This window comes from Maricaulis salignorans (genome assembly GCF_900103475.1).
Lineage (GTDB): Bacteria > Pseudomonadota > Alphaproteobacteria > Caulobacterales > Maricaulaceae > Maricaulis > Maricaulis salignorans.
Window position 1 is genome coordinate 111,233 of record NZ_FNHG01000004.1, and the last position, 95,872, is coordinate 207,104.

A 95,872-nucleotide genomic window follows, 5' to 3' on the forward strand; every position below is an offset into this window, starting at 1 on the left:
GCGTTCGGCCGATGGCCAACGCTGCGGATTGGCGCCGTAGGCGCTCAGGATCTGGCGAAATCGCTCGTCTGTCATGGCTCTGTACCTGTCTGCGATGGCTGCGGGGCCCGATAGCCCGACATCAAGTCTTCGGCTTCCCCGATCAGAATGGATCGAAGATTGCGCCGCCCCCGCGCGAGCAGGGATTCAAGGGCATCAACACTGACCGACAGGATGTCAGCCGCATCGATATTGCTCAACTCCTGGAAATGCACGAGTTCCATCGCCTGCCTTTGCCGCTCGGGCAATTGCACCATGGCCTCGGCAATCCGGTTCTCAGTCTCGGCGCGCACCACCCGCCCCTCCTGGTCCAGGCCCGGATCGCGGCGATCCGGCAAGGTTTCCGGCAGGGCTTCGCGATGCTTGCGGCGGCGATCATGGCAGAGATTGATCGCGATCCGGCTCATCCAGGTGGAGACCTGGGCACGGCCGGGCTGCCAGTTTGCGGCCGCTTTCCAGACGCGAATAAACGTCTCCTGGGCCACATCTTCCGCGGCGGCGGCGTCATTGAGCATGCGGGTCGCGAGACCGATGATGCGCGGCAATCGCCGATTCATCAATTCGCCGGCGGCAGCGCGGTCGCCATCGGCAATCCGCGCCATCAGCGCTTCATCGGTCTCGCCAGCCGTCATGTCCGTCGCCATGTTGCGGGCACGGAAGACCGCCGGATCATTGGCGATCCGGGGTTCATTTGCCATTCCGTACCCGTCAAACATGGCAAAGGCACTAGTTACGCCACCAGCGACGGCGATCATGGCGCGCGTCTGCGGCAGCGTCCAGCTCGGCAGGCGTGATCACGCCATCGCTGTCCTGGTCAAGGCGGTCAAACCCGGGCCGTTCCATGGCCAGGAATTCGGCACGGGAAATCCGCTGATCATCATCGGTATCGGCCCGGTGCAAGCCCGCATCGCCCCGGCCACCACGACCGCCACGTCCGCCCCGTTCAGCGCGGTCACCGCGATCTCCGCGTTCGGCATGATCGCCGCGTTCGCCGCGATGCCCCCGGCGCATGGAGCGGCGCTCCTCGCCTTCGGGCTGGTCGGCGGCCTCCGCGGCACGCGCTTCATGCATGGCCCGCATCCGCTGGCGCACCGGCGACTGATCGGCCGCATCGAGATAGCCATCGCCATTGCGATCCTTCCACTCGAACATCTCGGCCTGAAGGGCATCGACTTCAGCGCGGGTGACCGAGCCGTCGCCATTGGCATCGGCCAGGTGCAGCATCATCATGCCGCCACCGTGTCCGCCGCCATGCCGGCCCGGACCGTCATGACCGCCACGACCGGGCTGGGCCTGCGCAACGGCACCGGCGACAAGCATGGCCGATCCGGCCAGCATCATTGTGAGAAATGGTTTTTTCATCGGGGTAATCCTGTTTGTCAGCGTCCTCGCATGCCCCTTCAACGCAGACCGGCGGCAATTCCGTCGCGGCTTTCTCAGTGCAGTTCCAGATAACGCTCAAACAGGGCCCGCACCTGCAGACACCGGGCGTCGAGCGCTGCCCGCAGACCATCCATATCCTCGACCCTGGCCATCGCCACGAGGCTGCGGGTAAAGCCTGCGCTGGCACCCGCCGGATCAAATCCCGTCCCGTGCGTCGCGCGCAGTAATTGCGCCATGCCGAGATAGAGATGAACGGTCTCGGCGAGAAAAGCGGCATCATCCGCCGCAATCACCCCGGAGCGGGCCAGTGCGGCCAGTGCCGCTGCCGTGGAATGATGGATCACCTGCCCATCAGGCGCCGTAACCAGTTGCAGGGTCTGGACGATAAACTCGATGTCCTGCAACCCGCCGACGCGGCTCTTGATATCCCATTCGGTTTGGGCCGGCCGGGCGCCCTCGAGCCGCTGGCGCATTTCGCGCGCATCGGCGAGTACTTGCTCGCGCGGCCGCACCCGCGTCAGCGCCGCCTCGATCGCGGCAATCAGATCATCATTGACCCCGCCATCACCAGCGATCACGCGCGCCCGGGTCAGCGCCATCAATTCCCAGGTCCAGGCCTCGTCAAAATAATACTGGCCGAAGCGCGCCAGCCGGACGGCCACGGGCCCCGCCTTGCCCGAGGGCCGCAATTGCATGTCGACCTCATAGAGATCGCCCTCCTCGGTCGGCGCGGACAGGGCACTGATCAGGCGCTGGGCGAAGCGCGAGAACCAGGTCTGTGCGGTTTCGTCACCGTCATAGACGATCATCAGGTCGAGATCGGAATCGGCCGACAGTTCGCGCCCGCCCAGCTTGCCGAGGCCAAGCACGGCATAGCGGCCGGGCATGTCGCCCGAGCGGCGCGCCGTTTCGCGCTCGGCGGCCTGCGCCATGAACTCAACCGCCGCATCGGCGATCGAGGAATAGGCGGCACCGGCCGTCTGCGCGTCGGCCGTGCCGCGCACGATCTGGGTACCGACCCGGAAGCGCTCTTCGCGCACCAGACGACGCGCCGCATTGAGCGCCGCCTCATAGGTGTCGCAGGCCGACAGCATCGCGCCCAGCCGGGTCCGGAAATCATCGGGCGGGTCCTGTACCAGCGGCACGGAGAAGCGGCTGTCCAGCATCACATCGAGCATGTCGGGCCGGCGCGCGAGATCGGCGGCCATACGCGGGGCAATAGTCAGGATCGAGATCAGATCCGCGGCCAGACCCGGCTCATTCATCAACAGGGAGAGCGGCTGCACGCCCATCGGCAAATTCTCGAAGAAGGCGGCAAAGCGGACAAAGGCCGCGTCCGGCTCGCCGGTGGCGGCCATGATGTCGACCAGCCGCGGCGCAATCTGCGCCAGCAGGGTCCGCGCTCGCGGGCTGCGTGCCGCCCTCACCTTGCCACCCGCCCAGCCATTGAGCCGTTTCCAGACCTGGTCAGACTGCTGGAAACCGAGCGTGTCCAACGTGGCCAGCGTGTCCGGCGTTGGCTCGACCCCGGTCAGGATCAGGGTCCCGGCCTGCGAGGAGAGCGAGGCGTCATCCTCAAATTGGTCGGAGAAATGGCCATGGACCCGGCGCAGAAGCGCTTCAACCGCCGCGTCGAACGCGGCGAGATCGCCATAGCCGGCCATCGCCGCGACATGGCGTCGATCGGCATCGCGCAGCGGCAGGGTCTGGCTCGGCTCGTCCTGGCGCATCTGGATCCGGTGTTCCCAGGCACGCAGGCTGCGATAGTCCTCGCTGAGCGATTGCAACGTCGCCGCATCCACCACACCGCGGGCCTCCAGCGCCGCCAGGGCCTTCAACGTCGCCGAAACGCGGACACTGGCGTCCCGGCCGCCAAACACGAGTTGCGGCACCTGGGCGAAGAATTCGATCTCGCGAATGCCGCCCCGTCCCAGCTTGAGGTCATGCCCGGCGGGCAGGATCTCGCCGCGCCGACCGACGGTCTGGATCTGGCGGGCCAGACCGCGAATATCCTCGATCGCGGCAAAATCCAGCGCCCGGCGCCAGATGAAGGGCTGCATCTGGTCGAGATAGGCCTGAGCCACATCCGCATCACCGGCGCAGTAGCGCGCCTTGATCCAGGCCGCCCGTTCCCAGGTCTGGCCGAAGGACTCGTAATAATTCAGCGCCGCATCCGTCGACAAGACGACCGGGGTCGAACCCGGGTCGGGACGCAGCCGCAGATCGGTCCGGAAGACATAACCTTCGGCGGTGACATCCTGAAGCGTGCGCACAATCGCCTGCAGCAATCGCGGCAGACGCTGGCGCGGCTCCTGGTCCGCCGGCATGCGCAGCGCGTCGGCATCGAACAGCGCGACCAGATCGATATCGGACGAGTAATTGAGCTCGCCCGTGCCCATCTTGCCGAGCGCGAAGACGAAGAGGCCCGGCAGCGGATTGGCCGCGTCCTCCACCGGCAGGGCCCGCCCCGCAGCTGCGGCGAACCGGACATGGCCCAGCAGGGCGGCCTGCACCGCCGCATCGGCGAACCGGCTCACGGCGGCGGTGACGTCGGCGACATCCCAGCGCCCGGCCAGATCGGCGAGCGCGACAAGCAGATGCATATCCGCCTTGGCTCGGCGCAGGGCCGTATCGAGGCTGGCGATATCAGGGCTTTCCGCCCCCGCAGCGATAACGTCGGCAATGGCCTTGTCCAGCCGGATCGCCGCGTCCTGCTGTGTACAGGCCGCCAGCCCCTCCGGGCGGCGCTGGGCCAGACGCCCCAGATAGGGGGCAGCAGCAAAGACACTGTCTAGAAATGGTCGCACGGTTGCGGTCGCGGCCTGCACATCGGCCGGCAGGCTCGCAAATACATGATCGCACTGGCCGGGACTGGAGCCGGGCAAGGGCGCAAGATCGCAATGAAGAAGTGGGAGCGCGTCAGACATCGGCTCAAACTGGCGTGATTGCCCGGCCGGGGGAAGCCCTAGGTCTTGCTCTCTTTTGCCGCGACAGGGAAGCTCAGCGAGGCCCGCAAGCCGGGGCCATGTTCACCATCGACAAGCCCGGGCCCCTCCTCGATCCGGAACAGGCCATTATGGATATCGCTGATCGCCTGGACCAGCGACAGGCCGAGCCCCGATCCCGGCAGCGTCCGTGAATTATCGAGCCGCACGAAGCGTTGGACCACGCGCTCGCGATCAGCCTCAGGCACGCCGGGGCCGGTATCGGTGACGGAGAATTCGATCAGGCCATCGGCCGTCTGGCGCAGGCGCAGCGCCACCGCACCGCCGGAAGGCGTATATTTGACGGCATTGTCGAGCAGGTTGGCGAGCGCCTGGGAGAGCAATCCGCGATCCCCCATCATCCGCAGCCCCTGCTGGACTTCGCTGTCAAAGGACAGGCCCTCATCCTCGCAGACCGGCTGGTAGAGTTCGGCGAGGTCGATGGCGATTTCCGCCGGGTCGAGCCGCGACATGGCGCTGCGGCTCTCGCCCGCTTCCAGCCTCGACAAGCTGAGAATGGCGTTGAAAATTCCCAGCAATTCGTCGGTGTCGGCGACCGCGCGTTCCAATGCCTGCTCACGCGCCTCGATATCACCATCCTCGCGCAGGGCCTCGTCGAGCCGGTTGCGCATGCGCGTCAGCGGCGTGCGCAAATCATGGGCGATACTGTCGCCGGTATGGCGCATGCGATGCATCAGCGCTTCGACCCGGTCGAGCATGGCATTGAAGTTTTCCGACAATTCATCGAGCTCGTCGCCAGTGAAATTGCGCGGGGCGCGGCGTTTCAGGTCGCCCGCCTTGACGCTGCGCGCGACCGCATTGATGCCGTCCAGCCGGCGCACGAAACGGCGGCTGACGAAAATACCCGCCGCCACGCCCAGCGCCAGGGCCAGCGCCGAGGCGGCCAGAATGGTATTGAGCATGCGGCCGACGAGGCGGTTCTCCTCATCGACATCGAGGCCGACAAACAGGCGATAACCACTGGGCAATTCGATAACGCGGCCACGGCCGGCCCGGTCATCCTTGTCGGTCTCGGTCGTGCCGCCGGCCGGAGGGCGCCGATAGGTGAATTGCAGTCGCCCTTCATCATCGGGCTGGATGTCCGGCAAGCCGGACAGATTGCCCGACAGGGCGCGTCCCGATGGATGGACGAGAAGATAGAGATAATCGGCACCGCCACCGACCGTACGCTGCAGGATATAGCGGTTGATGTCGCGAATGCCGCCGACCTGGAAACGCGCTTCCAGCGCCTCCATCTCTTCAAGGATCGCATCATCGGCGCGCCGCATCATCATCCCGGCCGACGCCACATAGACGAAGGCCAGGATGACGAAACTCGACAGCGCAAACAGCCCGGCCGACAGGAGGGTTTGCCGGAAAGCGGTTGTTCTGAGGAAGGCGGCGCCGCGATGACTCACGGGCGATCAGGCCTGCAAGCGATAGCCGGCCCCGCGCACCGTGTGCAGCAATGCACGCGGGAAGGGCTTGTCGATCTTTGAACGCAGGCGGGAAATATGGACATCGATCACATTGGTCTGGGGGTCGAAATGATAATCCCACACCTTCTCCAGCAACATCGTCCGTGTCACCACCTGGCCGGAATGTTTCATCAGGAATTCCAGCAGGCGGAATTCGCGCGGCTGCAGCAGGATTTCCTCCTCGCCGCGCATCACCTTGCGGGCGAGAAGGTCCATTTCCAGATCGCCAACCACCAGCCGGGTCTTCACCGCATCGGGATCGCGCCGGCGGGCCAGCGCCTCGACCCGGGCGAGCAATTCAGCGAAGGCATAGGGCTTGACCAGATAATCATCGCCGCCGGCCTTCAGCCCCTCGACGCGGTCATCGACCTCGCCGAGGGCTGACAGGATCAGAACCGGGGTCCGGATATTGTCACCGCGCAGCGCGGCGACCATCGTCAAACCATCCATGCGCGGCATCATCCGGTCGACGACGAGCACGTCGTATTCGGCGGCGCGGGCCATCTCCAGCCCCTCTTCGCCGTCGGGGGCGTGATCGGCCACATGACCGGATTCACGCAATCCCTTGCGAATATAATTCGCCGCTTCGCGGTCGTCTTCGACAATCAGGATACGCATGGACATGTCCTCCCGGTTATTCGGCTTCGCCAAGCTGGAGCGCGATATAGCGCTGACCAGCCTGGGTTTCGACGAGCAGGAGAATCGCATTGCGATTGCCAGCCCGGGCCGCGTTGATCGCGTCTCTCAACGCTTCGGTCGTGCCGACAGCGCGGCCGCCAGCTTCAAGAATGATATCGCCGCGCGACAGACCCTTGCGGGATGCTTCACCGCCCGGCTCCAGGCTTTCGATCACAAGACCGACCGTGCCGGCAGCCAGACCGCGGCCATCGCGCACTTCATCGCTCAATTCCGACAGGGTCATGCCGAAAATGTCGACACTCGCCTCGGCCTGCTCCCGGCTGGGCAGCTGGTTCAGCGTGGAGTCATCCGGGCGTTCACCCAGCTCGACGCGCAATGTACGTTCGCGGCCATCACGCAGGACGCGGAACCGTACATCGGTGCCCGACGAGAACTCGCCAATACGACGGGTCAGGTCGCGTGAATTCTCGACGCTCTCATCATTGACCGCCAGCACGACATCCTCGCGCTCGAAGCCGGCCTGGTCGGCCGGGCCGCCCGCAACAACCGAGCTGATGATCGCACCGGTGCTCTCTTCCAGCCCCATCGCGCTGGCGATATCCTCGGTGACATTCTGGATGCCGACGCCGAGCCAGCCGCGCGACACATGGCCATTCTCACGCAAGGCAGCGACGACGCGTGCTGCGACATCGGACGGAATGGCAAAGCCGATCCCGACACTGCCGCCGGTGGGCGAGAAGATCTGCGAGTTTACGCCGACAACCTTGCCGTCAAGGCTGAAGGTCGGGCCGCCGGAATTACCGCGATTGATCGGGGCATCGATCTGCAGGAAATCATTATAGTTCGAATTGCCGATCTCGCGCCCGGTGGCTGAGATGATGCCGGCTGTCGCCGTGCCGCCGAGGCCGAAGGGATTACCGACCGCGACGACCCAGTCACCGACGCGATAATGCGGCTGATCCTCGAGCGTGACGAAGGGGAATTCGATCTCTTCATCGACCTTCAGCAGGGCCAGATCGGTCTGTGGATCGAGGCCGATCACGCGGGCGGGATAGGTTTCACCGCCAGCGGTGCCGATCGTGATCTCGGTGGCACCATCGACGACGTGATTATTGGTGACCAGATAGCCGTCAGCCGAAATGAAGAAGCCTGAACCGAGCGATTGGCGCGGCTGGGCGGCCTGTGGCCCGGCGCGGCCGCCAAACTGACGCTCCAGCCATTCGCGCATTTGCGGCGGCATATTGTCGAGATCAACACCGGCCGGTGCCTCGTCCGGTGTCGAGCTGGCCTGGATCGTCACGACAGCCGGGCTGACATGCTCGATCAGGTCGGCGAAGGACATCGGCGCGCCGGCCGGGATGGCGGCTGCGAAATTGGGTTCCGAAATCGCCTGCATGGCATGCGCCGGGGCGATGGATTGATTGAGCAGGGAGCCGGCAGCGAGCGCGGCAAGGACCAGAACGGAAACCCCGCCAAGGCGACGGATTTTGGAAACTGACAACATGGGTAAGACAGACCTTTCTTGTTCGAGCCGTCGCCAGATTAGGCAGGAAGAAGCTGACGGCGGCGTGTCTCAAACATTACAATAACATTACAAACGGTAACCAACCCGTCATGTTTCAGCGGCACCGTTTTCCTCGCGCGTCTGCACCAGGGCCGGCCCGTGCAGCGTCCGGTGCACCGGGCATTTATCGGCGATTTCCAGCAGGCGCTGGCGCTGGTCAGCGTCGAGATCGCCGTCCAGCCGGATGGCGCGGTCAAAGATGTCGACCTTGCCTTCATGGCCCTCAGCCTCGCCCTTGCGGTGGCGCACAGTGACCGTGACGCGGTCGAGCGGCAGGGATTTACGGGTCGCATACATGCGCAGCGTGATCGAGGTACAGCTGCCCAGCGCGGCATTGAGGAAACCATAGGGCCCCGGGCCGCGGTCGCCGCCACCGAGATCAGCCGGTTCGTCGGCGATCATGACATGCTTGCCGCTGACCACGTGATTGGCATAGGGCCCCTGCCCGGTTTCACGCACCACGACACCGCCCGCATCGGCCGCGGCCGGCGGTGAATCACGCCGTCCGTCTTGCACCTTGCCTGCACCGATATAGCGCTGCGCCCAGGCAGCAATCACATCAGCCGCATGGCGCGCATCCTCCGGATCGCTGAGCAGGTGATCGGCACCGTCGAGGTCGAGATAGCTGCGCGAATGCCGCGCGGCCCGGAAGAGTCGCGTCGCATTCTCGACGCCGACGATATTATCGGTCGGCGAGTGCGCGATCAGCAGGGCAGGCTTGAGCGCGGCGACGGCATCTTCCAGTGAATGGCCCTCGATATCCTCGAGAAACTGCTTGCGGATGCAGAAGGGGCGCCCGCCCAGCATCACCTCGGCCTGCCCCTTGGCTTCGATCTCGGCAATGTCCGGGTGGAAGGCCTGGCGCACGTGCGACGCATCGGCCGGCGCGCCCAGCGTGGCAATCGCCCGCACCGACGGCAGCCGGGCTGCCGCCGCGATCACCGCCGCGCCGCCAAGGCTGTGGCCGACCATCAGGGCCGGCGCTTCATAGCGCTCGGCGAGAAAATCGCCGGCTTTCACCAGGTCCTGGATATTGGAGGAGAAGTTGGTATTGGCGAAATCACCCTCGGACTGCCCCAGCCCGGTGAAGTCAAATCTCAGGACCGCAAAGCCGGCCTGCGCCAGATGGCGGGAGACCCGGCTGGCGGCATGGATGTCCTTGGAGCAGGAGAAGCAATGCGCGAACAGCGCATAGGCGCGCGGCGTGCCGTCGGGGGTTTCGAGGCGTGCGGCGAGCGTCTCGCCAAGCGCCCCTGGAAATTCAACGCGTTCGGATCTGGCCATTATTCTCTCCCTGTCGTGTGAACAGAGATAGGGGCCACGGCCGGCAACGCCAAACCTATTGCTGTGACGGCGCAGTCACGTCTGCTTGATCGGCCGGCCCGGCGGCCTCGTCGCCTTGCCAGACTCCTGCCTCGCGCAGGGCTTCAGCGACCTCCGGCGGCATATAGGTCTCATCATGCTTGGCCAGCACGGTTTCGGCCTGGAAAACGCCATCGCCGCGGAACCGGCCCTCGGCAATCACGCCCTGACCTTCCCGGAACAGGTCCGGCAATATGCCCGCATAAACGACGCGCACGGTCTCGACGCGGTCGGTGATGGCAAAGGCGGCGCCGTCGGTTGTGCCGGTGGTATCGATAGATTCCTCAAGCACCAGCCCGCCGACCCGCACCCGTTCGCCAGCCTCCGGCGGCGCGGCCGCGATCTCGCTCGGGCTGTAGAAGAAGACCACCGAATCGCGCAGCGCAAACAGGCCCAGCGCCACGGCAGCGGCGAGGACAAGCGCGGACAGGGCGATCGTGGCGAGACGGCGATTACGGTGACGCATCACAAAGGGCTCCGGCGGCGAAAGACGAGGGACAGATTATTGGCAGGCATTTCATGTCGGTCCGGCGCGGCCCAGCCGGCGGCGGCGAACAGTGCCTCCACATCGCTTCGCGCCCGCACACCCCATTGGGCATTGCGCGATTTGAGCGAGCGGTCGAAATCAAGATTGGACGGCGCCGTCGCTGCACCCTCCAGATAGGGCCCATAGAGATAGACCAGGCTATCATCCCCGGCGATCAGCGTCCGGCTGGCTGCCGCAATCGCCTCGGCCACAGCCCAGGGCGCAATATGGATCACATTCAGGCAGACCAGGGCGTCAAAGCCGCCCAGGCCCGCATCCCAGCCAGGACGGGTCAGGTCGAGGTCGAGCGACGGGCGCATATTCGGCGCCATCTCGGCCGCCCAGGCGTTCTGGCTGGCGCGGGAGACGGCATCGGGGTCGCTGGGTTGCCAGCCGATGTCCGGCCGACGTTGACAGACCGACACGGCATGCTCGCCCGTTCCCGAACCGATCTCCAGCACGCGGGCGGACGGCGGCAGCAGGCCGGCCAGCAGATCGCCAATCGCGTCGCGATTGCGCGCAGCACTCGGCGAGAACAGCCGAGCTGCCTTGGCCTGGCGCGATTCGAGCGCGATCTCGGATGGGGATTGATCCGTCATGGGGGCGAATTAGGCGTGCCGGGCGAGGATGGCAAGCCTGGCTGTCGCGCCTGGACGCTATGCCGCGGCGGCGACACCCCGGCGGCGCAGCAATTCCGCGGCCTCGCTACTACCGGCAGCGTCGAGCAGATCGGCAACAATGGCGAGACATTCCTCGGCGCTGACGCGGCTCTGACCCGAGCTGTCGGCCACCAGGTCGACCAGCATCTTGCCGGCGTCCTGCATGCGTCGCTCTGCCTGGTCATAGATGCGCTTCTGGGCACTGGCGATCGCCGCCGCATTGGCGTGTTCGCGGGCACGGTGGAGAAAATAGAGCAATCCGGTGGCGCGCTCGATAGCGGCGGTCGGCGGCAATTGCGCCGGGATGATACGGCCGCTCTTGCCACGGCGCGGTTCGGGCAGGCCGGCATCGAGCGCGAGCGGAATCTTCTCCATCACCTTCTCGACATTGGTCGAGGCCTCGGCCCGCAAGCCAAACAGGGAACGCCCCCAGCGGCCATCCTTGCGAATGCCGAATTCCTTCACCATGCCGGTCGAATAGCCGACATAGCGCGAGAACACCTGGAAATAGAGCTCGGCCTCCGCCCGGTCGGCCGGCGGATGTTTCAGCTTGGCCGAGAAATAGCCGGTATCGGCCAGGACCGTATCACCGATCGCCGCCAGCTCGGTTTTGGAGACCACCAGATCATCGCCGCGTCGTCCGATCTTCTCGACGACGCGGAATATCTGCCAGGGGGAGGTCAGCCGCCCCATCACCAGCAACAGGTACCAGACGGCGGATTCGGGCGCGTCTGCCATCAATTGCTCATGCTGGGCGCGGACCTGTTCGCACAGCTCCGGATCGAAGTCCTCGACGACGGCCGGGATATCCAGCATCACCGCCTCAATGCGCTCGCTGAATCTGAGCAGATCAATGGCGTCATGGAGCATGGAGCGGCAATCGGGACCGAAGCGCTTGTCCAGCGCCGTCATGTCCTTGGGCACCCGGTCGGCGCGGGCGACAGCCTCAGCCAGAGCGGCGGCTGCCCGGGCCCGGAAATCATGCCAGACTGGATCGCTGGCGGGCTTGCGGCACTTGCGGGCCTCCTCGACCAGATCCTTGGCAATCTGGCGTCCAAGCCAGCCCCACATCTTGCTGAGGTCATCGGGACTGAAACGGTATTTCGATGGCGGCACCGACGCCGGCTCGGCGGTCAGGGCGCGCAGGGGTTCAAACAGATAGGCCTTGGCGAGATCGCCCGCCGGTTCGGTCATCAGCGCTTCTAGTTCTTCAAAGACCTCAAGCAGCTCCCGGGATTGCGGATCTTCCGCCCCGGCCGCCTGCGCGGCCCCGTAGAGACCAGCGCGCATCCGCGACGGCATGCTGCGCCAGAGCGCCTCAAGCTTGGTCCGTTGGTTCGGCGAAAGGTTTGCCATTCGTAAATACTGACCATGTTTAAGTAAGTCGAGTATTCAGCAGTTTGGGTTAACGGCGCTTTAGCGTGCTGTGGCTGGCAAAATCAGACGGACGCAGAGACCGCCAAGACTGGACCGAGACAGAATAACCTCGCCATCATAAGCCTTTGCGAGATCGGATACTATGGCGAGACCAAGTCCTGAGCCAGGTGCCTTTTCATCAAGACGAACCCCACGTTGCAGCGCGGCTTCACAACCGGCCTGATCGAGGCCCGGGCCATCGTCTTCGATCAGGAGTTCGAATCCCCGATCCGCGCCCGGGCGCGCCGTGGTCCGGACCCGGGAGCTCGCCCATTTACAGGCATTGTCCATCAGATTTCCGACCATTTCCTCGAGATCCTGACGCTCGCCGCGAAAATACAGGTCCTCGGCGAGATCGGTATCGATGCTGACACCGCGTCGCGCATAGATCTTGGTCAGGGTTCGGGCGAGATCGCTGACAGTGGGGGCAACTTCGGTTCGCGCGCCGATCGCCTTGGCGTGAGCCGCCGCGCGGGCCCGGCGCAGATGATGGTCGACCTGTTCGGTCATGATCGCAGTCTGACGTCCGACCAGATCACCGAAACCACCGCCGGCCTCGCGCGCTTCATTGGTGAGAACGGCGATGGGAGTTTTCAGGGCATGCGCCAGATTGCCGACATGGGTGCGCGAGCGCTCGACCAGTTCCCGCGAGTGATCGAGCATGGCGTTGAGTTCATCGGCCAGCGGCTGCAGCTCGGTCGGAAACTGGCCATCGACCCGTTCGCTCCGCCCCTCGCGGACATCGGCAACGCTATTGCGCATGCGCAAGACCGGCGCCAACCCGATCCGGACCTGGAAGAAAACACCCGCCGCGATCGCCGCGGCGAAGCCAAGCAGCAAGACACCCGAGGTAATGGCGAAATTGCGCACATCGCGATCGGCGGGCCGGCGATCCTCACCGGCCATCATGATGACGACATCGTCGCGGTCCGGCAGCAGCACAGCCTGGGCAACCACGCGCAGGGGCTCACCGGCGGGCCCCTTGGCGCGTCCGGTGACAATTTGTCCTGGCGAGGCCTGGGCCCGGTTGCGCAGGCCCTGTGAGGCCGCGAGCGTTTCGTCCCACAGGGAGCGCGAGACGATGAGGATACTGTCCTCACCACTCTGCGCGGTATCGACGATTTGCCAGTAACGACCTGAGAAAACACGGCCATAGGCGGGATCGGATGGACGCCGTGCCAGCGCGACCGCGCCCTCGGCGTCGGTCTCGGCCGCTGCGACCAGCGCGCCGACGATACTGGTCAGCCGGTCATCCAGCGTGCGGATGACCGAGCGTTGATAGAGCGTACTCAATGCGATCGCGCCAACCAGCAGCAATGCCAGCGCCCAGGCCGCCGCGCCGGCGAACAGCCGGAAGGCAAGGGAGACGCGCGAGGTCACGAGACGGGTGGGGTCACCGGTTCGACCAGGCGATAACCGAGACCGCGAACCGTTTCGATCCGGTCCTGGCCGATTTTCTTGCGCAGACGACCGACAAAGACCTCGATCGTATTGCTGTCGCGGTCGAAATCCTGGTCATAGATATGCTCGACCAGTTCAGTGCGCGAAATGACACGGTCCTGGTGGTGGGCGAGATAGCTCAGCATGCGGAATTCATGCGAGGTCACCTTCACCGGGCTGCCTTCAATGAAGACACGCGCGCCGCGCGTATCGATCGACAGGCCACCACATTCAATCGTCGAGGTCGAATGACCGGCCGCGCGCCGGGTCAAGGCCCGCAGCCGCGCCAGCAATTCCTCGGTATGGAAAGGCTTGGTCAGGTAATCATCGGCACCGGCGTCGAAGCCGGCGACTTTTTCGCTCCAGCGATCGCGCGCCGTCAGGATCAGGACCGGGAAATCGCGGCCATCACTGCGCCAGCGTTCCAGAACGCTCACACCATCCAGCTTGGGCAGGCCAAGATCGAGGACGACCACATCATAGGGCTCGGTATCGCCAAGGAAATGACCGTCCTCGCCATCCAGGGCGGTATCGACGGCATAACCGGTATCCTCGAGCGCCCGGCAGAGCTGGCGATTGAGATCAGGATCATCTTCAATAATCAGAGCGCGCATGATTTTTCCTATCGTTCCGACAGTATAGCGCCCGTGCGGGCGTCTGCCACTACATCGATCCGGCGGCCGTCGGCGGTCAGGATCTTGACGATATAGCGCGGCTGGTTGCCGCGCACGAGTTCAGCGTCAAGCACTTCCGCATTGGGGTAAAGCCGCCGCACATCGCCGATCACACGGATCGCCGGCACCAGATTGCCCTGCTCGCGCTGCACCCGGGCTTCGCCCGGCGTATAGCGATCACGCACATCGCGGCCCTGGGTCCACTCCAGACTTTCGGCCTCGGCCTGCGTTACAGCCGGCACGCCGAGGGCGGTGAAGGCTGCAGCAATTATGATCAGTGTTCTCAACATGGCACTCTATGTGACGCAGCCGCCCTGAACCCGGGCTGAACGACTGCCTTATCCTGCACTCATCTTCGAACTACAGGCCCTTGCGCGGATCATAGCCCGAAGCGGGCGTCCAGGTCTGCAAAAACGCACGCAGCGCCTCATCCTGTGCCGGCAGGGCGACGACGAGGCGGACGATCTGATCGCCGCGCTTGCCCTTGCCACTCGCAAAACCCTTGCCACGCAGCCGCAGCAGGCTGCCACTGCTCGAGCCCGGCGGCACTTGCAGAAAGACGGGCCCGTCTATGGTCGGCACCCGCACCTTGGCGCCGAGCACGGCTTCGCTCAGCGTCACCGGAAGTTCCAGCCGGACATCATCGCCATCGCGGGAAAAATGCCGGTGGTCGGCAATCCTGATTTCGATCAGCGCATCGCCAGCCTGGCCGCCACCCGGCGGTGTTTCGCCCTGGCCGCGCAGGCGCAGGACCTGGCCGTCGGCAGCGCCGGAGGGCACGGCCACTTCAACCGCCCGGCCGCCGGGCAGTTTCACCCGGTGCTTGCCGCCACTGGCGGCGGCGAGAAAATCAATCGTCAGGATCTGGCGCACATCGGCTCCCTTGCGCGGTGCCTCGCGGGCCTGGGCACCGAAATCGGTGAACAGATCCGAGAAGATATCGTCGAAACCGCGATTATTCTGCCGCGTCTGGCGGAAATTGAACGGACCGCGCGCGCCGCCGCCCATGCCGGCCCCCATGCCCTGCCCCGCCCCCATGCCGGGTCCGAAACCGGCGCGCTGGCCGGCATCATATTCGGCACGTTTTTTCGGGTCCGACAGGAGTTTGAAGGCCTGGGAGACATTCTTGAAACGCTCCTCGGCCGCCTTGTTGTCGGGATTGGCGTCAGGATGCAGCGCCTTGGCCAGCTTGCGATAGGCCTTGCGGATCTCGTCCGCCGTCGCTGTCTTCGCGACACCAAGGATTTGATAAGGATCGTCCATGCCCACGCCATCAGCTCATATCAGGCTTCATGTAAGGGGCTTTGCCGCAGATCGCAAAGCCCGGCTCACAGGAGCAGGTTGCAACGCGTCCAGCGGCCCGGTCCGGTCTGAGCGGAGATTTGCGCGACGCGTAATTCCAGCGCTTCCGGCAGGCTGCCGAGCAGCGTCGTCAGACCGGCCTCGGTGAGCGACCATTCAGGCTCCGCTGTCTCCACGCCGAGCACGGCGACATCGCCGAGCAGGATCTCCAGACGGTAGGCCTGCGCCGTCTCGCCGAGCGGCACCTCGGCGGCACGCCAGTCATCGCCGCTGACCCGCGCCCGGCGTATCCAGCTCACCGTCACACTCCCGTCCACACGTTGCGCCCGCACATGCACCGGCGCCAACGGCCATAGATCGCGCTGCTCGCCGGTCACGTCCAGAGCGCCAGCCTGACCATCATCGGCCGCCAGCCCCGCCGCCACGGCGCGGACCTCGACAGCATTTCCGAACTCATGCTCGAGCAGGGGCAACACGGTGAGCGCTTCATCCAGCACGACGCAGACGGCGCCAGCCAGCGCGCCGTCCGGTCGGGTGCCGCCCTGTCCGCGCAGCAGGCCCGAGAGGCGATAGCGCCGCTCGCCCGTCAGCTCGGCATCAGCGAATTGAATCACTTCCCATTCATCACCGCCCTGCGAGACCGCCAGCCGGTTGGCGCCATTGAGCACCGCCTCGCGCGTCAGGCTGGCCAGTTCGCCGCCAGAGAGTTCGATCTCGACGCTCGCCGCTTCATCCCAATAGCCCACCGGGCCCGATGCCAGATCACCGAGCAGAACGCCGATCCGTGCCGGACGGCGCAATTGGCAACGCAGATCCCGGCCGCCATCACCGGTTTCAACAAAGACATCGAGCGCGCCGGGCCAGGGGTCGGCAAAACCGGCCAGCAGGACACCGCCGCGCGGGCCGGCTTCGTGGCCATCGAGCGGCAGGTCGAGGGCGATTACCTGCGGCCGGGCCGGCGGCGGCATGGACGCACCGGCCCCGGCGGTCGAGCCCTGCCAGACCCCGGCCCGAAGCCGCGGCGGTCGCAATCCGGCCTGACGCGCTGCCCCGCCCTCAAGCGATTCGGCTCGCCACAGCGCGCCGTCCAGCGTGACCGCATCACCGGCCTCCAGCGCCAGCAATGATGGCGGCACATGCAGGGCCAGCCGTGCCGGACGCGCCTCGATCTCGGCCAGCGCCTGCCCGCACCAATTGCGGGCCAGATGCGGATCCGCCAGCACCGGTGCCGAAAGTCCCACCGCCTGCACCGTCTCGTAGAGGCCGCGTGCCACGGCGTGGCCGGGCCGGTAATCGGCGGCATCATCAATGAAATCGAGGCTGAGCTCGCGCGGCCTGTCGAACACGGGCGGGTCAAGCCGCTCGGTCGCCGGGCCGCGCTCCGGCTGCACGGGCTCGGCCAGGATGAGCGGCGCCAGGGGCGCGTCGGCGGAGGCAAAATGCAGCGCCGAGGCTCGCGGCAGGACATCAATCCCGAGCACGTCGAGCAGTGGCTCCAGCGCCGCGCGCGCCGTCACGGGTTGCGCCACGACATAGCCGGAGACCAGGTCATCCACCGCCGAGACATCAAACGCCTCCAGCCCGGCGTCCGCGCAAATCTCCGCGATGATCGATGCCACCGGCACCTGCCCGGCCCGCCCGTTGAGCCAATGCCCCAGCGTCCAGTTCGCGCCGTCGGACCAGACATCGCGGCGGGCCGGGAAATCCGGCCAGGGCCGCGCATCCCAGGCCCAGACATGGATGCGATCGGGCGCCAGCATCGGTGCGTGATAGACGGGCGAGACCGGATTGGCCGCCGCATCGCCGCTCCAGTGCGCCAGTACGGCTTCCAGATAGCGCCGCTGCACCAGATCATCGCGCGTGCCGCCGGAGAACCAGGGCAAATGACTTTCCGAGCTTTTCGGGTCGACGAAGACATTGGGCTGATTGGAGCCCTTGTCGACAGCCGGACAGCCCACTTCAGTCAACCAGACCGGCTTGGACATCGCCACCCAGCCGGTCGCGCTTTCCGCACGCACACCGCCGGGCCGGTCGTGATGCGGCTGGCTCCACCAGCTGACCAGATCCTTGTAGCGCCAGATCCAGTCCTCGCCATGAACGCCATCGACAATCGGTGTCCGGATCTGGGCCACGCGATCCGCTTCGCTGGCGTAATACCAGTCGAAACCCTCCCCGGCCGTCATGTTGGATGCGAGATAATCGCGGTCATGCGGACCTGAGGCGAACGCCGCATCAAGATTCTCCGCGCCGTCGCGCCAGTCGGAGAGCGGCACATACCAGTCGATCGCCACCGCATCGATATTGGCATCGCTCCAAAGCGGATCGAGATGGAAGAGCTTTGCCCCGCCGCCGGGCTGATGGCCGGAATACTCCGTCCAGTCGGCCGCATAGGAGATTTGCGTCGAGGGTCCCAGCAAGGCCCGCGCCTCACCGGCCAGTGCCTTCAGCGCCGTCACGGCGGGATAGCTGCCGCCCGCTCCGCGCACCGTCGTCAGTGCCGCCAGTTCCGACCCGATCAGGAAACCATCCACCCCGCCGGCGGCCTGCGCCAGCGCCGCACAGTGCAGGATGAAGCGGTTGAGCCCCCATTCAGCCGGACCGGAATAGCTCACTGACCCGCCCGACACCGTGTAATCGCTGGTGCCCGCCATGCCGAAGAAATCCGCCACCTGCGCCTCGGCGGCCGCGCTCTCATCGACCGTCCCGTCCAGGCCCGGCGCCGGATGGCAGGTGATGCGTCCGCGCCAGGGAAAGACGGCCTGCTCGGCTGCGCCCCAGGGGTCGGGCCGGCCATTGCCGGCGGGGATGTCCATCAGGATGAAAGGATAGAGCGTGACGGCAAAGCCGCGCGCCCTGAGCTCGGTGATGGCGGCGATGATGCTGGCATCGTCCGGTGTGCCGCCATAGACGGGCCGCCCCGCCTCGCCGCTGATCAGATAAGCGGAAGCGCGATCCTCGCCCGCCACCGACCAGACCAGCGGCCGCGTGAGCTTGTCGCGCGTCTCGACACCGGGGCGGATCTGGCAGTGGCCGCAGCGCAGATCATCGCCAAACCAGGACACAACCAGCTGCACCGAACGGCAATTGGGCAGATCGCGCTCCAGATCATCAATCGAGGCGATAAAATCGGAAACACCACGGCCATTATTGCGATTCTCCGCCGTCTCGCGCCCCGGCCCGAGCACGCGCATCACGGCCTCCGGCGCATAGGCAAATTCGCCCGAACCGGGGATGAGATTGACGCCGGCGACACGGTCCTCCAGCTGCACGCCATCGCGCAGCGGGCGGAAGATTTCGAAGGAAAGATTGGGGATGCGGTGGCCGAATTCATCCAGCGGCAAATCCTCGAACACGACATAGGCCGTGCCGCGAAAGGCGGGCACATCGCCGCCCTCGACCGCCTCGATCAAGGCATCGGGCATCTGGTCCTCACTGCCCGGATAAACCCGCATGGCCAGCGCCGATGTGTCGAGCAGGGCGCCATTGGCCCAGACGCGCCCGATCCCGGCAATCTCCCCCTCGCACAGCCCGACCGCAAGGCTGATCGAATACGCATAATCCACCTGGCTCGGCCCGCCCTTGCCGCCGGCGGAGGTTTTGGTGGCATGTTCCAGATAGCGCGAGGCCCAGATCACCTGACCGGCGATGCGCGCCCGCCCCCAGATGCGCGCCATCGGTGCGCCATCAGTCGAGGTCTGGACCGGGATTTCCGGCAGGCGCGGCCCTTCGCGGCGGCGGCCACCGATCAGCGCGTTGACCGCCAGATTGGCCGCCGCATTGGCCAGTGCCGGCCCGGCGGCCTGCAGGGCTGAGAGGCCGGCGCGGCCGGCCGTCATCACAAGCTGCGCCATCAATGCCCCCTTTGCGGAAAGGCGAAGGCCGCCACCAGCCGCCTCTGCCACCAGTGCGACAGCGAGGTCTCGGCCACGGCGCGGCCCCAATAGGCGTGGATGATTCCGGTCGGTCCCGACACGATGGCGCAATGCTTGGCCGGGCCATTCAGATCCGGCCGGAAGAGCAGGACATCGCCCGGTTTGACGGCGCGGATATCGATCTCGACGAGATGCCGCTGCGCCGCTTCGAGCAGCGTTTCACCGCCGCAGCGCTCGGCCCAGTCGGGCGTATAGGCGGGCGGCGCCTCCGGCTCATCGCCATAGAGCGAGCGCCAGATACCGCGCACCAGGCCGAGGCAGTCACAGCCCGCGCCCCGGCAACTGCCCTGATGACGATAAGGCGTGCCGATCCAGCGCCGCGCCTCGACGAGGACGCGGCTACGCAAATTCATTGTCCGTTTCATGAGTTCAGTCCTCTCGACCCGCCATCGCGGATCGTTTCGCTGGCGGCCGAGGCCTGCAGCAAATCATTGCCGACCATGTGCGGGAAACCGCGGAATTTGACGGTATTGGCGAAGCGGTCACGGCAGGTGGCAAAACGCTGGTCGCAGCCGGTTGCGAAATCCGGATGCTCCGGCGACACCCCGCATCGCCCATCGCCGAGCCGCGCATCACAGCGCCGGGTGAAGACCCGCCCCGTTTGCCGCTCCAGCCGATGTGCCAGGCCGAGCAATTCGGCCTCGAACCGGCCATCCAGCCGGCGGACCTCGCCCAGCTCACCGGTCGAAACCAGCACCCGCAATTCGGGATCCGACCAGTCGACCCGCCAGCACTCCACCCGCGCGCCGCCCCACAGCCCCGCTGCCAGATCGGCCTCACTCAGCACCGCATCATCGAGCGCTCCGGCGAGATCCGTCTGCGACGGCGCCAGCCCCAGCGCACTCTCGGCCTCAGCCCCGCCAAACCCGCTGCCGGCGCGGTAGATGAGACCGGCGAATTCGAGATCACGGTCGTGGTCGGTAAAGCCGAACAGGGCGTCATCGGTTCGCGTGACGCGCCAGCACCAGGCATGGGTGGTCACGCCGGCATCGAGCGATGCCTGCATGGCAGGAGGGAGATTGAGCATGGGGTTAGACTTTCAATGTCCATTCCTTGTCATCCCGGACGGATGCCCGGACGCGTCAGCGATCCGGGTGTAGATCCGGGACCCAGACCCGGCATCGCCGATCCAGCTTGGGAAAGGACAAATTTCCACCGCTACGCTGCTGACGTATCAAGCGTCGGGCGTCTGGGTCCCTGATCTGCGGCCCGATCAAGTCGGGCCATCCGTCAGGGATGACAAAGATTTGGTTTGGTAAGAAAAATTTCCAGCGAGAAAACGCGGGCCGTCAGAGCTTCAATTCAATCAGCGGTACGCTCGGTGCGACGCCGGCACCAACGGCGTCGAGGGCGATATCAAGCTGGTCGGTGTCGAAGCGCACCGGGCAATCGAAGGCGAAACCGGCGGTGATTTCTGCCCCTGTCGCGGGCGGCTCCGCGAAGCTGGCCAGGCCGGTGGCATGATCAACGGAAACCTCCGCCTCAACACCATCGACGGCGACAATCACCGTGCCCTCGACGGGCTTGGCAATACGGCGCGTCCAGCGCTCACCGCCGCTGGCATAGGACTTCACCAGCTGGAAATCCGTCGCCACCCCATCGCCGGTCCCGATCCGCTGATCGAGCATGGCGGGCACCTGGGATGGCGCACAGGAGCGGTTATCGATCGGATCGCGGAAGCGGAAACCGTGCAGGCGAGCGCGGCGCGCCTCGAAGAAGGCGATCAGCGTATTGAGATCGTCGAGGGATTTGACGCCTGGGCCGGCATCCCAGCGGCGCACGCTGTCGGCCCAGGGTGCGTTGCGCTCCTCGCGGCCCGACACCAGGGTGACAATCTCGGTGCGACGCTGAGGTCCACCGACGGCACCGATTGCGACGGCGAAGGGGAAGCGGATGTCGTGGAAAGCTGTCATAGATAGCGGCTCCCTTTGGCAACGGCGCGGGCCAGGGCGCGGCTGATCCGCGCCTGCGATTGCTCGACCGTACGGGCATCGCTGCCCGCCCCCAGCGCCAGATTGACGGTGATATTCGGTGCGCCCGCGCCGCCAATGCTTCCGGCGCCCGGCGGCGTGAAGAGTTCCGGCCCGCGCTCGCCGACCAGATAGGCACCGCCCGGCGTGACCGGTCCGCCCTCGGCGCGGGCGCCGAAGAAGGGCATGTTCGAGAGCGCCGACTGGATCGCGCCGCTCAGCGGTTTCTCGATCAATTGCTCGGCCGCCAGCCGCGCCATATCGCGCAATATGCTCTCGGTCAGGCGCGAAAAACTCGTCTCGCCGGAGCGGGCGGCGCGCTCGAAGGCACGCTCGATCGTCTCGCCGGTGCGCTCGAAGGCGGCCTCGATGGCCTGGCTGGCGCGCGCGGCGGGACCATCGGCGAGCGCATCGAGGGCTTCGCCGGCTTGTTCGGTCTGGTCGGTCAAATCAGTCATGAGGTCTTGTCCGGATAATCAGCCATCAGGATTTGCAAGGCACGCCGGCTCAGCGGCCGGGCGTCATGGCCGCCCACCAGGGCGCGCCATTCGATCAGGCTCAGACGCCAGAATTCCGCCGGCGCAATACCCATCCGTGCCGCCAGGCGCAGGGCGGCGAGCCAGTCGGGCCGGCTCATAGCGCTGTCTCGAAACAGGTGGAGATCGCCGAAGCCGCCGCCAGCGGATCGAGCGGTGCGGCGCGCAAGTCCGCCTCGGTGATGGTTGAGCCACCACCGCGCAACAACACCGCCAGCACGGTGACCAGATTGCGGGCATCAAGCCGGACGCCGTCCTCGAACAGCGCCTCGATCTCGGCCAGGGCGCCGAGCGTCAGGCATAGCGTGTGCCTCACCCCTCCGATCTCCAGAATGGTTTCGCCGCGAGCAGGATTGGCCATCAGATCGCTCCAAAGCTCAATTGTCCGGCCGAAGCGAGCGTCATCGACCAGGCCGCCTCGCCATCATGGCGTCCGGAATAATCCAGCGCCGCGACGAGGAAAGCGCCCTCGATCACGCCGAAATCCGGGATGATCAGCTGCCAGTCCCGCGCCGTCTGGTCGAAGAAGGCCTGGCGCACGGCGCCATCGCTGGCCGCATCGACAAACACGCCGGCCCCGGAGACAGAACAGGTCTTCACACCCGCCCCCGCCAGCAATTCGCGCCAGCCCTCCGGACTGTCCGCCGTCGTGACATCGACGCTGCGGGCATTGAGCGAGATGGTTTTCATGCGCAGACCGGCAGCAGCCGCAAAGCTCTGCGGATCGCCGCCATCGCCGATCTTGAGGAGTATGTCCTTGCCGGACTGAATGGTCATGGGGTGGGTCCTTTCCTGAAATCCAGGCACAAAAAAACCGCCCCGGGAGGCGGTGAGAAATGTGAGATCGGTTCAGGCGCAAGTGGTCAGAGCAAGCCCTGCTCCTCCTCCGTCGCCCAGCGCCGCACCAGGGATTCATACTCGATGAAAAGCCGCGGCAGCCGGTCACGCTTGCGCTTGGCGCGGATATATTCGGCGAAATCCATCCAGTCGAGAATATAGCTTTTGCGCCACCAGCTCTTGATCATCTGCTCGTCGAGTGCGTGCCGCTTCACGCCGATCGCGGTTGCCTCGTAGTAATTGAACACCTTCTTGATCACGTCCGCCGGCCGGACCTTGCGGTCGCCGATCTTGAGGGGCTTGGCCGCCTCGACCGTATCGGCATCAAGCGACCTGTTGTCACTCGAGGCTTTCAGCGCACGCCTGACCCGGCGGAATTCCTCGAACATCTGGATCAGATCCCCGTCACGCGTCTGCACGGCGATGTGCTGGAAGGAATTGGCCAGTCGCGCAGCCCGGTAGGAGAGACGATAGCCGTAGAGGGCCGCAAAAAATGAAACGATCAGGACTTCGAGCACCATGACATCATAGCGCGCATTGCCCAGCTGCCCCCAGTATTTGACGGTCAGGATCGTGCCGGCGAGGCTGAGCATGAGCAGCCAGCCCATCCAGACGAGATGGAAACGGCGATCATAGATCCGGGTCCAGATATTCCCAGCCAAATGCAACTCCCCACGGCAACATCACAACCTTAGACTGGGAAAAGGGCGGACGGCAACAAAAAAGGGCCCCGAAACGGGGCCCCGATAAACGCGGTGGCAAAGGCAGACAGATGAGGCAGCCTAACGGCTCGTGCCTTCAATCCGGCTCGTGCCCTCGATATTCGTTTGGCAAAATTTCATCTCATCCCCCTCCGATTCAACGGAGCTAACAAAATCACTGGTTGGGCATTATGGCAAGAACACTCGCCATACCGACGAAAGCTCCTAGCCCAGTTTCACCCAGACGTCCATACGCCAGATTGGTTGAGAAGCCGTTATCAGACAGGTCTCAGCCCGCAGCGCTGTTACAAGGTAACATAGGCAGGATTCACGTCAATTGTAAGGTCGCCGCGCCTGTTCCTTGCGTTAAATTCACGTCATCTTGGAACGCCCCGGAGCCCCCAGCCTCAACGCCCTCCCCGCTCCAACGCACGACGCTTGGCCCCTACCCCACCCGCCCCATCACCGCCCGGAGCCGAATAAGCCCGCGCTTCACCCGCCGGTCCCGCGTCGCGAAGACATCGCTATAGGCCGGCGCCAGCAGAACCAGCGTCCACGGTTCGGGCAATACCGGGTCGAGCCCGCGCAGGGCTTCGCGCAGCTGGCCGGTGATGGCGTGGGGATCGCCGTCGCGGCACCAGATTTCCAGCGTCAGCCGGTGTTCGATCAGCGTCACATCATCGGCATCGCGCGCCAGGGTTTCACTGCGGCCCCAGCTGGCATGCGGGTAAGCGGCGCTGCGCGAACGTTCAGAAAATAGCCGCACCGGATCGCCGAGCACGGCCTGCACGGCGGCGTCGGCGAGCATCGCTGCGGTCAGCGCCGCGATCAGATCGGCCTCGGGCGCGCTCATAGCGAGATCCTCCACCATGGGCTGAGCAGCGCCTTGACCGAGGCCGGCATGCCGGCATCGAGCCCGCCCTCATACATCGCCTCGACCAGCTGGCCGATGGCTTCGACCACGGGTGCGGGCACGTCGTCGGGATCGTCGCCATAGCCACAGGTGAAACGGATCTCGATGCCGGCAATGTTGCGGCCCGGCTCGGGAAAATGACCGTTGGGACGCAGCGCCAGACGGCCCGGCTCGGAAGCCGTGTCGATGAAGAAATCCGCCGGATCATGGCTCATCGGCGTGTCATCGGCGTCATAGGTGGTGATGGCGTCGATGGAAATCAGTGGCGGTTTGGGCAGTTTGAACTGGGTGCCGAAGGCGCACAGACGCCCATCGCCATCCCAGGCATCGCGCCGCTCCAGCCAGGTCTGGGAGAGACAGGCACGGCCCGTATCCCCCTCGACACGCTGGCGCGCGCTTCGTATCAGATGCGTCAGACGCGCATCCTGGCTGGTGTCGGCGATACGCAGACGCGCCCTGGCCTGCTCAAGCGAGAGCGGCTCGGCCGCCGGCGGCGTGACGAGGGAGAGAGACATGACGGACTCCGGTTCAAGCGAAAATGATCGTGGACGCTTCACGCGCCAGGTGCGGCTCTATGGCGGCGCCGCGGCGGCCTGTGCGGCGCTGGGAAGCGTGCAGATGACCTTCGGCTTTCCCGGCTGGAGCTTTTCATTTGTGCTGGCGCTGATCTTCACGGTCAGCACCTTCATCGCCTGGGTGAGAAGCCGCGCATGACAACGCCCGGCCCCGGCCGCCTCAATGCGTTACAGGCCTGGGTCGTGGCCTTTGCCCTGTGCGGACTGCCGGCCATCGCGCTGGCCTGGGGTCTGGTATTCTCCGGTTTCACGGCCGCCGGCCTGATCGATCCGCCGATGATGGAAGCGAAATCCGTCGTGCTGGTCTGGCTGATCCCGGGCCTGGTCGGCACGGCCATCTGGATGCGGCCGGTGGAGAATTATATCCGCCGGGTTTTCTTCGACCTGCCCAGCGTCGAGACGACCTACGGCACCGCCCACGGCGATGCCGTGAGCGATGCCGCGGAGGCAGCGCTGATCGAGGCTGTGCAGCGGGAGATGGGGCGCCCCTAGCTCACCCCGAACTTCAACAGCTTGATCGCCGCGAAATCCTGCACCCCGCCGCCGACACGCTTGGTGGTGTAGAAGAGCACATAGGGCTTGGCCGAATAGGGGTCGCGCAGGACTTCGACGCCCTGGCGGTCGAGCACGAGATAGCCCTTGGCGAAATCACCGAAGGCAATCGAGAAGCTGTCGGAACCAATGTCCGGCATGTCCTCGGCCTCGGTGACCGGATAGCCGAGCAGGGTCGAGCTGCCGCCCTCGGACAGCGAGGGCTGCCAGAGATAATTGCCGTCGGCATCCTTGAAGCGGCGCACGGCGGAGACGGTGCGCCGGTTCATCACGAAACGGCCCGCGGCGCGATAGCCGGTCTTGGGAGCATAGATCAGATCGATCAACGCATCGGCCGGATCGCCGGCATCAAAAGCGCCATCCGTCCCGGTCGGCACATAGCCGATCTCGCCCCAGCTTTCCGTGCCATCAAGCGCCTTGGTATAGCTCAAAAAGCCCTTGGGCTTGTCACTGCCGTCACCGGAGACGAAGGCCGCGCTCTCCTGCACCGCGAAGACATCGCGCACTTCCTCGGCCAGCCATTGATCGACATCGACCATGGCATCATCGAGCAATTGCTGCGTCGCCGCCGGCATGGCGTAGAGCTCGGTGCAGGGGAAATCGAGCAGGTCCAGGCTCGGCGCCCCGGTTTCGGGCCGCGCCGCCGTCTCCGTCACCCAGCCCGAAGCGGCCCCGCCGCGCGAGACCGGTTTGCGAAAGACAGGAGCAGACGTCTGGCGCACCGAGGCGATAGCGCGGATGGGCGAGGCCTCGATCAGCAGCCGGTCAATGCGCGCCTCGGTCTCGGCCGGCACGACATACCCGCCGTCGCTATTGGAACCGGCGCTGAGCGACTTGGCCTCCGCCAGCCCGGCCAGATCGCCGCGCCGCATATAGCGCGACCAGGCCGCGCTCTCCGCCGAACCATTTGTCCCCGACAGGCCGGGACGCGCCTCGCCGAGCAGGAGCCGGTCGAGGGCGGATTTCTGGTCGGTCAGCGCGGCATCAATGCGCGCGACTTTCTCGTCGAGCAGGATATCGGCCGACGCCTTGGCCTCGATCTCGCCGAGGCGCTGGTCATTGGCCTGTTTGAAGGCCTCGAAAGCGGCCAGCACTTCGCCGAGCGCGGCCCGGGTTTCGCCGGTAACCGGGCTCATCTTGGTTTCCTTGGTCATGATGATCCTTGTGTCTCAGGCCGCGATGGCCGGTTGGGGAAGGAGCCGCAGACGGGCCTGCGGCAGCATCGGGAAGGTCACGATCGAGACCTCCCACAGATCCAGTTCAATCAGCTCGCGCCCGCGCGGGGCACGGCCGGAAAAACGTTTGGTCCGAAAGCCGATCGAGAGCCCGTCAATCGCCCCGGACCGGACCAGCGACAGGGCGGTACGCCCGCGCGGCCCTTCGGCCAGGATCTCGCCGCGGACATAGAGCCCGCGCCGGTCCTCGCGCAGCTCACGCCAGACCCCGATGGGTTCGGACGCTTCGTGCTGGAACAGCATCGGTACATTTCGTCTGTCACGCAGGCTCGCCGCGAACGCGCCGTGGCGCACGACATCGCCGGCCAGGTCAGCGAGATCAAACACGCTGGCATGACCCTCGATCAGCAGGGTTTGGGGCATGGTGGGCCTCGTTGAATTTGAAAACTTCAAAACAAGCCCGCCTTCTCCCACGGGGAGAAGGCGGGGCTGTGCTCTATGAACTTCACCATCTCCGCCCCCTTCGGGGGCACCTCGTCCATCAAGGAAGAGGAGGGTGTGTGAATGGGCACAGGGTGAAAATTGCAAACGCCCTCCCTCCCCTTGATGGGGAGGGTCCGGCGAAGCCGGGGGTGAGGTGGCAGCGCCAACGCCCGTTGGTATTGCCTGACGCCCCCTACTCCTCCATCCGCCGTTCGATCCGCACCAGGCTCTCGCGGGCGAGGCGAACCTCGGCCTCCAGCCCGGCCATACGTTCGGCCAGCGCGCTCTGGCGGGCATTATCGCGTTCGAGCTGGTCGAGCCGCTCACCAACCCGGCCGAACCAGACCAGGGCGCCGGAAGTTTGCAGCACCAGGGCGAGCACGACGCCGAGCGTCACCTGGCGCTGGAGATGCCAGTCGCGGCTATCCGTCATTGGTCCAGCTCCTTGAGGCCAGGCACGCCGCTCTCATCGGCTTCGATCACCAGATCGGGCCCGAACCAGGGCCGCAGCCAGACGGCGAGCGCGCGGGCCATTTTGCGCGTCAGCGGCGAGACGGTCTGACGCCAGAAGGCGAGGTTCGCCTCGCGGTAATTGGCATAGGTATTGTCGCCGGGCAGGCCGAGCAGAAGCGGCGGCACGCCAAAGGCGAGCGCGATCTCGCGCGCCGCCTCGCGCCGCGCCTGGGTGAAATCCATATCCGCGGGCGATAATGCCATTGGTTTCCAGTCGAGCCCGCCCTCGAGCAACATCGGCCGGCCGGCATTGGCGGGACCGCCATGATCCTCGGCGAGCTGGTGTTTGATGCGGTTGAACTGATCCTCGCTCATGCGGCCATCGCCGCCATTGAAGACCAGCGCCCCGGACGGCCGCGCCGCATTGTCGAGCAAAGCCTTGGCCCATTCGCCGCCGGCATTGTGCAAATCGAGGGCGCGAGCCGCCGCCTGGATCGGCGAGAGGCCGTAATAATCATCGCCGGGATGGAACAGCTTGATGTGGAAAACCGGCGCCCGGCCGCTCACCGGGTCTCGCTCGAAACGGCGTTTGCGGCCATCGACCGAATATTCCCATCCCTGCGGCCAGCCTCGCGGTCCGGGCAATACACGCAGGCGATCCGGGCGCAGCACAAAGAGTTCGCGCGGCTCCCCCTCCAGGCTGGCGAGCTCGAGATAGGCATTTCCGGCCAATTGTAGAAAACCGTAGAAACTTTCCCACAGCTCGGGGCCGGACTGGTCGGGATTGGGCTGGTCGATCAATCTCTGCGCCGCCGCATTGGAGGCTTTGAGCGGCACCGCAGCCGCGGCCTCGGCGATCAGACGCACACAGCGATGGGTGATGGCATTGCGCTCATAGCCCTCGCGCATCAGGGCCGGAATATCGCGCGGCGACCAGGCGGCGCGCGCCGCAAACTGCAGGGCAATCAACCCCGGCGGCACGGACGCCTTCTCCTCCCGGCCAATCAGCCGGCTGAACCAGTTGGGCATGGTGGGATCCTTTTCGGATGGATTGAATTTCATTCAATGGAACGCCCACTGCCCGCGGCCTTGATCCGGGGGCAGTGGGCGTTGGTGTTTGTCTGGGAGCCCCTAAAGCCGCCGCAACCTCGGCCCGGCCCGCGTCTCCAGCAGCAAATCCGTCACCGCCCAGACCAGCGCATCGACGCGGTCCGGACTGGTGCGTGGCCCTTCGGGCGCGCCAAAGGCACACATCTGATCCTCCAGCGCCGCAAAGCGCCCGGCATGAAACACCCGCCCCGCCGCATAGAGCGCGGCGACGGGTTCGGCGCGGACATGCTTGCCGCGGCTGGCATGCACCAGCCGCACCGGCAATCCACTCGACGCCGCCTGCAACACCGAACGCACCATTTCGCCGCCCTGATTGGCCTCGGCAACCAGGCCGTCGGCCTCAAATGCCTCAAAGCTTTCCGCCACAACGCGGGCCCAGTCGGCCGGCATGGCGGGGCCGAAAGAGCGGTCCGCGAGCACCCAGGCGCGGCGCGATGCGCCCTCGCCCGCTGCGCCGGCAATCACGATGCCGCACTCATCCGAGCGCGCCCCGCCGGTGGCCGGCGGATCAACGGCAACGATGATGCGGTCCAGATCAGGCGCCTTGGCACAAATCGCCGCCTCGATATCAGCGCGCCGCCACAGGGCACCGGCCGGGTCATCGATCAGCACACCCTCAATCTCCTGCCGCCCCAGCGCCGAGCCGCCATAGGCCGCCTGCATGGCGGCGAGAAAGCCCGGTGCCAGATTGGCGGCATTGTGCGAAGTCGGCTGATGCGTCGCCAAGACACCGGGCGCCTTCATCAAGGCTTTCAGCGCCGGGATGGGGCGCGGCGTGGTCGAGAGCATCAGGCGCGGCTGGTCGCCCAGCCGCAGCCCCATGCGCAAGGTATCGAGCGTCTTTTGCGGCTCGGCCCAGGCGGCAAATTCATCGCCCCAGCCGAGCTCGAATTGCGGCCCGCGCAGCCCGTCGGGATCTTCGGCCGAAAAGGCATGGGCTTCCGCCCCGTTCGGCCAGACCAGCCGCTTGCGCGAGACTTCATAGCGCGGCCGTTCACCCGGCCGGCCGATATTGGCCAGGCCCGAAGGCCCGTCAATCATCACCTCGCGCACATCATTGAAGGTCGGCCCCACCAGCGCGATGCGTCGCGCGCCGCGTTTGACCTGGTCGCGCACCCATTCAGCACCCGCACGCGTCTTGCCCGCCCCGCGCCCGCCGAGGAAAAGCCAGATCAGCCAATCGCCGGCGGGCGGGAGCTGGGCGTTTGTGCCCGTACCGCGAAAATCATGGTCGAGTTCGACCAGCTGGTTTTCCGTCGCCGCTTCCAGCATCACAACCCTCTGCTCGGGCGGGCAGTTCAGGAATGTATCGACGTCGAAGATCGGCGCGCAGGAGTTCGACTTCGGCATCGCTCAACTTCGCCTCCTTGTTCTCGCCCGGCCGGGCGGTGTTTCGGGTTTCCATCATCGCGGTCCTTTCCTCATGTTCGGCCCGGCGCAGCGCGACATAGGCATTGGCGATTTTCGTCGCGACCGCAGGGTCGCCGACCAGGTATTCAGCCTCCGCCTCCAGCCGCCGGCGCCGCAGGGCCTCCTCGCGCACCTCAGCCATTTTCGCGTCCGGGAGCGCGCGCAAACGGGCCTCGGCCCGGTACACGGTGTGGCGCTTGCCCCCCACACGCTCGGCAATCACCCCCGCCGGCGTGCCGGCGCGGTATTGCAGGATATGTGGATACCAGGCCGCAGCATCGCGCCGCGGCGTCTTCGCCGTCTGGGGCCTCTCGGCCGGTTCGGCGTGTCCTGTTTTGTCGGGATTTTTGGTCATGCCGGATATTAGGCGGATGACTGTTCCGGTCGGATTGCCTGCCGGATTTTTCGCGCAAGGGTGCTCAGGCGTTGGGGAAATTTCTTGCGGCGGCGTGGATAGCAGCGCGGTTATCCCCGTAAATGGGGTGGTTTGGGGGAGTGGAAATTGCTGGCACCACCCCTCATCCAGCCTTCGGCCACCTTCTCCCCATGGGAGAAGGACGGGCGTTGCGCGCCTTTCTCTATTCAAACCATATATTTTGTCATCCCGGACGGATGCCCGGATCGCTACGCGTCCGGGCATCCGTCCGGGATGACAAGCGTTTTGAATTTTATACAAAAATTTTTCAATGAAGATAGAAGCCCCACTCCCCCCATCCCTCAACCCAGGCGCCGCACCCCGCCCTAAAAACCATGCCAGAATCCGGCCAGGGTGGGATCGGAAATTCAGGCGATCTTATAGATGCTTGGCTTGTGGGAATGGGTGCCTGTCACCATTTATTCCAGCAGGTATACAACTTGACGTCGCCACGCTTCCAATATTCAAACGCGGCAGGAGGGAATTTCATGAAGCTGAATCTCGCTATTGTCGCCGGCGTCGCTTGCTGGGCTCTGTCGAGTACTGCGCAAGCCTGCTCACTGGTGCGCCAACAGCCGCAACACCGGCCATTCTACGCTCATTTGGTGTCGACCGCTGCATCCATTGAGCTCATGCGAGTGGAATATGTAGCGGTCGGCACGGTCGAAGACCTAAGCGGTTTGGAGTCCCTACACCCTCGTACCTCCAGGGCTCGAGTAACCACCCGATTTACCAGTGTGGAAGCCGTCAAGGGCAGTGCGGGCACATTCGAGTTCACTTTCACCGATGGCGCTTCGGCGCAAGAATGGGACGAGTTGCTAGCATCCCCACCAGAGGTGGCGCGCCACGACAACCATCAAGATCCACGCTTCTGGACTGTTTTCGACGTGTACGACACGGAGGTCACCCCCGCGTGCGAAATCGTCTATCCCGGTTTTGTGGCAGGCGATCTCTATGTGGTATTTCGCGATGAAGCTGGAACTCCACTGAACATGTTTGAAATGTATGGGCGTAACTTCGCGCACATCGAAGATCCAGAGAATGATGTCTGGCTGCAGGCACTTCGTTCGCTTGCCTCCGCTGATGCGCCGGAGCGGGGTCGCAGCGTTACCGTTGAGGAATATCTGCGAGGCTACGAAGACGCGGCTCTTCATGAAATCGAAGCGTGCAGTCGCTGGCGTATTGGCCGGAACACGCCTTTGTCTGTGGAACCTGACCTCCATCTCGACGAGCCAATTGACCGGGCGGATCGTGACGCCGAGCTACCGCCGGGACGCTATTGGGCAACGGGCCTAGTTTACGGTGATGACCCTCGTACGTGCATGGAACTTGACGAAAACGATGAGCCCGTAAGCAACCGCTGCCCGGCCACGATCCCGGAGCAATGCACACCCGACCAATCCTATCTTCTGCTGCCTGCTGCAAAGTACACGCTGACAGAGGACACCACACAGTATTACTGGGCAGTAGGCCTCCCCGTATCAAACGAAGGCATCGTCGATTTGACGGATCACCAGACAGAAGTCGAACTCACCGGCAACCTCACACCTCACATAGACGAGGTTCGCTCGTGGCTCTACGGCGACTAACCACAAGACGCCGCTTTTCACCTTCCTGACCAGCGCCCGCAGATAGATGGTGACAGGCACCACTTCTTCCCAGGAATTAGTTGGGACAGATCTAAAAGTCTCACCCTTGTCATCCCGGACGGATGCCCGGACGCGTCAGCGATCCGGGCGTAGATCCGGGACCCAGACGCCCGACGCTTGGCAAGTTTCGTGTCAGGCCGGCGAATTTTTTATCGTCCAGCCTAGATGAATTCGCGATGGTGGGTCTGGGTCCCGGATCTGCGCCCCGCCTGCGCGGGGCATCCGTCCGGGATGACACGCGTTTTGATTTATTGAAGAAAATACGGCGCGGGAAAAGCGCAAATCTACTCCTCCTCATCCCCCTCGCCCGGCCACTCGACAATCCGGTCCTCCCAGTCCTCTGGATCCACCTCATCCTCGGAAATCACCTGGTTGCGGATCGACATCCCCGCTTCATGCACGCTCATCGGATCGCCCGACACCAGCGGGTGCCAGTCATAGAGGTCCTTGCCTTCGCCAATCAGGCGGTAGGCGCAGGTCTGGGGCATCCATTCCAGTTCGGTGACGTTTCTCGGGGTCAGGATGACGCAGTCGGGGACGCGTTGCTTGCGGTTGGTGTAGTCGCCGCAGCGGCAGGTATCGGCGTTGAACAGGCGGCAGGTGACGTCGGTGTGCAGGCGCAGGCCTGAATCCTCGTCTTCCAGCTGGATCAGGCAGCATTTGCCGCAGCCATCGCACAGGGATTCCCATTCGGGCTTGCTCAATTGCGACAATGTTTTCGTTTTCCAGAAGGGCTGTGTCATGTCTATCGCCTGAATTTGGCCCAGTTTCCCGGGCCTAGGATTGCAGCAGACCGGCGTGTTAGGGCAGGTCTGGATTTTGGGTGGCTATAGCATGTTCAACGAGCCGTATCGCGCCGATCACATGATGGAACGCGAACAGAGACAGCGGCGCACGCTGATCATTGGTGCCAGTGTCACCGGTGCCAGCCTGCTCGGCATGCTGATTGCGGCATTGCTGGTGTGGGACTGGGCCTTTCATGATTTGCCCCCCGCGCCGGCTTCGGCGGCGGAATTATGGTCGGTGCGGCTGGAGCCTTCGGTGACGGTGCTCGACACGCATGGCGATGTGCTCGCCGTGCGCGGACCGCTCTATGCGCGCGCCATTTCGCTCGATGCCCTGCCGCCCTATCTGCCGCAGGCCTTTCTGGCGATCGAGGACCAGCGCTTTTACGAGCATGGCGGGGTGGATTATCGCGGCGTGGCGCGGGCGCTGTGGACCAATCTGCGCGCCGGGCGCTCGGTGCAGGGCGGCTCGACCATCACCATGCAGCTGGTCAAGAATCTGATCCTGACGCCGGACCGGCTCTTGCGGCGCAAGCTGCAGGAGGTTCGTCTCGCCTGGGCGCTGGAGGAGAATCTCACCAAGACCGAAATCCTCGAGCTCTATCTCAACCGCATCTATCTCGGTGCCCGCGCCTTTGGCGTCGAGGCGGCCGCGCATCGCTATTTCTCCAAACCCGCCAGTGAGCTGACCCTGGCCGAGGCGGCGATGCTGGCAGCCTTGCCCAAGGCGCCCTCGCGGCTGGATCCGACGGTCAATCTGGCCGCCGCCCAGGCGCGCGCCGAACAAGTGCTGGCCGCGATGCTCGAGGCCGGTTTCATCAGTGCTGAAGAGCATGGCGAGGCGATCGCCAATCCCGGCGTGCCGGTGGCCGCCAGCCTCGATCCGCAGGCCGGTCTGACTTGGGGTTATGTGTTTGACTATGCGGTGCTGGAAGCCGCCCGGCTGGTGCCCGACGACATACCCGACCTGGTGATCCGCACGACGATTGATCCGGACCTCACCCTGGCGGCACGGGAAAGCATTGCCGGCGTGCTCGATAGCGACGGCGCCGCGGTCAATGCCAGCGAGGCGGCGATTGTCCTGCTGGCGCCGGACGGGGCGATCCGCGCCTTTGCCGGCGGCCGCGATTACGGCATCAGCCAGTTCAACCGCGCCATCCAGGCCCAGCGCCAGCCCGGCTCGGCCTTCAAGCCGATCGTGTTTACCGCGGCGCTGGAAGCCGGTTACGACCCCTCCTCGGCGGTGTGGGATGAGCCGGTCGATCTGGAAGGCTGGGAGCCGCAGAATTTCGCCGGCGGATTTCGCGGTCTGGTGACCCTGCAGGAAGCCCTGCGGCGCTCGATCAATACGGTCGCGGCCCAGGTCGCCAGTGATGTCGGGCTGGGGCGGATTGTCGAGACCGGTCACCGGATGGGCATCCGCTCGACACTGCCGGAATTGCCAGCCATTGCGCTCGGGGCCGCCGAAGTCAATCTGCTCGAGCTGACGGCGGCCTATTCGGTCTTCCCGCGCGATGGCCAGCGCTTTGATCCCTGGTTCATCGAACGCATCACCAATTCGCGTGGCGACGTGTTGTACGAACATGCCGAGACGACGCCGGTCCGCGCGCTCGCGCCCGAGATTGCCCGGCCGATGTCCACCATGTTGCAGGATGTGGTCATATCGGGCACCGGCCGGCGTGCCATCCTGGCCGGCGGCCGCGGCGTTGGCGGCAAGACCGGCACCAGCCAGTCCTTCCGCGATGCCTGGTTCATCGGCTTCACCGCCGATTACACGGCCGGCGTCTGGGTCGGCAATGATGATGACAGTCCGATGAGCAATGTCACCGGCGGCGGTCTGCCGGCGACGATCTGGCAGCGCTATATGACACGCGTCCACCAGGGCATTGCGGTCCACGCCCTCAGCGCCCCGGCGCCGCGCTCACGCTCGGAACGCGAGGAAAGGCTGGCCGCCTTTTATTCCGACCTGTCCGATGCTTTCGACGCATTGCTCGCCGATCCATCCTCCGGCGCCGGCGATCCCAGGGAGCGCTGAACCAGAGCCGCCAGCTGCGCGATCTCACCGCGCAATCCGGCGATCTCGCTCTGCAGCTCGATCACATCCTCGCCGACCTCGGCATCGCGCTCCTCTTCCGCGTCGAAATGCTTTGACTGCAGGCTGTCGACGATGATGGCGATGAAGAGGTTGAGGATGGCGAAACTGGTCAGGACGATGAAAACCAGGAAAAACGCCCAGGCCCAGGGATGGAATTCCATCACCGGCAGCGCCAGATCCGTCGCCCAACCCTCCAGTGTCATCACCTGGAAGAGCGAGAAGGCGCTGTCCCCCAGCGTCCCGAAGCGATCCGGATTGGTCAGCGAGAAGAGTTTGGTCGCCATCACGGCGGAGACGTAAAACATCAGGGCGAGCACGGCGATCACCGCGCCCATGCCGGGAATCGCATTGAGCAGGGCTTCGATCACCTTGCGCATTTGCGGCATCACCGAGAAGAGGCGGAAGGCGCGCAGGATCCGCAAGGAGCGCAGGACCGAAAAACTGCCCGCCATCGGCACGACGGAGACCAGGATCACGACCAGGTCGAACCAGTTCCAGCCGGAGGTGAAAAAGCGCAGCCGATAGGCGATCAGTTTGAGAAAAAGCTCGACCAGGAAGACCGCGACGACAATCCGGTCAATCAAGGGCAGGATCGCGGTAAACCAGGGCGGGTCGAACGGCAGGGTGACCAGACCCAGGGTGGCGGCGTTCAGCAGGATCACCGCCATGATCGAATTTCGGAAGCCGGCGCTTTCTACAAAAGCGGTCAGCCGCGCGCGAACGCCGTGAGAAGTCGATGTCATAGCGCCACCCGATTGCTGCCTTCTGGTAACGCCCCCGGGGGCGCTGTCAACTGTGATTTGAGCCTGTTACCACAGCCGGGATTGATCAGCTACGGGCACAGAACCGGGCCAATTCCGTCGCTGCATAAAAAATACACCACCCCTTCGGCGAACCGCCCTCGCGCATCACAAGCGCAAAAATTACGGCCAACTCCGCGCGAAAAATGATCTTAACCCGCTAATTTCGCGCAATCTTTTCTCGTCACGCCCCGCGACGAGCTTGAACCATTAACGGGTCTGTCCGCGCCGGCACCGGGGCTGGCGACCCGGCCAGCAATCGCCATTAGGTGGCCCTTAACAACAAACTGTCCCTATTGAAGACCTCGAAGGGCAGGGGCTCATCCTTTATGGCAGGCAGGCAAACAATTCGCGGTGACCAGGTCTCCGGCGCCCCCCGGCCCGCCTCGGGCAGGATGGACCGGGAGATGGCCATCGCCTTCCGCCCGGTCGTACGCGGCTTCCTGATCGCGCTCTGTCTGTATTACAGCCTGCTCACACTATCCTATCTCATCTTCCCGCCGACCGATTACCCCATGTGGGAATATGCCGGGATGCTGGTGCTGATCGGTGGCTCGGCCGCGGCGTCCGGCGTGATGCACCACACCAGCCGCAGGGCTTGCCGGCGCATCATGATCGAGCTGTACAGCCTCGCGGCCAGCGCGATTGTGCTGGTCAATGTCATGGTCGTAATGGCGTTGCATTTCCAGGCCGAGAACCTGATCTACTTCATCCTGGCGATGCCGGTTTTCGCGACAGCCTGCGTCAGCATGCGCAGCATGATCCCCAGCGTCGTTGTCACGGTTGCCACGATGATGATTTTCATCAGTATCAAGGTTCCCGACATGCTGGTGCAGTATCTCTTCCTCGCCATGGCCGCGGGATTCGCCGCCATTGGCATGGCCACCCTGATGCGTGGCACAGTGCGCCGGGCGGTCCATGCGCGGCTCGAGGCCGATGAGAACCGGGCCCTGGCCGAAGCGCAGACATCGAAGGCCGAGACCCTCGCCCACCAGGCTCGTGAGCTGGCCGAACACGACTCGCTGACCGGTCTGGCGAACCGTTTCAGCTTCTTCAACGCCTTCGGCACCGCGCTCGCGAGCAATCGATCAGGCAGTTCGGTGACCGTGCTGGCCTTGGTCGATCTGGACGGCTTCAAACCCATTAATGACACTTATGGTCATTCCGCCGGCGACATGCTGCTCGGTTCTGTGGCGAAGCGCATCAAGGCCGCCGTCCCGCGGCGCAGCACGGTCGCGCGCCTTGGTGGCGACGAGTTTGCCATTCTGGTGCGCCGCGACCTGCTCCGGACCAGTGTCGAGCAGTTCGGCCGCGCGCTATGCGAGGCCATCGGGCAACCATACACACTCGACTCCGTCACCGCCAATCTCACCGCTTCGATTGGCCTGGTCGAGTGTGAGCACGGCACGCTGTCGATCCGGCAATTGATGGAGCGTGGCGATTACGCTCTGGACCAGGCGAAGAAGACCGCGCGCGGCGAAGCCATCCTGTTCACGCCGCGCCATGAACGCGAAATGCAGAGCATGGGCCAGGTTGACCAGGCCTTGCGTGCCGCCGATCTGGAGACAGAACTTCAGGTCTTCCTGCAACCGCAATTCGACCTCGAGCTCAACCGGACCTACGGGTTCGAAGCCCTGGCCCGCTGGAATAGCGCCACCCTGGGACCGGTGAGTCCCGAACAGTTCATCCGCGTTGCCGAAACCTCGGGCCTGATCCGGAAAATCACCCAGATCCTGTTGCGCAAGACACTGCATCTGGTGACGAGTTGGCCGGAGCACCTCCACGTCTCCTTCAATCTGTCCGGTCATGACCTGATGTCACCCGTCTCGGTCAGCGACATCCTCGACCTGGTCAAACAGAGCGGAATCGACCCGGCCCGTATCGAGTTCGAGATCACTGAAACGGCAATGATGTCGGATATCGACCAGGCCCGCCGTTCGATTGAGCGCATCGCGGCCCTCGGCTGCCGACTCGCGCTCGATGATTTCGGTTCCGGCTATTCCAGCTTCAGCTATCTGCACCAATTGCCCGTCAGCAAGATCAAGATTGACCGCTCCTTCGTCGTCCCACTGTTGAAGGACGCATCGGCGAGCAAGATCATCCAGACCATCATCAATCTGGGCCGGTCCCTCGATCTGGATTGCGTTGTCGAGGGGGTCGAATCCATCGCCGAGCTGGACATACTCAAGGGCATGCACGCGCGTTTTATCCAGGGCTATATCTTTGGCAAGCCAATGGAGGCCAAGGGCGTTCTTCCCTATCTCGCGGCCGAGGCCCGCGCCACCGACCGTCCCGCGCAAGCGGCGCCGGCCAAACTCTCCATCGTCAAACGCCCAATCCGCAAGGCCTGAGCCAGAAGCGCCAGCTGGCACCGGCAAGCATTTGTTAGGGCCGCAGCAGCACACTGCCCCCATGCACCTCAGTCACACCCTCATCCTGACCATACTGGCTTGCGGCCTGACCGCGGCACCCGCCCGCGCCGGTGACAGATTGACCGGCTGGACCCGGGTCGGCTCGGTTTATGAGCGTGTCAGCCTGACAGAAGGCAATCAGGCCATGTGCGCTTCCCTGTGCGATGAGCAATCACAATGCCGTTCATGGGTCTGGACCCCGCCGGGACTGGAGGGCGTCGACGGCCAGTGCACCCTGCTGGCATCGACACCGGCACCCCGGCGCGCACCACAGCGAGTTACAGGCCTTGCCAGCGATATCGCGGCACAGATCGAGGCCGCCAGCGAACGTCGCCCGAGCGCGCGCGAAATCGCCGCCTTGCAGGCGACCCTGCCCGGTCCACACTGACATGCAGCCTCCGACCTGCACAATTTGATCGGTCGCGAACAGGATTCTTTTACCTACCGCTGGCATCATCACCCTGGACCATCCGGCAACGACACCGAAAGAGTATGTTCATGGCCGTCATCAGCAAGTTGAACAGCCTGCTCGAATTGGCGAAAGAGCGCTCCAGTGATCGCCGTCGCACCCTGCTGCGCGAGGTCACCGACATGTTTTTTGACGAGCCGCCGGAACGCGATACGCCGGTCTCGCAGGAGTTTGATGACGTGCTCAGCGCGCTGGCGGAACAAACCGCACAGGGCGCGCGCGCCGAACTCGCCGAGCGTTTTGCCGATACCCCGCTGGCGCCTCGCGGCATGCTGCTCAAGCTTGCGCGTGACGCGATCGAAGTCGCTGCACCGATACTGGCGCGCTCGACCGCATTGAGCGAAGCGGAACTCCTGTCGATCGCCGAGCAGGGCGCACAGCCGCAGCTCAAAGCAATCTCCCAGCGCGAACTGGTTTCCGAACGCCTGTCCGATACGATCGTCCGCCGCGGCGATGACGAAACCGTCGCCGTCCTGATCCGCAATGATGGTGCCCAATTATCGCGCGCCAGCTTCGAGACGGTTGCCGAACGGGCCGAGCACTCAAGAATTCTCCAGGCTCCAGTGGTCAACCGCAAGGACACCCCGGCCGATCTGCTCGGCGATTTGATGCTGACGGTGGAAAATCATCTGCGCGATCACATCCTCGAGCGCTTTGACGGCATGGAGCCGGCGCTGGTCGAACAGGCGCTTGCCGCCTCCCACGCCCGGCTCAGCGAACGCATGAGCCAGGACCAGGATGTCGAGGAAGCCGAGAAATTCGTTCGCGGGATGGCGGTGCGCAAAATGCTCAATGGCGGCCTGCTGGCCCGCTTGCTGCGCGAACGAGAAATGACGCGCTTCCACGTCGCGTTTGCGGAAATGACCGGGGTCGACCGCGTCGCGGCCCGCCGCGCCATCGACCAGGAATGCATCGACCCGCTGGCCCTGATCTGCCGCTCGGCCGGATTCGACAAGGCCCTGTTCGTGACCCTCGCGGTCTTGCGCAGTAATGCCACTGAGGACGCCTTCCGGGACGCCAAGGAACTCGGTCTGCTCTATGACCGGATCACGGTCGAAGACGCAGCGCGCGCCATGCGCTTCTGGCGCATGCGCCGGGATGTCGCCGCCTAGAGGCGGGACAGGACGGTCCCAAATCCCTGCCATACCGGGTGCCGGCGCGTGTTAGGCTGAGCCTCATCCGCAATCAGGGAAACATGCATGGACACCCCGCTCGACCGCTTCACTCAACTTGCTGCCAGCCTGCGCGATACCAAGCCCCGGCCCGACCAGCAGGCCGCCGCCTTCGCGGCGGTCGCGCTTGTCCATGCCGAACACCCCGCCACAAAGCTTGTTGCAGCCACCCGGACACATCATGAAAGCTTGAAGGCGGCGCTGGGCAGCTTCCAGGCTCCCAACGGCTCGATGCGCTGGGTCTATGCGGCGATGCTGGCAGCACACGGCGTCGACACCGGACATTTCCTCGGCGCCCGCGAAGCCTTGCGGCAGGCGTGCGCGGCCTCGAAGACAGGCCGCTTGCATGCCGGCGGCGCCCGCGCGGCGCTCATCCTCAGCCTCGGTGAAGCCGGCCCCGATGTGGTGGACGCCTTTTACGCCATGAAGCGGGCCCTCCGCCCGCCCTGGTGGCGTTCGGATGATTCCGTCACCGATACATTCGCCGCCGCACACGTGCTCGCTGGGAGCCGACCAGAGACGGTCGTCGACGCCCGGGCCCATGCCGAGGCCGTATTCGGCGCAGACCGCGGCACCCGGGGATACCGGCGCGATGGCGCCCGTCAATGCGTTCTGCTCGGCCAGGCACCGGAGATCGTGCTGTCGCGCTTTATCGCGCTTGAGGATGCGCGGCGCGCCGACCGTTTCCTGCGCGGACGCAGTGATCGCTCAATGACAATGGAATGGGCGGTCGCCGGCCGCACACCGGCAGATCTGACCCGGATTTCCGACATGACGCGGACGATGCCGAAACCGCTGACATCGATCGGCTTTTGCCGCACCCGGTTGGCCAGCCTGATCGCGTTTGACGACCAGGCCCGCAATCCGGCCGGCAGCGCCAGCGCGCTCGCCGCCGTGATCGCGGCCCAGGCGGCGATGATTGCCGCAATCACCGCGAGCAGTGTTGCCGCGACGTCAGCGGCCAGCAATTAGACCAGCGGACAGGATTGGCGAGGCCGCACGCCCGGCCCGGGAAAGCAGCGGGCTTCGATCAGGTTGAGCTGGCGTCGACGGCGGTTGGCGGCGAAAACAGCTCGGCGCCCTGTTCGAGATAGATCGAACTGGACGGGAAGGCGAAATCCGTTCCGGCCTCTTCGACAATGGTCTTGATCGTGAAGGCGAGTTCTTCCTTCAGTGCCAGCCACTCGCCCCAATTAGTCGTCCGGGTGAAGCAGTAGAGCATGAAATCGATCGAGGACGGGCCGAAGCTGTCCACACGCATGAAGGTCGACACCTCCGGTGCCTGGGCATAGCCGGGATGTGTGGTGACATAGTCGAGCACGCGGTCACGTATGGTCTTGAGTTGTTCAACCGTCGTGTCATAGCGCACGCTGATGATCCAATAGGTCCGGCGGTGCGACATGCGTGAGAAATTCGTCACCGCCTGATCCGACAATTTCGAGTTGGGCACATAAACCGGCCCCTTGTCGAACCGGCGGACAACGGTAGAGCGGAAATTGATCTCCTCGACTGTGCCTTCGACAACGCCATCAACCTTGATCCAGTCGCCCGGCAGGAAGCGCTTCTCCGCCAGGATGAGCAGGCCGGCGATCAGGTTCTTGAACAAGTCCTGCGCACCCAGGCCAACGGCCACACCGAACAGGCCCAGCCCGGCAATGATGCCGCCAACGGGAATATCCCAGATCTGCAGGACTGCCGCAGCGCCGACGATGATGAAAAGGATCCGCATCGCCTTGGTCAACCAGTCGAGCATCACCGGCGTGAGCGCATTCTCCAGCGCCCGCATCAGATGAATAAACGGATCGACCGCATTGTGCAGCGCCCAGAAAATGCCGATCGCCACCAGGGAGGGGATGATCCGGTCGGCCTCGGAAAGGTCCGCGCCTCCGGTTCCCGCCTCGAGAATCTTGACCGCGAAGAAGAGCGAGATGATGATCGGCAGAAGCTTCAACGGCCCGGCAAGCGCGTCAACGACAGCATCATCAACGCCATTCTCGGTCTTCTGTGCCATGCGTTTGAGCACGGTAAGCAAGGTTCTCGCGAGCACGGATCGCAAGGTAATCCCGAGCACGACAATAATGATCGCGCTCACCCCATGTCCGACACTGACCCCCAGAAACGAGGTCTGCCAGACCCCGGCCGCCTGAGCCCATAATTCGCCGGTATGGGCAAGGAAGCCGGTATCGTCCTGGACGCGCATCAGTTCGCCCTTTCCCTGACATGGTGGAAGATCAACTCGGGAAATTTCTCCTGCGAGTAGGAAACTTCCCAATTGCTCTTGGCCAGAAAGACCGGGTTGCCGTCGATATCGACGGCCATGGCCGATTTGTGCCGGTCGGCAAACAGATCGATCTGCTCTTCTGTCCCGCCAAGCCAGCGCGCCGTTTCATAGGGGGCTGCCTCGAACGTCACTTCAAGGCCGTATTCGGCCGCGACGCGTTCGCGCATCACATCGATCTGCAGGGCGCCGACTGCGCCCACAATGAAGTCGCCGCCGAGCACGGGGCGGAAGAGCTGGGTGACCCCCTCCTCGGCCAGGCTTTCGAGCGCCTTCTTGAGATGTTTCGCCTTGAGCGGATCGGCCAGCCGCGCACGGCGCAGGATTTCAGGTGCGAAATTCGGGATGCCCGAGAAGCGCAGCTTGCCGCTTTCCGACAGGCTGTCGCCAACGCGCAAGGTACCGTGATTGGGCACGCCCATCACATCGCCGGCAAAGGCCTCATCAGCAATTTCGCGATCCTGGGCGAAGAAGAGGATGGGCGAGGAGACGGTCAATTGCTTGCCGCCTTCGGTTTTCAGCTTCATGCCGCGGCGGAACTTGCCCGAACACAGGCGCACGAAGGCGACGCGGTCGCGGTGATTGGCGTCCATATTCGCCTGCACCTTGAAGACAAAGCCCGAGACTTCCTTGTCACCGGGCTCGACCTGGGTGGATTGACCATTGATCTGCACCGGCATGGGCGCGGGTCCTGGAATCTTGTCCGCCAGCCCGTCGAGCAATTCGCGCACGCCGAAGCCGCGCAGCGCCGAGCCGAAGAAGACCGGCGTCATATGGCCCTCCAGGAAGCTTTGTGGATTGAAGGTCGGGCAGAGCTCCCGCGCCACCTCGGCGCCGTCGCGAGCCTCCTCGATTTCCGCATCCGACAGCAACTCACGGATTTCCGGCCCCTCGAGCGAAAGGCGTTCCGATGCCGCTTCGCGATCATGCTCGACACCCGGGCGCTGATAGAGCACCAGTTCATCGCTCACCAGGTCAACCACGCCCTTGAAGCGCTGGCCGGACCCGACCGGCCACTGCATCGGCACGGCATCAAGCGCGAGCTTGTCCTGGATATCCTGCAGCAAATCGACCGGATCGAGCGCCTCGCGGTCCATCTTGTTGATCAGGGTGACAATCGGGATGTCACGCAGGCGGCAGACCTCGACCAGTTTCAGCGTCCGTGGCTCAACGCCCTTGGCGGCATCGAGCACCATGATGGCGCTGTCGGCAGCGGTCAGCGTTCGATACGTATCCTCGGAAAAGTCTTCGTGACCGGGCGTGTCGAGCAGGTTGAAGAGCAAGCCGCGATGTTCGAAGGTCATTACCGAGGCGGAGACGGAAATCCCGCGCTCCTGCTCGATCTTCATCCAGTCGGAACGGGTGCGGCGGTTTTCGCCGCGTGCGCGGACCTGCCCCGCCATGCGGATGGCACCGGCCGCCAAGAGCATGGTCTCGGTCAGCGTGGTCTTGCCGGCGTCAGGATGTGAGATGATGGCGAAGCTGCGGCGACGCGCCCATTCCGGCGCATCAATCGTCGGAGAAGTCATGAACTGGCCCGCTGAGAGTGCAAGCCCCGAACTAGCCCGATCAGTATGCGCTGTGCAAGTTTTCCGTCACCCGATGCCAGACTTCCTCATTGATAACCTCCGGGTCCAGCGCGCCATCCTTCTGACGCTTCCAGAGATAGGTCAGGATGATCATGGGCACGTTGGCAAAGCGCAGACCGACATCATCGGGACCGGTCGCACCGGCCGGGCGGACGCCAAGCACCGCATTGGCACCCGGTGCGCGGTAGGCGATCAGGGCTGCAAGGTGTTTGGTCCGGTCCGGCTTGTTGGTCGCCATCAGGGGGTCAACAAACAGCGCCTCGCGCAGTAGCAGCGTGAGGTGCCCGGTGGTCAGCGTCTCGAACTGGGCCGCCGGCAAGGGAATGGTGCCGTCCTGGAGGACAGAGACCAGGTCCCCCAGGTCAAAAACGGTTTCGTTGAACAAGAACAGCATCGAAGATCCCCGCGAGCTCCCACAATTCCTCAGTCCCACTCTAGGGCCGGGTCGTTAAGAATCCTCCACCGGCTCGGTCAGAAAATGGCGGCCCCGCCGATCCTCGATCTCGATCACCCAGATATCCGGATCGCCATCGGCCCGGCGTTGGCAATAGGCGTCGATCTCGGCCTCCGCGAGTGGCGCCCGGGCATGGCGGGTCCAGATCCGCTCCCCGTTTTCGTCCCGCGCCGGGACAAAAAGCTCTGCCTGCCCGGTCAGGTTTGCCACTTTGACGAGTACAGCCCCCGCATCTTCGTCTCCATGGCGAATCACATAAGCGGCGGCCAACGCCGATTCAGCCCTTCGCAACAAGGCATCCACCCAGAATTTTGTCTTCAGTTGAATCATTTTCATTGCTGGCCGCTGAATTGCTTAATAACGTATTAACGGGGTAAGGGAGCGTTTTATGTTGGTACGAGTTGCGTTGGTTGCGATGGCACTTTGTGCGTCGGCGGCAGGTCAGGTGCTGGGTCAGAGGATTCAGGACGACCCGTCTTCCGCCACAGTGAACCAGAATACCGGGGACCAGAACACCGCAGAGGGCGTCCGGATCGAAGAGCGCACGCTCGCCGATCTCGAAACCGGGATGGATGCCTTTGTTCTCTCCTCCAGCCAGGCGCGGACTCGCATCCGTTTTTACCTGCCACCCAATACCTATAGCTCGGAAGCCTGGCTTCGCCTCGCCGCCCGCCCTGCGAGCGATAGCTCGAATGGCCGAATCCAGGTCGCTATCAATGGTGGCGAGCCCATCATCATCCGGCCACAGCCGCGCTCGATTGAAGCACGCTTTGCGCTCTTCTCGGCTGACATCCAGCCTGGCGAGAATGTCCTTGAAGTCTCCTATGCCACCGATACCGCCACAACGGGCTGGATTGTCGACGCCCGCCGGTCGCAATTGCGGCTCACCCTGGAACAGGACAGCCCGATCGCCTCGCTGCACGAGCTGGAACTGGCGCTGGCCGCCGACTTCGCCGCCCCACGCCGCATCGCCCTCGTCACCGATATCAGCCGCGAGCGGGCCACGCTCGAAAGTCTCGTCGCCCAGGGCGTCGCCCTGCGCGCTGGCAGCGTACCGCTGTTCGGCGGCGATGAAACCAATGCTGACCTGATCATCCGGATTGCCGAGAACGACCGTCTGAACGAGACAGACCGCACCATCCTGCGCACGGGCAATCGCAGCCAGGGGCCTGAAATCGCATTCAGCGCCGGCTCCGCACCACGCCTGATCATTACCGGTCGAAATATCGACGAAGCCGTCGCCGCCGCACGCCTGTTTGCCGCGCGTTCCTTCGAGGGTTATGGCCGCAGCTTCGTTGCCGCCGATGCCATTACGGCGCAACGCCTTGGCCGCCCCCAGGTTCGCGATGCCCGCCACCTGAGCGCCAATGCAGACTTGCGCACCCTGGCCGCTTCCGGCCTGCCCTTCAGTGCTGACCAGGGATCGCGCACGGCTGTCCAGTTCACCACGCGCACACGCGCCGACCGGTTTGGTGCGCTCTCTGTGCTGGCTCGCGGCGCGCTCGTGAGCGGTGAAGCCTGGCTGTATGCCTGGTATGGCGAGGCGCATGACCATGCTCCGGCCAATCACAATCTGCTCATTATCGGCCCGGGCAGCAGCAGTATCGCGGCCCTCGGGCGCAGCGCTCCCGCCGAGTTTGGCGCCGCAATGCGCGCCGCCGAACGCAGCCGTGGCCAACGCGGGCTGATGCGCCTGGCCGCCGCTGCCTATGCCGACGAAACACACACGCCTGCGACGCCGGAAGACGGGCGCAGTATCGGCGTTGCATCACTGTTCCGCGATGCCGAACAGACCGGCCGCTGGATCGGCACGCTGACATCGCCGGAACTGTCCTCCTTTGAATCGGCCAGCCGCAGCCTGGCGCGGTCGAATCTGTGGCACGCGCTGGAAGGCCGTGCCGCCGTGTGGAGCGTTCGCGGTGTCACCCCGCTCGATTACAGCGTCTCGGCACCAGGCCTGCGCGAGCGGGTACAGGAGTTCGCACTCGACCACACACGCGATGCGGCCTTCATGCTTTTCGGGATTGCCTTCATCATGCTGATCCGGGGCATCTGGCGCCGCCGCCGCGTTCACGCGTCGTAAAACTTGCCGTGTTAGCGTCATTTCTTCGAAGTTTCGGGGAAATGAGATGCGCTGTGCCTTCCATGCCTTGGCCTTGGGCCTGTTCGGCCTGACCGCCGCAGCCGGCGCCCAGGATGCCGATCTGATTTTCGGCGAGCGCACCGCAGCCCTGGCCATGGACGCCCATTGCGACCTGTTCACCGACCGCCAACGCGCCGCCCTCGACGCCGCACGGCTCCAGGCGCGAGGCGCCCTCCTGCGTAGCGGCATCGCCCCCGTTCAGATCCAGGCCTATGGCGATGAGATCGCTGCCGAGGCGCGGAGCCGGACTTGCGGATCCTCCGAGGTCCGGGCGATGCGTGACCGCGTGCTGACCGCCTTCGACGGCTATCTGCGCGTCGGCAATATGACCTTTCCGGGCATCGCATTTTCCTGGTTCGCCAATCGCCAGATTCTGACCGACGAGCCGGTCTGGGCCCTGCTCCAGGATACCGGCCGCATTCGTGTCGGGATAAGCCGGGTTGAAGGCGATATCAGCTTCACAATCGCCCTGCCCAATGGCGGCAACTACATTTCGGCCGTCCTGGTGATGCGCAACACCCAAAGCGCGCCCGACCTTTACGACCCGACAATGGGCGGCATGTTTGCCGGACCTGCCAATGCCAGCTGGGCTCAATGGACCCCACCGGAATATGCGCGGCAGCTCGTCTGGGCCAGCGATCAGATGAATGGGCAAGCGGCGGATGCCCTGGCGGGCGCACCGCAGGGCCATGTTTTCCGCTTCCCCCCTTCGGTGGTGCAGCAACTCGGCCGGCTCGACCCGCGCGAAACAGCCCGGATCGACCTGATGGACCGCAATGGTGAGCGGGTCGCATCCGATTATTTCGAGATTGGTGATTTCGCCGCTGCGGTCGCTTTCCTGCGCGCCGCGATCAGCGACACATCACAGATTGAGCTTCCAGAAAGCTAGGAGGCGGCGTTCAGCCAGCGGTCGCTACCAGGGACTGGGACGCTTCCTGGGCGCGCTCGATCTGCTGGTGCACGTCCAGCCGGCGCAGCGTATCCACCTGCCCCATCGCCTGGACCAGAACCGGCAGTGTCACCGTGATCGTCGTCCCGACGCCCTTGGCGCTGGCGATCGACATCGTGCCACCGTGCAGGCCTGCCAGCGCGCGAACCAGGGACAGACCAAGGCCGGTGCCACGGGTATCGACTTCGCGGGCACTGGACGCCTGACGATAAGGCTGGCCCAGCCGGGCTGCCTCATGCGGGTCGATCCCGACGCCGCTATCGCCCACTGCCAGCACCAGATCGGCGCCTGAAGCCCGTGCCATCACAACAACCGCGCCGCCTTCCGGCGTGAACTTCACCGCATTGGACAGCAGGTTCAGCATGATCTGGCGCAAGGCCTTGCGATCTGCATTCACCAGAATGGGTTGATCACCCGTTTCGACCGAAAGCGACAATCCCGCCTCTTCGGCCTGCAGGCGCATCATCTTGACGCTCAGCCCGACCACTTCGGATATGTCGAAATTTTCGCGCGAAAGATCATAGCTGTCGGCCTCGATCTTCGACATGTCGAGCACATCGCCAATCAATTCCATCAAGTGCTGGCCGCTCTCATGGATCAGGTCTGCATATTCGGCATAGCGCGCCGGCATTGGCCCGAAGAGGCGCGCCTTCATGACATCGGAAAAGCCGATGATCGCATTGAGCGGCGTGCGCAATTCATGACTGACGGAGGCGAGGAATTGCGACTTGGCGCGCGCCTCTTCAAGCGCGATGGCACGCGCTTCCTCGGCTTCGCGCAAGGCGTTCTCGGTCTCGACGCTGTGATCACGGGCGATCACAGACACTGAGCCGCCCTCGATCGGGCGTGCGTCAAACTTGACGCGTTCAGGATTGCCCTGCCCGCCGCGAATACTCAAAAGATCGGACAGTGGCCGTGCGGCGGCGCGGCGGGCCGCGCGGGCCAGTTCGGAGCGATCCTCATCGTCAAAGCCGAGATCGGCGATCGGGAGATTGGTCAGTTCGCGCGGCAGACCCGGTGAAAGCTCGCGCAGCCCCCTGGAGACGGCGAGGATATTGCCGTCATTATCACAGGCAAGAATAGCCGCCGGTGCCGCATCAAAGGCCCGCCCCCGGACGCGGCCATGTTCGGCTTCGCGGTTTGCCACATCATTGGCGCGGATCGACCGGATCGCGGCGCAGGCAAAGCCATAGGCAATCACCAGCACGACGCCGAGTATAAAGGGAAGATGATATTCGACCGCATTCGGCTGCGGGCGGATGAATTCGGTAAGTTGCAGACCGGTGATGATCACAGCGGCCAGGCCGGACATTGCGCCCGCCTTGACGATCGCATCCCGATCACCGCCCGCAGCGGCCATCGCCGGCGCCAGCAGGAAGGCGAGCACGCCAGTCCCCGTCACGCCGCCACCCGACAGCGCCACGATGGCCGCCAGCGATGTCCACAGCATGGCGAGCAGGAAGCGTTCAAAAGAACGGTCAAGACGGGGTGCGAGCACAAGCCCGGCAATGGCGGGAAATGCCACGCCCAGGAAGCCGGCAATTTTCAGCCATAACGGCCCATCGAGGATCGGCCAGATTTGCGGCAGGGCTGCAGCGACCGTTCCAATCCAGACAAGATTGGTAACGGGACCACCGCGGCGCGCGATCCAAGCAGCTATGTCTCGTTCAGGTTTCTGCATTTTTTCCCGTTGCGACTCAGCGCAAACCTCACGCCGTAATCTTTGCCTCCGACGTTAACAAATACTGAATCTTAAACTTATCCCGTTTACCGTTTCAGGCTGGAAAGCCTGTCTCAAATCTATGCATTTCAAGGCTTGGAGAGCGGGCGCGTCCGGGGCACACTGTCGGTTCACAGGGTTACGGAGGCTACCCGATGTTGATATCCATCCTTGCAGCGCTTGCTCTGACGACCGCGCTTGATGGTGACGGACAGGATGCCGTCACGGCTCAGCCCCCGGTGTTGCAGCTGGACGCGGTCGAGCCTGCACCGGCTGATCCGCTCCGCACCGCGGCCGGAGATTATGCAGCTTTCCACGGCGTCGTGGCGGATCTGCGCTCGGCACCGATCGGATCCGGCGCGGATCTCGATTCCGCGATGGATCGCCTGACGGCCTATTATGTTCATGACCGGCTGGTGCGGGCCTGGATTGCCTATACGGCGATGATTGCCGCCCAGCATCCCGAATATCTCGACGATGTCCGGGAGCTGGCCGATTATTACGGTGCCCAGGCCGCGATGTCGGGCCTGCTCTATGATCCGACCTATGCGATCAGCTTCACCCATGCCGATACCGCCGAGGCCTCGGTGGTTGACGCGCTCGAGCGCGACAGCGCCGGCATTCGTGAAGTCAGTGACCGTTACCGCGCGGCCGCCTACGACCTGCAGGCGACGCGCTGGGCCCAGGCGCGGGCCGGAGATCGCCGGGTGCGCCTCTCCGCGCTCGAAAATGCCGGCTCCGCACCAAGTGTACCCCTGAGCAATGAATTCCTCCTCTCGCTCGATACCGGGCTGGACGGCGTGGTCCCAGCGTCAGCCCTTTATGACCATCCGGAAATCGCGCGCATGGGTGCCTACGCCACGCCGCAGTTAACGCTGACCGTCGGCGATGCCGCGATTGATCCCGACCGCGACCGTATCGGGCGCATCCTCTCGGTTGCCGCCCTGCAGGCGATCTCCAATGATCCGAGCCAGTCTAGCGAGCTGGTCAACGCCCTGCTCTCCGACCCGGTCGTCGAGCGCTGCCTCACATGGGCCCGGCTGGATTTGCAACAATGCGTCGCGGCCGGCCATTTCAAGTATGAAGACAGCTTCTGCATTGCCGAGCACGCCCTGCTTGATGTCAGCCGCTGCCTCGGCGTTTCCGCCGCGACCGGCACCGACTGAGGCACCGCCCTCAGACCGTTAATGATTAACAAAAAGTGTACCGAACAGAGACACGATCAAATTTTAGATAAAAACCTTGCTCCAGTTTCGCACGCTGTTTCCGCTAAACCCCGGAATCGCGTGCAATAGCTGAAAACCTGCCCTAGCCTCGATCCTGCAATGAATGCCGGTACACCCCGGCAAGAAATATGGTGTGAGGTAGGTCGATGATGTTTTTTATACGTGCTGCGTTCTGGCTGGCGATTGTGTCAGTCTTCGTCCCGCGAGACTTTGCGGGCGATCCCATGGACCTGTCCTTCGATACCGCCTCGACACGCATTGATGCGGGTCAGGCCGTGGATAGCTGGTGCGTCGAGCGCGAGGCGCTCTGCGAAGCCGGGTCCGAAGCGGTCGAGCTCGGAGGCTTTCTTGCGGGCTTCGCCGCGACCCGACTCGAGACTGCGATCGAAGACCGCCAGCAGACCTCCAAGTCCTGATATCCCTGCCATGTCCGATCGCGGTGCGGCGCTGACCGCATCTACGGCTTGATCCTGTCCGCCGCGCGCCTTAACTCGTCGCTGTGATGACACAAACACCCATCCAGATTGAAATCGAGGAGCTGGTCGAGGAATTCGATCTGCTGGACGATTGGGAACAGCGCTATCGCTATCTCATCGATATGGGCAAGGCACTGCCGCCCCTGCCCGATGACCAGCGCACCGAAGCGAGCCGGGTTCAGGGCTGCGTCAGCCAGGTCTGGCTGATTGTCGAGCCCGCTGACGATGGCAGCCTGATCTTTCACGCTGACAGTGACGCCCATATCGTGCGCGGCCTTGCCGCACTCCTGCTGCGCCTCTACTCCGGACGCAGCCGGCAGGACATTCTCTCGGTCGATGCGCGAGAAGTCCTGGCGCGGATCGGCCTGTCCGAACACCTCTCCCCACAACGCTCCAATGGTCTGGCCTCGATGATCGGCCGGATCCGGGCCGCGGCAGAAGCCTAGACATTCAGGCCATAGTGCCGGGCCAATTGCTGGAGCGCCAGCTTCAGCACGGTCTTGCCGGAGCGCTGCGCCCAGCCGAAACGGCGTTCGACGGCCGCGAGGCTTTCCTCACGTATACACACCGCCACGACCAGCTGGTCCATGCCACTGCCCAGGGCATCGAGAGCATCCATCACGCGGTCCTTCGCGGCGATGGCCGCCAGCGAGGCCGACTCCGGCCCGCCGTGCCAGCCGGTCTGGCGGATTTCTGCCGCCAACGACCAGTTGCGCGTGGTGTGCTGGCGCAGGCTTGAGCGCGCATAGTCGGTGCAGAAACGCTCTGCGGCGGCGCGCTCTTGCGGTTCCAGTTGCACGGCCCAGCGCCCCGGCACATCCTCGCGAATATTGGTCCGGACCCGCTCCAGCCGGCCGCTCACCCCGAGGATTTCGCGATCATCCATGATGCGGTGCTGGGCCGCAAAACTGCCAGCCACGCCCCGTTTGATGGCCGCCCGTCCCGACTGGCCCAGTTCGATCCCATCGCGTGTCTGCTCGAGCATGCCGCTGGCCAGGGCCTGGCGCAGCTGGCCGGCATCGAGCCGCGCCAGGGGCCGGCGGCGTCGATCCCCGCCTGCGAACACGCCATAGCCACCGCCAGTGATACAGGGCCCCAGGGCCGCCCCCTGGCGTGACAGGCAGAGCAACCAGCGCGGAAGCGACCGGTCCTGCGCGGCGGGCATCAGTCCGGCTCCCCGGGACATGGCGCGGCCCGCAGGCAGGCTTCCAGCGCGTCCATATACTGATCGAAGCCACGGTCATCGCGCTGATCCTCGATACGGTGACAGGCATGCGCCGCGGTCGAGCGATCACGGCCGAAGGCCTGGGCGACCCGGGTCAGGGATAATTCAAAGGCGACATGGGCGAGATACATCGCGGCCTGACGGGCAAAGGCGGCCTCGCGCGAACGCCGGGTCGGCGCCTCGAGGTCGTCCTGCGTCACGCCAAAGGCATAGGCGACAGCACTCTGGGCCAGGCGGGCCCGGGCGGCATCGCTGCCGGTTCTGGTCATTGCTTGCGTCATCTTGCGCTCCCGGTGTTCACGAACCGGGACGCCATCCATCACGTCCCGGCCCGCCCATGCTAGGAGGGCTACACCCAGGCGGGGATAATATTCCTATTTGTGGCGCAATGGAAGAGCGCGCAACCCTTGCGTGTCGCGCGCTCTCTTCGACTAGTACTCGATTGAAATATCAGGTCGAAAAATACGCAATGATCAAGACGACTGCGAGCAATGCACTGGTCCAGATCGCGAGGACGCCACTGGGGATATCTCGGCTCAGGGCCCCAATAGGACTGAATACCTGATACAGCCGACCGCCAATTCCGCTCATCAAACGGCCCCAGGCATTACCCGCAGAGGCCGAAAGCCGATCGAGCATCAACCAGGTCCAGCGGGCCAGCCCGTCGCCCAGGCGGCGATAGACCCAGTCGGTATCGAGATTGACCGAACGCTTCTCTTCGGGATAGGCGCCGATCCGCAGCAAGACCGCGAAGGCGAAAATCGCCCCCATCAAGAGCTGCATCTGGCCGACAACATGGTCGAATGTATAGGGCTCATAGATCGAGTTCTGATACGGCAGAAGATCGTAGAGCTTGCCGTAATTGATACCGAGATAGACGCAGAGCAGCGCCCCCAGCCCCATCGCCATCAACATGTTGACCGGCGCTTCACGGACGCGATGGCCCCGGTCATGGCTGAAGAAGGCGAAGAACGGGATCTTGATCCCCGAATGTTCGAGCACCCCGGCAGAGGCAAAGACAAGGACAAGCCAGATCAGCCAGTTTCCGTCCTGGGCGACGGCCGCCAGGATCATGGATTTGGCGACAAAGCCCGAGAAGAGCGGGAAGGCCGAGATCGAGGCCGAGCCCACCAGGCAGAACACGGTCGTTGCCGGCATGGACTTGAACAGACCGCCCAGTTCCGACGCCTTGGCCGTACCGACCCGGTGCAGGACCGCGCCCATGCTCATGAACAGGAGGCCCTTGTAGAGGATGTGCACGAAGGCGTGCGCCGCAGCCCCGTTGATCGCCAGTTCCGTACCGATCCCGATACCGACCACCATGAAACCGAGCTGGTTGTTGAGCGAATAGGCCAACACCTTGCGCAGATCATTCTCCACTACGGCGAAGAAGACCGGGAAGATCGTCATGATGGCGCCGATATAGATCAGGCTGTCTTCGCCCGCGAAACCACGCGCCAGGGCGTAAACCGCCATCTTGGTGGTAAAGGCAGAAAGAATGACCGTGCCCACCACCGTCGCCTTGGGATAGGCGTCCTGCAGCCAGTTGTGCAGGAAGGGGAAGGCGCACTTGATGCCAAAGGCGATGAAGATCAGGAAACCGCCCGGCGTGTCCAGGCCAATATTATCGAAGGCCCAGCTTCCGGTCTCGCCGGCATGGATCACTGCACCGGTCAGCAGCAGGACGCCGGACAGGACATGGATCGCCAGATAGCGCAGCCCCGCCTTGGTGGCAGCCCGGTTGCGGGCGCTCCAGATCAGGAAGACCGAGGAGATTGCCGTCACTTCCCAGAACAGGAAGAGCGTCATCAGATCGCCGGCAAACACCGCGCCGAGTGCGCCACCGGCATAGATCAGCCCGGCGGCATCGGTCACACGGTCCTTCTCATGCAGGCCGTAGAGCCCGTTGAGAAAGGCGGCGATGATGAAGATCAGGCTCCAGATGCGGCTGATCTCGTCATAGCGCAGGGTTTCAAGGGTGAAACCACCGAACTCGATGACACCATAGGTTCCGATTTCCAGATTGAACCAGCACAGCCCGGCCAAGACCGGCGCGAACAGGGCCAGGCCCTTGCGCACAGTATTATTCGGGACAACCGCTGCAATCAGCCCGGCGATAATGATCGGCAGGGCTGGCGAGATATTGGCGAACAACTCACTCATCGCCAGCCTCCCCGTCCCAGTAGTTTTCGGCGCGGCCCAGGAATTGGCGGATCACGAACCAGCCTCCCATGACCGCGGCCACAAAGCTGATAAAGCCAGCCAGCACGTAGAAGCCGGGGGTCTGGGCGAAGTCGAGATATTCATGGCGCGGGTGGAAGAAATCCACCGCGCCCAGCGCGACCACCACAAGACCCAGCACCCAGACAACGCTGGACGCGAGCCATTTGGACTCAAGCCAGAGGAAAGGCCGTGCGATCGGATGGACCAGATCATCTTTTTTGGCGGGCTTCTGGCTCATAGCACTGTCTCGACAATCGCGACCGGCTCAAACACGGGCAGGAGGTAATCCCGCAGCGGGCCGATCAGGAAGAACAGGATGATGACGCCGGCAGCCGTGATCACTGGCGGCAGGATCACCAGCATGGGTGCCGGTTTCTTCAGCTTGGCCTCTTCAGGCGGCTCGAAATAAGCCCGCGCCGAAAGCGGCAGGAGATAGGCGATATTGAGCAGGGAGGAGGCGATCAGCGCCGTTGCGAGAACGACCTGGCCCGCCTCGAAAGTGCCCTGCATCAGGAAGAGTTTGGGCCACATCCCGGCCAGTGGCGGCAGGCCGATAATCGACAGGGCCCCCACGGTATAGGCACCGAACAACCACGGCATATGCCGGCCAAGGCCGCGCATTTGCGAGATATTGGTCTTCTTGGTCGCCGTATAGATCGCACCGGCGCTCATGAAGAGCGTGATCTTGGCCCAGGCATGCATGACGATCTGCAAGGCACCGCCCAGCATGGCCAGGGGAGAGCCCAGCATCACCGCCAGGGTGACATAGGAGAGCTGGCTGATGGTCGAATAGGCCAGCCGTGCCTTGAGATTATCCTTGGTCAGGGCAATCAGCGAGGCAAGAACGATCGAGCCGGCCGCGATCCAGGCCAGCGGCTGGGAGGTCGGGGTGGCCGCGATCAGTGCAGGGCCGAAGATATAGGTGCCCACCTTGAGCATCGCGAAGACGCCGGCCTTCACGACGGCAACCGCGTGCAGGAAAGCGGAAACCGGCGTCGGCGCCACCATGGCATTGGGCAACCAGGCATGGACCGGCATCAGCGCCGCCTTGCCGATCCCGAAGGCAAACATGACCAGCAGGATGCCGGCAATCATCGGCGTGACATCGTTCAGCGCGAGCAGGCCACCGGCAACGAAATTGGTCGAACCGGCCAGGAATTGCGTCGCGATGATGGCAGGCAGGAGCAGGCCGATCGAGGTGCCGAGCAGAATGGTCAGATAGATGCGGCCGCCGCGCCGCGCTGCGGCATCGCCCTTATGGGTCACCAGCGGATAGGTCGACAGGGTGAGCACTTCGTAGAAGACGAACATCGTCAACAGATTGCCCGACAATGCGACGCCCATCGCGCCAGCGATGGCGATACAGAAACAGACATAGAAACGCGTCTGGTTCTTCTCGTTATTGCCGCGCATATAGCCGATTGAATACAGCGAATTGACCAGCCACAGCCCGCTCGCCACCGCGGCGAACAGGGCACCGAGCGGCTCGAGCTTGAAGGCCAGCTCCAGCCCGGGCGCTATCGATGCCAGGATCAGAGTCGGCTGGCTGGGCGCAATCTCGACGAGATAGGCGATATTGAGGGCCAGCAGGACGCCGGAGACCAGGGTCGCACCCTCGCGCCAATTGGGGCGATTGCCCAGCAGCGCCACCATGACGCCGCCAAGGGCGGGAATGGCCAGGGCCAGGGCCAGGGCGAGTTCGGGAGTCCACATGATCTAGCGCCCTCCCATTACGGCTTCGGCTGCGGCATTCGCCAGATGGACCAGCGGATCCGCATTGAAGAAGAAATACACATTGGCCAGGGCCAGGATCGACATTGGAACCACAACCGCCCAGGGCGCGGTGCTGGCCGCAATAGCCTTGCCCTGGTGGCTTGGCGGCTCTTCCATCCAGATCGCCATCAACATCCGGCCGACATAGACCAGTGCCAGCAGCGATGAGGCGATCAACGCCGCAACCGCCCACCACCAGTCGCGGTCGAGCGCGGCGAGGATGAGATACCATTTCGAGGTGAAGCCGACCGTCAACGGCACGCCGACCAGCGACAGACCGGAAATCGTGAAGGCACTGGCGGAAACCGGCATCGTGCGCCCAAGCCCGTTGAGGCTGGCGATGCTGCGAACGCCGAATTTGAGGGCGAAGGCGCCAAGCGCCATGAAGAGCGCGCCCTTCATCATTGCATGGTTCATCAGATGCAGCATACCGGCCGACAGGCCCGCCTTCGTGCCCATGCCGAGGCCGAGCATCATATAGCCGACCTGGGCGACCGAGGAATAAGCCAGCACGCGCCGCGGATCGGTCTGGAAGATCGCCTGTGCCGAGGCCACGATCATGCCGACCGTGCCAAGCACCGCGAATATCCAGGTGAAGGAGGCCGCCACGAAGGTGACTTCCGGATGGAAAATCGAGAACAGGAAGCGGATCAGAACGTAAAAGGCCACTTTCGTCGCGGTCGAGGCGAGGAAGGCGGTGACGAAGTTCGGCGCGAAGGCATAGGCATTCGGCAGCCAGACATGCAGCGGGAACATCGCCGCTTTCAGCCCGAGGCCGACGACAATGAAGGCAAAGGCCGCTTCGGTGACGCGGCTATGGCCATCCTCCGCCAGCACGCGCGCGATATCGACCATGTTGAGCGTGCCGGTCGCCATGTAGAGGAAACCGACGCCGATCACGAAGAAGGTCGCGCCGATCGTGCCGAGGATGAGGTAATTATACGAAGCCGTCAGCGCCCGGCGATCCTTGCCGCCGCCCATCGCGACAAGCGCATAGGTCGAGAGCGACGAGACTTCCAGGAACACGAAGACATTGAAGGCATCGCCGGTGATCGTGACGCCCAACAGACCCGTAAAACAAACCAGGAAGGCGGAATAGAACATCGGCTGTTTGCCGGGCTCGATCTCGTCGGCCACGCTGGGCAGGGCGTAGATCGTGCAGAGCAGGCCGACAAAGCCGACCAGAAGCAGGATGGGAACATTGAGGGCATCGACGCGGTATTCAATGCCGAGCGGCGGAGCCCAGCCACCGAGATGATAGCTGACGCTGCCAGCCTGAGAGACTTCGCCAAGCAGGACCAGCGCGAGAATCGCGACCAGGAAGGCGGCGAGAAGGGAAATCGCCCAGGCTATCCGCCCGCTCGGCATCAGCGCGGCAATCGGCGCCAAAATCAGCGGTATGACAACCAGCAGAACTGGTGCATGCGCGGCAATTCCCGCAGGCAGGAGATGAGCCAGAATATCCATTACCCAGCCGCTCCCGTATCACGCGAATAGTCCGCCGCGTTCAGCGCTTCGTCCTCGATGGAGCCATAGGCCTCGCGAATTCGCACCACCAGGGCGAGCCCGACGGCGAGGGTTGCGACGCCGACGACGATCGCGGTGAGGATCAGCACATGTGGCAGCGGGTTGGAATAAAGCACCGCCTCGGCCGCACCATGACCGGCGGCCGCAGCGCCATGATCGTCGCCATGCGCGTCAGCGATGATCGGCGGCTGGCCACCAAACACTTTCGCAAGCGTGATGTAGAGCAGGAAGACCGAGGTCTGGAACAGGGAAAGCCCGACCAGACGTTTGACCAGATTGCCGGTTGCGAACACGACATAAAGCCCCGTCATCATCAGGATGATGATCGGGATATAGTTGAAACGTTCCAGGAGGATATCAAGCATTTTACCAGTCCTCGTCCGGCAGGTCCGGGATCCGTCCGGCGAAGGCGTAGAAAATCGCCAGCATCACCGATGAGACCGTGAACAGGACGCCAAGCTCGATCAGCAGAATGCCGTAATGCTGTCCGGTATGATGGCTCTGATCAGGGTGCAAGGCGTCGTAATCGAGAAAATTGACCGGCTCGCCGGCACCATTCATCAGCAGGGTCGCAACCCCGACGCCGGCGAACAGCAGAACGCCGGCGGCCATCAGATAACGCACGGCCGCCGGGGGGACGGCGCGGCGCGCCTCTTCCATCCCGAAGATCAACGCGTAGAGGATGACACCAACGGCAACGATCACGCCAGCCTGGAAGCCGCCACCCGGACCGAAATCACCGTGGAATTGCACGTAAAAACCAAACACCACGATGATCGGAATCAGGAGTTTGGAAACAACGCGGAGGATCAGGTGCGGGCTCATGATGCGCCCTCCTCTTTGACCGGCTTGGCCGGCTTGCCAGCCTTGGGTGCCCGGGCAGCGGGAGCCGCCTTGGCCGCAGGCTTGCCCTTCGGTTCACGCTTGCGGCCACCAAAGCCGAGCAGAAGGATCACACCGAGTCCGGCCGTGAAGATCACGACAGTCTCGCCGAGCGTATCGAAGCCGCGATAGCTGGACAGCACCGCCGTCACGATATTCGGGACTGCGATGTCATGGGGTGTCTGCTCGAGATAGTCGCGGCCGACATAGGCATTGGCAACTGACTCCGCGTCGCCATAGACCGGCATATCGGGCACGGCGTAGAGCAGCGCGGCCCCTGCTGCGACGACCACAGCCAGTGCGGCCCAATGGCGCTGCGGCTTGCTGGGTTCGGCTTCACGCGCCGTCAGCAGCATCGCCGCCAGCAGCAATACGGTAGAAATCCCGGCGCCAACGGCGGCCTCTGTGAAGGCGACATCAACCGCATCGAGCGAGACAAACCAGGCCGCGCAAAGCAGGCTGTAGACGCCCATCAGCATCACGACCGCGAACAGATTGCGCAGGCGGACAATGGCGAAGGCAACCGCCAGGAGCATGCCGATCAGGGCATAGTCGAGATATTGGGTCAGATCGGTCATGCCTTGCCCTCCTCATCGGCCAGATCGCGCGGATGCGACGGCTTGAAGTGCGCCAGGTCCGGCTTGTGGCCGGCCCGATGGGCGGCATTGGCGACGGCATGGGTCGCGGTCGGACTGGTCAGGAAGAGCAGAAGGCCGACGAGGGCGAGCTTGGCCATGGTCTGCCAGTCTCCCGCCTGCAGGATCAGACCGAGGATGACCAGTTCGGCACCGAGCGTGTCGGTGACACCCGCTGCATGCATGCGCGTATAGAAATCGGGCAGACGGATAACGCCGATCGCGCCGGCCAGAACGAAAACCAGGCCTGCCGACATCGACGCGACACTGATAGCAAATAACAGATGATGCCAGATCTCGGCGCCGCTCATGCCTCGTCCTCCCCGTCGACGGCCCGTCTCAGGGACATCTGGGCCAGGGAGATCTCCAGCGAGCGATAGCGGAAGAATTTGAGGATCGCGATGGTCGCGACGAAATTGATCAGGGCATAGAGCATGGCGATGTCGATCGCATCCTGGCGCCCGGACAAGGCACTGAACACAAGCAGGAAAAGGATGGTTTTGGTGCCGAAGGAATTGGCCGCCAGGACGCGGTCATACAGCGTCGGCCCGGCAAACAGGCGCGCCAGCATAATCGCCATGGCGCAGGCCATGCCCAGCGCCATGATGAAATTGAACATGTCCATCAGAGCACCTTCCGTTTGCCATCGGATGCCAGATCCGAACGCGCGCCCATCTCGGCGAAACCGGCCGGATCGGTGAAGCTGGTATCGAGGGCGTGAATCAGGAACCCGTCTTCCTCGACATCAATCGTCACGGTGCCGGGGGTCAGGGTGATGGAATTGGCGAAAACGGCGTGACCCAGCCCGGAGCGTTGCTCGGCTGGAACGCGGACCAGTCGCGGCTCGACGTCGATTTCCGGCTTCATCACCAGCTTCACAACCGCCAGATTGGCCGCCAGGATTTCGCGGCCCAGCCAGATCCAGTACATCGCAAGCGGCAAGGCCGGCAGGATCGGAACGGTCTCGCGATCAAGGATCCGCATCCGCGCAGTCAACGCGACCGTTGCCACCACGCTCAACACGCCAAAACCGATGACCAGAGGATAATCGCCCGACAGCGTGTACTGACCCGAAAGCGTCAGCCAGAGCAGGACAAGTACGGCCGTCAAACCGACGCTATAGGTCATGAAAACTCCCCGCACGCATTTGCCTTAGCCCCGGGTTTTAACCCGAGATTCCGGCCTTGGCCAGACAAGCCGGGCGGCAATCGCAGATCATCGCCCATGCGCGAAGACGACGGCGGGATTTCGCCTGTGACGCGAAATATCGGGTGGGACTTGCAAGGCTTGCGCAACGCGCCTCAGCGCTTGTCGCCATCCTCGACCGAGAGGTTCCAGTAGCGCAGGACAGTCTGGGCCTTCTCCACCGACAGGCTGTCATGAACCTTGCGCGCCAGCTCGACCGATTCATCCTGGACATGGCGGCCAAGGCCAGTCCACAAACCGTGAAAACTGGGCCATTTCAGCCCCGTCGCCTTACACAGGATGGCCAGCGGTTCGCCCGCCATATCATCCATCATCCGCAAGAGCAGCCGCTTGTGAATGGCCGCGAGGGTGGCGATTTCCTCGACGATCACCGCTTGCCCGCCCTCGGCGGCAAACGCATCGATCGCCCCTTCGAGCGAACCATAGGGGCTCAGCTCGGCGGCCTCGCGATTGCGTTGACGCCGGTCAATATAGCGCAGGACGCGCGTGACCAGCGGGTCATCCCCGTCTTCCGCAGAGACCATCGGAAAGATGTCTTCGGTTGAATCGATCAGGATGGTGCGGTCGACCGCAAAACGTTCGAGAATCTGGACGCGCTCTGGATGCTCGCAATCCCAGAACAGGCGGAAAGCCTGGGACGGCCGCAATTCGGGACGCCGGATCAACAGGCGCGCATAGCGCATCTCGTCCTGCGCCGCCCCGACCAGGCGATCCAGGGTCGGCGCGGCCAGGGCGGTAGTCTGGTTCTTCAGCACACATTCGACCACCGGAGCCTCGCCGGCAGCGACCAGGGCTGCTGAAATGATCTCGCTGATATTCTCGCGCCGTGCGATCGCCATGCGATGCTGCAGACTTCCGGACTGGACGATCTCGAGCAGATCGAAATCGGTCAGCGCCCGGGATTCCTCGAGGATTGGCTGGGCAATTTCATACCGGTCGCAGGCGAGAACGCGCAGGAGTCGGCCCGGCGCCTCGAGCAAACCGGCCAGTCGGCGTGCGCAACGCTGCCGTACGGGCACATCGCTGGCTCGGAGGATATCATACAGGAGATCAGCCACGATCCAGCGTTCGCGGGGCGTCAGGCGGCTCGATGGCAGACCGACAATATCGGTCAGCCGGCGCGCCAGCACATTGCGCGCGCGCCGCGGCGCTTCATCGATCAGCTCAAAGGGTTCGGCATTTGCCATCCCGACCGGTCCATTCCATCTCGTGTCCGGCTCCACCATGGCCCGGTCGTGTTAATGAATAGTGCTCTGGCAGGCGCTGGCCAGCTTGACATTGCAGGTGCGAAGGCAGACCTTCACAACCATGAACATGACCAAACACCGGCTTCCAACTTCTTACAGGGCGTGTCCGATCGCGGGCATCTGACCCTCGGCCCGGTCGCGTCGCGCCCCGGTCGAGGGGTATAGGCTGGCGTTTCGCAATGCGCTTCAAGCATTGCCGATGACCCGGCCCGATACGCGGCACATCTTCCACAAAACAATTATCCGACCGTAGCGACGCCCAAGGCGCGCGTGCGGCCCTGATGCTCAAGAGGAGGTCAGCCAATGGCTCCCGCCACAAAACGTAAACTCAAGCCTGCCATCACCTTGACCCGTTCCGATCATGAACGCTTGTGGAGACTGGCCGAATCCCTGCCCGACACCGCCGCCAATGTTGCCGAGCCGCTGCTCGTCGAGCTCGATCGGGCTCGCGTCGTCGCCGACAACAAGCTCGCCGCGAAAACCGTGCGCATGGGCTCGACCCTGTGCTTCACCAGCGAGCTGGGCGAGGACAAGACCGTCACCCTGGTCTTCCCGGGCGAAGCGGATATTGCCGCCAACAAGATCTCGATCCTCACCCCGATCGGGGCCGCCCTGATCGGCCTGTCCGCAGGGCAGACGATTGACTGGACCGCACGGGACGGGCGCGTACGCCGCCTCACCGTGAAGAGCGTCACCCAGCCCGGCGAGGCCGTCAGCGCCCCGGATGCGGCCGTCGCGGCGGCGCAGGCATCGTGAACGCGCCCGGACGGGCGGGGTATCCAGCGGCGCGCCCGCCCTCGCTGATGGATACCCCGCCCGCCATTTTATTCGCGCTTTCAACGCGCAACCGCCTGCACTAACCTCCCCGCTTCGCCATCCGGCGACTTGTCTGGGGAGACACTCATGAAAAAATTGATTGCCGAATTCATCGGCACATTCGCACTCGTGCTGTTCGGTTGCGGTGCCGCCGTGCTGGCCGGTGCAGAAATTGGCCAGTTGGGCATCGCCCTCGCCTTCGGCCTCGCCATCGTCGCCATGGCCTATGGCATCGGCCCGATTTCCGGTTGCCACGTCAATCCGGCCGTCAGTTTCGGTGTCTTTCTCGCCGGGCGGATGGAGATGAAGGACATGCTCGGCTATTGGGTCGCGCAAACATTTGGTGCCATTGCGGCTGCGGCCCTGCTGATGTTCCTGCTGTCCAATAGCGCGGGCGGTTTTGCCGGCAATCTCGGGCAGAATGGCTGGGGACCGGGTTATCTCGGGGAATATTCCATGGTCGCCGCCCTCGTGTTCGAGATCGTGATGACCTTCCTCTTCGTCGTCGTCATTCTCGGCGTTACCGGACCGGGTGGCGATGCCGCCCTCGCCGGGCTCGCGATCGGCCTGACCCTGGCCGTGATCCACATCACCGGCATCCAGGTGACCGGTGTTTCGGTTAATCCGGCCCGCTCGATCGGACCGGCCCTGCTCGCCGGCGGCGCCGCCATAGGCCAGCTCTGGCTCTTCATCGTCGCGCCCCTGATCGGTGCGGCCCTGGCTGGCTTCGCCGTCAAGATGAAGCTGATCGCCGCAGACTGATCGCGGCAAACATGACCCGCCAGCCGGCGCTAAAAAGGCGCCGGCTGGCTGTGGTCAGCGAAGTTTCCAGCCCCCGCCTCTAAAACCCTTCAAGCACCAGCTTGCCCTTGGCCTTGCCGCTTTCCAGGATTGCATGGGCGCGCTTGAGATTTTCGGCATTGACCAGGCCGAGCGTCTGCGTGGCGGTGGATTTGATCTTGCCGGCATCGAGCAGGGCCGCGACCTCGGTCAGGATCTCGCCCTGGCGCGCGATATCGGGCGTGGTGAAAAGGGAGCGGGTGAACATCAACTCCCAATGGATCGAGATTGCCTTGGCCTTGAAGGGTCTGATGTCGAAATGCTCGGGATCATCGATCAGGCCGAAACGGCCCTGCGGCGCGATAAATTCGGAGATTTGCGAGACATAGCTGTCGGAATAATTGGTCGAGAAGACGAAGGACGGCGCACCAATCCCGAGGGCCTCGATCTGGGCGGCCAAAGGCTGGGAATGGTCGATGGCGTGATGGGCGCCCAGCGATTTGACCCAGGCTTGCGTCTCCGCCCGTGAGGCGGTGGCGATGACGGTGAGGTCCGTCAGGGCGCGCAAGAGCTGGATCGCGATCGAGCCGACACCGCCGGCGCCGCCAATGATGACAATCGCCTTTGCCGCGCCGGGCACCGCATCATTGACGCGCAAGCGGTCGAACAGCATTTCATGCGCCGTCAGCGCGGTCAGTGGCAGGGCCGCCGCTTCGGCATGGCTCGCCGAGACCGGGGCGCGGCCGACAATGCGGGCATCAACGAGATGATATTCGGCATTGGTGCCGGGCCGGTTGATCGCACCGGCATACCAGACCTGGTCGCCCGGCTTGAAACCGCTGACCTGGTCACCCGCCTCGACGACTTCGCCGACGGCGTCCCAGCCAAGGATTTCCGGCGCATCACCGGCAGGCGCCCGGGCGGCGCGAATTTTGACGTCAACAGGATTGACGGAGACGGCAGCAACCTTGACCAGAAGGTCATGGCCGCTCGCTGCCGGGCGTTCGATCTGCAGGTCGATCAGGGATTGCGCATCTTCGATCGGGAGGGATTTCTTGTAGCCGACGGCTTTCATGGCGTGTGTCCTTGGGTCCGGGGGGCGGGTCATGGCGCTCGCTCCTTTTGGTTTGTGAGGATGAGATAACCCCTCGCAAACTTCGGATAAACGACCTAAAACGGAAATAACAATCCGGATAATCCGTATAATGCTCGACAATATCGCCCTATTCCTGCTCATCGTCGAAAAGGGCAGCCTGACCGCCGCCGGCCGCGAGGCCGGGCTGTCGCCGACCACCGTGTCGGAACGGCTCGCGGCGCTCGAAGCGCATTACGGCGTCGTCCTGCTCAACCGCACGACCCGGGCGATCAGCCTGACCGAAGAAGGCCGCACCCTGATCGAGGGCGCCAAGCGGGTGCTGGGCGAGGTCGAGGATCTCGACAGCCGGATCCGCTTTGGGGCGCAAAACCTCTCGGGCCCGATCCGCCTCAGCGCGCCCAGTGATCTGGGCCGCAATCTCGTCTCGGACGCGGTCTCGAGCTTCCTGGCCAAACATCCCGGCATCACGGTCGAGCTCCTGCTGAGCGACAGCTATATCGACATTGTCGGCCAGGGCATTGATATCGCCGTACGCTTCGGCGAGATCATCGACAGCACGCTGCGCAGCCGGCAGCTCAAGGCCCGGCGACGGGTGATCTGCGCCGCGCCAGCCTATATCCAGGCCCATGGCGCGCCGAAGAAACCGGTCGATCTGAAGAGCCATAATTGTCTGCTGATGCGCTTCGGCGGCAATCTCGACAATCTCTGGCGGCTCAGCGCCAACGGGGTGAAGCAGATCGTCACCGTGCGCGGCGATCGGGTCGCCAATGACGGCGCCCTGGTGCATCAATGGGCCCTCGAGGGCCATGGCATCGCGCTGAAATCCGAACTCGATATCGCCCCCGACCTCCAGGCCGGCCGCCTCGTCGAACTCCTCCCCGACTACGCCCCGCCCCCCAGCCCGGTCCAGCTCCTCCTCCCCCCCGGCCGCACCCAGCCCCGCCGCGTCCGCGCGCTGACGGATCATCTGGCGCAGGCGATTGATGGCGCTTGAGGAGGGTGGGAGTGGGGGCGGCAACATGCCCGTCATCGGTTGAAAGGAAAGACTTGCTCAGAAAGTCCGCCCGAGCGCTCAAGGCCCCGCCAGGAATCAACAATGGAAGCCTCGCGCCCGGTTAGTCAGGCACCCAAGCCCAGGATGAGGAGCATCCAACCATATTGACGTTTGGAATCCATACCTCGCTCCTTACCTATTCTTCGTCCGCGAAAAAACGGGGACACTCACCACTTCGTGCCGCGAGAATCCCGTCCAGCAAACCGGCCCGAGCGGCCAGGCCCCGCCTTGAAAACCATGCCTGCATCCGGCCAGACTGGACTTGTCTCGTCAAGGGTCCTGACCGCGCAGCGGCGCTCCCGCGCCCTTGACGAGACACGTCCAGTCTGGCGCCCTGCTTGGCAAGGGTTTCAGGGATGGCTCTACCCGGCGCGGACGCGTTTTGAAGGAGATCGCGGCTCTCAAGAATTTCGGTGCTGGAAAATGGCGTGTGTCCCCGTTTTTTTGCGGGAGCGGTAAGGGGGCGTGGCGTTTGGCGCGGCTGGTTTTTTTGGGGAAACCGGATGCGATTTCAGCGGGTTGAAAAAATGTGTGCAACTGGAGATTTTTGGTTGTGCGGGCGGGAAGTGCGTTTAGGGTGGGGTGGAGATTGGGGGATGGAATGCGGTATTGGGAAAGTCTCATTTTTTTGAACATCGTTATGCTGGGTCTGACCGCCTGTTCGGGCAGTGACAGCAGCGCGCTTGCGTGCACCGATTGCCCCTCGTTTGTCGAGATTCCCGCTGGCGAGATGATGTTGGGTTCCGAGCCCGGTCCCGACGACTCTGATGGCTCGATACTCTCCAGACAGAGCTACTCTATCTCAGCACCGTTCTATGCCTCACGCTATGAAATTACGCACTCAGATTGGCGTGCGTGTCGGGACGCGGGTGTTTGTCCGGAGTCACGAGTTGGCCTGCGTATCAGATTTTGGGACCGCTTCTTCACACCCGATGAACGTGTGCCAATCACAATGCTCACGATGGGTGAGATCCAGCTCTATATCGGGTGGTTGTCTGCCCGGACCGGATTGAATTGCCGCCTGCCGACTGAATTCGAGTGGGAATACATGGCTAGAGCCGGTTCGACCGACGAATTCCATTTCGGGCCAGCCTCGACCTATCGTGACGCCAACTTTGACGATTTGGCAACTTGCTATCCTGAAGTCCCCGGCGAGCGTTGCCGACCCGATCCTGCTGCCGACGCGAGGGATTACCGCAATTGGCTCCGGTCCGTCGGGTCATATTCTCCGAATGCGTGGGGCTTGTACGATATTCACGGGAACGCAAGTGAGCTCACAAGTTCTTGCTCGACCGGGCCAGGTTCGGAGGCGCGCTCTGTAGCGTCAACCGATTGCGAGTATTTTGTCGTACGTGGTGGTAGTTTTGTCTCACCCGCTAGACTTTCGCGCCTTTCATCGAGGGGCGCACTCGCAAAAGGCACCTTGGATCATGTCTGGTTGGGGTTTCGACTTATCTGTGACGCAAAAATTTGAAAAACTGGGGACACACGCAATTTATCCCTAATAATACCCGCAAGGGTTGTAATTTGAGGGGCGCATGCTAGTCTGACGGCTATGGCTCGCCAGGCGCGCATCGTACTTCCCGGCTATCCGAATAAATGGTGACAGGCACCAATTCTGACCGCCCGGCCATCCTCGTCGGGATGGATGGGGGCAGAGCGGCGTGCGGATCAGGCCAGCGCGGGGCCAGAGCCCGCCCTGAAAACCATGCCGGGATCCGGCCAGGCTGGACTTATCGAGTCAAGGGTCCTGACCGCGCAGCGGCGCTTCGCGCCCTTGACTCGATAAGTCCAGCCTGGCGCCCTGCTTGGCAAGGGTTTCAGGGATCGCTCTGCCGGTGCGGGCCGGGCGGGATGGGGAATTCGATTGATATTATTGATGCTTGGCCCTCCACAATGGGTGCCTGTCACCATTTATTTGTGGACGATGACGGGATATTGCACCAGGTATACGGAGATGCCTGTAATGAATAGGATTTCATTTGTTTTGATTGGCTGTGTCGTTACATTCTTGTCTGGGATATTTTTATTGTCTTTCAAAAATAACGACCCTTACCCTGTAAGTCTTGAGCAACTGCAGAATTACCGCCGTTTTCACGACTTTGCGGGTCGATCTGTATTGGCGGCAGGTGTGTTGACGTACGATGGCGGCGCATTTTTCTTGTCAGACGAGATAGATGGACATCACTGGGTTATTGAAATCGACTTGGAAGATGCGGATATGCGCCAGTGCATGTTACAAATGGTTGGAATGAATTTCGTAATCGTGACTGGAGACTTTTTGGCCAATGCTCGGTTGGAAAATATAGAACAGGTGACTGGCGGAGGGATTGCGTGTTTCGCGAACTGAGAATTCGGAAAAATTTGGGACAGGCGGCAAATATTAGTGGTGACAGCTTGGATTCAACCGGGCGGCGCAACGGTCCTGACAGAAATGGATGGTGACAGGCACCCATTAATCCGGCCGGTCAGATCGCCACGCGTGCGACCTCCAATGACGCCAATGCCTGGGACAGGCATGTCAATCTGGACCTGCTCTACGGAAAAAAAGCGGGGACACTCATCATTTCGTGCCGCGAGAATCCAGTCCAGCAAACCGGCCCGAGCGGCCAGGCCCCGCCGTGAAAACCATGCCTGCATCCGGCCAGACTGGACTTGTCTCGTCAAGGGTCCTGACCGCGCAGCGGCGCTTCGCGCCCTTGACGAGACAAGTCCAGTCTGGCGCCCTGCTTGGCAAGGGTTTCAGGGCTCGCTCTGCCCGGCGCGGACGCGTTTTGAAGGAGATCGCGCCTTTCAAGAATTTGGGTGCTGGAAAATGGCGTGTGTCCCCGTTTATTCTTGTAAGTCGGTATTATTGATACTTGGCTTGAAGAAATGGGTGCCTGTCACCATTTATTCATCAACGCAAACAATGCGGCCATTCTTCGAGCACCCATTGCGATTTCTCGATGCCGAAATCCTCTTCGCCAACAAGCATTGCTATATCTAGGGTGTCTTGCAATTCATCGCGGTAGGAGACGGTCTCGTCACCCCGAAGGAAGAACACATAGAATCCCTCGGGCCACTCTTCGATTCGTAAGGTCGTCTTCGTCCCGTTTTTGTAGACTGATGCAGTGTAACCAAGTTTCATTAATCGTCCTCACGGAATTCATAGCGATGTTGATCGCCCGGGAAAAAACTGGGACACTCACCGTTAAATTTGATGATATGCCCGTTAATTCAGCTGTTTAGAAGCACCAAAATGGTGTGTATCCCCGCTTTTTCCCGCCCATTTTTTCCAACGACTGCAACCCACCGCTAATGGCTTTTTCCTAGTCGCAGAATGGACACCGCAGGAACGCTTGCCTGCGCGTCGCCCGAACATAACCCCGGCACAACGGCTTGCCCGGAAACCTCAACCAGGACATCGAGTGCATCCTCATTCACGGACCAACGTGCCTGACGAACGTCCTGAACCTGTTGATCGGTCAACGGGACATTGAGGCAACGCCCGTAGCTCGACCCAGACCCCTGGAATACCAACAAATACTCGCCCGGCCACAACCGAACCGTCACATTTGACAGCCAAACCTGAGCACCATTCTCTACGTCGACGCCCCATTCCACAAAATCTTGGTAAGTCTCGATCACCTCATTGTTTTGGCCCATCCTCTGCGCATCATTCGAACCCACGCACGCTGTGAGAACCATGGCCAATACGAAAGCGCCTGTTAGTCGAATAACGAGTCCAGTCATCGACATGCCCTCTGCTGACCATCGGTCCCATCTAGAGCCGGATTCGCATTCATAGCATCGGAGGAGATGAGTGCCTGTCACCATTTAGGGGTCACCATTTGGGCGATTGATGGCGCTTGAGGGGCGGCGGGACATGCTCCGGCGTCCAGCCGGTGCGTGTCCCGACTTGCTGCGAGCGCGAGTGCCGGTGTTGGTGCATCACCCAAGTCGGGACACGCACCCGTTTCAGAGAAACGGGATCATGTCCCGTGTGCCACGCTAATCGCAGCCGCCCCTCACCGCCCCACCATCTTCAGCAACGCGTCCCGGTCCAGCCAGGCCAGCACCAGCGACAGTGCGAAGAAGGGCACCGCCATCATGAACAGCATCGGGCTGAACTCATAGCCGCCGCCGGGCGCGAAGGCGACGGGGGCGTTGATGCCGAGCCAGGGGGAGAGGTGGAAGACGAGGGCGCCGCCGGTGGCCCCGGCGGAGATCAGGGCACCGAGGCCGCGCAGGCGGCCGGTGAAGGTGGCGAGCAGGATGAGTGCGGCGGCGGCGATTTCGCTGACACCGACGACGAGGCGGATCACCGGCTCGAATAATTCAATGCCCGAATTCGCCGCGATATAGGCGAAGACCGGGTTGGCGGCGCCGAATTTCTGCACCCCCATGAAAAGCAGGAAGGCGGCGACAAGGATACCGAGGATGGCGGGAAGATATTTCATGTCATTCGCTCCAGACAGTGCGGAAGAGTTGGGTCATATCGCCCGGGAGTGGTTCGAGAAAACTTGCTTCAAGCCAGCATGTTGCTAGACAGTCCATGATGCCAGTCACATTCACGCACCATAACAGTGATATAATCGTGATCGCCGTTGCAACTTGATTGAAGCTGTACCCTTGCCCCTGTTCGACACCCTCGCCCGCAACCGGAAGCTCCGGCTTCCGCCCTTCGGAGCCTATCTGGCATTGGTGGCCTGCTGGTTCTTCAGCTTCGGACTGCAAACCACCCTGTTTCCCGGCGTCATCACCTTCACCCTCGGCGAAAGCCCGGAAAGGCTGGGCATTGCCCAGGCGGCCCTGACGGCACCGATGATGTTGCTGCTGCCACTGGCCGGCGTCCTGGCCGAACGCCGCGACCGGCGCGGCATCCTGTTCTACTTCTATATCTTTGCCGGACTGAGCGCGCTGGCCCTGGCCGGCCTGCTCTTCACCGACCGGCTGTCCTATTGGGCGATGGTGGGCTTTGCCCTGCTGATCGGCGTCGCCGGCGGTTTCGTGATGCCGGCCCGCGACAGCGCCATCAATCCGGTCGTGCGCATCACCGGCCAGACGCGCCATGGCAGCGTCGACCTGCAACGCGCCGTCGTCCTGACCTCGACGGTGCAATTCGCCTCGCAGATCGCCGGCATGGGGGTTGGCTATTTCGCGGCCTGGACCGGGCCGGCGGCCTTGTTTGCGCTGCAGGGTTTCGGCCTGATCATGGGCGGTGTCGCCGCCGCCTTCATGCCGCGCCTGGCGTCCAATCGCGGCCGCTCCACCGCCCACCCGCTGGCCGATCTGGTCGATGGCTGGCGCGCCGTGGTGCATTCGCCGGTGCTGATGCCGATGACGGCGATCATGGTCGCGATCGGCTTTCTCGTCGTCGGCGGCGGTTTCCTGGTGCTGATCCCGCTGCTGATCCGCGAGACCTATGGCGGCGGTTTCCAGGAAATTGCCAGCCTGATGGTGTGTTTCTGGCTCGGCGCCCTGGCGGCCAATATCGCCCTGGTCAAGTTTCGCCAGATCGAGCGGCCGGGCCGCGCCGTGGTGCTGGCACAATGCGTCACCGTGCTGGCGCTCGGGGCCTTTGCCCTGCCGATGCCTTTGTGGACGCTGTATCTGCTGGTCTTCTTCTGGGGCCTTGGCGCCGGTGTCGCCATTTCGCTGAGCCGTTCGGTGGTACAGGAACAGGCGCCCCCGGCCAAGCTGGCGCGGGTGATGTCGGTCTATCAGCTTGGCCTGTTCGGCGGCATGCCGGCCGGCGCTGTCATCATGGGTTTTGTTGTCGGCGCCACCGGGCCACACATTGCCGCGCTGATCCCGATGGGCGGGCTGGCGCTGGTCTTGCTGGTCATAAGCCTCACAACCCCCATATTATCAGTCAGACGCGGTGGTCATACCATCGTGACCGCAACTGGCGAGGAAATCGACAATGCCCCGGCTGAATGAAGCAGAGATTGCGCGCCTGCGCGACGCGCTCGACGCCACCACCGAGGCCATCGCCTTCGCCGAAGGCACCGAGCCGCCCTTCTCCCACCCGCTCAATGACGAAAAACGGCCCGGGACCTATCATTGCGCCGTCTGCGGCGAGGCCGCCTTTGCTGCGGCGCATAAATACGAGTCCGGTTCCGGCTGGCCGTCCTTCTGGCAACCGGCCACTCCGGACGCGGTCGAGACCAAGACAGACTACAAGCTGCGCTATCCGCGCATCGAGATTCACTGCGCCAATTGCGGCGCCCATATGGGCCATGTCTTTTCTGACGGCCCGCCACCGACCGGCCAGCGCTATTGTACCAATGGCGGCGTGCTGGATTTCAAGCCGGATGCGTAGCAGAACCGGTGGCTAACGCTAAACCAACGGGTAACCAGGGGGGAATAATGACATCACATACAACAAGCCAACGGGTGATTCGGATCGGTGCGGGGCTCGTCGCCCTGCTCGCCGCCGCCTGCAGCCCGGAGACTACCATGACCGCCGATAATACCACCGCGACGCCGTCCTCTGCCCTGATTGACCGCGCCCGCGGGATCGAGGCGCCAATGGCCGAGCAACGTCCTGTCGAGATTGAACAACTCGGCTTCACCCGGATCGATGAATATCAGTGGATCAAGGATGAGAACTGGCAGCAGGTGATGCGCGAGCCCGAAGTGCTCGACGCCGATATCCGCGCCCTGCTCGATGCCGAAAACGCCTATATCGACACTGTGATGGAGCCGACCGCTGCGCTACAGGAGCAGATTTTCCAGGAGATCCGCGGCCGCATCAAGGAAGACGACAGCTCGGTGCCCGAGCGTGACGGCAATTACGAATATTTCAGCCGCTACCGCGAAGGTGGCCAATACCCGATCTATTCACGCCGCCCGGTGGATCCGGTCACCGGTGAAGCCAATGGCGACGAGGAAATCCTGATCGATGGCGATGCCGAAGCGGCCGATTTCGATTATCTCGATTTCGGCGAAGTCGAGCACAGCCCCGACCATCGCTATCTCGCCTATGCCGTCGATATCCGCGGCTCCGAATATTACGAGGTCCGGATCAAGGACATCGCCACCGGCGCGATCATCTCGACCCTGACGGACGAATCCACCGGCGACTTCGTGTGGACGAATGACAGCGAGACCCTCTACTGGATCTGGCGCGACGATAATGGCCGCTCGAGCCGCGTCTACCGTCAGCCGCGCGAGGGCGGGGTCAGCGAGCTGGTCTATGAAGAACCCGATGCCGGCTTCTTCATCTCGATCGGCCTGTCGGACGGCGAGAATTATGTCGTCATCAATGCCGGCGGCCACACCTCCAACGAGATCCGCCTGATCGACGCCAATGACTCAAGTGCCGAGCCGGTACTGATCGCCCCGCGTGAGACGAATGTCGAATATTATCTGACCGAAGCGCCAGACCGCTTCTACTTCCGCACCAATCTGGACGGTGCTGTCGATTTCAAGATCATGGCGGCGCCGCTGGACAATCCGGGCCGCGAGAACTGGGTCGATGTGATCGAACACCGCCCCGGCGTGCTCGTCCTCGACCTGATCGGTTTCCAGGACTGGCAAGTGCGCATGGAACGCGAGAACGCCCTGCCGCGTATCGTCGTGCGCGAATATGCAACGGGCGCCGAACACCAGATCGATTTCGCCGAGGAAGCCTATTCGCTCGGCGTCTCGGCCGGTTATGAATACGCCGTCGATCTGATCCGCTTCTCCTATGAAAGCCCGTCGACGCCGGAAGAGACTTATGATTACAACATGCGCACCCATGAGCGTGTGCTGCGCAAGCGTCAGGAAGTGCCTTCCGGGCATGATCCGGCCGATTATGTCGTCCGCCGCATCATGGCGCCGGCGTCGGACGGGGCCCAGATCCCGGTCACCGTCCTCTACCATGCCGACACGCCCATCGACGGTTCTGCGCCACTGATGCTGTATGGCTATGGCTCCTACGGCATCACCATCCCGTCCGGGTTCCGCGTCACACCGCTCTCATTGGTCGATCGCGGCATGGTCTACGCCGTCGCCCATATCCGCGGCGGCATGGCGGGTGGCTATCAATGGTATCTCGACGGCAAGCTGGAGAATAAGGAGAACACCTTCTCCGACTTCATCGCAGCCGGCGAGGCCCTGGCCAGCCAGGGCTACACCTCACGCGGCAATATCGTCGCCTATGGCGGATCTGCGGGTGGCCTTCTGGTGGGCGCAGCGATCAATCTTCAGCCCGACCTGTTTGCCGGCGCCATCGCGGCGGTGCCCTTCGTCGACGTCGTCAACACCATGTCAGACGCCGAATTACCGCTGACCCCGCCGGAATGGCCTGAATGGGGCAATCCGATCGAGAGCGCCGAAGATTATCAGACGATGATCGCCTACAGCCCCTATGACCAGGTTCGCGAAATGGCCTATCCGCATGTCCTCGCGACCGGTGGCCTGACCGATCCGCGCGTTACCTATTGGGAGCCGACCAAATGGGTCGCGCGCCTGCGGGACCGTCGGACCGATGACGGGCTGACCCTGCTGCGCATGAATATGGGAGCCGGCCATGGCGGCGCCTCGGGCCGGTTTGACAGCCTGCGCGAGACCGCGATGAACTGGGCCTTCGCCCTGATGACGGTCGGTCTCGCCGACGGTGAAGTCGAGGAAATCGCCGCGGAAGCCCGGCAATAGGGGCTTTCGACACTGAACAGAAGAGGCCCGGATCGATCGATCCGGGCCTTTTTTTTGCGCCTGCCGCGTTGGATCAGGCCCTAGAGATGGCGAGCGGGCAGACGTCGGGCTTGCGGCCCTGCCAGGCACCAGAATGGCCCGCTGCAAGCAAGCTCGCAGCGGGCCGGTTCCGGCCGGACGGGGCCATCCGCGACGGCCGGAAAGCGCTTATTCGTCGAGGCGGAAGACCAGCTGCGTGGTCGCACCGCGATACATGACCGGCTGGCCGGCCTCGACCTGTGGATTATACCGCCAGTTCGCCACCGCATTCACCGACGCCCGCTCAAACAGCGAGCTGGTGCAATCGAGCGAACGGACGTTCGCTGTCCGGCCCTGGGGGGTAATGTCGAACAGGACAGTGCACTGCCCTTCCAGCCGGCGCTCGGCGGCGCGCGCGGGATAGGATGGCTCCACGCGGACGATGGGAGCCGGGTCGCGCTCGGTCACCACGATGCTTCCGGGTCCGCTAATCTCGGCCCGGGCGATGGTCGGCATGACGTATTCCCCCATGGTCACCACCGAGTCGACCGCGCTGGATGCAGTCTCCAGGGCCGGCGGGGCCGGTGGCGGCGCGACGGGGTCGACGATGATCAGGTCGCGCCCCCGGTCTGGCGGTGTTTCGACGGGCTCGAACTTGATGACGAGGTCGGGTGTATCGGCTTCGACTACCGGATGAACCGGCCCGATATCGATCAATTGGCGCATCAACAGGAAAAGCGCGACCGTGATGACGGCCGCGACCGGCATGATCAGTGGCATTCTGAGAGACTGAAAACTGGCTGTCATCGGACAGACCTCCCCTTGGACAGCGTTCTGGATGGCCCCGACAGACACTGCCTCTCGACCCGCCCTTCGCCCGATGGCGGGAACCGCCGACCAGGGTGAGCGCGTGCGACGCAGAGCCACAACACAGCCCCGCGCCACGATGAAATCATGATCGGCAGAGAGGGCGAAACAACGGCGGAAGCAGGAAAGATTGTGACCATTGCGGGGTCATTTGCCGGGTGACGGAGCTGACGTTTGACTGGGCCAGACCGCGAACGCCCCCCGGACGAGCAGGCCCGGCCCGCGCGATGGGCCGGCAAATGCGGCGGCGGAAGCTTCGAACTGCCGATCAGAAAAAACGCCCCGGCCAGAAGCCGGGGCGTTGATCAATTCACACTGATGCCAGAACGATCTGACAGTCAGGTCGGCTTAACCCGCTTCATCGCCCTCGCCAGCCTCTTCGGCTGGTGCTGCGGCGGCAGCAAGCTGGGCAATCGACTCGCCGAACTCATTATAGAGATCGGTACAGCGTGGCGGGACGGTGATGATGATGCGTCCATTCTCGTCCATCGTGCCGAGCAGACGGGCGGTGTTGAGCAAATCATCAACGCCGAACTGACACTCATCGCGGCGCACCCGTTCACGGATGCGGACACGATCCGCCTCAGCGCGGATCACGCTGTTGATATAGGTGATGTAACCACTCGCGGTGGAGCGCGAGTAAGGATAGCGCGTGCCTTCCTGGAAAGCTGCGAGCGCCGACTGCCGGCGATCCAGCTCCAGGCGGACATTGCCCAGAAGCGTCCAGGCCGTACCCGGACGGTCAAGACCACCCCGGTTGAGGGCGTCCTCAAAGGCGGTTTCGGCTTCAGAGAGCTGGCGCTCCTGGAACAGGGCCTCCGCCAGTTTCAGATAGTCATTGCCGTCACCAGAGAGCTGGGCGACCTGACGGAGCACTGGAATGGCGCGTTCCCATTCGCGGGCCTGACGCCACATATTCGCCAGCAGATTGAGATTGCGCTGGCTGCGCTCGACCACGCCGGCATTCATCTCACGCTCGAGAATGATGGCACCGCGATAAGGGTATCCGAAATAGCTGTAATACTGGGCGAGCGCCTCGATTTCGCGCCCCTCAGTGAACATGCCATTGATATACATGATCTTGTTGGCTTCGAACGCGTCTTCTTCGCGATCGACCTGCGCCAGCAGCGAGGCGTAGGACCGCCAATTGCTCTTTTCGGCAGGCCAGCGCTGAACCATCTCCTGGACGATTTCCATCTGCTGGGGAACCATCTCGAGTTGCTGGTAATAGAACAGCATCAGGCTGTAATCGCCGCGTTGGCGGTCGCCGGCCGGGATCATCGCCCAGAAGCGATTGGCCCAGGTCAGACCTTCGCGATAGCGCTCGGCCTGGCCATAGGCCTGGGCCAGCATGCGAGCGAGCGGCGCATTGACGATTTCGGTACCACCATCGGCCACCGCACGCTCAAGCGAAGCGATGCCGCGGGCATAGTCCTCAATCGTGATGTAGAGCTGGCCGATATTGATCCGGTAGCTGTTGATCTCGCTGGGGAGCATGGCGCCGGTCGCGATGGCGCCTTCCCAGTCCTGGATCGCCTGGGAGACCCGATCGGTGTCGTAATAGGCACGGCCGCGCAATTGCAGCGAAACCGCACGCTCATATGGATTGATGCTGGAGTTCGCCAGAGCCCGGTTCAGGGTCGTGATCGACGCGGCATATTGTTCCGCCTCCTGTTGCGCCAAAGCTTCCTGGACGATCTCCCCGATCGCCGCCGAGAAGACCCGGTCCGCAGCATTCTGATCGGATTGTTCATCCGAACGGCGCTCGCGTCTTTGCGCATCCGCTGGCGCGAACACACCGCCGGTCAGCGACACGGCGATCGCGAGCATGGCAAGCTTGCGGGTTACCCCAGTCAGATCGAAACCGCTAAAACGGATCATCGATGGCTCCTTCATACCAGTCCCGCTCCCCTGGACAGGCTTTCACAAACTGTCTGGGTGGCCCCGTTCCGGCGCACACCCGCTCCCGCAGTCGTCAATGGATGAGCGTGGTGGGCCACGCTCATCCATCGCCGTATTCCTATTGCGAAATGCGGAATTCGAATTGGGTTTCCACATTCACACGTGCCACAGGCACGCCATCCTGCACTTTCGGGCTGTAACGCCAGCGTTCGACTGCACGCTCGGCGGCACGCTCGAACAATGAACTGTCGCAGGCGATAATCCGGATATTCGTCGGCGTGCCATTCGCGGTCACGTCGAAACGAACATTACAGGTCCCCTCTGTTCCGCGCTCCAGCGCTCGCATCGGGTATTGTGGTTCGATCCGGACCAGTGGCTGGGCATCCCGGTCAGAGACCGAAAAGCTGACACTGTCACTATTCAATTGTGGTGCGGCAAAGTCGGGGATTTCCCCCATCACCGTCGCCAGACCTTCAGTCGGCTGTTCAGCCCGCTGACGGTCAATCTGTGGAGGCGGTGGCGGTGGTTCGACCTGCTGCACGTCTTCGATCGTCGTGTCCCGGCGGCGAGCCGCAATGTCCTGGACCTCGTCATTGATCGAGAAGGACAGCTCGTCGTCATTCGTCTCCGGCGGAGCGCCTTCGGTGAAGATCAGGCGGGTCATCAACAGAAAGAGTCCGACCGTCACAATGGCGGCAATCGGGATCCCGCCGATGAGGCGAATTATGCTACCCATAATCAGTCCTCCCTAGTCTTGTAACGTCGAGATCTTGACGTCGACACCCATTTCCGTGAGCAGATCCTGAACGTCGAGAATGATGCCGATATCGGCCGTCTCATCGCCCTGGATCATGGCCCTGCCCTTCGGGTTCTCTTGCAATAATTGCTCGATCACCCCACGCAGCTCGACCATTTCATAGGCCCGGCGATTGACCCAGACCTCGTTGGTGGCCGTGACGGCAACCAGCATGGACGGGTTTTCACGCTCTTCGGTCATGGCATCTGGCCGGATCACCGACACGCCCGGCTCCTTGATGAAGACGGAGGTGACGATGAAGAAGATCAGCAGAATGAAGACAACGTCGAGCATCGGCGTCATGTTCAGTTCGACTTCTTCTCCCCCGGTACTTACGCGGCTAACACGGCGCGCCATATTATACCTCCCCGGACCTAACCGTTTTCTTCGTTGCGCTGGAGCGAGACCGGAATGCCATTGGCACCCATCTCATCCCAGATCTGGACAATGATCCCGTGATCGGCTTCGTCCTCGACATCGACGAGAACCGCGCTGCCCGGCTCTTCCGAGCGGAAACGGTTCACGGCCGACAGCACCCGGTCCACATCGGTCCGGACCTGGTTGACGAAGATATTATTATCCCCATCAACCTGCACCAGAATGGGTGGTGCCGCTGGCTCATTGGTCTCCGGCGGGGTGTCCGCTGGCGGCCGCATATCGATCCCCTCTTCCGAGAGGAAGGTCGCAGTGACGATGAAGAAGATCAGCAGGATAAAGACGATATCCAGCATCGGGGTCATGTTGACCTCGGCCTGGTCGTCCGTGTGCTTGGCTCGACGTCTCATGACTGAGCTCCTTCACCAATTTCGAGCTTGTCGGCCAGGCGCGCAACACGGCGCTTGGCGAGAATCTCGATCTGGGTCGCGAAAATCAGCCCGGACAGGGATGCAACCATCCCTGCCATGGTCGGGATCGTGGCCCGGGATACACCGGCCGACATGGCCTGTGCGTCCGACGAACCCGAAATCGCCATGACGTCGAAAACCGAGACCATACCGGTCACTGTCCCCAACAATCCGAATAACGGGGCGACCGCGACGAGGGTTTTCACCAACTCGACATTCTGGTCGCAACGCTGCTTTACCTCCGAGATGAGCTGGTCGCGGATCGCATGGGCATACCAAGACTTTCGGTCTGTCCGTGCTGACCACTCCCGCAACGCCGCGTTCTCTTGTCCGCCAAAGGCGAAGTAGAAGTAGGCGAAGCGCTCGAGGATGAAGGCCCACATTACAAAGGTCGTTATCATGATAACAACCAGAACGGGGCCTCCGCGCTCGAGGAACTCCTGAAGGCCGGTAGTTACGGCCTGGAAATCCATAACGCTTCCTCCGATTAGCCTTGGCCGCGCTCTTCAGCGTGCCGTGCAACCATGCCAGCAGCCTGTTCTTCAAGCACCTGCTGCACGCCGCGAGCGAAGCTCTGCGCGAAGCTGTGAATGAACAACAGCGGAATGGCGGCAATAAGGCCCAACACCGTGGTCATGAGCGCTTCGGAAATACCGCCGGCCATGATTCTCGGGTCGCCCGTACCGAACAGGGTGATCTGGGTGAAGGTCTTGATCATCCCGGTCACGGTGCCCAGCAGACCCAGCAGCGGCGCAATACCGGCTGCCAGTTTCAGGAAGTTGAGGCCGAATTCGAGCTTCGGCGATTCCTGAAGAATGGCCTCGTCGAGCTTCAATTCCATCGTCTCGACGTCTTTGTCCTTGGCAGCTTCATAAGCCATCATGACACGGCCGAGCGGATTGCCCTTGCCAGCCTTCGACTTGCGCTTCTGACCATTGACGGCAGCCTGCGTGCTCAACAGAGCGAACATGCGGAACAGACCGAAAGTCGCGGAGATCGCCAGAAGACCGATGATCACCAGGCCAACCATGCCGGACTGATTGATACGCTCTTTCAGATCCGGAACGTCCTTGTAGATGTCCAGAAGGGCACCACGCGACGGATCGACAACACCCATGACGATCTCGTTTGGATCGGCATTGAACAGGGTCGAAGCGGCGGCAACCAGATTGCCTGGCGGCTGGGTTGGCAGATCGGTCAACGCCCATGCACCCGTGGTTTCAGCTTCCTTCCAACGTGCGAAACGCTGGTTGTTGTTGAAATTGGTGAAGGCGAGGAAAGGTCCAACGCGGGTCACAGGAACCGGCTGGCCATTGCCAATACCCGTCACCATCGAATCGAAGGTCACGACGCCTTGCTGGCCGATCATTTCGTCGATTGCACGACGCCAGATGAAATCCAGCTCCGAACGGGTTGGCAGTGTGCGGTTGGTTGCCAGGGCTTCAAGCGCATCGGCACGGCCCGGGAATTGGGCAGACACCACAGACGCATTGATGATGGCAGCGAATTCGCCCGCAGCCTGACGCGCCGCACCGAACAGCTCACCAAACGCACCCTGGCGCTGGCGAAGCTCGGTCGCGAGAACGTCGATCTCAACCTGGTTGTTTTCGAACTCAACGGTAAGCGCTGCGGCTTGCCGTTCCAGCGCGGCCATTTCGCCACGAGCCTGGCTCAACAGCGCCTGCTGCTGATTCGTGCTGCTCTGGAACTCACGCAGACGAGCCTGGTTTTCCTGGCTGGCCTCGCGGGCATCACTGCGCACGCGATTGAGAAGTTCGCTGATTGATCCGGCCGGCTGCGTCTGTCCGACAGCTCCGGCAGTGAGCGCCACACCCATCGAAACGGCGGCGGCGAGTATCTTAAAGGTGGTCTTCATCGCTTAACTCTCCGTTCCAATCCGTTACTGCGCTACCGTCGGCCCTGGAAGAGGCGCGAGGAAGACAGACGGGGTGGTGACTTCTTGAGCGATCCGGATTGCGCGGGTCACATTGGTTTCGTAGCTGCCCGGAAGTGCAACCCAGTCGCTGCCCTGGACATGGCGCATGGTCATGCGGCCATCAGGGTACTGGCGGATCATGGCGATCCGGCCGATCTGCAACACAGTCACATTGACCGGGATGCCGTCCTCGAGAATGACTTCATCGTAGGAATTCAGCGAGCGGCCATAGGACGCTTCGATGTCATAGGCGTTCAGGATGACGCGATAACGTTCAGCCGGGGAAATCTCCGGATCGTCGATCAGCTCATAGAGACGCTCGATCCGGCGAAGCCGGCCATTTTCGCCTTCGAGGCGGAATGGAAGATCAAGATTTACGAACTGTTCCAGGTTCTGGACCATTTCGCGCATCATTGGCGCCAGGTCGCGCTGAATATTCTCGACGCGGTCGATCTGCTGCTGCAGCGACCCCATCTCGGCCTGTTGCGACCGGATAAAGACCTGCTGCTGCTCAACGAAGAGCCGCTGCGATTCAATCTGATCGAGCAAAGCACGATATTCGAGTTCGATATCCGTGCGCTGATCGTCCAGTTGATCGATGCGCACCTGCGTTTGCGCACCTGCGTTCGTTCCCTCACGTGCGGTCTGCAGCACGGGTGCGAGCTGCGCAGTGGCAACTCCCCCGACGGCGGTCGCCGCAACCGCCGCCATGAGCGACGCGCGAACCATTTTCTTCAAGTCCACCATTTCTCGCCTCACAATGGTAATCGCAGGGGGCCAATACGGCTCCCCGCCCACATTAATTCGATGCTAAACCGACAAAGTCCCTGCCGGAATGGCCCCCTACCCTACATTCAAGCGACGCGCTGGCCGCCCTCGGATAACCCGATTAGCGTTCAAGTCTGCACGGATGGTTACCGTAGCTGTTTGTTACAGCCCACCCAGAAACCGCGATGGTGGTTCCATCGTCTCATTGACGCGTGCACGCCGTTGAAATCCGGTTGAACGCTAACACTAGCCAAGCGTTACGATCAATACATCATTGTGGCTGGAATGCGACCAATCGCGGCCCTAATGCAGCGTTTTTCCCCTCACGCGCTTAAATCGGCAGGGATGCTCGCCTGCTGAAGGCAGTAAGTCCCTAGCCTGGCTTTGGATTGCGGCAGGGAGTGGGAATTCGCTGTCACAGCCACTTCACAGCTGTGTGAAGCGGTCATGCATCCAGGGAGTTTGCGAGCGCGCCCAATCTTACGGAAATGTCACGAAAACAGCACCCGGCGCCGCCCGGCCCCGGGATGATTCGCTTCATGATGGATTGAATTGAAGACGGTTGGCTGGGGCGCCAGGATTCGAACCTGGGAATGCCGATACCAAAAACCGGTGCCTTACCACTTGGCGACGCCCCAACCGGATCCGCCAGCTGCGACGGAGCGGGCTAGATACCGAGTCGGAGGAGCGGATGCAACGGCTCTATGCGGTGACAGACGAGCAGATTTGCAGCTCGCCGCCGCAGGACCGGGTGAAAGCGGCCGGACAGGCGCCGGTCCAGGCGCTCCAACTGGCTGGCGCACCGGGACGTGCAGGCCTTGCACACCGGGGCTACAGGATATTTTTGGGAGATTGCACCGGCCGCGGGAGCTGGCTATAAGGCCCGCCTCGGTTCGGAGTATAGCTCAGCCTGGTAGAGCACCGTCTTCGGGAGGCGGGGGTCGCAAGTTCAAATCTTGCTACTCCGACCATCATGCCCCGCCCCGCCACACGCATGAAAGCGCGGCCGGGATCATGGCACCGCCAATCCCTCCTACCTGTCCCGTCCCGGTACTTTATCAAAGCTCTGGACAGGACCGCTTCTTGCACGGATGGTCCGGTCAACCGTGTACCCGCTTTGGAAGGCCCCCCGATGAAACAGTTCTGGATTACATTCTTTGGTTCGATATTCGGCGTTGTCGTCGGTTCGGTCCTGACCGTCGTGCTCGCCGCCTTCCTGATCGCAGGCATGCTCTTCTCGGCCGCGGCCGGCTCGCGCCCCGAGGCAAGCACGCCAGGACATGGTGCCGTGCTTGAGCTTGACCTGCGCGCCCAGCGGCTTGATTCGCCCTCGCGCTCGCCTTTCGCCTTTGCCGAACCGCTCTCGGTCGTGGACATGGTCCGCACGCTGGAGCGCGCCGAAACCGACCCGGGCGTTGCGGGCATATTCATTCGGGCCAATGAGTTCGGCCTGTCCCCGGGCATGGCCGAAGAGGTTCGCAATGCCATTGCCGATTTCCGCGCCTCCGGAAAATTCGTCATCACCCATGCGCAGGGTTTTGAAGGCACCTCCGTGACCGCCTATTTCGCGGTTGCCGGCTCCGACGAGATCTGGCTGCAGGACACCGCCAACTTCACGCCGGCCGGACTGGCATCGGAAGTCCTTTTCCTCGGCGGCATGTTTGAGCAATTCAATGCCGACCCCCAGTTCGAGCAATTCCACGAATTCAAGAATGCGGCGAATGTCTACACCCAGACCGGTTTCACCGACGAACATCGCGAAGCCACGCTCTCCTACATGAATTCCATTTTCGACACGGCGATCGTCGAGATCTCCAGAGACCGTGACATCCTTCCCGATGCCCTGCGCGGCCTGTTCGAAACGGCACCGCATTCTGCCGAAGAAGCCCTTGATCTCGGCCTCGTCGATCGCCTCGGCCATGTCATTGAGGCCCGCGAGGCGGCCCTCGCCCGCGCCGGTTCGGGCGGACATTTCCTGCCCATCCCGGAATATCGTGCGATGCTCAGCCCTCGCAGCAACGGTCCGGCCATTGCCCTGATCGAAGGCCAGGGTGCCATCGTCACCGGCAGTGGTGATCAAGGCCCGTTCAGCAATGGGGCCGGCATCGGCAGCGACATCATGTCGGACGCGATTCTCGAAGCGGCCAATGATGCCAGTGTTCGCGCCATTCTCGTCCGCGTCGATTCGCCCGGCGGCTCGGCCATCGCCTCTGACCAGGTCTGGAATGCCATTGAACGGGCCCAGGAAGCGGGCAAGCCGGTGATTATTTCCATGGCCTCAATGGCGGCTTCGGGCGGCTATTACCTGGCGGCACCAGCCGACTATATCCTCGCTCACGCCACCACTTTGACCGGGTCTATCGGTGTGCTGGGCGGCAAGGTCGCGCTTGAAGGCACGTTCGAAATGGTCGGCCTGCAATCTGAGTCGGTCTATGTCGGCGGCGAGTATGCCACTGCCTATTCCGGTCAGCAGAGCTGGACGGAGACGCAGCGCGACGCCTTCCGCGCCCAGATGGCCGACACCTATGAGGACTTCACCCAGCGCGTTGCCGATGGCCGTGACCTGCCGCTCGAGCGCGTGCTCGAAATCGCCCGCGGTCGGGTCTGGACCGGGGCCCAGGCCCTCGATCTTGGTCTGGTGGACGAGATTGGCGGCTTCCGCGATGCCGTCGATGTCGCCCGCGAACTGGCTGGCCTCGCGCCGGAAACCAATGTCCGTCTCGTCCGCTTCCCGCGCGAGCAGACACCGTTTGAAGCCTTCTCGGCCCTGTTCGGCATGTCGGCGGAAACAGCGGAGACTGCGGCGCGGATGAATGCGCTGCTAGAACTGCCCGAAGTCCGGGCGGCGATCGAGGCCCGGTCCCAGATGGGGTCCGGTCAGGCGCAATTGCGCAGCACGGCACAACCGCCGAACTGATTCAGGATCCTGGATTGAAAACTGACCCGGGGGCCCGCAGCACACGCTGCGGGCCCCGTCTTCATGGGCCTCAGACCGAGAGAATGCCGATGATCAACAGGATGAGCATGCCGATGGAGAGGATAATCCCGTAGGCTAAGTCCATGAAAATCGTCCGCAACAAGGAGGAGAACCGACCATGCCGGTACACAACGCGATGAAGCCGGTAGAGGTAATAATTCGACCAGACCAAAAAGCCCGCTCCGGCCGGTGCCGGTCCGATCACCGAACCCAGGGCCAGAACCAGGATAAAGCCGAAGAAGAGCACGGAATGGAAGTGCAGCGAGACGACCAGATGGTCGTAGAAGAAATAGCCGCGCTTGTAGAAATGGGTAATCGCCAGCAAGAGCGCATAGATCGGCAACAGGCCGAACATTAGCCTGGGCGCCCACACCTGCATCGACGCCGCGACTGATGCGCCGCCATCATCGATGATGCGATCGGCCTGGTCGGCCAAGCGCTCGCGGGCCTCGATCGGCAGTTCGTCCAGGCCGCTGATCTGCACCTCGTCCGCTTGGGACGAACCGGCGGCATCGGGCTCACCGGCGCTGTTTTCAGCCCCGTCCTCGGCGGCATCGGCGGCTGGCGGCGGCAACAGAGCCTCCCGGATCACCCGTTTGAGATCATCGGCCCCGACGGCTTCTCGCGCAGCCCGTTCCTCGGGAGTCTCGTTCGGATCGACGGGCGGGGCGAGCGCCCCCGATCCGCGCGCGATCTGCTCGGCGATCGCGGCGCGTTGCTCTTCCGATATACCCTGCCGCTCGAGCTGATCATTGAGTTCGTCCAGCGGAATTTCCCCGACCGCCGTGTCCATTGCCTCGCGGGCATCGATGGACAGAAGCGGAGCATCGGGATTGCGCTCAAAACTGTTGAAGGCGAAAACGACCAGGAAGAAGAGAACGCTCGCTGTCAGATACAGCCTGAAGGGCATCACATAGCGGGCGCGGGCGCCGGAAAGATATCGCCGGGTCAGCTTGCCGGGCTGAAACATCAGCGGCGGCAGGGTGCGCCACAGACGCCCTTCGAGCCCGAACAGCCCGTCGAGGACATCGAGCAATAAATCCCAGATCGGTCGGTGGAAGGTTTCGGCGGTCTGGCCGCAACTATGGCAAACCGGACCAATCAGCTTGGTGCCGCAATTGCTGCACAGGCCGGCGGCATGAGCCGGCTCGAATGCCGATGGGCGGGCGCGCTTCTTGCGCCGGGATGCGTGTATCGCATCGCCCAGCTCACCGCCCGCTGAATCGGCAATAATAGCGTCTGAAATACTGTCGCCGCCTGACATGAGAGCCCCCAACCTTGCCCGAATTTAGCTCAAGCTAGGTCGGGAAGCCCTCATCTGACAAGCGTGCGTTTATTCGGTCGCAGTCTCGGTGCGATCGATATCGGCAAAGCACAGGTAACGCGTCCGGTGGATATCGGTCAGATTGTCGACCCATCCGGTAACGCGTGGGTTCACCAGGTTCTTGTTGACGTAATACACCAGCGGGATGATCGGCATGTCGTCGATCAGCATCTGCTCGGCCTGTGCCAGCATGCCGCCGCGTACATCCAGATCCTGTTCCCGATTGGCTTGCTCCACGAGCGCGTCATACTCCGGATTATTATACCGGGAGTAGTTCATCGGCACCGAGCGATACTCGCCAAGAAAGAGGAAATTATACGGGTCATTATAGTCGGCAATCCAGCCGCCATCGGCGATCTGGAAGTCCGACGCCCGCAGATTGTCGTAGTGGATCTGCGTGTCATTGACGATCAGTTCTGGCTGAACCCAGTCGGCGATGGCCGACCAGTCATTCTGAACCACCGGCGCGACGCGCGGATTATCCGCAGTGGCCCGGTAGGTATATTCAAAACGGAATGGATTATCCGGACCATAGCCCGCCTCGATCAGGAGATCGCGCGCCGTGACACGGCGTTGCTCGACCGGGATATCGGCCCAGCTGGCTTCCACACCGCCCGCGTAATTGTCGATACCCGGTGGCACGAGCGAATAGGCCGGCAATTGCCCGGCACGCAGGATCTCATTGGCGATGAATTCCCGATCGATCGCCATGCCCAGAGCATTGCGCACGGCCGGGTCGGAGAATTGCTCCAGCGTCGTGTTGATGGAGAAATACACCGTGCCCATATAGGGGTGGACCCGCACATAGTCAGGGATTTCCCGGCGCAGGAATTCCATCTGCTGACCCGGGAATTCCATATTCAGGTCGAGCTCGCCATTGCGAACCCGCCGTCCGGCCGCACTATTGTCGACCGTCGGGTAATAATAGACCTCGTCAATGCACGAATTCGCATCATCAAAGAAATACGGGTTGCGGCTGAGGTGGACGAAATTATTCGTGCGCCAGTCGATCAGCTTGTAGGGGCCGTTGACCTCGATATTCTCGGGGCGAACCCACTCATCACCAAACTGCTCCACGACGTGCTGCGGCAGCGGGAAAGTGGTGTAGTGAGTCAGCAGGCCAGGCAGGTAGGGTGCCGGGTTTTCCAGGTGGATTTCCAGCGTCCGGTCATCGACCGCAACGACGCCGATCGCCTCTGGCGGAGCCTCGCCGCGGCTGACTTCAGCCATGCCGACAATCGGGTAGAGCAGCGACACATATTGCGCGCCGGTTTCCGGGTTGGCGATCCGGCGCCAGGCGTAGACGAAATCGCCCGCCGTCACCGGGGCACCGTCGGACCAGTATGATTCCCGCAGGCGGAAAGTCCAGGTCAGGCTGTCTTCGCTGACTTCCCAGCTCTCGGCCATGCCCGGAACCGGGTGGGCCTCGGGATCTTCGGTGAAGAGACCGACGAACATGTCGCCGATAATATTGTTTTCCCAGGTGCCGCTGGCCTTGTGCGGATCAAGCGACAGGGGTTCGGCATTATTGCCGCGGTGGATGACCACCTCATCGGATGGCGGAGGCCCTTCGCCACCACAACTGGCCAGAGCCAGAGCTGATGCGGATGCGAGCATGGCGAACAGTATTTTATTGCGGGTCACGATTTCGGTCTCCCCTCCCAAGGTATCCAAGCGATTCGCTGATGGTCTATCTAGCGCAACATCATCTGCCGGTCGACACTTGCCGGCGCGTCGCGCATAGTCAGGTTCAGCCTCTAGATAAGCGTGTGAACATGAACACTCGATTACTGCTTCTCACCGTCGCCATCACCCTGCCAGCGCCGGCGCTGGCACAGGCACCGTCCGCGCCGCTCGATGATCTCTTCGCCTGCGAGGCGATCACCGAGGATCTCGGTCGCCTTGCCTGCCTGGATGCGGCTGTCGCAGCCCTGCACAGCGATACGGAGTCCGGCAGCATCATCGCCCTCAACCGGGGGGATGTCGAGGCCGCAGAAGAAGCCACCTTTGGCTTGCGCATTCCGGGGCTCAGCCTGCCCTCCCTGCCTCGACTGGGCCTGCCCCGAGGCAGCGCCAGTGACCTGGCAGCGGCTGATGCGAGCACGACATCCTCGAGCGATCGTGCCGTATCACGCGACGCCAATGGCCAGATCGACCGGATCGACAATCTGGCGGTGGCCAGTATCGGCTTCAATCGCTCGCGCCGCGCCGTCGTCACGCTCGTCAATGGCCAGATCTGGCAACAGCTGGATTCGGATTCGACCCATGTCGCCCGCAGCACCGACATCAGCGAAGGCGCCAGCATTCGCAGTGCAGCACTCGATTCCTACATGATGCGCGTCGGCGATAATGGCCGCTGGTTCAGAGCCCGCCGCACGCAGTAGCGCGGCTCAACCAGACCTGCCCAGGACAATTCAGCCAGGAAAAAGGGCCACCCGACCGGGCGGCCCTTTTCCGTATTCGACTGGCTTCGGCCTGCCGGACGAGCCGCGCTGGCCGATCAACGATCCTTGGGATCAATCGCGTCACGCAAGCCGTCGCCGATGAAGTTGAGGCAGAACAGGGTCACCATCATGGTCACCGCCGGCACAATCAACGTCCAGGGCGCCACTTCCATGTCCTGGGCACCCGCAGAGATCAGCCGTCCCAGCGAGGTCAGGGGCTCCTGGACGCCGAGCCCGAGAAAGCTCAAAAAGCTCTCCGCCAGGATCACGACCGGGATCATCAAGGTCACATAGACGACGACCGGGCCCAGCACATTCGGGATGATGTGACGCTGGATGATCATCCATTGCGACACGCCCGCGGCCTCGGCCGCCTCAACGAATTCCATCCGCTTGAGGGCAATGGTCTGGCCGCGCACGATCCGCGCCATGGTCAGCCATTCAACGGCGCCGATGGCGACGAAAATAAGGATGATATTGCGCCCGAAAACCACCATCAGAATGATGACGAAGAAGATGAAGGGCAACGAATAGAGGATGTCCACGAAGCGCATCATCGCCTGATCGACGCGGCCGCCAATAAAGCCAGCCGTCGCGCCCCAGGTCACACCGATCACCAGCGAGACAATGGTGGCGACTATGCCGACCATGAGCGATACGCCAAGCCCCACCAGGGTCCGCGCAACCATGTCACGCCCCTGCGCATCGGTGCCGAACAAGTGCCAGTTCTCGAAGGTCGGCGGCACCCAGACTTCTTCGCGATAGATGGTGTCATAGTCATGGACCCAGACGCCAAGCTGACCGAGAATGGCCAGCACGACCAGCGTCCCGAGAACAATAATACTGACGACGGCAGCCTTGTTGCGCATCAAACGCGCGCGGGCATCTTCCCACAGCGAACGGCCTTTGACCGCTGCCGTTTCCATCAGTTCAGCCTTTTCGCCGGGTGTTGCAAGCGTGCTCATTATTCGTACTTCACCTTCGGATTGAGGACGCCATAAAGCAGGTCCGCGATCAGATTGAGGACGATGATGAGGCTGGCGTAAATGATCACGACACCCATCACCAATGTGTAGTCACGCTGCAGGGCCGCATCAATGAAATGCTTGCCGATGCCGGGCAGTTGGAACACGACTTCGATCACCAGTGAACCGGAAATCAGCGCGGCTGATGCCGGCCCGAGATAACTGACCAGCGGCAGGATTGCCGACCGCAGGGCGTGACGGACGATCACGGTGGAGGGCGAAAGCCCCTTGGCGCGTGCCGTCCGGATATAGTTGGAACGCAAGACCTCGATCATGCTCGCCCGCATCAGCCGGGCGATGATCGCAATCTGCGGCAGGGCGAGCGTCACAACCGGCAGGATCAACCGGTCCGGCGTCATACCGAGCCGCGGATCCAGCCCGCCGGTCGGCAGCCAGCCGAGATAGAGGCCGAAGAACAGCGCCAGGATCGGGCCCATCACGAAAGGTGGAATGCTGATCCCGACCATGGCGAAGGTCATGACCGCAAAATCACCGCTGGTGTTCTGACGCAGGGCGGCGACCGAGCCGAGGAATGACCCGCAGATGACCGCGAGGATCATCGAGCAAATGCCGATTGTCGCGCTGACCGGAAAGCCTTCTGCGACGATTTCGGCGACATCCTTGTCGCGGACTTTCAGGGATGGTCCCAGATCGCCCTGGAACAGATTCACCATGTAGTCGAGATATTGCTTCCAGACCGGCTGGTCCATGCCATAACGGGCCATGAGGAGTTGCCGCGTCTCATCAGGCATCGGACGCTCGAGATCGAACGGCCCGCCGGGCGCGGCATGCATCATGAAAAACGCGACCGCAATGATCACGAGAATCGTGGGGATGGCGATCAGAACTCGCCTAAAGATAAAACCAAACATTCTGATATAGTGCTCAATCTGAGTTTTGCCGCAGTTTCAGGCTGGCAGGCGCGATGTCAATGAAGGCTATGTCGCTGCATCGCAGCATCCTCGACGGAGAAGGGCGGAACAGCTGCAGTTCGCGATGTCTGCGGCTTGGTCGCCATCAATGCACCAGCAAGCTGGGCCGCTGCAAGCAGAAGCAACATCCATCCGATGCGCACAAGGCGCTTGCCTAGAAACCGGGCCACGTCCAAATTCCCTCTCACGAACTCAAACCAAGTTCCCGGTCACGCAATTTTCGCGCCGTCCGTGAACGAGCGTGATTTGCGTGTGTTCCCGGCATCACTAGAATGCGCCGCATGAGAACCGGAAGGGCCATAGCTATGCACCGCGCGCTTTGGTGGAGGGATTTCGAGTTCCAGGACGGCGTGGTCACAGTCAAGAAAACCGGTGCGCGCCTGCGCCTCGAACCGGGTTTGATCGGCGAAGTCCTGTCCTGGTTCCCCTTCTATCTTGTGGTCGAGGGCTGGCGTCTGCGCCGCTCGTCCCGTTCTGGGCCAAAAATCTGGTTCGCGCCGGATCGGCCGCGGCCCTGGTATCTCATCTGGTCCGTCCTGCACGTGGCCGGTGCACGAATTGCGAAAACCCCCTGCGAAGCTGACGCTGTCTTCTATTTTGACGACTCCACAACCTGCGGCGCGCTGGACTGGCCCTCCGGCCCCCGCGCCATCAATCGCCATTGCCAGAGCATTGCCAAAAGCCATGTCGGCGCAGTGTTCGAGCAGTGTTTCGGTTATGCACTCAATGTGAACCCGGCCCGGTTTACCGGCAGCCTGGTGCGCAAGTCCGAGGCGAATGGTGCCCATGACGGCCGGATCGTCCAGGGACCGTGTGCGGCGGAACCGGGCTATGTCTATCAAAGGGTGATCGATAATTCGATTGCCGGTGAGCGCGTCGAAGACCTGCGCTGCCCCACTGTCGGCGGCAGGATCCCGCTCGTCATTCTCAAGCGCCGGCGCCTGAGCGAGCGATTCGCAAACTCGAATGAGAGCGTGGAGGTCGTTGAAACCCACACCGTGCTGAGCGCTGCGGAGCAGGCCAGTCTGGCCGAGTTTGCGCGCGCCATGCAGCTCGACTGGGGTGGGCTGGATGTATTGCGCGACAAGGCGGATGGCCGACTCTACGTGGTCGACGTCAACAAGACAGATATGGGTCCGCCGATTGCCATGAAGATGGATGACAAGATACGGGTCACCCGACGGCTGGCCGCTGCCTTTCTGGAATTCCTGCGCCCGGCCCCCGCCCTGGAGCAACAAAACCAGCCATGACGAACATACCGTTTCTCCAAGAACCTGATGTCGAATACGGCGTCTGCGAGACGCTCTCCCCCATGATCCGGCGCATCACGGCGCCCAATCCCGGCCCCTTCACCTATACCGGCACCGGCGTCTACATCATCGGGCATGGCGAGGTCGCGGTCATCGATCCCGGTCCATTTGACCCGGTCCATGAGGCATCCCTCGACCAGGCCCTGGCCGGCGAACATGTCAGCCATGTCTTCGTGACCCACCATCATCTCGACCACTCTCCGCTCGCACACCCGCTGGCGGCCAAGCATGGCAGCCAGGTTTACGGATTCGGTGCCCAGAACGCGCTGCCCGCCGGCGGCGAGGTTCGTCTGGAGGCCGGCGATGATGTCGGCTTCACACCGGATATCGAAATCTCGGATGGCGAGGAATTCACCGGACCGGGCTGGACGATTGAGGCCCTGCACACGCCCGGCCACACCTCCAACCATGTCTGCTACGCCCTGAAGGAAGAGAATGTCCTGTTCAGCGGCGACCATGTCATGGCCTGGTCGACCAGCGTCATCAGCCCGCCCGATGGCCATATGGGTGATTATCTCAGAGAGCTCGCGCGCGTGCGCGACCGCCATTTCACGCGCCTCTGGCCAACACACGGACCGGCCGTCGAACGCCCGGCCGAATTCGTCCAGGCCTATATCGATCATCGGATGAAGCGGGAGCAGCAAATCGTCGATGCGCTGGCATCAAAGCCGCAATCCGTGCCGGAACTCGTCGCCACAATTTACCAGCATGTCGACAAGCGGCTGCACCCGGCAGCGGCGCACTCCGTTCTCGCCCACATGATCCACCTGATCGAGACCGGACATATCGAGAGCGAGGGCGAACCCAGCCTGACCAATCTGTACCGGTTAAGCGCTCAGGACTGAGCCCCGCCCAGCGCCTCCAGAAAGGCCTCCACCCGGTCCGCATTGCGGCCCAGATCATGGACCGGCTGGCGGGCGACAGAGCGGATATCGACCAGGCTGCCACCGGTCTCGCCGGGCCGGACCCGGACGACAATATCGTCCCGAAACCCGAACCACAGGCTTTCCGCGCCCGCTTCGAACATCCCGGCCTCTGCGGAGGCAGTGCTGACCCGCCACCCCAATTCCCGCGCCAGCTCAAGGGCCCGGGCAAAGGCGTTCTGTGTCGGTTCATCAAGGTAAAGCGTGCCGATCGCCGGATAGCGCTCGGCCTGCAGCGCCGGCAGGGCTTGCCCGTCAGCGGCGATCTTGCCGTCATAGTTCAGACTGGAATCCAGGCCGGAGCGGCGCGCGGTGAAGCCCGCCGAAAAATGCGGCGGATCCAGAACATCAGTCGTGACATCAAGCACAGCCGGTCCGGCGGCTTTGCCCGCCTCGATCTGCGTCGCCCAGGCCAGCCCCGCCGCAGCGATCAGCGATACAGCGATCGCACTGAGCCAATTGCCATGCCCCTGACTGGCCAGGAGCCGGTAAAGGATGAGAACGACCAGTGTGAGCACCCCGGCGACGAGCCCTGCCAGCAAGAGGCGCAATCCCCAGACATGGGTCATGGCGTTCAAGCCGGTCTGCCAGCCCCAGAATTCCCACTTGGTCCCGAACGCCGCGAGGCCGAACCAGAGCGGGATCACCAGAATAAGCAGCGCGCACAGAGCGACCGCTATATCGATCGTCGCCCGCAGAATTTCGATGAACCGTGTCATGCCAGCCCCTCCATTGCCGTCAATTCTCAAGGATATAACCGTGCGCTTGTCCAGGGCGAGGTCAAATCGCTCCGGGTAAAAACCAGACGGTCATGGAGCCGAAACGGACGATCGCGCCAGAATTCAATCGCCGTCGGGCGCAGGCGGAAACCGGACCAGTGGTCCGGCCTGGGCACTTCGCCGAGACCGAAACGGGCGGCCTCGCGCGCGACGGCCTTTTCCAGCGCGAAGCGGCTTTCAAGCGGCCGCGACTGGGTCGAGGCCCAGGCGCCAATCCGGCTGTCGCGGGCCCGCGAGGCGAAATAGGCATCGGCCTCGGCCGCATCGACCGGTTCGACCGCACCGCGCACGCGTACCTGCCGACGCAATGACTTCCAGTGAAAACACAATGCGGCGCCGGAATGAGCCGCCAATTGCTGCCCCTTTGCGCTGCCCAGATTGGTGTAGAAGACAAACCCGCCCTGGTCGACATCCTTCAAAAGCACCATCCGGACATCCGGGAAGCCCTCCGCATCGACCGTCGCCAGGGCCATGGCATTGGGGTCATTCAACTCTTTTTTCCGGGCATCGGCGAGCCATTCGGAGAACAGATCGAGCGGCTCATCGCGATCGAATATCTCGACGGCGTTGGCCTCATTGGTGCGGGCATAGGCTGCCGCATCCGGACTGGGCGGGATCAAATTCTTGTCGCTCATCGCACGATCTCCAACGGGAAGATGCTTTCCTACGCCCGTCGCGGGCGGCGTCAACCTTTCAGGAATCTTCTTGCGCTATCGAAGCAGGATGACATCGCGCGTTCTGACACTTGCTGCAGCCTATGCTGCGTTCGGCCTCGAGCCGGGCGCCGGGCTGATCGCAGCCAAACGCAAGTTCCGCGAGGAAGTCAAAACGCTCCACCCCGACACCACCGAACCCAGCCCGGCTGCCCTGTCCAGGCTGGCGGCCATCGTGGAGGCAATCCGCCATCTCGAAAAGCATCTGCCCTCCTGCATGGAGGTGGAAATCAATAGCGAGCAGGCCCGGCGCGGTCTGACGCGCTCCATGCGCTCCGGCGAGCGGACGATTATCGTGCGCATTCCCGCCGGCATAACCGACGGCAGCTTCCTGCAGGCGGTCGGTGAACCGGATACCAGCGTCCAGGTCCGCGTCATTGCCCTGGCACCCGATGCAGCGAGAACAGCTGAGCCGGCGGATTTCGAGCCCCTCGATGACTTCATCGAGGCCTTTTCGCGCCCCTCGGCCAATGCCCGTTTTGCGCGCTGGATCCGCAAGGCACAGTCGGCCGCGTGACGCCGGGCCTTTCGCCGACTATGCTCTGAAAAAAGCGCGGATCGGCTATGTCACACAACACTTTCGGACATTTATTCAGGGTCACCACCTGGGGCGAGAGCCACGGACCGGCGATCGGAGCCGTCATCGATGGCTGCCCGGCCGGGATACCGCTGAGCGAAGCCGATCTCCAGCCCTGGCTCGACCTGCGCCGGCCGGGAACATCGCGGCATGTCACACCGCGCCAGGAACCCGACCAGGTACGCATCCTGTCAGGCACATTCAGCGATGACCGGACCGGCGGCCCCGTCACCACCGGCACGCCGATCAGCCTGATGATCGAAAACCAGGATGCGCGCTCGAAGGATTATGGCGATATCCGCGACAAATGGCGGCCAGGCCACGCCGACTATACCTATGACATGAAATATGGCGTGCGCGATTACCGCGGCGGCGGCCGATCCTCGGCCCGCGAAACCGCCTCGCGCGTCGCGGCTGGCGGCGTCGCTCGCAAGGTGCTCGGCGACGGGATCTCCATCCGCGCCGCCCTGGTCCAGGTCGGTGCGCGACAGATCGACCGCGCGCGCTGGGATTGGGACGAAGTCTCCAATAACCCCTTCTTCTGCCCCGACGCCGCCACGGCCGAGCTCTGGGCGGCGGACATGGATGCCCTGCGCACTGAGGGTTCGTCCACCGGCGCCATTGTCGAAGTCGTGGTGTCCGGCCTGCCCGCCGGATGGGGCGCGCCGGTCTATGCGAAGCTGGACAGCGAAATGGCCGCCGCCATGATGACAATCAATGCCGTCAAGGGTGTCGAAATCGGCGCCGGCTTCGCCTCGGCCGCGATGCGCGGCGAGCAGGCCGCCGACGAAATGCGAATGGGCGAGGATGGCCCGGTCTTCCTGTCCAACCATAATGGCGGCGTGCTCGGCGGCATTTCGACCGGCCAGGACCTGGTGGTCCGCTTTGCCGTCAAGCCGACCTCCTCGATCCGCATCGAGCGGCGCACGCTCGACCGCGATTTCGACGAGACCGTGATCGAGACCCGCGGGCGCCATGACCCCTGTGTCGGCATCCGTGCCGTTCCCGTCGGTGAAGCCATGGCGGCGATCGTTCTGGCCGACCAGAAATTGCGCCATGCCGGTCAATCCGCCTTCTGACCCACGAAGATGAAGGGCGCGTTCATCCCCGGCTCATCAAGATTTGGTTAAGCTTCTTCAAACTGGGGCGAGGATTCCCGGAACGCCGTCATGAAGGAGCCTCCGACGATGACCAAATTCAGCCTGCTCACTGCCACAGCGGTCGCGCTGATCTTTCTGCCTGGCCTCGCATTTACGGATGCCGCCGAAGCGCAAAGTCGCCATGAACGCAATGGGTCGGGCCGATCTGTTTCGTCGGAAGAACAAAACCCGCGACGGACGCGTTCCGAAAATCGCAATCGCGGCAATCAACAGGCCGATCGGCGCTCGAACTCATCGCGATCGTCTGGGCAGCCCGCGCGAAACCGCGGCGGCCAGCCGGCCACGACGTCAAGCCCGCAGGATAATAGTCGCGGCGAGGCCCGCCCGCCCGCAAGCCGCTCCGACCGCAGTTCACCACGCGGTGACCGGGTCCAGGATCGCCGCTCGGATCGCACGGCTCCGCGCAGCAATCGTGGCGATCGCGCGCCCGGCCGCGGCGGCCCGGTGATGGACCGGACCGATCCTCGTATTCAGCCCGCGCCGGTTCAGGGCAGCGGCAGACGTGGCACAGGCACCCGCCGCTCCGATTCCCACCCCGGTAGTAGTGGTAGTAGTCCACGCACCGGAACATACCGTCCCGGCGCGCAGCCGGGCCGCGACGGCGCGCATAACCCGCGCGGACCAAGATCAGGATCCACCAGCCCAGGCTCACGCCCGGGTCGCGATGGAGCCTATAACCCGCGGGGTCCGAGATCCGGAACCACCCGTCCCGGCTCACGCCCGGGTCGCGACGGAGCCTA

The 95,872-nt window shown here is 63.1% G+C and carries 97 protein-coding genes and 2 tRNA genes (1 of these 99 only partly in view); 28 read left to right on the top strand and 71 right to left on the bottom strand.

The window, feature by feature from the left end:
* The 26 genes from BLT42_RS05230 to BLT42_RS05355 form a co-directional block, all read right to left on the bottom strand.
* Positions 1-75 carry the 5' end (the start) of a hypothetical protein gene (locus tag BLT42_RS05230; protein WP_091767857.1) on the bottom strand. Its footprint begins 327 nt before the window's first position, so 75 of the gene's 402 nt are visible here — the first part of the coding sequence; its start codon is at positions 73-75; its stop codon lies beyond the left edge, outside the window.
* Positions 72-737: an RNA polymerase sigma factor gene (locus BLT42_RS05235; RefSeq protein WP_233342333.1), complete on the bottom strand. Its 666-nt coding sequence runs from the start codon at positions 735-737 to the stop codon at positions 72-74. Before BLT42_RS05235 ends, BLT42_RS05230 begins: the two co-directional genes overlap by 4 nt.
* 28 nt (positions 738-765) lie before the next feature.
* Positions 766-1,401, bottom strand: coding sequence for an EF-hand domain-containing protein (locus BLT42_RS05240; protein WP_143024053.1), 636 nt, complete (start codon positions 1,399-1,401; stop codon positions 766-768).
* Positions 1,402-1,475: 74 nt separating this feature from the next.
* A complete protein-coding gene (locus BLT42_RS05245) occupies positions 1,476-4,349 on the bottom strand; it encodes a bifunctional [glutamine synthetase] adenylyltransferase/[glutamine synthetase]-adenylyl-L-tyrosine phosphorylase (protein ID WP_091767863.1) in 2,874 nt (957 codons plus the stop codon).
* Between the two features lie 38 nt (positions 4,350-4,387).
* Entirely contained in the window at positions 4,388-5,824 is a 1,437-nt protein-coding gene (locus BLT42_RS05250) for a sensor histidine kinase (protein WP_091767865.1), read from the bottom strand.
* A gap of 6 nt (positions 5,825-5,830) precedes the next feature.
* Positions 5,831-6,502, bottom strand: coding sequence for a response regulator transcription factor (locus BLT42_RS05255; protein ID WP_091767868.1), 672 nt, complete (start codon positions 6,500-6,502; stop codon positions 5,831-5,833).
* A gap of 16 nt (positions 6,503-6,518) precedes the next feature.
* The gene (locus BLT42_RS05260) at positions 6,519-8,027 is read right to left on the bottom strand and encodes a Do family serine endopeptidase (protein WP_091767871.1); all 1,509 of its coding nucleotides are present in this window, start codon (positions 8,025-8,027) and stop codon (positions 6,519-6,521) included.
* Between the two features lie 108 nt (positions 8,028-8,135).
* Positions 8,136-9,371: a bifunctional alpha/beta hydrolase/OsmC family protein gene (locus BLT42_RS05265; RefSeq protein WP_091767874.1), complete on the bottom strand. Its 1,236-nt coding sequence runs from the start codon at positions 9,369-9,371 to the stop codon at positions 8,136-8,138.
* A 55-nt stretch (positions 9,372-9,426) separates the two neighbouring features.
* Complete coding sequence (ccmE, locus tag BLT42_RS05270; RefSeq protein ID WP_176780262.1) at positions 9,427-9,915, bottom strand: cytochrome c maturation protein CcmE; 489 nt, start codon at positions 9,913-9,915, stop codon at positions 9,427-9,429.
* Positions 9,915-10,574, bottom strand: coding sequence for a DUF938 domain-containing protein (locus tag BLT42_RS05275; RefSeq protein WP_091767881.1), 660 nt, complete (start codon positions 10,572-10,574; stop codon positions 9,915-9,917). Before BLT42_RS05275 ends, ccmE begins: the two co-directional genes overlap by 1 nt.
* Positions 10,575-10,631: 57 nt before the next feature.
* On the bottom strand, positions 10,632-11,990 hold the full coding sequence (locus BLT42_RS05280; protein ID WP_091767884.1) for a hypothetical protein: 1,359 nt from the start codon (positions 11,988-11,990) through the stop codon (positions 10,632-10,634).
* Positions 11,991-12,050: 60 nt separating this feature from the next.
* Positions 12,051-13,430 (bottom strand): sensor histidine kinase, encoded by a 1,380-nt coding sequence (locus BLT42_RS05285; RefSeq protein ID WP_091767887.1) that lies wholly within the window; start codon positions 13,428-13,430, stop codon positions 12,051-12,053.
* A complete protein-coding gene (locus BLT42_RS05290; protein WP_091767890.1) occupies positions 13,427-14,104 on the bottom strand; it encodes a response regulator transcription factor in 678 nt (225 codons plus the stop codon). The genes BLT42_RS05285 and BLT42_RS05290 overlap by 4 nt, the downstream gene beginning before the upstream one ends.
* Positions 14,105-14,112: 8 nt before the next feature.
* A complete protein-coding gene (locus BLT42_RS05295) occupies positions 14,113-14,454 on the bottom strand; it encodes a PepSY domain-containing protein (protein WP_091767893.1) in 342 nt (113 codons plus the stop codon).
* A gap of 70 nt (positions 14,455-14,524) precedes the next feature.
* On the bottom strand, positions 14,525-15,427 hold the full coding sequence (locus BLT42_RS05300) for a DnaJ C-terminal domain-containing protein (RefSeq protein ID WP_091767896.1): 903 nt from the start codon (positions 15,425-15,427) through the stop codon (positions 14,525-14,527).
* A gap of 65 nt (positions 15,428-15,492) precedes the next feature.
* Positions 15,493-19,317, bottom strand: a complete 3,825-nt coding sequence (locus tag BLT42_RS05305; protein ID WP_091767899.1) for a baseplate multidomain protein megatron — start codon at positions 19,315-19,317, stop codon at positions 15,493-15,495.
* Positions 19,317-19,763 carry an NlpC/P60 family protein gene (locus BLT42_RS05310; RefSeq protein WP_233342334.1) on the bottom strand — a complete coding sequence of 149 codons (447 nt, stop codon included), beginning with the start codon at positions 19,761-19,763 and terminating at the stop codon, positions 19,317-19,319. The genes BLT42_RS05305 and BLT42_RS05310 overlap by 1 nt, the downstream gene beginning before the upstream one ends.
* On the bottom strand, positions 19,760-20,425 hold the full coding sequence (locus BLT42_RS05315) for a DUF2163 domain-containing protein (protein WP_091767905.1): 666 nt from the start codon (positions 20,423-20,425) through the stop codon (positions 19,760-19,762). Before BLT42_RS05315 ends, BLT42_RS05310 begins: the two co-directional genes overlap by 4 nt.
* A 262-nt stretch (positions 20,426-20,687) precedes the next feature.
* Positions 20,688-21,311, bottom strand: a complete 624-nt coding sequence (locus BLT42_RS05320; RefSeq protein WP_091767908.1) for a DUF2460 domain-containing protein — start codon at positions 21,309-21,311, stop codon at positions 20,688-20,690.
* Positions 21,308-21,826: a phage tail tape measure C-terminal domain-containing protein gene (locus BLT42_RS05325; protein WP_091767911.1), complete on the bottom strand. Its 519-nt coding sequence runs from the start codon at positions 21,824-21,826 to the stop codon at positions 21,308-21,310. The genes BLT42_RS05320 and BLT42_RS05325 overlap by 4 nt, the downstream gene beginning before the upstream one ends.
* Positions 21,823-22,005 (bottom strand): phage tail assembly chaperone, encoded by a 183-nt coding sequence (locus BLT42_RS05330; RefSeq protein WP_091767914.1) that lies wholly within the window; start codon positions 22,003-22,005, stop codon positions 21,823-21,825. The genes BLT42_RS05325 and BLT42_RS05330 overlap by 4 nt, the downstream gene beginning before the upstream one ends.
* The gene (locus BLT42_RS05335; RefSeq protein WP_091767917.1) at positions 22,002-22,265 is read right to left on the bottom strand and encodes a GTA-gp10 family protein; all 264 of its coding nucleotides are present in this window, start codon (positions 22,263-22,265) and stop codon (positions 22,002-22,004) included. The genes BLT42_RS05330 and BLT42_RS05335 overlap by 4 nt, the downstream gene beginning before the upstream one ends.
* The gene (locus BLT42_RS05340; protein ID WP_091767920.1) at positions 22,265-22,681 is read right to left on the bottom strand and encodes a phage major tail protein, TP901-1 family; all 417 of its coding nucleotides are present in this window, start codon (positions 22,679-22,681) and stop codon (positions 22,265-22,267) included. Before BLT42_RS05340 ends, BLT42_RS05335 begins: the two co-directional genes overlap by 1 nt.
* An 86-nt stretch (positions 22,682-22,767) precedes the next feature.
* A complete protein-coding gene (locus tag BLT42_RS05345; RefSeq protein ID WP_143024054.1) occupies positions 22,768-23,403 on the bottom strand; it encodes a DUF4760 domain-containing protein in 636 nt (211 codons plus the stop codon).
* Between the two features lie 484 nt (positions 23,404-23,887).
* The gene (locus tag BLT42_RS05350; RefSeq protein WP_176780263.1) at positions 23,888-24,295 is read right to left on the bottom strand and encodes a DUF3168 domain-containing protein; all 408 of its coding nucleotides are present in this window, start codon (positions 24,293-24,295) and stop codon (positions 23,888-23,890) included.
* Entirely contained in the window at positions 24,292-24,870 is a 579-nt protein-coding gene (locus BLT42_RS05355; protein ID WP_091767928.1) for a head-tail connector protein, read from the bottom strand. Before BLT42_RS05355 ends, BLT42_RS05350 begins: the two co-directional genes overlap by 4 nt.
* Between BLT42_RS05355 and BLT42_RS05360 the strand changes: the two genes are divergently transcribed.
* Together BLT42_RS05360 and BLT42_RS05365 are read left to right on the top strand one after the other, a co-directional pair.
* Positions 24,869-25,069 carry a hypothetical protein gene (locus BLT42_RS05360; protein ID WP_091767931.1) on the top strand — a complete coding sequence of 67 codons (201 nt, stop codon included), beginning with the start codon at positions 24,869-24,871 and terminating at the stop codon, positions 25,067-25,069. The two genes, BLT42_RS05355 and BLT42_RS05360, sit on opposite strands and share 2 nt — an antisense overlap.
* A complete protein-coding gene (locus tag BLT42_RS05365; protein ID WP_091767934.1) occupies positions 25,066-25,422 on the top strand; it encodes a hypothetical protein in 357 nt (118 codons plus the stop codon). Before BLT42_RS05360 ends, BLT42_RS05365 begins: the two co-directional genes overlap by 4 nt.
* Here the strand turns inward: BLT42_RS05365 and BLT42_RS05370 are convergent.
* The 6 genes from BLT42_RS05370 to BLT42_RS15110 form a co-directional block, all read right to left on the bottom strand.
* Positions 25,419-26,636, bottom strand: coding sequence for a phage major capsid protein (locus BLT42_RS05370; RefSeq protein WP_091767939.1), 1,218 nt, complete (start codon positions 26,634-26,636; stop codon positions 25,419-25,421). The two genes, BLT42_RS05365 and BLT42_RS05370, sit on opposite strands and share 4 nt — an antisense overlap.
* 15 nt (positions 26,637-26,651) lie before the next feature.
* Positions 26,652-27,080, bottom strand: coding sequence for an HK97 family phage prohead protease (locus BLT42_RS05375; RefSeq protein ID WP_091767941.1), 429 nt, complete (start codon positions 27,078-27,080; stop codon positions 26,652-26,654).
* A gap of 253 nt (positions 27,081-27,333) precedes the next feature.
* Positions 27,334-27,573 (bottom strand): hypothetical protein, encoded by a 240-nt coding sequence (locus tag BLT42_RS05380; protein ID WP_091767944.1) that lies wholly within the window; start codon positions 27,571-27,573, stop codon positions 27,334-27,336.
* A complete protein-coding gene (locus tag BLT42_RS05385) occupies positions 27,570-28,622 on the bottom strand; it encodes a phage portal protein (protein WP_091768173.1) in 1,053 nt (350 codons plus the stop codon). Before BLT42_RS05385 ends, BLT42_RS05380 begins: the two co-directional genes overlap by 4 nt.
* Before the next feature lie 102 nt (positions 28,623-28,724).
* A complete protein-coding gene (locus BLT42_RS05390; RefSeq protein ID WP_176780269.1) occupies positions 28,725-29,975 on the bottom strand; it encodes a DNA-packaging protein in 1,251 nt (416 codons plus the stop codon).
* The gene (locus BLT42_RS15110) at positions 29,929-30,468 is read right to left on the bottom strand and encodes a hypothetical protein (RefSeq protein WP_176780264.1); all 540 of its coding nucleotides are present in this window, start codon (positions 30,466-30,468) and stop codon (positions 29,929-29,931) included. Before BLT42_RS15110 ends, BLT42_RS05390 begins: the two co-directional genes overlap by 47 nt.
* Before the next feature lie 548 nt (positions 30,469-31,016).
* Here BLT42_RS15110 and BLT42_RS05400 point away from each other — a divergent pair.
* Positions 31,017-32,117, top strand: a complete 1,101-nt coding sequence (locus BLT42_RS05400) for a hypothetical protein (protein WP_143024055.1) — start codon at positions 31,017-31,019, stop codon at positions 32,115-32,117.
* Positions 32,118-32,461: 344 nt separating this feature from the next.
* On the opposite strand, the gene BLT42_RS05405 is transcribed toward BLT42_RS05400, so the two are convergent.
* Positions 32,462-32,920: a YcgN family cysteine cluster protein gene (locus tag BLT42_RS05405; RefSeq protein WP_091767955.1), complete on the bottom strand. Its 459-nt coding sequence runs from the start codon at positions 32,918-32,920 to the stop codon at positions 32,462-32,464.
* A 91-nt stretch (positions 32,921-33,011) separates the two neighbouring features.
* On the opposite strand from BLT42_RS05405, the gene BLT42_RS05410 reads away from it, so the two are divergent.
* Entirely contained in the window at positions 33,012-34,997 is a 1,986-nt protein-coding gene (locus BLT42_RS05410) for a transglycosylase domain-containing protein (protein ID WP_091767959.1), read from the top strand.
* Here the strand turns inward: BLT42_RS05410 and BLT42_RS05415 are convergent.
* On the bottom strand, positions 34,919-35,800 hold the full coding sequence (locus tag BLT42_RS05415; RefSeq protein WP_091767962.1) for an ion transporter: 882 nt from the start codon (positions 35,798-35,800) through the stop codon (positions 34,919-34,921). The genes BLT42_RS05410 and BLT42_RS05415 overlap by 79 nt on opposite strands.
* A gap of 464 nt (positions 35,801-36,264) precedes the next feature.
* Here BLT42_RS05415 and BLT42_RS05420 point away from each other — a divergent pair, with 464 nt between their 5' ends.
* The 4 genes from BLT42_RS05420 to BLT42_RS05435 all read left to right on the top strand — a co-directional run bounded on the left by BLT42_RS05420 (position 36,265) and on the right by BLT42_RS05435 (position 40,881).
* Complete coding sequence (locus BLT42_RS05420) at positions 36,265-38,208, top strand: putative bifunctional diguanylate cyclase/phosphodiesterase (protein ID WP_176780265.1); 1,944 nt, start codon at positions 36,265-36,267, stop codon at positions 38,206-38,208.
* 61 nt (positions 38,209-38,269) lie between these two features.
* Positions 38,270-38,656, top strand: coding sequence for a PAN domain-containing protein (locus tag BLT42_RS05425; protein ID WP_091767968.1), 387 nt, complete (start codon positions 38,270-38,272; stop codon positions 38,654-38,656).
* A gap of 110 nt (positions 38,657-38,766) precedes the next feature.
* Positions 38,767-39,849, top strand: a complete 1,083-nt coding sequence (locus tag BLT42_RS05430; RefSeq protein WP_091768176.1) for a DUF2336 domain-containing protein — start codon at positions 38,767-38,769, stop codon at positions 39,847-39,849.
* An 87-nt stretch (positions 39,850-39,936) separates the two neighbouring features.
* On the top strand, positions 39,937-40,881 hold the full coding sequence (locus BLT42_RS05435; RefSeq protein ID WP_091767971.1) for a hypothetical protein: 945 nt from the start codon (positions 39,937-39,939) through the stop codon (positions 40,879-40,881).
* A gap of 58 nt (positions 40,882-40,939) precedes the next feature.
* On the opposite strand, the gene BLT42_RS05440 is transcribed toward BLT42_RS05435, so the two are convergent.
* Genes BLT42_RS05440 through BLT42_RS05455 form a run of 4 tightly spaced genes read right to left on the bottom strand, consistent with a single transcriptional unit; the run spans position 40,940 to position 44,566 of the window.
* Positions 40,940-42,109 carry a mechanosensitive ion channel family protein gene (locus BLT42_RS05440; protein ID WP_091767974.1) on the bottom strand — a complete coding sequence of 390 codons (1,170 nt, stop codon included), beginning with the start codon at positions 42,107-42,109 and terminating at the stop codon, positions 40,940-40,942.
* Complete coding sequence (locus BLT42_RS05445; RefSeq protein ID WP_091767977.1) at positions 42,109-43,716, bottom strand: peptide chain release factor 3; 1,608 nt, start codon at positions 43,714-43,716, stop codon at positions 42,109-42,111. Before BLT42_RS05445 ends, BLT42_RS05440 begins: the two co-directional genes overlap by 1 nt.
* 40 nt (positions 43,717-43,756) lie before the next feature.
* Positions 43,757-44,170, bottom strand: coding sequence for a hypothetical protein (locus tag BLT42_RS05450; protein ID WP_091767980.1), 414 nt, complete (start codon positions 44,168-44,170; stop codon positions 43,757-43,759).
* Between the two features lie 54 nt (positions 44,171-44,224).
* Positions 44,225-44,566 (bottom strand): DUF1491 family protein, encoded by a 342-nt coding sequence (locus BLT42_RS05455; protein ID WP_233342335.1) that lies wholly within the window; start codon positions 44,564-44,566, stop codon positions 44,225-44,227.
* 52 nt (positions 44,567-44,618) lie between these two features.
* Between BLT42_RS05455 and BLT42_RS05460 the strand changes: the two genes are divergently transcribed.
* Complete coding sequence (locus tag BLT42_RS05460; protein ID WP_143024056.1) at positions 44,619-46,313, top strand: hypothetical protein; 1,695 nt, start codon at positions 44,619-44,621, stop codon at positions 46,311-46,313.
* Between the two features lie 46 nt (positions 46,314-46,359).
* Entirely contained in the window at positions 46,360-47,262 is a 903-nt protein-coding gene (locus BLT42_RS05465) for a hypothetical protein (protein ID WP_091767986.1), read from the top strand.
* A gap of 10 nt (positions 47,263-47,272) precedes the next feature.
* Here the strand turns inward: BLT42_RS05465 and BLT42_RS05470 are convergent, their stop codons facing one another.
* Complete coding sequence (locus tag BLT42_RS05470; RefSeq protein WP_091767989.1) at positions 47,273-49,003, bottom strand: sensor histidine kinase; 1,731 nt, start codon at positions 49,001-49,003, stop codon at positions 47,273-47,275.
* A 194-nt stretch (positions 49,004-49,197) separates the two neighbouring features.
* On the opposite strand from BLT42_RS05470, the gene BLT42_RS05475 reads away from it, so the two are divergent.
* The 3 genes from BLT42_RS05475 to BLT42_RS05485 all read left to right on the top strand — a co-directional run bounded on the left by BLT42_RS05475 (position 49,198) and on the right by BLT42_RS05485 (position 51,190).
* Positions 49,198-50,208, top strand: coding sequence for a hypothetical protein (locus tag BLT42_RS05475; protein ID WP_091767992.1), 1,011 nt, complete (start codon positions 49,198-49,200; stop codon positions 50,206-50,208).
* Between the two features lie 206 nt (positions 50,209-50,414).
* A complete protein-coding gene (locus tag BLT42_RS05480; RefSeq protein ID WP_091767995.1) occupies positions 50,415-50,684 on the top strand; it encodes a hypothetical protein in 270 nt (89 codons plus the stop codon).
* Between the two features lie 86 nt (positions 50,685-50,770).
* The gene (locus tag BLT42_RS05485; RefSeq protein ID WP_091767998.1) at positions 50,771-51,190 is read left to right on the top strand and encodes a SufE family protein; all 420 of its coding nucleotides are present in this window, start codon (positions 50,771-50,773) and stop codon (positions 51,188-51,190) included.
* On the opposite strand, the gene BLT42_RS05490 is transcribed toward BLT42_RS05485, so the two are convergent.
* The 13 genes from BLT42_RS05490 to BLT42_RS05550 all read right to left on the bottom strand — a co-directional run bounded on the left by BLT42_RS05490 (position 51,187) and on the right by BLT42_RS05550 (position 61,402).
* The gene (locus tag BLT42_RS05490) at positions 51,187-51,909 is read right to left on the bottom strand and encodes a DUF6456 domain-containing protein (protein ID WP_091768001.1); all 723 of its coding nucleotides are present in this window, start codon (positions 51,907-51,909) and stop codon (positions 51,187-51,189) included. The genes BLT42_RS05485 and BLT42_RS05490 overlap by 4 nt on opposite strands.
* Complete coding sequence (locus BLT42_RS05495) at positions 51,909-52,250, bottom strand: helix-turn-helix domain-containing protein (RefSeq protein WP_091768182.1); 342 nt, start codon at positions 52,248-52,250, stop codon at positions 51,909-51,911. The genes BLT42_RS05490 and BLT42_RS05495 overlap by 1 nt, the downstream gene beginning before the upstream one ends.
* Before the next feature lie 169 nt (positions 52,251-52,419).
* On the bottom strand, positions 52,420-54,132 hold the full coding sequence (locus BLT42_RS05500; protein WP_091768003.1) for a Na(+)/H(+) antiporter subunit D: 1,713 nt from the start codon (positions 54,130-54,132) through the stop codon (positions 52,420-52,422).
* Entirely contained in the window at positions 54,125-54,430 is a 306-nt protein-coding gene (locus tag BLT42_RS05505) for a hypothetical protein (protein ID WP_091768005.1), read from the bottom strand. The genes BLT42_RS05500 and BLT42_RS05505 overlap by 8 nt, the downstream gene beginning before the upstream one ends.
* Entirely contained in the window at positions 54,427-55,905 is a 1,479-nt protein-coding gene (locus tag BLT42_RS05510) for a proton-conducting transporter transmembrane domain-containing protein (RefSeq protein ID WP_091768007.1), read from the bottom strand. The genes BLT42_RS05505 and BLT42_RS05510 overlap by 4 nt, the downstream gene beginning before the upstream one ends.
* 3 nt (positions 55,906-55,908) lie before the next feature.
* The gene (locus BLT42_RS05515) at positions 55,909-57,432 is read right to left on the bottom strand and encodes a monovalent cation/H+ antiporter subunit D family protein (protein ID WP_091768010.1); all 1,524 of its coding nucleotides are present in this window, start codon (positions 57,430-57,432) and stop codon (positions 55,909-55,911) included.
* On the bottom strand, positions 57,432-57,857 hold the full coding sequence (locus BLT42_RS05520) for a cation:proton antiporter subunit C (RefSeq protein WP_091768012.1): 426 nt from the start codon (positions 57,855-57,857) through the stop codon (positions 57,432-57,434). The genes BLT42_RS05515 and BLT42_RS05520 overlap by 1 nt, the downstream gene beginning before the upstream one ends.
* Before the next feature lies 1 nt (position 57,858).
* Entirely contained in the window at positions 57,859-58,317 is a 459-nt protein-coding gene (locus tag BLT42_RS05525) for a Na(+)/H(+) antiporter subunit B (RefSeq protein ID WP_176780266.1), read from the bottom strand.
* The gene (locus tag BLT42_RS05530; protein ID WP_091768016.1) at positions 58,314-58,952 is read right to left on the bottom strand and encodes a DUF4040 domain-containing protein; all 639 of its coding nucleotides are present in this window, start codon (positions 58,950-58,952) and stop codon (positions 58,314-58,316) included. Before BLT42_RS05530 ends, BLT42_RS05525 begins: the two co-directional genes overlap by 4 nt.
* Positions 58,949-59,320, bottom strand: a complete 372-nt coding sequence (gene mnhG, locus BLT42_RS05535; protein ID WP_091768018.1) for a monovalent cation/H(+) antiporter subunit G — start codon at positions 59,318-59,320, stop codon at positions 58,949-58,951. Before mnhG ends, BLT42_RS05530 begins: the two co-directional genes overlap by 4 nt.
* Positions 59,317-59,634, bottom strand: coding sequence for an MrpF/PhaF family protein (locus BLT42_RS05540; RefSeq protein WP_233342336.1), 318 nt, complete (start codon positions 59,632-59,634; stop codon positions 59,317-59,319). The genes mnhG and BLT42_RS05540 overlap by 4 nt, the downstream gene beginning before the upstream one ends.
* The gene (locus tag BLT42_RS05545) at positions 59,634-60,137 is read right to left on the bottom strand and encodes a Na+/H+ antiporter subunit E (protein WP_091768021.1); all 504 of its coding nucleotides are present in this window, start codon (positions 60,135-60,137) and stop codon (positions 59,634-59,636) included. Before BLT42_RS05545 ends, BLT42_RS05540 begins: the two co-directional genes overlap by 1 nt.
* Before the next feature lie 173 nt (positions 60,138-60,310).
* The gene (locus BLT42_RS05550) at positions 60,311-61,402 is read right to left on the bottom strand and encodes a DUF2336 domain-containing protein (RefSeq protein ID WP_091768025.1); all 1,092 of its coding nucleotides are present in this window, start codon (positions 61,400-61,402) and stop codon (positions 60,311-60,313) included.
* A gap of 363 nt (positions 61,403-61,765) precedes the next feature.
* Here BLT42_RS05550 and rnk point away from each other — a divergent pair, with 363 nt between their 5' ends.
* Both rnk and BLT42_RS05560 read left to right on the top strand, forming a co-directional pair.
* Positions 61,766-62,218 (top strand): nucleoside diphosphate kinase regulator, encoded by a 453-nt coding sequence (gene rnk / locus BLT42_RS05555; protein ID WP_091768028.1) that lies wholly within the window; start codon positions 61,766-61,768, stop codon positions 62,216-62,218.
* A 147-nt stretch (positions 62,219-62,365) separates the two neighbouring features.
* Complete coding sequence (locus tag BLT42_RS05560; protein ID WP_091768031.1) at positions 62,366-63,040, top strand: aquaporin; 675 nt, start codon at positions 62,366-62,368, stop codon at positions 63,038-63,040.
* Positions 63,041-63,119: 79 nt separating this feature from the next.
* Here the strand turns inward: BLT42_RS05560 and BLT42_RS05565 are convergent, their stop codons facing one another.
* Positions 63,120-64,133 (bottom strand): zinc-binding alcohol dehydrogenase family protein, encoded by a 1,014-nt coding sequence (locus BLT42_RS05565; protein WP_091768034.1) that lies wholly within the window; start codon positions 64,131-64,133, stop codon positions 63,120-63,122.
* A gap of 127 nt (positions 64,134-64,260) precedes the next feature.
* Between BLT42_RS05565 and BLT42_RS05570 the strand changes: the two genes are divergently transcribed.
* The 3 genes from BLT42_RS05570 to BLT42_RS05580 all read left to right on the top strand — a co-directional run bounded on the left by BLT42_RS05570 (position 64,261) and on the right by BLT42_RS05580 (position 67,558).
* Positions 64,261-65,148, top strand: coding sequence for a LysR family transcriptional regulator (locus BLT42_RS05570; RefSeq protein ID WP_091768038.1), 888 nt, complete (start codon positions 64,261-64,263; stop codon positions 65,146-65,148).
* A gap of 700 nt (positions 65,149-65,848) precedes the next feature.
* On the top strand, positions 65,849-66,682 hold the full coding sequence (locus BLT42_RS15350; protein ID WP_176780267.1) for a formylglycine-generating enzyme family protein: 834 nt from the start codon (positions 65,849-65,851) through the stop codon (positions 66,680-66,682).
* A gap of 492 nt (positions 66,683-67,174) precedes the next feature.
* The gene (locus BLT42_RS05580; protein WP_091768044.1) at positions 67,175-67,558 is read left to right on the top strand and encodes a hypothetical protein; all 384 of its coding nucleotides are present in this window, start codon (positions 67,175-67,177) and stop codon (positions 67,556-67,558) included.
* 549 nt (positions 67,559-68,107) lie between these two features.
* Here BLT42_RS05580 and BLT42_RS05585 read toward each other — a convergent pair.
* The 3 genes from BLT42_RS05585 to BLT42_RS05595 all read right to left on the bottom strand — a co-directional run bounded on the left by BLT42_RS05585 (position 68,108) and on the right by BLT42_RS05595 (position 69,650).
* On the bottom strand, positions 68,108-68,338 hold the full coding sequence (locus tag BLT42_RS05585) for a hypothetical protein (RefSeq protein WP_091768048.1): 231 nt from the start codon (positions 68,336-68,338) through the stop codon (positions 68,108-68,110).
* A gap of 167 nt (positions 68,339-68,505) precedes the next feature.
* Positions 68,506-68,943 carry a hypothetical protein gene (locus tag BLT42_RS05590; protein ID WP_233342338.1) on the bottom strand — a complete coding sequence of 146 codons (438 nt, stop codon included), beginning with the start codon at positions 68,941-68,943 and terminating at the stop codon, positions 68,506-68,508.
* A 275-nt stretch (positions 68,944-69,218) separates the two neighbouring features.
* Positions 69,219-69,650 (bottom strand): hypothetical protein, encoded by a 432-nt coding sequence (locus tag BLT42_RS05595; RefSeq protein WP_091768054.1) that lies wholly within the window; start codon positions 69,648-69,650, stop codon positions 69,219-69,221.
* Positions 69,651-69,804: 154 nt separating this feature from the next.
* On the opposite strand from BLT42_RS05595, the gene BLT42_RS05600 reads away from it, so the two are divergent.
* The 3 genes from BLT42_RS05600 (at position 69,805) to BLT42_RS05610 (ending at position 73,836) form a co-directional block, all read left to right on the top strand.
* Positions 69,805-71,133, top strand: coding sequence for an MFS transporter (locus tag BLT42_RS05600; RefSeq protein ID WP_233342339.1), 1,329 nt, complete (start codon positions 69,805-69,807; stop codon positions 71,131-71,133).
* Positions 71,117-71,515, top strand: a complete 399-nt coding sequence (gene msrB, locus BLT42_RS05605; RefSeq protein ID WP_091768191.1) for a peptide-methionine (R)-S-oxide reductase MsrB — start codon at positions 71,117-71,119, stop codon at positions 71,513-71,515. The genes BLT42_RS05600 and msrB overlap by 17 nt, the downstream gene beginning before the upstream one ends.
* Before the next feature lie 137 nt (positions 71,516-71,652).
* Complete coding sequence (locus BLT42_RS05610) at positions 71,653-73,836, top strand: S9 family peptidase (protein WP_233342340.1); 2,184 nt, start codon at positions 71,653-71,655, stop codon at positions 73,834-73,836.
* 207 nt (positions 73,837-74,043) lie between these two features.
* Here the strand turns inward: BLT42_RS05610 and BLT42_RS05615 are convergent, their stop codons facing one another.
* From BLT42_RS05615 to BLT42_RS05655, 9 genes are all read right to left on the bottom strand, one after another.
* Positions 74,044-74,661 carry an energy transducer TonB gene (locus tag BLT42_RS05615; RefSeq protein WP_091768060.1) on the bottom strand — a complete coding sequence of 206 codons (618 nt, stop codon included), beginning with the start codon at positions 74,659-74,661 and terminating at the stop codon, positions 74,044-74,046.
* A gap of 408 nt (positions 74,662-75,069) precedes the next feature.
* Positions 75,070-76,602, bottom strand: a complete 1,533-nt coding sequence (locus BLT42_RS05620; protein WP_176780268.1) for a tetratricopeptide repeat protein — start codon at positions 76,600-76,602, stop codon at positions 75,070-75,072.
* A 139-nt stretch (positions 76,603-76,741) separates the two neighbouring features.
* Positions 76,742-77,359 (bottom strand): energy transducer TonB, encoded by a 618-nt coding sequence (locus BLT42_RS05625; RefSeq protein ID WP_091768066.1) that lies wholly within the window; start codon positions 77,357-77,359, stop codon positions 76,742-76,744.
* 12 nt (positions 77,360-77,371) lie between these two features.
* Positions 77,372-77,776 (bottom strand): ExbD/TolR family protein, encoded by a 405-nt coding sequence (locus BLT42_RS05630; protein WP_091768068.1) that lies wholly within the window; start codon positions 77,774-77,776, stop codon positions 77,372-77,374.
* Positions 77,777-77,793: 17 nt separating this feature from the next.
* Complete coding sequence (locus BLT42_RS05635) at positions 77,794-78,204, bottom strand: ExbD/TolR family protein (protein WP_091768071.1); 411 nt, start codon at positions 78,202-78,204, stop codon at positions 77,794-77,796.
* Entirely contained in the window at positions 78,201-78,737 is a 537-nt protein-coding gene (locus BLT42_RS05640) for a MotA/TolQ/ExbB proton channel family protein (protein WP_091768075.1), read from the bottom strand. The genes BLT42_RS05635 and BLT42_RS05640 overlap by 4 nt, the downstream gene beginning before the upstream one ends.
* A 14-nt stretch (positions 78,738-78,751) precedes the next feature.
* A complete protein-coding gene (locus tag BLT42_RS05645; RefSeq protein ID WP_091768078.1) occupies positions 78,752-80,140 on the bottom strand; it encodes a MotA/TolQ/ExbB proton channel family protein in 1,389 nt (462 codons plus the stop codon).
* Between the two features lie 24 nt (positions 80,141-80,164).
* Complete coding sequence (locus tag BLT42_RS05650) at positions 80,165-80,947, bottom strand: DUF3450 domain-containing protein (protein WP_091768081.1); 783 nt, start codon at positions 80,945-80,947, stop codon at positions 80,165-80,167.
* A gap of 584 nt (positions 80,948-81,531) precedes the next feature.
* Positions 81,532-81,606 (bottom strand) — tRNA-Gln (locus BLT42_RS05655).
* 256 nt (positions 81,607-81,862) lie between these two features.
* On the opposite strand from BLT42_RS05655, the gene BLT42_RS05660 reads away from it, so the two are divergent.
* A tRNA-Pro gene (locus tag BLT42_RS05660) sits at positions 81,863-81,939 on the top strand.
* A 161-nt stretch (positions 81,940-82,100) separates the two neighbouring features.
* Entirely contained in the window at positions 82,101-83,885 is a 1,785-nt protein-coding gene (sppA, locus tag BLT42_RS05665) for a signal peptide peptidase SppA (protein WP_091768084.1), read from the top strand.
* Between the two features lie 70 nt (positions 83,886-83,955).
* Here the strand turns inward: sppA and BLT42_RS05670 are convergent, their stop codons facing one another.
* Both BLT42_RS05670 and BLT42_RS05675 read right to left on the bottom strand, forming a co-directional pair.
* Complete coding sequence (locus tag BLT42_RS05670) at positions 83,956-85,209, bottom strand: DUF3667 domain-containing protein (RefSeq protein ID WP_091768086.1); 1,254 nt, start codon at positions 85,207-85,209, stop codon at positions 83,956-83,958.
* Positions 85,210-85,278: 69 nt separating this feature from the next.
* On the bottom strand, positions 85,279-86,913 hold the full coding sequence (locus BLT42_RS05675; protein WP_233342341.1) for a peptide ABC transporter substrate-binding protein: 1,635 nt from the start codon (positions 86,911-86,913) through the stop codon (positions 85,279-85,281).
* A gap of 131 nt (positions 86,914-87,044) precedes the next feature.
* Between BLT42_RS05675 and BLT42_RS05680 the strand changes: the two genes are divergently transcribed.
* Positions 87,045-87,653, top strand: a complete 609-nt coding sequence (locus tag BLT42_RS05680; RefSeq protein WP_091768090.1) for a hypothetical protein — start codon at positions 87,045-87,047, stop codon at positions 87,651-87,653.
* Between the two features lie 116 nt (positions 87,654-87,769).
* Here the strand turns inward: BLT42_RS05680 and BLT42_RS05685 are convergent, their stop codons facing one another.
* Together BLT42_RS05685 and BLT42_RS05690 are read right to left on the bottom strand one after the other, a co-directional pair.
* Positions 87,770-88,678: an ABC transporter permease subunit gene (locus BLT42_RS05685; RefSeq protein WP_091768093.1), complete on the bottom strand. Its 909-nt coding sequence runs from the start codon at positions 88,676-88,678 to the stop codon at positions 87,770-87,772.
* On the bottom strand, positions 88,678-89,610 hold the full coding sequence (locus tag BLT42_RS05690) for an ABC transporter permease (RefSeq protein ID WP_091768097.1): 933 nt from the start codon (positions 89,608-89,610) through the stop codon (positions 88,678-88,680). The genes BLT42_RS05685 and BLT42_RS05690 overlap by 1 nt, the downstream gene beginning before the upstream one ends.
* Before the next feature lie 365 nt (positions 89,611-89,975).
* Between BLT42_RS05690 and BLT42_RS05695 the strand changes: the two genes are divergently transcribed.
* Positions 89,976-90,920, top strand: a complete 945-nt coding sequence (locus BLT42_RS05695) for an ATP-grasp domain-containing protein (RefSeq protein WP_091768100.1) — start codon at positions 89,976-89,978, stop codon at positions 90,918-90,920.
* A complete protein-coding gene (locus BLT42_RS05700; RefSeq protein ID WP_091768103.1) occupies positions 90,917-91,825 on the top strand; it encodes an MBL fold metallo-hydrolase in 909 nt (302 codons plus the stop codon). Before BLT42_RS05695 ends, BLT42_RS05700 begins: the two co-directional genes overlap by 4 nt.
* Here BLT42_RS05700 and BLT42_RS05705 read toward each other — a convergent pair.
* Both BLT42_RS05705 and pdxH read right to left on the bottom strand, forming a co-directional pair.
* On the bottom strand, positions 91,816-92,622 hold the full coding sequence (locus tag BLT42_RS05705; RefSeq protein ID WP_091768106.1) for a DUF1499 domain-containing protein: 807 nt from the start codon (positions 92,620-92,622) through the stop codon (positions 91,816-91,818). The two genes, BLT42_RS05700 and BLT42_RS05705, sit on opposite strands and share 10 nt — an antisense overlap.
* Positions 92,623-92,648: 26 nt before the next feature.
* Complete coding sequence (gene pdxH / locus BLT42_RS05710) at positions 92,649-93,317, bottom strand: pyridoxamine 5'-phosphate oxidase (RefSeq protein ID WP_091768109.1); 669 nt, start codon at positions 93,315-93,317, stop codon at positions 92,649-92,651.
* A gap of 88 nt (positions 93,318-93,405) precedes the next feature.
* Here pdxH and BLT42_RS05715 point away from each other — a divergent pair, with 88 nt between their 5' ends.
* Together BLT42_RS05715 and aroC are read left to right on the top strand one after the other, a co-directional pair.
* Entirely contained in the window at positions 93,406-93,912 is a 507-nt protein-coding gene (locus BLT42_RS05715; RefSeq protein ID WP_091768112.1) for a hypothetical protein, read from the top strand.
* Positions 93,913-93,959: 47 nt separating this feature from the next.
* The gene (gene aroC, locus BLT42_RS05720) at positions 93,960-95,051 is read left to right on the top strand and encodes a chorismate synthase (RefSeq protein WP_091768115.1); all 1,092 of its coding nucleotides are present in this window, start codon (positions 93,960-93,962) and stop codon (positions 95,049-95,051) included.
* Positions 95,052-95,872: the final 821 nt, after the last annotated feature.

What these genes read in the sequence shown, in the direction of transcription:
- BLT42_RS05235 (WP_233342333.1), bottom strand. Translation starts at nt 737, where the DNA reads ATGGCAAATGAACCCCGGATCGCCAATGATCCGGCGGTCTTCCGTGCC.
- BLT42_RS05240 (WP_143024053.1), bottom strand. Translation starts at nt 1,401, where the DNA reads ATGAAAAAACCATTTCTCACAATGATGCTGGCCGGATCGGCCATGCTT.
- BLT42_RS05245 (WP_091767863.1), bottom strand. Translation starts at nt 4,349, where the DNA reads ATGTCTGACGCGCTCCCACTTCTTCATTGCGATCTTGCGCCCTTGCCC.
- BLT42_RS05255 (WP_091767868.1), bottom strand. Translation starts at nt 6,502, where the DNA reads ATGCGTATCCTGATTGTCGAAGACGACCGCGAAGCGGCGAATTATATT.
- BLT42_RS05260 (WP_091767871.1), bottom strand. Translation starts at nt 8,027, where the DNA reads ATGTTGTCAGTTTCCAAAATCCGTCGCCTTGGCGGGGTTTCCGTTCTG.
- BLT42_RS05265 (WP_091767874.1), bottom strand. Translation starts at nt 9,371, where the DNA reads ATGGCCAGATCCGAACGCGTTGAATTTCCAGGGGCGCTTGGCGAGACG.
- ccmE (WP_176780262.1), bottom strand. Translation starts at nt 9,915, where the DNA reads ATGCGTCACCGTAATCGCCGTCTCGCCACGATCGCCCTGTCCGCGCTT.
- BLT42_RS05275 (WP_091767881.1), bottom strand. Translation starts at nt 10,574, where the DNA reads ATGACGGATCAATCCCCATCCGAGATCGCGCTCGAATCGCGCCAGGCC.
- BLT42_RS05280 (WP_091767884.1), bottom strand. Translation starts at nt 11,990, where the DNA reads ATGGCAAACCTTTCGCCGAACCAACGGACCAAGCTTGAGGCGCTCTGG.
- BLT42_RS05290 (WP_091767890.1), bottom strand. Translation starts at nt 14,104, where the DNA reads ATGCGCGCTCTGATTATTGAAGATGATCCTGATCTCAATCGCCAGCTC.
- BLT42_RS05295 (WP_091767893.1), bottom strand. Translation starts at nt 14,454, where the DNA reads ATGTTGAGAACACTGATCATAATTGCTGCAGCCTTCACCGCCCTCGGC.
- BLT42_RS05300 (WP_091767896.1), bottom strand. Translation starts at nt 15,427, where the DNA reads ATGGACGATCCTTATCAAATCCTTGGTGTCGCGAAGACAGCGACGGCG.
- BLT42_RS05305 (WP_091767899.1), bottom strand. Translation starts at nt 19,317, where the DNA reads ATGGCGCAGCTTGTGATGACGGCCGGCCGCGCCGGCCTCTCAGCCCTG.
- BLT42_RS05310 (WP_233342334.1), bottom strand. Translation starts at nt 19,763, where the DNA reads ATGAAACGGACAATGAATTTGCGTAGCCGCGTCCTCGTCGAGGCGCGG.
- BLT42_RS05315 (WP_091767905.1), bottom strand. Translation starts at nt 20,425, where the DNA reads ATGCTCAATCTCCCTCCTGCCATGCAGGCATCGCTCGATGCCGGCGTG.
- BLT42_RS05320 (WP_091767908.1), bottom strand. Translation starts at nt 21,311, where the DNA reads ATGACAGCTTTCCACGACATCCGCTTCCCCTTCGCCGTCGCAATCGGT.
- BLT42_RS05325 (WP_091767911.1), bottom strand. Translation starts at nt 21,826, where the DNA reads ATGACTGATTTGACCGACCAGACCGAACAAGCCGGCGAAGCCCTCGAT.
- BLT42_RS05330 (WP_091767914.1), bottom strand. Translation starts at nt 22,005, where the DNA reads ATGAGCCGGCCCGACTGGCTCGCCGCCCTGCGCCTGGCGGCACGGATG.
- BLT42_RS05335 (WP_091767917.1), bottom strand. Translation starts at nt 22,265, where the DNA reads ATGGCCAATCCTGCTCGCGGCGAAACCATTCTGGAGATCGGAGGGGTG.
- BLT42_RS05340 (WP_091767920.1), bottom strand. Translation starts at nt 22,681, where the DNA reads ATGACCATTCAGTCCGGCAAGGACATACTCCTCAAGATCGGCGATGGC.
- BLT42_RS05350 (WP_176780263.1), bottom strand. Translation starts at nt 24,295, where the DNA reads ATGAGCGCGCCCGAGGCCGATCTGATCGCGGCGCTGACCGCAGCGATG.
- BLT42_RS05360 (WP_091767931.1), top strand. Translation starts at nt 24,869, where the DNA reads ATGACGGACTCCGGTTCAAGCGAAAATGATCGTGGACGCTTCACGCGC.
- BLT42_RS05355 (WP_091767928.1), bottom strand. Translation starts at nt 24,870, where the DNA reads ATGTCTCTCTCCCTCGTCACGCCGCCGGCGGCCGAGCCGCTCTCGCTT.
- BLT42_RS05365 (WP_091767934.1), top strand. Translation starts at nt 25,066, where the DNA reads ATGACAACGCCCGGCCCCGGCCGCCTCAATGCGTTACAGGCCTGGGTC.
- BLT42_RS05370 (WP_091767939.1), bottom strand. Translation starts at nt 26,636, where the DNA reads ATGACCAAGGAAACCAAGATGAGCCCGGTTACCGGCGAAACCCGGGCC.
- BLT42_RS05375 (WP_091767941.1), bottom strand. Translation starts at nt 27,080, where the DNA reads ATGCCCCAAACCCTGCTGATCGAGGGTCATGCCAGCGTGTTTGATCTC.
- BLT42_RS05380 (WP_091767944.1), bottom strand. Translation starts at nt 27,573, where the DNA reads ATGACGGATAGCCGCGACTGGCATCTCCAGCGCCAGGTGACGCTCGGC.
- BLT42_RS05385 (WP_091768173.1), bottom strand. Translation starts at nt 28,622, where the DNA reads ATGCCCAACTGGTTCAGCCGGCTGATTGGCCGGGAGGAGAAGGCGTCC.
- BLT42_RS05390 (WP_176780269.1), bottom strand. Translation starts at nt 29,975, where the DNA reads ATGCTGGAAGCGGCGACGGAAAACCAGCTGGTCGAACTCGACCATGAT.
- BLT42_RS15110 (WP_176780264.1), bottom strand. Translation starts at nt 30,468, where the DNA reads ATGACCAAAAATCCCGACAAAACAGGACACGCCGAACCGGCCGAGAGG.
- BLT42_RS05400 (WP_143024055.1), top strand. Translation starts at nt 31,017, where the DNA reads ATGAAGCTGAATCTCGCTATTGTCGCCGGCGTCGCTTGCTGGGCTCTG.
- BLT42_RS05405 (WP_091767955.1), bottom strand. Translation starts at nt 32,920, where the DNA reads ATGACACAGCCCTTCTGGAAAACGAAAACATTGTCGCAATTGAGCAAG.
- BLT42_RS05410 (WP_091767959.1), top strand. Translation starts at nt 33,012, where the DNA reads ATGTTCAACGAGCCGTATCGCGCCGATCACATGATGGAACGCGAACAG.
- BLT42_RS05415 (WP_091767962.1), bottom strand. Translation starts at nt 35,800, where the DNA reads ATGACATCGACTTCTCACGGCGTTCGCGCGCGGCTGACCGCTTTTGTA.
- BLT42_RS05420 (WP_176780265.1), top strand. Translation starts at nt 36,265, where the DNA reads ATGGCCATCGCCTTCCGCCCGGTCGTACGCGGCTTCCTGATCGCGCTC.
- BLT42_RS05425 (WP_091767968.1), top strand. Translation starts at nt 38,270, where the DNA reads ATGCACCTCAGTCACACCCTCATCCTGACCATACTGGCTTGCGGCCTG.
- BLT42_RS05430 (WP_091768176.1), top strand. Translation starts at nt 38,767, where the DNA reads ATGGCCGTCATCAGCAAGTTGAACAGCCTGCTCGAATTGGCGAAAGAG.
- BLT42_RS05435 (WP_091767971.1), top strand. Translation starts at nt 39,937, where the DNA reads ATGGACACCCCGCTCGACCGCTTCACTCAACTTGCTGCCAGCCTGCGC.
- BLT42_RS05440 (WP_091767974.1), bottom strand. Translation starts at nt 42,109, where the DNA reads ATGCGCGTCCAGGACGATACCGGCTTCCTTGCCCATACCGGCGAATTA.
- BLT42_RS05445 (WP_091767977.1), bottom strand. Translation starts at nt 43,716, where the DNA reads ATGACTTCTCCGACGATTGATGCGCCGGAATGGGCGCGTCGCCGCAGC.
- BLT42_RS05450 (WP_091767980.1), bottom strand. Translation starts at nt 44,170, where the DNA reads ATGCTGTTCTTGTTCAACGAAACCGTTTTTGACCTGGGGGACCTGGTC.
- BLT42_RS05455 (WP_233342335.1), bottom strand. Translation starts at nt 44,566, where the DNA reads ATGAAAATGATTCAACTGAAGACAAAATTCTGGGTGGATGCCTTGTTG.
- BLT42_RS05460 (WP_143024056.1), top strand. Translation starts at nt 44,619, where the DNA reads ATGTTGGTACGAGTTGCGTTGGTTGCGATGGCACTTTGTGCGTCGGCG.
- BLT42_RS05465 (WP_091767986.1), top strand. Translation starts at nt 46,360, where the DNA reads ATGCGCTGTGCCTTCCATGCCTTGGCCTTGGGCCTGTTCGGCCTGACC.
- BLT42_RS05470 (WP_091767989.1), bottom strand. Translation starts at nt 49,003, where the DNA reads ATGCAGAAACCTGAACGAGACATAGCTGCTTGGATCGCGCGCCGCGGT.
- BLT42_RS05475 (WP_091767992.1), top strand. Translation starts at nt 49,198, where the DNA reads ATGTTGATATCCATCCTTGCAGCGCTTGCTCTGACGACCGCGCTTGAT.
- BLT42_RS05480 (WP_091767995.1), top strand. Translation starts at nt 50,415, where the DNA reads ATGATGTTTTTTATACGTGCTGCGTTCTGGCTGGCGATTGTGTCAGTC.
- BLT42_RS05485 (WP_091767998.1), top strand. Translation starts at nt 50,771, where the DNA reads ATGACACAAACACCCATCCAGATTGAAATCGAGGAGCTGGTCGAGGAA.
- BLT42_RS05490 (WP_091768001.1), bottom strand. Translation starts at nt 51,909, where the DNA reads ATGCCCGCCGCGCAGGACCGGTCGCTTCCGCGCTGGTTGCTCTGCCTG.
- BLT42_RS05495 (WP_091768182.1), bottom strand. Translation starts at nt 52,250, where the DNA reads ATGACGCAAGCAATGACCAGAACCGGCAGCGATGCCGCCCGGGCCCGC.
- BLT42_RS05500 (WP_091768003.1), bottom strand. Translation starts at nt 54,132, where the DNA reads ATGAGTGAGTTGTTCGCCAATATCTCGCCAGCCCTGCCGATCATTATC.
- BLT42_RS05505 (WP_091768005.1), bottom strand. Translation starts at nt 54,430, where the DNA reads ATGAGCCAGAAGCCCGCCAAAAAAGATGATCTGGTCCATCCGATCGCA.
- BLT42_RS05510 (WP_091768007.1), bottom strand. Translation starts at nt 55,905, where the DNA reads ATGTGGACTCCCGAACTCGCCCTGGCCCTGGCCCTGGCCATTCCCGCC.
- BLT42_RS05515 (WP_091768010.1), bottom strand. Translation starts at nt 57,432, where the DNA reads ATGGATATTCTGGCTCATCTCCTGCCTGCGGGAATTGCCGCGCATGCA.
- BLT42_RS05520 (WP_091768012.1), bottom strand. Translation starts at nt 57,857, where the DNA reads ATGCTTGATATCCTCCTGGAACGTTTCAACTATATCCCGATCATCATC.
- BLT42_RS05525 (WP_176780266.1), bottom strand. Translation starts at nt 58,317, where the DNA reads ATGAGCCCGCACCTGATCCTCCGCGTTGTTTCCAAACTCCTGATTCCG.
- BLT42_RS05530 (WP_091768016.1), bottom strand. Translation starts at nt 58,952, where the DNA reads ATGACCGATCTGACCCAATATCTCGACTATGCCCTGATCGGCATGCTC.
- mnhG (WP_091768018.1), bottom strand. Translation starts at nt 59,320, where the DNA reads ATGAGCGGCGCCGAGATCTGGCATCATCTGTTATTTGCTATCAGTGTC.
- BLT42_RS05540 (WP_233342336.1), bottom strand. Translation starts at nt 59,634, where the DNA reads ATGGACATGTTCAATTTCATCATGGCGCTGGGCATGGCCTGCGCCATG.
- BLT42_RS05545 (WP_091768021.1), bottom strand. Translation starts at nt 60,137, where the DNA reads ATGACCTATAGCGTCGGTTTGACGGCCGTACTTGTCCTGCTCTGGCTG.
- BLT42_RS05550 (WP_091768025.1), bottom strand. Translation starts at nt 61,402, where the DNA reads ATGGCAAATGCCGAACCCTTTGAGCTGATCGATGAAGCGCCGCGGCGC.
- rnk (WP_091768028.1), top strand. Translation starts at nt 61,766, where the DNA reads ATGGCTCCCGCCACAAAACGTAAACTCAAGCCTGCCATCACCTTGACC.
- BLT42_RS05560 (WP_091768031.1), top strand. Translation starts at nt 62,366, where the DNA reads ATGAAAAAATTGATTGCCGAATTCATCGGCACATTCGCACTCGTGCTG.
- BLT42_RS05565 (WP_091768034.1), bottom strand. Translation starts at nt 64,133, where the DNA reads ATGAAAGCCGTCGGCTACAAGAAATCCCTCCCGATCGAAGATGCGCAA.
- BLT42_RS15350 (WP_176780267.1), top strand. Translation starts at nt 65,849, where the DNA reads ATGCTGGGTCTGACCGCCTGTTCGGGCAGTGACAGCAGCGCGCTTGCG.
- BLT42_RS05580 (WP_091768044.1), top strand. Translation starts at nt 67,175, where the DNA reads ATGAATAGGATTTCATTTGTTTTGATTGGCTGTGTCGTTACATTCTTG.
- BLT42_RS05585 (WP_091768048.1), bottom strand. Translation starts at nt 68,338, where the DNA reads ATGAAACTTGGTTACACTGCATCAGTCTACAAAAACGGGACGAAGACG.
- BLT42_RS05590 (WP_233342338.1), bottom strand. Translation starts at nt 68,943, where the DNA reads ATGACTGGACTCGTTATTCGACTAACAGGCGCTTTCGTATTGGCCATG.
- BLT42_RS05595 (WP_091768054.1), bottom strand. Translation starts at nt 69,650, where the DNA reads ATGAAATATCTTCCCGCCATCCTCGGTATCCTTGTCGCCGCCTTCCTG.
- msrB (WP_091768191.1), top strand. Translation starts at nt 71,117, where the DNA reads ATGCCCCGGCTGAATGAAGCAGAGATTGCGCGCCTGCGCGACGCGCTC.
- BLT42_RS05610 (WP_233342340.1), top strand. Translation starts at nt 71,653, where the DNA reads ATGACCGCCGATAATACCACCGCGACGCCGTCCTCTGCCCTGATTGAC.
- BLT42_RS05615 (WP_091768060.1), bottom strand. Translation starts at nt 74,661, where the DNA reads ATGACAGCCAGTTTTCAGTCTCTCAGAATGCCACTGATCATGCCGGTC.
- BLT42_RS05620 (WP_176780268.1), bottom strand. Translation starts at nt 76,602, where the DNA reads ATGATCCGTTTTAGCGGTTTCGATCTGACTGGGGTAACCCGCAAGCTT.
- BLT42_RS05625 (WP_091768066.1), bottom strand. Translation starts at nt 77,359, where the DNA reads ATGGGTAGCATAATTCGCCTCATCGGCGGGATCCCGATTGCCGCCATT.
- BLT42_RS05630 (WP_091768068.1), bottom strand. Translation starts at nt 77,776, where the DNA reads ATGGCGCGCCGTGTTAGCCGCGTAAGTACCGGGGGAGAAGAAGTCGAA.
- BLT42_RS05635 (WP_091768071.1), bottom strand. Translation starts at nt 78,204, where the DNA reads ATGAGACGTCGAGCCAAGCACACGGACGACCAGGCCGAGGTCAACATG.
- BLT42_RS05640 (WP_091768075.1), bottom strand. Translation starts at nt 78,737, where the DNA reads ATGGATTTCCAGGCCGTAACTACCGGCCTTCAGGAGTTCCTCGAGCGC.
- BLT42_RS05645 (WP_091768078.1), bottom strand. Translation starts at nt 80,140, where the DNA reads ATGAAGACCACCTTTAAGATACTCGCCGCCGCCGTTTCGATGGGTGTG.
- BLT42_RS05650 (WP_091768081.1), bottom strand. Translation starts at nt 80,947, where the DNA reads ATGGTGGACTTGAAGAAAATGGTTCGCGCGTCGCTCATGGCGGCGGTT.
- sppA (WP_091768084.1), top strand. Translation starts at nt 82,101, where the DNA reads ATGAAACAGTTCTGGATTACATTCTTTGGTTCGATATTCGGCGTTGTC.
- BLT42_RS05670 (WP_091768086.1), bottom strand. Translation starts at nt 85,209, where the DNA reads ATGTCAGGCGGCGACAGTATTTCAGACGCTATTATTGCCGATTCAGCG.
- BLT42_RS05680 (WP_091768090.1), top strand. Translation starts at nt 87,045, where the DNA reads ATGAACACTCGATTACTGCTTCTCACCGTCGCCATCACCCTGCCAGCG.
- BLT42_RS05685 (WP_091768093.1), bottom strand. Translation starts at nt 88,678, where the DNA reads ATGAGCACGCTTGCAACACCCGGCGAAAAGGCTGAACTGATGGAAACG.
- BLT42_RS05690 (WP_091768097.1), bottom strand. Translation starts at nt 89,610, where the DNA reads ATGTTTGGTTTTATCTTTAGGCGAGTTCTGATCGCCATCCCCACGATT.
- BLT42_RS05695 (WP_091768100.1), top strand. Translation starts at nt 89,976, where the DNA reads ATGCACCGCGCGCTTTGGTGGAGGGATTTCGAGTTCCAGGACGGCGTG.
- BLT42_RS05700 (WP_091768103.1), top strand. Translation starts at nt 90,917, where the DNA reads ATGACGAACATACCGTTTCTCCAAGAACCTGATGTCGAATACGGCGTC.
- BLT42_RS05705 (WP_091768106.1), bottom strand. Translation starts at nt 92,622, where the DNA reads ATGACACGGTTCATCGAAATTCTGCGGGCGACGATCGATATAGCGGTC.
- pdxH (WP_091768109.1), bottom strand. Translation starts at nt 93,317, where the DNA reads ATGAGCGACAAGAATTTGATCCCGCCCAGTCCGGATGCGGCAGCCTAT.
- BLT42_RS05715 (WP_091768112.1), top strand. Translation starts at nt 93,406, where the DNA reads ATGACATCGCGCGTTCTGACACTTGCTGCAGCCTATGCTGCGTTCGGC.
- aroC (WP_091768115.1), top strand. Translation starts at nt 93,960, where the DNA reads ATGTCACACAACACTTTCGGACATTTATTCAGGGTCACCACCTGGGGC.